This is a genomic window from Halovenus anhuiensis (assembly GCF_037080055.1).
Classification (GTDB): Archaea; Halobacteriota; Halobacteria; order Halobacteriales; family Haloarculaceae; genus Halovenus.
On the sequence record NZ_JBAOJI010000003.1, the window covers coordinates 53,784 to 166,113 of the forward strand.

Consider the following 112,330-nt stretch of genomic DNA (forward strand, 5'->3'; position numbering starts at 1 on the left):
GAGGTCTGTACCGCAGACGTTGCCTACGAAGAACTCGACGCCGATTTCGACGAGCGCTACGCCGAACTCGCCCGGGTCACGCGAGATCACGACCTCTGGATCCGCGAGGACGAACGCTCCGATGATCTGGCCGATTACGCTCACTGGGTCGAACCCGAGACCTACATCGAGACAGTTATGGAACACGGTGCGGATCTGCCGCCGGAGGCCGAGGAGTTACTCGCAGAGCGCCGCGTAGAGAAGGAAGCCCTCATCGAGAAAGCCGTCGAGCGGGCGGAAATCCGCGAGGTTGGTCCGTGGACGGTCGGTGTCACTTACGGCCGCTGTTCGCAAAACGAGGTCGCCGAAGCCTTGCGCGAGCAGGGGACCGACGCGGCCGTGATCGTCAAACCGGCCGGGTCGGCATCGATCCGTGGCACCGACAACTTCCAGCGGTGTCACGAGGTCGCCGGCCAGGTCAACGGCGGCGGTCACCCGAAAGCCGCGGGCTGCAAACCGGACATCTACGACGATATGCTCGATTATGCCCACCACTGGACGACACAAGGTGCGGTCGCAAAACAGGCAATCGTCGACGCATTCCATCGCCTCGACCCCGAAGCAAGTCCAGACGCGACAGAGTAAGACTTAGTTCTCGACGACCCACTTGTCGGAGTACCGCAGTCCGCAGTCACAGGCCACATAGGCGTGAATTACAGGTCCATCGGCGTAGATGCCACCGACTTCCTCGTTCTGTTCTTCGGCGAAGGCGAAGATGAACTTCGGCGTGTGGTCGTCGCCGTCGGGGCAACTCGCATCAGTGCAGTCCTCGGTCACAGTCCCGTCTCGTTTCATCGCTTCCTGTGCGAGCGCCATCGGATCGATTCCCGTCGCCTGCTGGAAGACACTGCGGGCCTGATCGCCGTCCATCAGCAACACGATGCCGTCCTCGACGCGTTCGCCGTGGGCTTCGAGTGCCTCGGCGTTCGAGATGCTGTCGTCGTGCAGAAAGATGTGGATATCCGACGGTCGCTCACCGGCCAAAAACGACTCTCGCTCACTCATGAACTCATCTGCGATAGCCGGCCGAATAAGCCCTCTGGAATCAACCGTCCGCCGACCAGTCACTCCTCCGCGTAGCTGATCTCCTCGATTTTACGTCGCTGCTTATCGGCGTCGTCGCCCTCGTATTTGTACACCGTTTCGTCGTCCTCGTCAGCGGTCGCCTTGTGCGAGCCGTCACAGAACGGCCGCTCGTCGGAGAGACCGCACATGCAGATGTACGCCTTCCCGTCGTCGCCGAAATCCTCCTCGTCGATTGGCTTCGGTCTCGACTCCTCGTGGGTAATCTCGCGTGCCATATCCCGTCAACAGGTGCTGTTCTGATAAACACCTCGGCAGGTGCCGTTTAGACCGAGAGGAAGGTGCTGACGACCGTCCCGGTGAGAATCGACACCAGCGCGGCGATCCACGACAGCGCCACGAAGTGTAGATACGTGTTGATTTTGTGGCCACCGTCGACGGTCCGAATCATCAGCGCCGAGAGCATCGCCGAGAACATGATGACGACGACCAGCAGGAACTCGATCAGCGGGATGTTGTACAGGTCCGTATTGATCAGTTGATTGGCGACTCCAGCATTACTGCTGATGCCGAGATCCATATTGGAGAGCACCCGAACGACTTCCAGCCCGATGAAGAAGGCGAACGTTGCCGCCGCGGTGATTCCGTACAGCAGTCCGACCAGCGTCGTTGCCGCCTGATTGCGCTGCTGGCGGAGGCGGTTGACCTCGTTCATATTCTCGCCGATCAACTCCCCGAGAACCTGCGGGTCACCACCCATCTCGCGGCCAATGAGATACATCTCGCTGAACGTCTGGATCAGGTAGGACCGACAGTCCGCCGTGAAGTACCGCCACGCTTCGGCTGGCTCGATCCGCATGTTGAGTCGCTTGTACAGGTCGTCGATGTTGTCCGTCAGTGGCCCGAAGTCTTTCTCTCGTAGCGTTCGCAACACGTCGGAACTGGTCGACTGTTTGACCGACTCCGTCGTCCCGAGCGCTCGGATGAAACTCGGGAACTCGTCGTCGCGGGCCTTGACGAGTTTCTCCTGGCGGTACAGCACGATCCCCGGAATGAGAAGCGGCGTGATTGGAATCACCGCGTACATCGGCAGCGGCATCGGGGTCCCGAAGAAGGGGATAATCGTCGAGATCCGGAACGGAATGATGCCAAGTAGACCACCGAACGTGACGACGAACAGGACCAGAGACAGCACGACTCCGATCCAGAAACTCACTCTGATCCGTGGCTCTGCTTGGGAGGGCTTCTCCGGCGGGTGGTACCAGCGGGGGTCGTACGGCGAGAGCGAACGCAGGGCCATGTAGAACCCACTCTGAATGAAGATGTACATCACGATGACCGCGCTGACCGTCATCGTCGGATCCGTCCCAGTCAACACGGGGAGGACGACCGCGAACACCAGCGCGAACGTCATCGACAGCACCATCGACAGGTACAGGTCTTTCATCACGTCGAGGTTGGTCAGCGTCGACTCGTAGACCGTCGAGTACTCCTGAATGATGCTCTCCTGTTCGGTGAGCAGGTACTCACGGAGGGACTGTCCGGCGCTGATCGTGTACGCGAGTCGCTCGAAAAAGTCCGCCACCGTGTCGCTGGGCACTTCCTGTGCGCGGCGGCGACAGGCGTCGTCGAGGCTCTGGTTCCACGTATCGACGAGTTCGACGACGCGGCCCATCTCCTTGGCGAGTTCGCCGTACTCCTCTTCTTGGGCCAGCGACCGAAACACCTCCATCCGGTCGATTTTCGTGATCGCCAGCACGGTCATGTGGGTGACCATCAGGTGGAACTGGTTGTTGAGTTGACGGCGGCGCTGGCTGACCAGGATCTTCGGATAGAAGACCGCCGAGATGAACGCGAGCAGTCCGAGCAGCGGGATCGGAACCCGGACGACCATCGGCTGTCCACTCAGGAAAAACGGCGTAACGATGGTCACGAGGAAGAAGGCAAGCGCCGGGACCAGAATGAAGGTGATGTACTGGCCCATCGGCATCTCCATGCGCTGGTAGGACTCCAGCAGCGATTTGATGTTCTCGCTGATCGTCAGATCGAACGCTGGGTCCGCACTATCAGTTGCCATTAGTCTTGCCTGTAGATGTCGAAGGGGAGTCCTTCGACACCGTCTCGCTGGAAGTCAGTTATCAGTTCGTTCACTTCGTGGTAGCCGACGATTCCTTCTTGAATCGCCCGCTCGATGATCCGCGCCCGGAAATCAAGGTCGTCGTAGATATCCCGGGTGTCCTCGTAGCCGAGCAGGGTCGCGATCTGCTCTTCGAGGACGAAAGAGTTGTTTCGGCCCTGGAAGACAATTTCGTCCTCGACTGGATCCCAGTAGAACGCCTGTCGGGTGACGACACCATCCATCTCCTTGGAGTACCCCTCGATCTCCTGGACCGAGGTCACACGTCGAAGCACGTCGTCGCCCTGCTTGACTCGGTTCTGGAACAGTGCCACGTCGGCGTTGTCCATGAACGTCTCCGGGATGTTGATCGGATCCCCAGTGAACCGCTGGATCATCGAGACGATGTCGCTGGCGTGGAAGGTCAGCATGACTGGGTGCCCGGTCTGGGCCGCCTGGAAGGCCATCCGACCCTCCTCACCACGAACCTCACCCACGATGATGTAGTCTGGGCGGGAACGGAGTGCGGCCGCGACCAGATCGAACATCGTGATCGAGGTGCTCTCGTCGTCGCCCTCTCGGGTCAGGAGCTGCTGCCAGGTATCGTGTGGCGGCATGACCTCGGCAGTGTCCTCCGCGGTATAGATCTTCGCGTCCCGCGGAATGAAGGCCATAATCGAGTTCAGCGTCGTCGTCTTCCCCGACGCCGTCTCGCCGACAACGAAGACTGTCTGTTCGTTTTCGAGGCAGAGCCAGAGATACGCCGACAGTTCGGGGCTGAGCGTGTTCCAGGCAGTAATCTGGAAGATCGACAGCGGCACCTCGTCGCCCTGCCGAATCGTCAGTGAAGGGCCTTTGAGGCTCACGTCGTCGGAGTAGATGAGGTTGAGACGGGAGCCGTCGGGGAGTGTCGAGTCCACGATGGGATCGGAGTCACTCACCGGGTCACCCATCCGCTCGCCCATATTCTTGAGCCACTGGTCGAAGTGGTCGTCGCTCTCCCACTCGACGGTCGTTTCGATCATGCTGTAGACCGAGTGATCGGTGAAACACTGGTTCGGACCGATCACGTGAATGTCCTCGTTCGCCGGGTCGCGCATGACCGGTTCCAGCGGCCCGAGTCCGACGATGTCGCGGTTCAACCGGTACCGGATGTTCTCGTAGGTCTGCTCGGTCAGTTCGACCTTTCCCACGTCGGTAATATTCTTCAGTCGCGTGAGGACGCCGCTGTCGGATTCGGATTCGGGCTCTTTGATCTTCGTCGTCTCCTCCATCAACTCCTCGATCCGGTCGTCGTACTCGGCTTCGTCTTGTGGGGCAGGTTTGGTGACACTCCGTTCGAGCAGTTTGTCACGAACTCTGTTGAAGACGGACCACTCGTCGTCGGAGAGGTCCGGTTCGATCACGTAGTACTTCATGTCCTGCCCGACATCGCCGTAGATGTGACAGTAGATCGGTCCGCCGACGGGGTAAAGCACGTTCGGCCGCTGGGACTCGTAGTCGTCGTCGGCTTCCTCGATGAACAGCGGAAACTCCCCGGTAATCTGCTTGAACTTCATCAGGTGCTCCCGGAGGTGCGGCCGCCGGGCCGCGTGTTGCCTGAGTTCGTCCGAAGGAGTTGGCTGTCCGTGATCTGTCATAGCTTATGCGACACTGCGTGATTCGATGACGATGCCGGTGCCCTGCCGGACCGAGAAGCCGATGGTGTCACCGACCTGCTCGCCCATCCCTGCGAATCGGAGGACATTGACCTGGCGGCGAGTTTCGTTACCGACTTCGACCATCTCCAACTCGATGAATACGTCGGCGATGGATCTGAAGGGGCCCAACGCCTCTTCGTCGAGAGTGGTTGGGTCGACAGTCAGAATGACGACTTTGCCCTCGGAGATGATATCTCGGAAAAAGGAGATGATCTCCAGGGCGGCCTGCCGTTCCTCGTTCTGCCGAACGAGTGCCTCGAATTTGGGGTCGTTTCGGAGAATCGCATCGAAGGTATCGATGAGGATCACGTCCGAATCCCACATCACTTCGGCTTCCATGAGTCGCCGCAGCAATTCTTTGCGATCATCCTCACCGTCTCCGTCCATAGTAAAGGTGTTCTTGGAGTCACCGATGGCAGCGTGGAGGTAGAGGATGTTCTCGTCGAGCATGTGATCGACCATGCCGTAATCCAGCGAGTGCATCTGTTCGAGGAAGGAACCGACGGTCAACTCGGTTGACAGCAGACTCACCATCGTCCCTTCCTCGCACAATCCGTACGAGAACCGCTGGCTCATGGCGGATTTACCGGCCCCGTATTCGCCCTCGATCAGGACGATACTGCCGGGCGGCAGGCCACCGCCAAGTTCCTTGTTCAGTCGATCACGTTCGCCCAATCCAATCGAATATAGATCCTGTTGTGCAAGACTCATCGTGTTACCTCCAGTCGACGTGCTTCGGTCGGCCCCATCTGTCGGTGGCGCTCAACCGCAGTACCCCGCTGTTTGCTGAGGAAATTAGACACTCGGGCTGTTAACGGTGTTGGCCGCTGGTCGCTCCGGTGCTGTGAATTGCTCCTCCTCGTCGGTCCCGCCACGGTGGCTCGCCTCACAGCGACTCACCCCCGCCGAAGACGGCCGTTTGCTGTGTGGCGTCACCTCCGTTGAGTTGATCGATATAGTCGAGGCTCTGCCTGTGGTGATCGATGGACAGCGAGCCACCTTCGCCGTACTCGAACTGCTCGAGATGGGCTGCCAGTTGGTCGGCAACGTCCTCGGTCACCCAGTCGATTGTCTCGTAGTATCTGATCGCCTCGGTGGCGCCTCGGGAACCAACCTCGTCGACGAGATACTCTAGCCACTCGATGACGACTAAATCGCCGGTAACGCCATCCGGGACGTGGCTGAGGTACGGCTTCCCGACCTCTTGGGCTCCGGAATCTGTCTGTTCCGTCTGCTCTGGCTCTGTACTCTGTGTTCCGACATCTCCGCTGCTTCCCGTGTTCGACTCCTCCGAGACCGCCGTCGTCTGTCCACCAGACTCCCCGGTCGCCGCAGGCTCTGACTCGACCGTCTCGTCGAACAGGTCGTCGTCCGCCAACTCCTCGTCAGCCGCCTCGTTGAACTCCGATTCGGCTTCCGTCTCCGCCTCGTCGAGCCCATCATCCGCAACGTCGTCGAATTCGTCGCCGACATCCTCGAAGCCATCGTCCATCTCGTCGAACTCTCCAGCGTCATCGAACTCCGACTCGGGTTCCGCAGCAGGGTCGCTGTCTTCCTGGAACGCGTCGGTCATGTCGGCGTCGATCCCTTCGTCGGCCTCGTCCTCTTCTTCGACGAGATCGTCGTCGAAAAAGCCCTCTGCGTCGGCGTCGGCGATGTCCTCGTCGACGCTCTCCTCTTCCTCTTCTTCCTCGTCGGTAAAGAGACCGAACGAACTGTCCTGTGCGTCCATCTGGCCGCCGCCACCCATCCCCATACCGCCGTCCATCTCGTCGGCGAAGGGGTTGACACCGCGGGTAACCATCTCGTAGATATCTAGCAGTTTGCGAACGTTCTCCTCGACTTCTTCGACGCTGTTGGAGATCTGCTCGTTCTCGTTGCGAACCGTGTTCACGGTGGAGGAGAGGCTGCCGACCTCGTTTTCGAGTTCGTCAAGGCGGTGTTCGAGTTCGTCGACGTTGCCGCCGCCACCGCCAGCCATGTCGTCGCCGCCCTCCATCTCGCCGAAATTGTCATCGAGACCGCCCAGCTCTTCGTCACCGTCGAGTCCACCGAGGTCGTCCTCCCCATCGTCCAGCTCGCCCAACCCGCCGAGGTCGTCGCTACCACTCATTGTAACGCGTATTCGCCCGTGCGCCTATTCAATCCACCGTTTACGGTATCAGCTGTGATAATAGTTGTGGGCAATCAGGAACTGAGCCGCGTCGCAATCCGGTGTGCCCCGATCGTGGCCGCGATGGCTGGTCGTTCAGGCGCTATTACGGGTAATTCGTCGTCGACTGCCTCGTTCACTCGTTGCTCGAACGCCTCGACGAGGCCGGGGAGACAGGCCATCCCGCCCGTGAGGACGACTGGTTGATCGAGTGCGAGCCGGTACACGCGGTGGTGACTGCTCGACAACTGGGAGAGAAACTCACCGACGAAGGCGGCCACGATGCTGTCGAGATACTCTTCTAACGGTGCCATGATCGACCGCTCGATGGTGAATTCGTGGCGGCCGCCGCCCGGCTGCTGGATCACGTCGGTCACGGGTTCGAAATTCTCGAAATTGCCGTGTTGTTCTTTGTACTCTCGGGCGGTGTTGATGTCGATGTGTACTCGACTCTGGGTCTCGTTTTCGACGTTGCTGATGATCTTTCGGTCGACTTCGTTGCCGGTCACCGACCCGCTGCGATACGGCGCGACCTGTTCGCCCCGGCGGAAGGCAGCAGCCTCGACGTGAGTCGCACCGAGGTTCATCGCGGTGAAGACCCGTTCGACGGCTTCCAGTCCGTCGCCGACGGCTGGAATTGCCCCGCACAGCATCTCCGGATACCGCTCTATTCCAGCCCCGCCGATGGGACTTTCCTCGATGACGCGTCTGAGATTAGTCTGTCCCGACTGGTCGTCGCTGATCGGTGTCACGTAGACGACTGCGCTATTTTCTGGAACGTCGTGTGACTCGACGACTGCATCGAAAAACTGGCTCGTGAGTTCGGTCTGCCGACCCGCGTCGGGAAGGCCGGCCCGCAGCGGAAATTTGACGGCTTCGGGATACTCTGCGGCGGCGTCGTCCCCGTAGGCGTACTTCGTCTCTCCGGTGATCGGATTCTGGTATTCGGCCAGACAGGTCAGCGTCTGGACCACCTGCAGTCCGGACCCGTCCGGTGCTGGGAACGCGATGACCGTTCTCGTCGAGCCGATTTTGACGCCGACCGGCACCGGTGATCCCCCATCTGTGACGGGGGTTTCCGGGCGGTGGTCGGCGTTGCTGTCCATACAATGCGATTCACTGTACTCGGACAAATAACAACCGGAATCCGACCCGAACGTCAGCAGACAAACAGTTCGACGGCGACCGTCTGAACTGCGCTCTGACTACGCGACACTGCGTGATTCGATGACGATACCGGTGCCCTGCCGGACCGAGAAGCCGATGGTGTCACCGACCTGCTCGCCCATCCCTGCGAATCGGAGGACATTGATCTGGCGGCGAGTTTCGTTACCGACTTCGACCATCTCCAACTCGATGAATACGTCGGCGATGGATCTGAAGGGGCCCAACGCCTCTTCGTCGAGAGTGGTTGGATCGACAGTCAGAATGACGACTTTGCCCTCGGAGATGATATCTCGGAAAAAGGAGATGATCTCCAGAGCGGCCTGCCGTTCTTCATTTTCGCGGACCAACGCCTCGAATTTGGGATCATTGCGGAGAATCGCATCGAAGGTATCGATGAGGATCACGTCCGAATCCCACATCACTTCGGCTTCCATGAGCCGCCGCAGCAACTCCTTGCGATCGTCCTCGCCGTCGTCGTCCATGGTGAAGGTATTCTTGGAGTCACCGATGGCAGCGTGGAGGTAGAGGATATTCTCGTCGAGCATGTGATCGACCATGCCGTAATCCAGCGAGTGCATCTGTTCGAGGAACGAGCCAACCGTGAGTTCCGTCGACAGCAGACTCACCATCGTTCCCTCTTCACAGAGGCCGTAGGAAAACCGCTGGCCCATGGCGGATTTGCCTGCTCCGTACTCTCCTTCAATGAGAACGATACTGCCGGGCGGCAGACCGCCACCGAGTTCCTTGTTCAGTCGGTCACGCTCACCGAGTCCGATCGAATACAGATCCTGTTGTGCAAGACTCATGCTAGTCCTCGCTTGCGTGTTTCAGTTCCTCGACGTAATCGAGGCTCCGCAGGTGGTGTTCGATCGAGAGGTCCGCTTTCGAGGGCTCCTCGAACGCATCGAGATACCCGTCCAGTTCCGCAACGGCATCTTCGGTCAACCAACCGATCGTCTCGTAGTATTCGAGCGCCCGGATCGTTCCCCGAATCCCGACTTCGTCGACGAGATACTCCAGCCATTCGACGGTCATCACTTCCGACGAAAACCCGTCGGGCAGGGAGTCAACGTAAGGTTTGCCCTCGCTGAGATCCGTACTCGTCGGCGAGGAGTCGGTCGCCGGCTGAACCGCTGCTGTGGTTTCCGTGTCTGTCGTCTTCGGTTCGGTCGACTCGGCCAGTTCGGCTGGCATCGCCGACTCCGTCGTCGTCTCCGGTTCGGTCGACTCGGGAACTGGACTGGTCGTCTGGTCGGTGGACGCAGTCGTGTCCGGTGTCTGCGCGTCAGCCGAATCTTGCTCTGGTTCCGTCGGTTCGATCAGTTGGCCGCCGTCGCTGGCCGCAGGTCCGACGCCGTCTCCGCCGGCATCGATCATCTCTTCGGTTCCGAACAGTTCTTCGTCCGCGTCCTGCTGCTCGTCACTCTCGGGAGTCTTCGTCTCGAAAACAGCTTCGAAGGAATCTTTTTCGACTTCTTCGACTTCGTCGTCGGACTCCGCCGCTGTCTGGTCTTGCGTGGACCGCTCCGCCTGTTTGGTCTGCTGGAAGGCGTCGTCCGGTTCACCGCCGGAATCGACAACTTCCTCGACGCTGTCGACACAGTGTTCCTCTCTGATCTCCGTGCTCTCGCTGTCGAACAGATCTGCTGCGCTGTCGTCTGCAACGTCGGTCTCGATCTCTTCGATCTCGTCTTCCTTGTCGAAACTCTCCTCCTCTGGGGTGTGCTGGCCGGCCTCTGTCCCGGGCCCATCGGCTTCGCTCGCGAACGGGTTGACACCGCGAGTGGCCATCTGATAGAGGTTCAGCAGTCGGCCCGTGTTCTCCTCGATGTCTTTGACGCTCTCGGAGATCTGTTCGTTCTCGTTGCGGACAGTCTTGACCGTCGACGAGAGGCTGTCGACCTCGGTTTCCAGTTCGTCGAGCCGATGTTCGAGTTCCTCGTCGGAGGCGTTCTCCTCGCCTCCGGCAGTCTCGGCCGCACGCCGTTCCGGTGGGTCGCCGGCGAATCCGGTCGTTCCACCGTCACTGATCGGCTCGCCCGCAGGCTCGTCGCTGGTCAGGACTGACCCCCGCAGTACCCAGAGAACCACTCCGAGCACTGCTGCAAGCCCCACAGCGGCAACTCCTGCCGCCATCGGTTCCTGCAGAACACTCTGCAGGCTGGTCGCGAGGACAGTCGTACTCATACGTTTGTTATACAGGATGACACTCTTGAATCTACCGTCTCTGGTTTCAGTATTGATACTATCGACAGATCAGCAATTATGCTGAAACCGTTACAGAAAAACGCCGCATCGAGCAGTCGTCTGCGAGCGTCCAGCGTCGTTACTGGTTTTCGGAGAGTTGTGCGGCGATGCGCTGTGCACCGATGGTCGCGGCCAGGTCGGCTCGGTCGGGGGCGATTGCGTTGATCTCACGGCCTAGCTCTTCGCTGGCGCGCTCCTCGAACTGCTCGACGACGCCCGGGATACAGGCCATCCCGCCCGTGAGGACGATCGGCTGGTCGAGCGCGAGCTGGTAGACTTTCATGTGGTCGTTGGCTAGCTGGGAGAGGAAGGTGTTGGCGAACTCTTCGACCACGTCGTCGAGATATTCGTTGACAGCCTCCATGACGGACCATTCGATCGTGAACTCGTGACGGCCGCCGCCTGGCTGCTGGATGATGTCCGTGAACGGCTCGAACTCGTCGAAGTCGGCGTGCTGCTCTTTGTACTCTCGTGCGGTGTTCGTGTCGATGTTGACACGACCCTGGGTCTCTTCTTCGACGTAGTTGGCGATAGCTCGGTCGACTTCGTTTCCGGTCACTGCACCGGTCCGGAACGGTGAAAGCTGCTCGCCGCGGCGGTAGGCGGAGGCCTCCAGATTCGTCGAGCCGAGGTTCAGCGCGACGAAAATCTCCTCGACAGCCTCCAGATCGTTGCCGACGGCAGGAATCGCACCACAGAGCGATTCGGGGTAGCTCTCGATCAGCTGGTTTCCGATATCGCTCTGCTCGATTACCCCGCGCAGGTTCTCGATGCCGGCGGGGTTGTTGATCGTCGGGACGGCGTAAACCACGACGCTGTCTTCGGGGATGTCGTGGGAGTCGATGACCGAATTGAAAAACTGCTTGGTGAGTTCAGCACGGTCTTTGTCTTCCGGCAGACCCGACCGCAGCATGTACTGGACCTTGTCGGGGTACTCCGTCGCGGCTTCCTCGCCGTAGAGATATTTCGTCTCGCCCGTCAGCGGATCTTCGTACTCGGCCAGACAGGTCAGCGTCTGGATCGTTCGGAGTCCCGAGCCGTGTTCGGAGGGCAGGGCAATCACAGTTCGGGTGCTGCCCAGTTTGACGCCGATCGGTGTTGCACTACCACCGGTCGGTGCGTTTCCGACGCCCCCCGCAGTCTCCGCACTCTCTTCGCTTTCCGGTTGGCTCTCCTCAGCTTCTGCGTCTTCCTCGTTGCTCATACGAGCGGCCTTTGAGGGCGCTGGAATATATAAGAACCGGTCGTCAAACCGCGTTACTGTTCCCAGACGAATACGTCTTCGCCGCCATTAGCCATAACTTTTGCACGGTTGTCACCGGTCCGGATGTCGACATCGCCGACATCGACGACAATCTCCGCGACGACGCCATCTCCCCACACCTCTGCGCCGCCGAGCAGCGTGATCCGTCCAGACGTGAAGGTCACGAACTGCCCATTTATGAGGATATCAATCTGTCTCGGCTGTGTGGATAACTGGCTGTTCCCTGTATTCTTGACGTACAGGGTGAGATTTTCCGTGCTCCCACTGCTGTCAGTGGCGGTCGACCCGGCGTCGTTGATGATCGAGATGTCGGACCGGATCTCCTCGCTGGTCGATAGCCCTTGATCTTCGATCGCATTGCTGATATCGTCGACGGTCGTCGTCAGGAGACCGGCGACTGAGGCTGCGATAACCATCGCTGCGATGAAGATGATTAGATGCGAGACTGAGACGCTTGCCATGTTAGCTTACCTCCGTGATCTGCGCCGTATCGGCGACTGCGTTCTCGGTGACTAGCTTGACAGTCTCTCCGCCGGTCGGTGTGATTGGCAGGTCGTTGTCACCGACAGTGATCGTGAGTTGTTGCTGTGGGGCCCACAGTTCGTCTTCCGGTGAATCGCTGATACTGATGTTAGCCTGCCCGAACGCTGTGTACTCACCGTCGACGAGCAGTGAAAGCTCTGTTGGCTGCAGTGGCTCGGCACCAGTGTTGTTGGCGACGACAGTGAGTTCTCCATCGTTGCCGCTGTACTCCGCGGACAGGATATTGATTTCGGTGTTCAGCGTAGCGAGGCTGTTGTCCTGCTTGTCGACTTGTGCTTCCTGCACTTGTTCGACTGCCCCCATCGTGGCCGTATAGAACGTCCCGAAAGAGATCAAGAAGGCGACAAAGAGCAGGGCTGTTGCACCACTGACGCTGAACCCCATGTGTTAGCGTTGTCGTCCTCCGATCGATTCGAGTCCGGATGTCGACACGTTGCCGTTGAGCTGATTGATGAATTCGAGACTCTGTTTGTGGTGGTCGATCACCAGTGAGCCACGGCCGGTTTCCTGGAACCCACTCAGGTATTCGTCCATCTCCGCGGCAACGTCCTCGCTGATCCAGCCGACCGACTCGTAGTAATCGATAGCTTTCGAGGCCTCACGAATCCCCGCTTCGTTGACGAGGAATTCGATCCATTCGACGACGATGACATCAGAGCCGTAGCCGTCGGGCAGGCTGGCGATGTACGGTTTCCCGTCGGCGGAACTGCGCGCCGACCCGCTGCTCTCGGTGGTCGAGCTGGCTGCTTCGGTCGTGGTTGGCTCTGCTGCCGTAGTCTGTTCGGTCGTGGTCTCTGGCTGCGTGTCTGTCGTCGTCTCGATTGGCTCCTCTTGGACTAGCTCCTCTTGGACTGGCTCCTCTTCGACCGTCTCGTCGAACAGGTCGTCGTCCGCGAGGTCGTCGCCGACCTCCTCGAAGTCGTCGCCGTCGTCTTCGAGTTCCTCGAACCCACCGGCCGCGTCTGCCCCGCCGACATCCTCGAAGCCATCGTCTAACTCGTCTCCGCCGTCGTCGAGGTCGTCGCCCTCTTCGTCCCAGTCTGCTTCGCCGGACTCGTACTCGTCTTTGAGGTCCTCGAAAGACGTTCCGCCGCTGTCGTCGCTGGAACTACCACCGCCCATGTCATCGCCGCCCATCTCTTTGTCCATATCGCCGAGGCCATCGTCCATGGGTTCGTCCTCTTCTTCGACGAGGTCGTCGTCGAAAAAGCCCTCTGCGTCGGCGTCGGCGATATCCTCGTCGACGCTCTCCTCTTCCTCTTCTTCCTCGTCGGTAAAGAGGCCAAAGGAGCCATCTTGGCCGTCCATCTGGCCGCCGCCACCCATCCCCATACCGCCGTCCATCTCGTCGGCGAAGGGGTTGACACCGCGGGTAACCATCTCGTAGATATCCAGCAGTTTGCGAACGTTCTCCTCGACTTCTTCGACGCTGTTGGAGATCTGCTCGTTTTCGTTGCGAACCGTGTTCACGGTGGAGGAGAGGCTGCCGACCTCGTTTTCGAGTTCGTCAAGGCGGTGTTCGAGTTCGTCGACGTTGCCGCCGCCACCGCCGGCCATGTCGTCGCCGCCCTCCATCTCGCCGAAGCCGTCGTCGTCGTCGAGTCCACCGAGATCGCCACCGCCGTCGTCGAGGTCACCCAACCCGCCAAGGTCGTCACCGCCGCCACCGCCGTCCATCTGGCCTCCGCCGTCGTCAGCCATCAGGCCGCCACCGCCGCCGCCGAGATCGTCGCCACCGCCGTCGAGGTTCTCGCTGCCCTCGTCGTCTTCGTCGGCCATGATCGAATCGACCATATCCCGGATGCTCATCCTGACCACCTCCCCCGTGGCCGCTGCGAGCAAGTCAGCACCGCCGCTCGCCAGCCACGAATGGACAGAAAGCTAATTGTCGCGCTGTCTGACCTACTCATCATACATGTGAGTCCGTGCTTACGCTCTTGAATGTATTGTTTCTGGTATCGCAATTGATAACAATGGTATTCTTTCAGGTCCTTCTTTTTGAATATTTTCTTAATATAGTGAAATAAAAGTCAGACGTTTCTTCCAAGTCCCGACAGTGGTGAAAATCGTCAGACAGGTCCCGGCGTCGGCCAGCCGTCTGACGCGGGCGCAGGCTCAGAGCCGTTGATCGTCGCGGTTTGCACTTTTGACGAGCAGGTCACCGGTTTTCGTTTCGAGTCTGAGTGAGCGACCGTGGTCGCCACCGACATCTTCGCCGACGAGCGGGATATCCGCCGCTGACAGCGTCTCCTTGACCTGCTTGATGTTCCGGTCGCCGATCCCCGACCCGCCCTCAGAGAAGTCGAGCATATCGCTGCCGCCGGCGATTTTGGCTTCGAGTTCTCCCGGATTGGCCCCGACTGCTTCCATCTCCTCGATGAGCAGCTCAGTTCCTGTGTCCGCGAATTTCGCTGGCTTGCCGTCGTCCATCTCGTCGGCCACCGGGAGCATGACGTGGATCAATCCGGCGGCGCTGGTTGCCTCGTGATACAGCGCAACGCCGACACAGGAGCCGAGGCCGCTGGTCGTCAACTCGGCCGTCTCGGTGGTTACTTCATACTCGGCGATCCCCACCTTGATCCGTTCCGGCTGGGTTTCGGTTGCTTGCTCGGTCTGACTGCCGTCATACACCTTCATGATCAGAAGATCTGTCCAACGTCTGCGTCGGTCTGGTCCGCTCGCTCGACGTCCAGTTTGTTGAGTGCTTCACGAAGTTCCTGTTCGTTCGGCAGCGCGTGGATTGCGCTCTCGAATTCGACCTCGTCGGTTTTCATCGTCGAGTCGATGACGAAAGCGTGTTGCTGGTGCTGGCCGAGTTGTGCGGCGAGCGGATCGATGATCGCTCGGCCCATGTCGTGGACCAGTCGTGGCGGCGTGTGCTCGACCGACTGCTGGAGCACGTTCGCCCAGCCGTCGACGAAGCCGCTGGTCATGATATTGCCCAACTCTTCGATGGCCATCTTGTGCTGTTCGGTCAGCTCGTCTTCGTCCATCTCGACGGGCATCAGCGCCTCTGCGACGGTGATCGCCGACTGTTCGTCGAACAGGACGAGCAGGAATCCACTCGGTGCGCCCGTGAACTCGACGGCGGTCCCGACGTAGGTCTCCTCGCCGAACTGCCGGGGCACGTCCTCGATTGGAACGAAAGAGATCTGTGAGACCTCAGCCTCGGTCTCGATGCCGGACATCTGCTGGACGTTCTCCGCGGCCCGTTCGGTCCCTTGCTGGGTCATCTGGTTGAACACAGCCAGTTTCTCGATTGGGATCGCGTCGTCGCCCGTGTCGGCGTGCTCACTCATCAGCTCCGCCATCGACTCGTACTCGGGGAGCATGTAGATGAAGACGTTCACGTTCTCTCCTTCCCATTCGATCTCGCTTCGGAAGACGAACAGTTGATCGTGCTCGCCGGTGCCGGGACCGTCGGGGAGGATTTCCGCGCCGTCGCCTTCGATGTATCCCGGGGGCGTATGATCGATGGTCGCACCGAGATGTTCGGCCCAGCCGTCGATAAAGCCGCTCATCATGATGTTTCCGATCTCCTGCACCGCAGATCTACCCATGCTCTCGTCGGTCGACGCGCCCGGCATCATCGACTCGACAATTTCATCGGTCTGTCCGTCCTCGAAGACGAGCACTGTCTCTCCGCTCAGTGCACCTTGGAAACCGAACTCGACGCCCACGAAGGAGCCACTCCCTAACTGTTCTCCGATGTCTGCACGGTCGATCAGCGAAATTTTCGTCACGTCGACCGTCGCGTCGATGCCCGTCATCTGTGCCATCGACGCGGTCGCTTCCTGTGCCCCCTCGTGGGCTAGTCGATTGAATGTATCGAGCGACTGAACATCAACTTTCATTTATGATGGGACGACGTCCTGAATTGCTTCCATCACACTTGGCTTCTGGAACGGTTTCGTAATGTATCCGTCAGCACCTGCCTTTACCGCCTCCTTCATCTTCTCTTCCTGGCCGACACTCGTACACATGATCACGTTCGCGCTGGGATCAGTGTCTTTGATTTCGTCGGTTGCTTCGATCCCGTCTCGGATCGGCATCACGATATCCATCATCACCAGGTCGGGCTTTTCCTCTTTGAACACCTCGACAGCCTCGACACCATTCTCGACCTCCCCAACGATCGTATGGTTTTCTTCTAAGATCTCGCGGAGGAGATTTCGCATGAACTCGGAGTCGTCGGCAATCAGTACTTCTGCCATATCTGCTCACTTTCTGCTTCCGCGAACATCTAAATAAATGCTTCCCGTTAATTATCGGCGTTGATACTAGCAAAACTGGCAGGAAGGGCGGCTTTCGCCTACAGTTTGACACCGTCGTCGTCCCGTACCGCTTCCAGCAGATCCGCGATAGTATCGTCGGGGCCCAGATCAGTCGACCTGATGAGGTTCTCGACGCTTTCCGGCGGATATCTGATCGGAACGTTCGACTCCATCAGGAGAATTCCGAGCACCTCCTCGATGGGCATGTTGCTGTCGACCTGCTGACCGTACCACAGCATCAGACTCTCGAAAACCGTGATCAGATCGTTCGATGCGAGCCGTCGCTGGCTCACAGTTCCGTCGAACTGCGCGGTCACGTCGAAGGCGTACTTCGAGTTCGAGCGCTCGTATTTCTGACGGAGCCACCGACGGACTTCCTCTTCCGAGAGTTGCCCGCGGCGGCTCCCCTGTGCGCTTGGCTGGTTGTTGTTCGAGTGGCGATTGTCACTCGGCTGTGTGCCGTTGCGACCGGTGTTTCCACCGCCTGCCGGGGGATTACCGCCCTGCCCGCCGCCGGACCCGCCGCCCGGTGCAGCACCGCCGTGGGAGCCGGCACCGCCGCGCTGGGATCCCTGGTTGGATCGGCCGCCCCCCGATTGGTTGCCCCCCTGTCCTGTTCGCGCGTCTGGCGAGACGACGAATCGCCCTTCGTCGATCTGCTCGACGTGTTCACTCTCGGTGATGTCGAGCTCGTTCGGCGAGAGAATCGTGCCCTCGTCGGCACGGCCCCCATCGCTGGCGTCGTCGTCTGACCCCTCGACCATAGTGATACTCTGTGACCCAAGCCTAAAAGTATGTCTCCCATCGTCGTGCCAGCGTCTGACGGGTCACCTGTCCGGTCGCAACCCCGCGTTACTCCGGCACTGTCGCGATGGTCGTAATCGCCCGCGGGCTGTTCGCGCTCGCCTGCTGGATTCGGTGCTCGAACTCCTCGAAGCCGGCTTCGGTGAACATCCGGTCGGCCTCCTCTTCGTCGTAAAACAGCATAATCGCGTCAGCCATCTTCTGGAAGACGGTGTTGTTCGGGTAATCCGGCCCGACGATCAACACCGTACTTCCCGGCTTTCCGACGCGGCGACACTCCCGCAGCGCTGCGACGGGATTCGGCCAGTATTCGATGGATCCCGACGACCAGACCACATCGAAGCTATCGTCTGCGAAGGGCAGCCGTTCGGCGTCGCCCTTGTGGAACCTGACGGGGCCGCGTTTGCCGAACTTCTTGTAGGCTTTCGAGAGCTGGTGTGGGCTCTGATCGAGTCCGTAGATCCGTTCGGTCTTCTGTAACAACCCCTCGGTTGCAAAGCCAGTGCCACAGCCGATATCCAGCACCCGGTCCTCCGGTCCGATATCGAGCCAGTCGATGGCCTCGTCACGCATCTCCTCGTTCCAGATGAAGGGATTGATCCGGTCATACACCTGCGAGAGGTATTTGTAGAAGGTGCGTGCGCGTGCCTTGTCTTCCAGAACGCCCATTATCCCTTCATTCGACTCTGCGGATATAATACTCGGGATTGCGGGTGCCACCGCCGGAGGGTTCACCCTCACTGACGGTTCGGTGGCTCCGGATTAATCGTCTGCTTCGGCCTCGAACTCGTCCGGTTGTGCTGTGGCGTCGTCGCCCAGTCGCTTTCTGAGCAGGTAGCCGAGACCACCCGCACCGCCGAGGGCAGCCGGAATGCCGAATCCGGGGCCGCCGTCGTCGGAGCTGTCTTCTTCCCCACCGTCGTCGCTCTCGCTTCCGGTTTCGTCATCGTTGCCGTCCATTCCATCGTCGCTGTCGTCCATCCCATCGTCTCCGCCACTGTCGTCGGTCCCGTCGTCGCTATCGCTGTCGTCGTCAGTGCTATCGTCGCTGTCGTCCATGTCGCCGCTCTCGGCGGCTGGCAGTTCGCTACTCGCCGGCACCGACAGCTGAACCTCTGTATCGCCGCTGATCTCGATCCCAGCGTTGTCGTCGGAAGGTCGATAGATCGATCCGCCGAACAGATCGATTACCTCGGCCGAGGTGAGTTCGTCCTCGCGAGCGCTCATCGCTACTCGGAGGGTATCGCCGGCCTCTAGGTTCGCGTGAACTCCGAACAGTTCGAGCTCGATTTCACCAGCTTCGGTGATCGCAAGCGGCGTCACCTTGTCCTTGATCGTCGTTGCTCCGCCGTCTCGGACGCGCTGGAGGGCGACAAAGAGGTGACTCCGGCCCTCGCCAGTCGGACTCACTTCTAGCTGGAGCGACGGAAGTCCGAGAATCTCCGTTGCTTCATCGAGTTCGATATCGACGCTCGCGACGTTGCCGTCCGCACCGCTGAGTTCGACCGTCTCCGAAACCGTCCGCGTCGTCGACCGCTCGGGGTGTGGCGGGAACTCATCGGCGGCCATGAACTCGTCTGCGGACTCGTCGTAGTAGTGAAGCGTCGACACGTCCGGGTCGCCGTCACCTTTGAGATGAGCCTGGTGCCACTGCAGCGCCATCTGCCCGACGAACTGCCGGGAGGTCCCCGACCCCGGCGGGTAGCTGTCGGGCTGGCCGAGAATGTGCGTGCCGTCCTGACCGAGGATGAGCGTCGTTTCGCTCCCGTCGTTCTGGAGTTTCCGGAAGTTTCGGACCCCCTCGTTGATCGGGAACAGCTGGTCGGTCAGTTCCGGAATCAGAAGTGCCGGTGTGTCCTCGATTGCGTCGTAGGTGACCGGCGAGCGCTGGCGGTAGTACTCTCTGTCTTCCTCCGTCATCCGGCCCCGTTCGAGAATGCCGCTTGTCGTTTCGGTGTTGCTCTCGGCGATGTTCCCGGCCGGTTCGGCCTGCGCACCGTATTCGAGGGCCTCGATCCAACCGCGCTTGATCACGCCGTTGGGCGCGAGCGACTGTGCGAGATTGTTCCACGTCGCCCGCGGGACGATGGAGTTCAGCCGGTCGTCGGCCGAGGCCGTCCGCAACTGGATCCCGCCACCGTAGGAAGTTCCGTCCATTCCGACGACGGGATTGTTCTCGCCTTCGGTCATGACGGCGTCCTGCTCGGCCAGATAGTCGAGTAGTGCGCTGGCATCCTGCCGTTCGAGTTCGCTCGTCGAGTTGACCTGTCCCCCGGAGCCTTCGTACCCCTCTCGCTGGCCGAATCCTCGGGAGGTGTACGCGAGGACGTAGAACTCGTTACTCGCGTACACCTCGGCGAGCGGCTGTAGTTGTCGCTTGTCCCCGCCCCAGCCGTGGGTCATCAAAATTGCGGGATGTGGTCCCTCGGCAGTCGGTTCGTAGACCGTCGCGTCGAGTTCGATCCCATCGTGGGATTCGATCCGCCGTTCCTCCGTTTCGAAGGCATCCTGCTGGACATCCAGCGCCGCGACAGGATGTGCGAATGGATCGATGTTTGTTTCGCTTGCAAGTACCCCCAACCCGGCGGCCGCACCGAGATACTTCAGTACGTTCCGCCGTGTCTCCACTGGCAGTTCGCTCTCGTTTACCATACCATCATCCTCAACTCACAAAGCACATTTTAAATTTGGGTTACGTGTAATGCAAGAAATATAAAAACGCGTTCGTCAGTAAGCTGCTTTTTAACTCGTCCGATACACTGTAACTGTTATTTGACGTTTAGACAAACAGTGTATAGATAGAGGGGGGCGTGGATCCCGCTCGACTGTGCACGTAGTGGGTGCTTCGTGGAACGGTTCTTTCGGTGTTCGTCTGCTGGCAAAGATCGCTCGCCCGATCCGAGTTCGCTCAGTCGTCGGCTTCGGCCTCGAACTCGTCTGCTGTCGCGTCGGTGGCACCGTCGTCGCCCAGTCGCTTCCTGAGCAGGTAACCGAGACTCCCTGCGCCGCCGAGGGCGGCCGGAATCCCGAAGCCAGGTCCACTGCCGTCGGAGCTGTCGTCTCCGTCCGATTCGCTGTCGTCTCCGGTGTCCGTCTCGTTGTCTTCGTTTCCTTCGCCTTCACCTTCGCCTTCGCCCTCACCTTCACCTTCTCCTTCGCTGCCCTCGCCCTCCCCGCTCTCTCCAGGGAAGGCGGTGGTTTCGGCCCGTTCGAGCAGCGCGTCGCGGTCAGCTTCCAGCAGGAAGCCGTCAGAGACGGACTGCTCGGCGGCCGATTCGAGGGAACTGACGTAGTCGTCCTGACTGTCGTACAGTTCGGTGAGTTGATCGTCCGAGAAGCGTTCGGTCGCGCCCCGGAGATCCGCCAACGGGTTCTCCTCGGTCGGCTGGCAGACCTCGTCGCGGGCGAGATAGGAAGCCACTGGTTCGTCAATCACCGGCAGTCGGACGCCGCCCTGCGTGTTGTCGAACTCGTCGGTGACGACTTCGCCGTCGCCGTCGGTCTCGATAGGGTCGGCCTCTGGTGGAGCTTCGTCGTTTCGGACCCACCCTCGCAACTGATCCAGTGCCGACCGGTAGGCGTACCGGACCGGGAAGTAGTTCGTCCCGCAGGCCCCGTAGGGAGCCTCGGCCAGTTGGCCGTACTGGCCGGCGAATCCGGGCGTCCACTCCTCGCTCGGGGCCAGGGCCGGTTCCGCGCCGAAATCGCGGGCCTCCATAACCTCGACCCACACCGAGAGGTAGACGTTGACGTGAGAGGCACCGGCGACCTGCCAGAACCGGAAGTTCTCCGTGTCCGGGATCGGTTCTTCTGCCGGCTCCGGCACTTCGTCTTCGGTGTTGAGCAGTATCGTCGGAGTGGCAGTCGTCGGTAGCCCCGGTTCGACGACGTTCGCCGCAATCGGCAGGAACCCGTCCGCGACGCCGTGGTCGGGATGAACTCGCGCGATGTAACGATTCAGATAATACCCCGACTGGGACATGCCTGTGGCGAGCACGTTTTCCGCCTCCATGCCGCCGAGCGGATCGACCTCCGGTGGCTGTTTCACACCCTTGATGACCTGTGAGAGAATGTCGAAGGAGTAGGCGTCGCCAGGATGGGTCAGGTCGCCGTAGCGCTCGGGATCCCACGCTTTCAGATCCAGATCCTGATCGGAGTCTTCGACACCGACCTCCTGTGCCGAGAGGAGAACGACCGCGTAGCCCTCTCGCATCAGATACTCGAAGGCGTTGATCCACGTCACCGGCGCGTCCCGTTGCTGGGTGACGTTCATCCAGTCGACGAGCACGTCGCCGTTGAACTCTTCCTCGTTCTCCGGGTGGTAGACCAACGCGCGGGTGGCGTACTCGGCGACATCTTGGGGCAACGGCGGATCGTCGCCCTCCTCCAACAGTGCGATTTCCTGGGCCTCCGGTCGTGCCGTCCCTGAAACCATGTACTCCTGCTCGACGTAGCCTCGGCCCTCGATATCGTGGACGGCCGCGGTCTGGGGCTGGCCGTTTCCGCCGGAGAGTTCTCCGAACGACGGCGTCGGCACGCCAGTCTGTTCGGGGAGGGACTGGCTCGCGGGAATTTCGAGGGCGAGTTCGGTCTCCGCGGCGATTTCGATCCCGGATCCCTCCGGGGTGTTGGCGTAGAGGCTGCCGCCGAACACCGCCGAAACGTCGGCGTCGGACAGGGAGCCTTCGCGGGCGCTCAGTGCGACCCGGAACACGTCCCCGGGCTGTAAGTTCGCCTCGATACCCGAGAGATCTACTTCGATCTCGCCGGCTTCCTCGATCCGGTACGGCGTTACCTGCTGTTTGATGCTCTCGGCCTCGCCGTCGCGGACGCGCTGGAGCGCGACGAAGAGGTGACTCGGACCGTCGCCGGTCGGCGTCACTTCAAGTGTCAGTGTTGGAATTCCATTGATCTCGGTCTCTTCGGTAATCGCGCGGTCGATGGTGACGACGTTTCCGTCCCCGCCGCTGAGTTCGACCGTCCGCCCGAAGGTGTGGCTCAGTTCCTGACTCTCGTAGGGCGGGAACTCCTCGGCCGAACTGAACGCCTCGGCCGGGTTCTCGGCGGATTCGGCCGCGGAGGCGTCGTAGTAGTGATACGTCGAAAGACCCGGCTCGCCGTCGCCTTTGAGGTAAGCGGTGTGCCAGTTGAGCGCTTGCTGGGTGACGAACTGTGATGAGGCCTCCGACCCCGGCGGGAACTCATCGGCCTGGCCGATAATGTGGGTGCCGTCTTGACCGATCAAAAGCGTCGTATTTGCCCCGCTCTCCTGGATTTTCCGGAAGTTGGCGACGCCCTGGTTGACCGGGAACAGCTGGTCGGTCCACTCCGGAATCAAAAGCGTCGGCGTGTCGATTTCACCGTAGGAGACCGGCGACCGGGACTGGTAGAACTCGATGTCCTCCTCGGTCAGGAACCCTCGTTCGAGGATGCCCGTGGACGTTTCGTTGACTTCCGGCGCGACATCGCCCGTCGGCGGGGACTGATTCGCTCCCAGTTCGAGCGCGCGCAGCCAGCCGGTTTTGATGACGCCGTTGGCGGCCAGCGACTGCGTGAGGTCGTTCCACGTCGCTCGCGGAACGATCGAATCCAGCCGGTCGTCGTTCGCGGCGGTCCGCAACTGGATCCCGCCACCGTAAGAGACGCCGTCCATCCCGACGCGTGGATCGTTGTCGCCGTCGTTCAGTACCCCATCCTGCTCGGCCAGATAGTCGATCAGCGCGCTGGCGTCCTGCTGTTCGAGCTCGCTCGTCGAGTTGACCTGTCCCCCCGACCCCTCGCGCTCTTCGGTCTTCCCGAACCCACGGGAGGTGTACGCGAGGACATAGAACTCGTTGCTCGCGTAGAACTCCGCGAGTGGCTGTAGTTGTCGCTTGTCCCCACCCCACCCGTGGGTCATCAAAATTGCGGGATGCGGTCCCTCGGCAGTCGGTTCGTAGACCGTCGCGTCGAGTTCGATCCCATCGTGAGATTCGATCCGCCGTTCCTCCGTTTCGAAGGCATCCTGCTGGACATCCAGCGCCGCGACAGGATGTGCGAACGGATCGATGTTTGTTTCGCTTGCAAGTACCCCCAATCCGGCAGCCACACCGAGATATTTCAGTACATTCCGCCGTGTATCCGCAGGTAGTTCGTTCTCACTTGCCATGCTACTGTCATCACACTCAGAATACATACTTGAATGTTCGGTCCCACATGAATGTACGTATATAAGACTACATTATACAGTCGGTCTCTATAAAAAACAACTACAACGTAACCGGTCTACGACCGTCCAGTAAACAGTGTCTGTTCACTCGAAAAAACGCTCGGACAGCGTTGGGCCGCTCGGAAATCAGGCGGGTTCGGGGTCGAAGATCTCTGGTTCGGCCTCGCCCTCGACGTTGATGATGCCGAGCATGCCTTTGCGGGCGACTCGGCTGAGCGCGTGGTCGACCAGTTTGATCGGGCCGGGCACCGGCGTGTCGATCTCTGCGATGGCGACACTCCCCGGAACCACGGGCGCAGTCTCGACGTAGTGGTCTGGCTCGGAAGCGATTGCGCCGTCGCGGTAGAACGTCTCCCAGACGTTGCCGATTCCGTGCCAGGAACTGATGAGGTTCGGCCCACCGTTGGCGTGGAAGATCCGGACTCGCTCACCCTTCTCCACATCGACGGGTCCGTAACCGTCGCCGGTGATGGCGTAAGCTTCGCCGTTGAGACAGACGTAGGTCGGGTCCTCGGACTTCATCGCGCCGAAGTCGAAGTTGTGGTGGCCTTTCTCGCCCGCCTCGGCGTCGGTGTACAGTTCGTGCTGGCCGAAGTACAACTCCCGATCAACCTCGGGCAGCCCCTCTTTGGGTTCGACGAGGATGGCACCGAACATCCCGGCGCTGATGTGGTGGTCCAGGTTCGGCACCGCACAGTGGTAGACGTGGACACCGGGGTACATCGCCTTGAACTCGAACGAGGCGGTTTCGCCGGGGTTGACTGTCGAAGCACCAGCGCCGCCACCGGGACCGTAGACAGCGTGGAAGTCGATGTTGTGCGGCATCGAATTGCTCTCTTCGTTAGTCAGCGTAACATTGACCGTGTCGCCCTGGCGGACCCGAACCATCGGACCCGGAATGCGGCCGTCGAAGGTCATGTAGTCGAACGTGACGCCAGGTTCGATCTCGGCGGTCTCTTCCGTCGTCTTCATCTCCACCTCGTGATGGCGCGGTTCGTTCCAGTCGACCGGGTCTGGAAGGTCCGTCGGGTCGGCAGCGATTCGGTCGGTATCGACCGCTTTCGCCTCACCGGGACCGTCGTCAGTCTGGTTGTTAGCCGCTTCCTCTGGTTCGGGCTGGTCTTCGACAGTGGAATCGAGACAGCCTGCTACGGACAGTGCCCCGCCAACACCTGCGGCCTTCAACACGGTTCGACGGTCTGGGGAAGTGGAGTCAGTCATTGTTCCTCACATTCCGTAGTTGTACACCCGTGCATATAGTCCGGTGAGCAGATTCCCGCAGCGTGGGTTATATTCTCAACAGATGAGATTCGCGACCGGAGATAATCGGACGATCATTTATAACTCTGCCAGGGAACTGCGCATCGTGTTGCTGAGTGGGAAACTCTGATCGTTTGCTTATAGATTTGTGGAACGCTAGTCCGTCGTGCATGCCAATCGGTCCACTCAATACGAGGCGGGGGCAGATCGCCCTCGCCGCCGTTCTTGCGGTCGCTGCCGGTGCATTTCTCGCACCGCAGGTGTACAGTTCGACAAGCGGGCCGGACGGAACTGTCGCGGTCATCGAACTCGAAGGAACGATCGACGAGTCGACCGCGCAGTTCGTCGAAGGCGAGTTGCGCGAGGCCCGCCAGAACGACTCCGTCGAGGCGGTCGTTCTGGAGGTCAACAGCGGCGGCGGACTTCCGGCCCAGAGCGAGCGGATTTACGCTGCCGTCGAAAAAACCAGCGAGCAGATGCCGGTCATCGCCGCAGTGGATACGCTCGGCGCATCCGGCGCGTATCTCTCGATTGCGCCGGCTGACGACATCTACACGGCACCGTCTGCACAGGCCGTCGGTAGCGTCGGCGTGACCGGGGCCGCGCCGCAGCCGTTGACGCCTTCAGCCGGTGACACCGGGCCGAACAAGGGCGGTGTCCACCCCGACGAGGCCCGCGAGAACCGGGAGATTCTCGCCGAGTTGTTCCTCGAGAGCGTGATGACTCAGCGCGGTGACGAGATCGAACTGAGCCGCGAAGAGGTCGCCCGCGCTGAGATCTATCTCGGCACCGAAGCCGTCGAAAACGGGTTCGCCGACGAACTCGGCTTCGTCGACGACGCGATCGACGACGCCGCCAACCGTGCCGGACTCGATTCCTACGAGGTCGATACACGGCGCACCGAAGACCAGCAGAGTCCCCTCGCCGGACTGCCGCTCCAGACTGAAGACGGCGAGATCACCGTCGGCGAACGCGGCGAGAGCCTCAACGAGAACTTGATTCTCGCAATTGCTCCGCAGTACGTCGACAACACTCTCTCTGAGGAGTACGAGATCGTCTACCACTCTGGTGATTACGTCCCGCCCGAAGTGACCCAGCAGTCTGAGTCTACCGGAGCGAGCGGTTCGCAGACTTCGACACAGAACGGAGGTGAGGACCGATGAGCAGATGGCGAACGCTGATCGGCGTTTTCGTCGTCGTCTTCGCGGTGACTGTCGGTCTTGTCGCGGCTGCTGGCTTCGTTTTCGGTGACAGCCAGCCAGAACAGGCCGACATCCAGACCGACCAGTGGCAACTAGACAACGTTACTCCCGACGGCGCAGAGGAGGGCGGTGAAATTGCGATGGACAGCGACGAATCGAACAAGACCGTTCTCGTCCATCTCGGTACCCAGACGACCGGGAGCGGAACAGGGGTCCAACTCCCGCTGCAGGGTGAGGACCGAGCGATCACGACCGGCTCCCCCGCGGGACTCGAACGATCTGTAGGGGCCCTCGCCTCGACACTTGCGGCGAACGGTCACGAAATCGAGTTCTACACGCAGTCTGCTGGTGGGCAAGGATCGTTCGGCCAGCAGGGATCGCTATCAGACGATCTGGCTGATGCCGATGCGTTCGTGACGGTCGAACCCGCCTCGCTGTCGACAGACGAGCGCGCGGACGTGAACACGTTCGCCAAGGAGGGCGGGCGGGTCTTCGTCGGTGCTGATCCCGGACAGGCCGAGGGCGTCATCGAAATCGGCTCCGACCTCGGGATCTATCAGGAGACCGGCTATCTCTACAACGTCGCCGAGAACGACCAGAACTTCCTCAGCGTCTTCGCCGAACCGTCCGGCTCCTCGCCCGTGACTGAGGATGTCGATAGCCTCGTCTTCCGTGGGGCTGCCCCAATCGGCCAGTTCGAGAACGCGCCCGCGTTCACGACCGAAGCGCAACTGACGACGACCCAGCAGACCGGCACGTTCGGTGTCGGTGCCGTCGAGGGTAACGTCGCTGTTATCGGCGACACGAGCTTCCTGAATCCGGAAAACGCCTATCGGGCGGACAACAACGTCCTGATCGGCAACGTCGCCGATTTCCTCGCCGAGGGGAACGTCAGCGAAAATCCGTTTCAGGAATCACCGACCAACGGCGGATCGACTCCGGGCAGCGGAACTGGTCCCGGCGGCTTCCAGCCACCGACCGACGGCGGCTCCGGAGTGACGGCTCCCGACGAGCGCGCTGACGCAGAAACCGACACCAGCGAGTAACGATTCGGTGCTCTGTCACTGACCTTCTTTCGCCTTCCGTCGTCAGGAAACCGCGGCTATTGTCGGCCCGCAGAAACTCAGGTGTCGAGAAGTTGTTCGTGGATCGACCAGATCTCAGTCGCGGTCATCGATATGTCGACAACCATTGCTCTGTCTTGCGGATACCGCTCTATGACTTCGACATGCTGGTCCGCTGCTAGCTCTGCGATCAACGAGTCGACTGCCCGTTTGATCCGTTCGGCACCGTCGTACTGGAGGGCGTATCTGACGGTGATCACTTCCGAACTGACCTGTGCGCCGATGCCGACGGCCTGCGTTCCGCGAACGACCGTCGCGACAGTCTCGGCTGTCTCCGGGAGTTCGATCCTGACCACTTGCCGGGCGCGCTCACCCAGCGACGCGTGAGCGACGACATCGCCTTCGAGGACGGATGCCAGTTGTGGCGCACCCCGGCCGTCGGGAACGGCACTCGCGGACTGCCGGCGGGTCTCTGCGAGTCGATCTGTGGCGTCTTCGGGCGAGACTCCGTGAGCCACGTCGACTCGCCGGTCGTCGAGTATGACCGTCGAGGCAGGCTCGCTTCGGAGTAGTACCTCCGTTTCGGAGTCGCGCTGCCGACGGGCCGTTTCTGCTCGGTTGACTGTCGTTCGGCTGATTCGCTGGCGGTTTCGTGAGGGCCGGGACTGGCTGTCGAGTCGCACGAATTCAGTGTTCGCTGCCAGTTCTCTCGCGACAGCGGCGGCGTCGAACGATCCGTAGGCCGTCCCAGTGCCGTCGTAGATCCGGTCGCCCGCCGCCCGGAGTGTGGCGGAGACGAACTCGATGTCAGAGAGAGACACCGAGCGATACCAGGCGGTCGTCGCCTCGACTCGCGGAGCGACGGCGTCCGGAAGGCCAGTCACTTCGAGGAGTCGGGGCGATCCCCTGACAGCGAGTTCCGTCGGTGCATCGGGTTCCCGGGCGGATCCCGTCGGCGCCGAATCGGCCGAAGCGACCCTCGCGCCGACCAAGGGCCCGCCGAGTGCGAGCCCAACCGCCCGTACGAACTGCCGTCTGGATGTCATCGTGGCCGGGTATGCACAGCACATATACAGTATTTGTGAACTGTTTCTGAGACTGAAACGAGTGGCCGGAGTTCGACCGGTGAGACAGGTCAGTCGTCCAAACCGGTGCCCGAGTGTGGTTTCGGTCTTCGACAGCCGTCAGCGGCCGGCGTCCGAATCCGCAACAACCAAATACGCTTTCTCACAAGACACAGACGATTGAGGAATGCCTGACCAGAAGGTACTACGGCAGATCAAAGAATCCGAAGCAGAGGCCGACGAAATTATCGAGGAGGCCGAGCAGGAGGCCAGCGAGCGGCTCAGTGAGGCCCGCGAAGAGGCCGAACAAATCCGCGAGGAGGCCCGCGAGGAGGCCAGCGAGGAGGCTGAAACGCGGATCGAGGAGGCTCGCGAGGAGATCGAAGCCGAGCGCGAGGAGATCATCGCCGAGGGAGAGGAGGCCCGCGATGAACTCGAAGCGCAGGCCCAAGATCGGATCGACGACGTGACCGAGTTCACACTCGAACAGTTCACGGAGGCGATCCATGCTCAGACCTGAGCAGATGTCGAAGATCTCGGTGGCAGGCTCGAAACGCATCATGAGCGATGTCATCGAGACGATGCACGAACTGAATCTCGTCCACATCACCGACTACGACGGCTCGTGGGAGGGATTCCAGCCCGGCGACTCGCTGGAAGGGGCTGACGAAACGTCCAGCAAACTCGTTACTGTCCGAGCACTCGAAAACAGTCTCGACCTCGATAAGGACGAGATCAACACTGACGCGACGGTCGACCTGACCAACGCGGACGAACGGCTCGAAGAGATCCGCCAGGAGGTCAACGAACTGGACGACCGCCGCGCCGAACTCGAAAACCGGCAGCGCGAGATCGACGAACAGCTCGATCAGATGGAGTTGTTCGCGGATCTCGGACTCGATCTCGACCTGCTGTGGGGCTACGAATCGCTCGAAGTCCTCGTTGGCGAGGGCGACGCCGCAGCTATCGAGGAGTCGCTGGCCGAGGCCGACCACATCGAGGAGTTCGAGGTCTTCACCGGAACGTCGGGCGAAAGCGTCGCCATCTTCGCCTATCCGGACGACGACGCCGAAGACGACCTCGACGACGCGCTCGTCGGTGTTCCCTTTACGAGCTACGAGGTCCCCGAGACCGACGGCGATCCGGAATCGAACGTCGCCGACCTGAACGAAGAGCGCAAACAGATCGAGGCCGAACTCGAAAAGGTCGAGAAGGAACTCGAATCGGTCAAGCTCAACGCCGGAAACTTCCTGCTGGCGCTGGAAGAAGAACTGACCATCGAGGCAGAGAAGACCGAAGCGCCGCTGCGGTTCGCGACGACGGAACGATCCTTCATCGTCGAGGGATGGGTTCCAACTGGCAAGGTCGACGAACTGCAACAGCGGCTGACCGACGACTCCGGCGATCAGCTTGAAATCTCGGAGATCAAACGCGCCAAGTACACCGATGCGAGCGGTCACGCCGAGGAAGAGGTCCACGACGAGGAGCCAGCCACCGACGGCGGCTCACCCGCCGCGACCGATGGCGGCCAGCCCGTCGTAGAGGAGGACACCGAGGACGAACAGGTCATGACCGACGGTGGCAAATCCGACGGCGACCTCGTCACCGTCGAGGACGACCCGCCGGTCGTCCAGCGAAACTCGAAGCTTGTCAACCCGTTCGAGATCCTGACACGGGCGGTCAATCAGCCGAAATATTCGGAGTTCGATCCGACCATCACGCTGTTTCTGACCTTCCCGCTGTTCTTCGGATTCATGATCGGGGACGTGGGCTACGGACTGCTCTACGTCCTGCTCGGCTACACGGTCTACAAGAAATTCGAGGACGCGATCTCGGACTTCGGCGCGGTCATCGTCTGGCTCGGTCTCTGGACGACGTTGTTCGGATTCCTGTACGGCGAGATACTCGGACTGCACTTCATCGAACAGATGGGCTATCACCCCATTCTGAAGAAGGGTATCTCCAGCACCGAGTGGGCTATTAGCTGGCTGCTCGTCGCTGTTGTTGCGGGATGGCTCCACTTGAACCTGGGCTACATCTTCAACTTCGTCGAGGAGTGGTCCGTCCACAGCGCCAAGGAGGCTATCGTCGAGGTCGGCTCTTGGATCCTCATGCTCAACGGCCTGTGGGTCTTCATCTTCAGCGACCTGTTCAGCGGCGCGAAGCCGACGTTCCTCGTCGGTAGTGAGGCCCTGTTTGCCGTCGGCCCGCTTGGATTCGGCTTCGAGGGCTTCCCGGCGATTGCCGGCATCATCGGGCTCGTGCTGTTCGGGCTCGGTATCGCAATTTTGCTGACCGGCCCGTGGTACGAGGTCGTCGAGTTCCTCGTTCCGCTGGCCCACGTGCTGTCGTACACCCGACTGACTGCGGTGCTGCTGGCGAAGGCAGGGATGGCGCTGGCGGTCAATCTCCTGTACTTTGGGGCGTACCGCGACGAGGAAGGGTTCCACTTCATGCACAAGTACGCAACCGACTATGCGCCGAAACACGGCGAAGTGGTCTTCGGCGGGATTGCGAACATGGGAAGTGTCTCGCTTCCGCTCGGACCAGCGAACCTCGCACTCGAAGGAGCGTTGCTCGGATTACCGGTCTATATTGTCGGCCACATTGTCGTGTTAGCAATCGGAGGAACCGCCGCAATACAGGCTGTCCGCCTTGAATACTTCGAGTTCTTTGAGAAGTTTTATGAAGGCGGTGGCAAGAAGTATGAACCGTTCGGACACGAACGAACGCACACATCGGACGACTAACACTATACCAACACATACCCATGATTGAAGCCCTAAGCGTTGTACTCAGTCAAGCACAGACGACAGGTGCACCAGCACTCGAACCACAGGCGGCCGCAGCAATCGCTGTCGGACTGGCGGCGATCGCGACGGGATACGCACAGCGCGGAATAGGATCCGCCGCAGTCGGTGCCGTCGCAGAGGACAGCGACAACCTGATCTCGGGACTCATTTTCACGGCGATTCCCGAGACGCTGATCATTATCGCGTTCGTGACCATCTTCATCGTGGGTTAACGACTCACACCCCTTTATTCACCTATGAGTCTGGATACAGTTGTCGAGGACATCAGAGAACAGGCCCGCGCGCGTGCGGACGAAATCCGCAACGAAGCGGATGCTGAGGCCGAAGAGATCATCGACGAGGCCGAGGCCGACGCAGAGGAGATCCACGAGGAGACCCTCGCAGAGGCCGAGCGGACGATCGAGCAGGAACGCGAGCAGAAGCTGTCAAGTGCGAAGCTCCAAGCCAAGCAGGCCCGACTGGAGGCTCGACGGGAGGTTCTTCAGTCAGTTCGTGACGATATCGAGCAGGAAGTCGTAGAGTTGTCGGGCGACCAGCGCGAGGAGCTGACCGCGGCGCTGCTCGACGCGACTGCCGAGGAGTTCGAAGACGCCTCGTCGGTGCAGGTCTACGGCCGTGCCGACGATCAAGAACTGCTCGAAGGCCTACTCGAAGAATACGACGGCTTCGAGTACGCCGGTGAGTTCGATTGTCTCGGCGGCGTCGTCGCCGAAAGCGACGAGTCCCGCGTTCGGGTCAAAAACACGTTCGATTCGATCCTCGACGAAGTCTGGGAGAACAATCTCCGTGAAATAAGTGACAGACTGTTCGAGCAATGAGCGCGACAGGTAGTTCAAACCCCGAGTACGTGAACGCCCGCGTCCGCTCACGCCGAGCAGCGCTGTTTGCAGAGGAAGATTACCGCAAACTGGTCAGGATGGGGACCGGTGAGATCGCCCGCTACATGGAGGAAACCGAGTACGAAGCCGAGATGAACGACCTCGGGGCCCGCCACAGCGGCGTCGACCTCATCGAGTATGCCCTCAACCGGAATCTCGCCAAACACTTCCACGATCTGCTCGACTGGGCGGACGGCGAACTGAACAACCTGATCGCAAACTACCTCCGGAAATTCGACGCTTGGAACGCCAAGACGGCGATCCGCGGCGTCTACTCCGGAGCCAGTCCCGACGAGATCGAGACTGACTTCATCCGTGCCGGCGAATTCGACGACCAACTGCTGGATTCGCTGACCGGTGCCAGTTCGATCGAAGAGATCGTCGAACTGCTCGATGGAACGATGTTCGAGGAGGGGCTCGAAACGGCCTACGAGGACTTCGAGGAACAGGACGTGCTCGTCCCCCTCGAAAACGCCATCGACAAGACGTTCTACGAGCACCTGCTCGACGACGTGAACACGGTTTTACTGAACCCCAACAGCCCGAAGGGGCTGTACGTTGAGGTCCTGCAGGCGGAGATCGATTTCCGCAACATCCGGAACGCACTTCGACTCTCGCGTACTGGCACGGATCTCGACCCCGAGGAGTACTACATCGAAGGGGGCAAACTGTTCAAGGAGGGAGAACTCCGACAACTGGTCGGCAGTTTCGACGACCTCGTCGAGTACATCCGGGACAGTTCCTACGGCGACGACCTCTCGAACGCGTTGGCAGATCTGGACGAGGCTGAGAGCCTGAGCGCTTTCGAGCAGGCCCTCGATGCGGCACTGCTCGAGTACTCGGATACGCTCTCGTACTCGCATCCGATCTCGATCTGCTCGGCGCTGTCGTACATTCTGGCCAAAGAGCGGGAGATCGAAAACGTCCGGGCGATCGCCCGGGGCCGAGAGGTTGGCCTCTCGGTCGAGGAAATCGAGGAGGAACTGGTGGTAATATGAGCCAGGAAATCGCAGTCATCGGCAGTCCCGAGTTCACGACCGGCTTTCGACTCGCCGGCGTCCGCAAGTTCCAGAACGTCCCCGAAGACGACAAGGCCGAGCGTCTCGATGATGCAGTTGAAGAGACACTCACCGACGACGGGGTCGGCATCGTCGTGATGCACAACGACGATCTGGATCACCTCTCGCGGGGTGTTCGCGAGGACGTCGAGACGAGCGTCGAACCGGTCGTGGTGACACTCGGCGGCGGAGCAGGCAGTAGCGGCTTGCGCGAACAGATCAAACGAGCAATCGGAATCGATCTGATGGAGGAAGACGAAAACAATGAGTAAAGCAACAGAATCCGATGTCCGTGAAGACGGCATCATCGAAAGCGTCAGTGGCCCTGTCGTGACCGCGACGGATCTGGACGCGCGGATGAACGACGTTGTCTACGTCGGTCACGAGGGGCTGATGGGCGAAGTTATCGAAATCGAAGGGAACCTGACCACGATTCAGGTATACGAGGAGACCTCCGGTGTCTCCCCGGGCGAACCCGTCGAGTCGACGGGTGCGCCGCTCTCGGTGGACCTCGGACCGGGTATGCTCGACTCCATCTACGATGGTGTCCAGCGCCCGCTCGACGTCCTCGAAGACAAGATGAACTCGGCGTTTCTCGACCGTGGGGTCGACGCGCCGGGGATCGACCTCGAAAAGACCTGGGAGTTCACTCCCGAAGTCGAGGAAGGCGACGAGATCGGTAATGGTGATATCGTCGGTTCCGTTCCCGAGACGCCGAGTATCGACCACAAAGTGATGGTCCCGCCGGGCACGCTCGAAGAAGACGAGACCGCAGAGGTCGTCTCCATCGAGTCCGGCAACTTCACCGTCGAGGACACCGTCGCGGAACTGGAGACTGGCGACGAGATCCAGATGCGCCAGGAGTGGCCGGTCCGTGAAGCACGACCGACGAAGAACAAGCAGACCCCGACCGAACCACTCACGTCGGGACAGCGTATTCTCGACGGCCTGTTCCCACTTGCCAAGGGTGGGACGGCCGCGATTCCCGGTCCGTTCGGCTCCGGCAAGACTGTCGCCCAGCAGTCACTGGCGAAGTTCGCAGACGCAGACATCGTCGTCTACATTGGCTGTGGCGAGCGTGGCAACGAGATGACCGAGGTCATTGACGACTTCCCGGACCTGCCTGACCCGCAGACCGGCAACGCGCTGATGGCCCGGACCTGCCTCATCGCCAATACGTCGAACATGCCCGTCGCGGCGCGTGAATCCTGTGTCTACACGGGGATCACCATCGCAGAACACTACCGTGACATGGGCTACGATGTCGCGCTGATGGCAGACTCCACCTCGCGGTGGGCAGAGGCCATGCGTGAGATTTCGAGCCGACTCGAAGAGATGCCCGGTGAGGAGGGCTACCCGGCCTACCTCGCCGCGCGACTCAGCGAGTTCTACGAGCGAGCCGGCTACTTCGAGAACATCAACGGCACCGAGGGCTCCGTCTCCGCAATCGGCGCAGTCTCGCCGCCGGGCGGTGACTTCTCGGAACCCGTGACCCAGAACACGCTGCGTATTGTCAAGACCTTCTGGGCGCTGGACGCAGATCTGGCGGAACGGCGACACTTCCCGGCGATTAACTGGGACGAATCCTATTCGCTGTACCGCGACCAGCTCGACCCGTGGTTCGAGGACAACGTCGCAGAGGACTGGCCCGAACAGCGCCAGTGGGCAATCGACGTGCTCGACGAGGAGGGCGAACTGCAGGAGATTGTCCAGCTCGTCGGCAAGGATGCGCTGCCGGAAGACCAGCAGCTCACCCTCGAAGTCGCTCGCTTCCTCAAGGAGGCGTGGCTCCAGCAGAACGCCCTGCACGACGTCGACCGATACTGCCCGCCGGAGAAAACCTACCAGATTCTCGGCGCAATCAAGACATTCAACGACGAGGCCTTTGAGGCGCTCGACGCTGGCGTCCCGGTCGAGGAGATTACCGACATCGACGCGCTGCCGCGGCTGAACCGGATCGGCACGACGCCGGACGACGAGGCCGAGGAGTTCGTCGAGGAACTCGAAGACGACATCACCGAACAGCTCCGCACACTCTACTAACAATGAAAGAATACCAAACTATCACGGAAATCAGCGGACCGCTGGTCTTCGCCGAAGTCGACGAGCCGGTCGGCTACGACGAAATTGTCGAGATCGAAACCGCCGACGGCGAGGTGCGCCGTGGACAGGTGCTCGACACCTCCAGTGGCACCGTCGCCATCCAGACCTTCGAGGGTACCGGCGGGATCGACCGCGACGCCTCTGTTCGCTTCCTCGGCGAGACCATGAAGATGCCCGTCACCGAGGATCTGCTCGGACGGGTGCTGGACGGATCGGGGAACCCAATCGACGACGGCCCTGACATCGTGCCGGACGAGCGCCGAGACATCGTCGGTGCGGCGATCAACCCGTACTCCCGGGAGTATCCCGAGGAGTTCATCCAGACCGGCGTCTCTGCCATCGACGGTATGAACACGCTGGTCCGAGGCCAGAAGCTCCCGATTTTCTCGGGTTCGGGCCTCCCGCACAACGACCTCGCACTCCAGATTGCCCGACAGGCAACTGTGCCTGAAGAAGAGGGCGACGACGAGGAAGACAGTGAGTTCGCAGTGATCTTCGGCGCGATGGGAATCACCGCCGAAGAGGCAAACGAGTTCATGGACGACTTCGAGCGCACGGGCGCGCTGGAACGCTCGGTCGTCTTCATGAACCTCGCGGACGACCCCGCAGTCGAGCGGACGGTCACGCCGCGACTTGCACTCACCACTGCCGAGTACCTCGCCTTCGACAAAGGGTATCACGTCCTGGTCATCCTGACGGACATGACCAACTACTGTGAGGCTCTGCGTGAGATCGGTGCGGCACGCGAGGAGGTCCCGGGCCGTCGTGGCTACCCCGGATACATGTACACCGACCTCGCTCAGCTGTACGAACGCGCCGGCCGAATCAAGGGGCAGGAAGGGTCTGTCACCCAGATCCCGATCCTGACGATGCCGAGCGACGACATCACTCACCCGATCCCGGACCTGACGGGATACATCACCGAGGGGCAGATCCTAATCGACCGCGACCTCAATAGTCAGGGCGTCGAGCCGCCGGTCAACGTCCTGCCGAGCCTCTCACGGCTGATGGACGACGGGATCGGCGAGGGGCTGACCCGCGGCGACCACGGTGGCGTCTCCGACCAGATCTACGCGGCCTACGCGGAGGGTGAGGACCTGCGCGACCTCGTGAACATTGTCGGTCGTGAAGCACTCTCCGACCGCGACAACAAGTACCTCGACTTCGCCGACCGCTTCGAGGAAGAATTCGTCGAGCAGGGGTACGGCACCAACCGCGACATCGACGAGACGCTGGATATCGGCTGGGATCTCCTCTCGATGCTTCCGAAAGAGGAACTCAACCGTGTCGACGAGGAGAACATCGAGCAGTACTACGTCGAAGAAGAGTCGGCCGAAGTGCCTGCTGACGACTGAAGCGGCTGATTTTTCTTTCCGTCGTTTTGCGCCTTGAACTCGACACCGCCAGTAGTCACTCCTGTCTAATCCGCCACGTCGTGCCGTTCGTGTAACCCCACTTCTCGATGGTCAGGCCGACCGATTCGTCCTGCAGTCTCGCCATCATCGCGCCGATTTCCTTCGCAGAGAGGTCGATCTCTCTGGCGACAAACCGACTTTTGAGATAGGTTTCCTCGTCGACTTCGCTGTCGAGATATGACAGCAGGGTCTGGGCTTTCGGTGGGAGATTAGCATCTGGCGTCTGGTCTGCGTTCTCTGGGTATTGTTGCGCCATCGTTAGGTTCTGTACTGTCGGCCGAGGTGGAGACACACGACGTTCAGCGTGACGAGTGCAGTCAGTACGAACAGTTTCGTCGTGCCGTCTAACCCGTACAAGACGGGGAAGTAGGTTGCGGGGAGGAGGACACTTCCCCAGAATCCGATTCGTTCGGCCGCTCCGAGGGCGACTCGGGACAGCGCGGAGGGGGTACTCACGGGACCAATTCGCTCGTTCATGTACGATACTGCAATCCCGAACTAAAAGGGTCTCCCGGAGACTCAAACAGCGCTTGAATCACTCCCACTCGAACCCGTCAGGGTCGGCCGGTGGGTTGAGCGGACTCCGCGGGAGGTCCGATTCAGGCTCCGGATCGTTGTAGGCTCGCGGCGCAACGTCGTTCGGCGAGTCGGGGTAGAAAAGCGAGGCCAGCGCGTGCAGGTGCTGTCGTCCGACGCCGAGTTCGAACTGCCCGCCGCCGTACATCCGAATCGAGTACTCCCGACAGTACTCTACCGTCGACAGAAGCGACTCGACCGAGCCGAATCGGGAGGGTTTGATATTGAGCCAATCCGGTTCCCACGGAAGATTCTCGACTGATTCGACGCCCGTGATCGGGGCGTCCCACGAGACGCGATGCTCTTCGCCGTCGAACAGCGGTCGCGTCTCCGGGGTCAGATCCGGGTCCTCGACGACGGCGTCCGGGAAGCTATCGAGGAGCATCCCGTACAGGTCGGGGTCGCCGGACTGATCCACATCAGTTCCCTCGTAGAAGCCTTTGAGGTCGAGAATACGCACAGCGTCGGTCTCTGCGAGATCGTCGACGATGGCCGGCGTCCACTCGTCGGTCGGATCGAGTTTGAACTGGAGGTCGGGATTGTCCGCGAGCAGCCCCTCGACGCGGTCGAGAGTCGGCGGTTCGCCGAGGCGCGTACTCGCGACGAAGCTAACCGGAGCATACTCCGTATCGAGTCGCGTCGCCAGATCGGTCCCGGCCTGTTTCAGCGCCAGATCCAGCGCCGCGCTCTCGAACCCCCATCGGCGGTAGGACCGATAGATCGGATCCTTTGGCTCGTCGCCGACGAACAACTCCAGGTCGCCGACGAGTTCGGAGAACTCCCCGAAGGTCTCTACTTCACTAAACGGGAACTCGGGCGCTGCCTCGACGAGTTCGTAGTGTGGCTCGTTGTCGTAGGTAACGTCCTCACCGCGACCTGTCGCTCCGTCGCCGTGCAGTGAGATGATCGTCGAGGTGCGCAGGAATCCGCTGGAGGTATCTCGCTCTCTGAGTTCGAGATCGGAGTCGTCGATCACGAGAGGCAGATCCGCAAGCCGGTCATACAGTGACATACCCTCTTTCCGGGCCGCGGGACTGTAAAGGTCAGTACAGTTCGTCGAGTTCCTCGGCGACGTGGCTGTGCTCCTCGCCCGGAAACTCCCCGCTCTCAACGGCGTCGACGTAGTCGCCGATAGCGGATTCCATCTCCTCGCGGACGTCACCGAAGGATTTGGCAAAGGGCGGTGTTCGGTCAGAGAGGCCGAGAATGTCGTTGATGACGAGCACCTGGCCGTCGCAGTCACTTCCTGCCCCGATGCCGATGGTCGGAATCGCCAGGTCGTCGGTGATCTGTGCGGCGAGGTTTGCTGGGATGTGTTCGAGAATACAGGCGAAGGCCCCGGCCTCCTCGTGTTCGCGAGCGAGTCGGGCGATCTCTTTGGCCTGTTCGGGATCGCTGCCCTGGCGCGTGTAGCCGGTCTGGTTCACACTCTGTGGCGTCAATCCGACGTGGGCGACCACTGGAATTCCGAGGTCGGTGAGCCGGTCGGTGAGTTCGACCGTGTGCTCGCCGCTTTCGATCTTGACGGCGTTGGCTCCTTCCTCTTTGATCATTCGGCCGCAGTTTTCGATGCCGGTCTGAAGATCGGTGCCAAAAGAGAGAAACGGCATATCGGCGACAACGAGCGTATCCTCCGTGCCACGCGCGACCGCGCCCGTACGCGAGGCGACCTCGTCGACGGTTACGGGGAGCGTATCGTCGTAGCCGAGCACGGCGTTACCCATACTGTCGCCGATGAGCGCGATATCCACGCTCGCCTGCTCTGCCAGCGTCGCGGTGACGGCGTCGTAGGCCGTCACCATCGTGATCGGTTCCTCGCCCGCCTTCGACCGAATCTCCTGAACGGTTGGCATACTCGCTGTTTTCCTCCGGTGAAATATAGGCCCTTGGGAGCAGGCTCGTGAACGGAAGCTTGGGAGAACTTGTTCTCCCGGTGGACTCACAGTCTCTCCATCCAGGCTTCGAATTCGCCAGTTGCTTATCGTTCGTCCGCTAAGGAGTGGCTGTGACTCCAGACGTACGTACGACCGATCCGGAGGGGGTCGACTACGGGTGGGTGATGCAGGTGACGTTCATCACCACTATCTTCGCGGGGACGCCGATCGTTACCGGCCTCTCGGTGTTTGCTGATCTGCCCACCTGGCCCGACCGAGCGCTGTTCGCGGTCCGGGTCGGTGCCGTCGTCTGGCTCGTGACGCTCATCGCCGTCTATCTGTACGCTCGCAACTACCGCTCGACAGACTCCGAATCGGACGACGAGGAATCGACGACGGAGGATCCCGAGCCGTCCGATGGGAGCCCCGGCGTGGACGATTGACGGACTCGACAGCCTTCGAGAGACACTTTACCCGATGAGCACACCACGAAAACGGGCGCTTTTTGTTGACTTTGCACTCAGCGTCGCAGCCATCGTCTTCGGCACGGTCACGGGCGGCCGTCCGCGTTCGCTCGATGGACTGCTGATCGCCGGGACCGGTCTGTTCGCGTTCGTGACGGTTCTGTACGTGGCCGAACACACTGCCGTACTGGCGCTGGTCAACAGGACACGACCGATGTCGCTCGTGCTCGCCTGTGGGACGTTCACTGCAGTTGGCGTCGTACTTGTCGTCGGGCAAGAAGTCGTCGCGACGCCCGCAGGCACGGTGCTGTTCGGCATGGGGATGGGATTACTCGGCTACCGGCTCCAGTTCGGGATCATCGACGAACTGCCGGCCAGACGACTCGAACAGGCCCGCGTGTGGGGGCGGCCCCCGGAGAACGAATTCGAGCAGTAAGATCAGGCGTCAAGCGCCTCGCTCGTACTTGTTGCGGATGATGATCGCTGTCGCGTTCATCGCTAGCAGCACGGCCAGAAGCGTCAGCACGCCGGCAGCGACGACGCCGAAACGGAACTCCGGCGAGGGATTGTTCGCCCACGAGTAGATCAGCATCGGCATCGCACTCAGTTGGCTGAAGATGTCTGCCGGTGGACTGAACGAAATCGTCGCCATCCCGATCATGATCAGCGGGGCCGTCTCACCGATTGCACGCCCGAGCGCGAGGATGATCCCGGTGAGAATACCGGGCATCGCTTCGGGGAGAACAACGTTTTTCGTCGTCTGCCACCGCGTCGCCCCCATTGCGAACGATCCGTCCCGGAGTTCGTCAGGGACCGACCGGATCGCCTCTTGTGCCGAAATCACTGTGATTGGCAGGATAAGCAACGAGAGCGTCAGTGATGCGCTGATTGCCGTCCCGACACCGAACCCGGCCAGGTTGACGAACACAGCCAGCCCGAGCAACCCGTAGACGACCGAGGGGACCGCAGCCAGATTTGCGATATTGACCTGGATGAGCCGCGAAACTGCGCCGATGGTTCCCGAATCGCGGGTGTACTCTTCCAGAAACACTGCTGTCCCCACGCCGAGGACGAACGAGATCAGTGCAGTCAGCGTGATGATGATGATCGAACCGACGATAGCTGGATACAGTCCCGCGCTACGAGCCTGTGTCGTCTGGGTTGTCGGCGTGCCACGGATGTACGAGAGGTTGAGCCACGGGTCCGGCGACTGGATCCCGACCGCGTTGACGATCACCGCTCCAACGAGCGCACCGCCGACGAGCAACAGCGGGAACACCAGCCCGCCCCGTCCCTCGCCGGACCGGAGGATGCGGTTGAGATACGTGACCGTCGGTGCGGCAATCCCGAGCATCAGCAATACGGACGCACTCTGTGAGAAGGTGACTATCGAGAGTCCGAAGCCGCCACCCAGTGACGCGGCCAGGATGGCGACCCCGACAGCGAGCCCTGTCCGGCGGTCGTACTGCCTGACCGTTAGCAGTGTCACGAGCCCAGTTACGGGAACGACCATTGCCCAGGAGAGAATGATGAGATTCGTCGGATAGAATGGAATGATCGGTCGTACCATCACAGCGGCGACAGTCCCGATGAGACCGACTGCAAGCGTGAGGACACGGTTGAGAAGGACGACCGTTCCCGAACTTCCGTCGGAATCGTTACTCACGAATCGACCGGCGAACTCCCACCGGCGGAGTGCGTAGGCTATCAGCCCGGCCGGGAGGAGCGCAAGTGTGTAGATGAGGAGGTACATCTGCAGGTCGAAGACGACGAAGACGACGAAGATCCAGAGACCGAGTCCCGCGCCGCCAGCGAGTCGGCCGAGCAGACCAAATCCGACGGCACCTGTTGGCGTATTACTACCGACGACAGTCACGTAGCCAGTTACCGGCAGCACGAAGAGAAAGAGATACAGCAGTTGCCAGTTGAGTCGGGGAATCGACGTGAGTAGGAGTTCGATCGCAGTGAACGCGACGGCGGTTCCGACGAGACCACCACCGAGGATGAGCCCCGTTCGCTTCTGGATCTGCTGATCAGTGCCGTACAGACAGAAGCCGATGTACGGAAGGACCAGTGTGAGGAAGTACACGAGCAGCCATTCGGGGCTGGCTGCTTCGAGCTGGAATGCGTCGATGGTCACGTAGACGAGCAGCGCAGCCAGTGCGAGAATCCCGATGATCGACGCACCGAAGGTGACCGACTCGAACACCTGGCCTTTGAGCCTGCTCACGCGGCCGAACTGGTTTGATTGTGATTCTGTCGCCATTCAGTACACCTCCCGGTATCGTTTTGCAATCATATCACTGATAACGTTCAGTACGAGCGTGATGAGAAACAGCGCGAGCCCGAGGGCGAACATCCCTTTGTATGGGATCGTCCCGCCAGTCAGGTCGCTGACTGCGATATTTACCATCGCGACGGTGACCGTCGCACCGTCCTGGAGGAGGACATCGCCGGGATGGATGTAGGGAATCCCGAACATAGCGTCCCGAACCTGTGGCATGTTCGCCTGTGATCCCATGGCGACCACGACGATCATCGTCTCTCCGATCGCACGCGAGATGGCAAGGATGTACGACGAGACGATTCCGGAGACAGATGCGGGGATGACGATCGATGTCGAGACTTCGTATTTCGTCGCCCCCAGTCCGTAGCCTGCGTTCCGGAGTCGATCCGGGACGGCGTTCATCGCGTCTTCGCTGATCGAAGAGACCATCGGGATGGTCATGATCCCGATCATCAGCGAGGCCGACAGTGCGTTGAACGTCCCCAGGTTCGGCAACAACGTCGCCTGCAACGCGGGGGTCACGTAGACGAACGCGAAGTAACCGTACACGACAGTCGGAATACCTGCGAGGATTTCGAGCATCGGTTTCAGCACAGCCCGGATCCGTGTGGTGGCATACTCGGAGAGATAGACCGCGGTGAGCGTTCCGATCGGGATCGCAATAAACGCCGCAGTGATCGTCACGGTGAGCGTTCCGATCACGAGCGGAACGACCCCGAAGAGGAGTTCGCCACCCGCTGGATTCGGACTCCATTCCGTTCCAGTGAGAAACTCTGTGAGAGAGACCTCCGCGAAAAATTCGAGTGCCGGTTCGAGAAGCGTTACAAAAATCGCGACCGTCGTCACCAGTGTCACGGCCGCACAGAGCGCAAACACACCGGTACTCGTTCCCTCGATGAGTTGACTGAGCCCTCGGTCTCGCGTCAGATCGGGAGACTCGCTTTCACTGCTCATTTCCGGTCACCCCAACCAGTCGAGGAGCCGGGAGTTCCAGTCGTGTCTGCCAGTGTAGCCCCATGTGTGGCCCGTTCGAGACGGTCGTACATTAGTGCTATCAGTTGGCTTCTTCGATTGCGTCTTCGAGTTTCTGCATCTGTTCCTGCTGGACCGAGTCGCTGAGCGGAACGTACCCGACGTTCTCTGCGACGAGTTCCTGATCGGTAGTCTGTTCGACGACGTAGCGAGCGAATTCCGCGATGTAATCCTTGCTGAGTGCGTCCAGCGACGGATACGTGTACAGCGAGCGCGTGAGCGGCTGGTACTCGCCGGATTTCGCCGTCTCCAAGGATGGTTTCACACAGCCCTCGCCGTTGTCGACGCCGACGGCTTTCAGGCCGTCCGGATTCTGGTAGAAGTACGAGAATCCGAAGTATCCAATCGCTTTCTCGTTACCCTTCACGCCCTGTGCGATCTGGTTGTCTTGCTCCGTTGCGGTGTAATCGCTGGTGTGGCCACGCTCCGACCCCTGGATATTCTCGATGAAGTAATCGTACGTTCCAGAGGTGTCAGCAGCGCCGTAGCGTTCGATCTCTTTGTTCGGGAACTCGTCGCGAACCTCGTCCCAGGTATCCACCGAATCGGACTCCCAGATCTGTGCCAGTTCCTCGACGGTCAGACAGTCGGCGAAACTGTCTTCGCTGACCACGACGGTCAGCGCGTCTGTCGCGAGCGTGAGTTCCATGTACTCGACGCCGTTCTCACCACACAGGTCCTCTTCTTCGGACTGGATCGGGCGGCTCGCGTTGTTGAAATCGGAATTGCCGACACAGAAGTGGTTGGAGAACCCACCACCAGAACCGGTTCGGTTGACAGTTGGGTCGACATCGGAGTTGTTGCTCCGGAACTCCTCGCTGATCGCGCTCATCAGCGGATAGACCGTACTCGATCCCGTAATCGTGATCTCTTTGGTCTCGTCACCGGATGTCGATTCGGTACAGCCAGCCAGTGCGAGTCCACCGGCACCAGCCGCGGCCGTCAAAAATTTTCGTCGTGATGCTGTCGAAACCGCCTTGGACGTGTCCTCCGTCATTACCCGAATCGTGGTGAGAGTTGCATAAATACTGTGCTAATTGGGATATAGGCTGCTCTGGTACAATATTTTGAAGTACCATAATCTATATAGGGCTATATATTGGTGTTGTTGTCGAGCTATATTCGATCGTGCCCCACGGAGTCGCCAGCGGTCGGCACTTACAGAAATTCACAGTGGACGAACTGGACGCGGGCGATGTCGTGGTGACGACGGAGTGTCTTTTTCGATACCAGCTCGTTCGGGGCTGGTGCTGTTCAGTCTGGCGTTGTGCAGGCGTGCAGAGAACAACTCCACCGCCGAGGCGAGCCAACTGTACGACGAACTCGATTGGACAGGGTGATCCGGACGGAGACTACAATCGCTACGCTGTCGAGATATCGAGAATCTTGTCCTCGGAGCGCTCCTGGTAAGTCTCCGTCGCCGGGACGGAGTAGAGTTCGCCAGTGTGGTACTCGTACGCGGTCAGCGATCCGCCGTAGACACAGCCGGTATCTAGTCCGACCGCGTTGTCGGTCACGAAGGGGGAATCGAGGACGGTGTGGCCGAAACAGACCTGGAAGGGGCCGTCGTACAACTCGAACCAGAACGGGCCGTCGTAGCCGTTCGACGGCGGTACGGCACGCATCTCCAGCAGATCCTCGGGTGTGTGTGCAGCCAGCGGGCTGGTCGGGTCGACACCGCCGTGGACGATCAGCGCATCACCGATGCTCACGACAAGTGGGAACGACTCGACCGAATCCGCGATTTTCTCGAAGGGATCCGTGTCGATCCGGTCGTGGATGATCTTCGCCTCGTTGTTCCCGCGGACGCTCACCGCGTTCGGCCGCGAACAGACGAACTCGACGACGGCGTCGGTCGCTGGCCCCTTGCGAACGAGATCACCGACGAAGACGACGAGATCGGAGTCGGTGGGCGCGAGTCGGTCCCAGAGCAGGCGCAGTTCGTCGATACAGCCGTGAACATCCCCGACGATGTAGACGTTGTCGTACTCGTCGGCGGCGAATCGGCGGTGCTTGTGTTCGACATCCTCCGCGAAGTCCGGCAGTTTTCCGGCGGGCGTGGTACCGGTCTCGGGCGCGACTGACTGTGGGTTCGCTGTTCGGTTCTCGTGGGCCATGCTCGGACGGACTCTTCGTTCACGTATTACTCCTGCTAGTTTTGGTACGAACGGATATATAGTGCCCTGACGGGGACGAACGGATCGGGACACCTCTATCGGGAGTGATCTCTGGCCTCTTCGGTCAACTGTGCTTGTGCGTTTCGGGCTACGTCTTCGCTGGGCTGACGTTGCGTGTAGCTCCCGTCGGGGTGCAACTCCCAGGCTTTGGTGTTGTCGGTGAGGTTCAGTTCGAGGATGTGTCTGAGTCGTTCCTGTAGTTGTGCGTCGTGGATCGGAACGACCGCTTCGACGCGGTTGTCGAGGTTTCGCTGCATCCAATCTGCCGACCCGATGTAAAATTGCTCGTCGCCGCCGTTTCGGAAATAAAAGATACGCGAGTGTTCGAGAAACCGATTGACGATGCTCACGACGTTGATGTTCTCGCTGACGCCGTCGAGACCGGGACGGAGCCGGCAGATATCCCGAACGACGAGGTCGATTTCGACACCCGCCTGTGATGCCCGATACAGTTCTTCGACGATTTCGGGATCCTCCAGTCGGTTCATCTTCGCGGTGATCTTCGCTGGCCCGCCCGCCCGTGCGTGCTCGGCTTCTCGTCGGATGTGGTCGACGAAATGCTCTCGCATATTCCCCGGCGCGATGAGCAACTCGCTGTACTGCTCGTGTTCCGAGTTTCCGGTAAAGTAGTTGAACAACTGGACGAGATCCTGTCCGATCCGCCGGTTGGCGGTGAACAGCCCGAGATCCTCGTAGCGCTTGGCCGTCTCGGAGTGATAGTTTCCGGTTCCGATGTGTGAGTAGAGTTCGACTCCGTCTTCCTCTTCGCGGACGACGAGTGCAGTCTTTGTGTGGGTCTTGTAACCGATCGTCCCGTAGGCGACATGGATTCCCTCTTCTTCGAGTCGCTGTGCCCACTCCAGGTTGTTCTCCTCGTCGAAGCGAGCCTTGAGTTCGACCATCACTGCGACCTGCTTGCCGTTCTCGGCCGCGTCGATTAGCCGCTGGATCACCGCAGAATCGCTCGCAGTCCGGTAAATTGCTGCCTTGATCGCGAGCACGTCGGGGTCGGTCGCGGCTTCGTCGAGAAACCGCTGGACGGTGTCGGTAAAGGAGTGGTAGGGGTGATGAACCAAGATGTCGTCAGAGCGGATCTCCTCGAAAATCGACCGATCTGTGGCCTCGTAGCCGGTGTCGAGCCGCGGGTGTGGCTGTGGCGTCCAGTCGGGGAGTTTCAGTTCCGGCCGGTCGAGACCGGTAAGCGTCGTGAAATCAGAGAAATCCAGCGGACCCTGCAGCCGGAACACCTCCGACGGACCGACATCGAGATTTTCCAGAAGCGGTTCGAGCATCTGATCGGACATGCCGGCTTCGACTTCCAGCCGAACGACCGTCGCGAACCGTCGTTGCTCGATCACCTCCTCGGCGAGTTGGAGCAGATCTTCTGCGATCTCTTCGTTCCGGCGGACCTCGGCGTTGCGCGTCACCCGGAAAGCCGCGTCTTCGAGAATCTCGGCGTTCGGGAAGATCCGGTCGAGATTCGCCCGGACGAGTTCTTCGAGGAGGATATACCGTGTCCCGTCACCGATCTGGACGAACCGCGGCCTGTTTTTCGGCATCTTGATGCGTGAAAAGGTCGCCTCGGTATCGCCGGTGTGTTTCGTCAACACACCGAGGGACAGCGAAAGATTCGAGATGTGTGGAAACGGCTTCGCCGAATCGATCGTCAGCGGCGTCAGCGTGGGTAAAATTGAACTCTCGAAGTACGTGTCGACCTCTTTCTGCTCGTCGGCACTCAGGTCGTCGTACGGACGGATCTCGATCCCGGCGTCTTCGAGGGCGTCGCCCAGCCCGTTTCGGTAACACTCCACCTGTCGTTCGAGCATTGGCTGGGCTTCCGTGAGCACCTCCTCCCAGTGTTCGGTCGGCTGACGGCCGTCGGGCGTACGCTCTGTGACCGATGCTGCCCGCTGTTGTTTCAACCCGCCGACGCGCTTCATAAAAAATTCGTCCATGTTCTCGGTGAAAATCGCGAGAAATTTGACCCGCTCGAGCAAGGGATTGGTCTCGTCGATCGCTTCCTGTAGCACTCGCCTGTTGAACGCGAGTTTACTCAGTTCCCGGCTGAGGTAGTAGGTCGGGTCGGTGAGACTAGCTTCATCGTCGGACTGGCCCCACTCACAGGCGGTGTTTCCGCTGTTGACGTGGCCAACTAACTGTGCTCTGGTCTCGAAACTACGCTCGCAGGTCGGACACTGGTAGACGTTTCCTGAATTCATCGGTTGGACTCTGGAGCCGGGACGGCTCTGTACACCGATGCGGTTCTGGTTCAAAAAAGACCTCCTATGAATGATATGTACCAGTACGTACCGATCTATGCGGTGTCCGTGCAGTTTTGTTACTATCTCGGAATGTACGGGTTCGCTCGTGCAGTCACCTCCGAAACCCACCGGGTCGCCCGTTCGGCTTCGTCGGTTTCGTCCTGAATCGTTCTGAATGCTTTCCCCCCACAACTCGGACACTCCGTCTGGAACTCCGTCACTGTGTCTTCGCAGGCGAGGCAGGTGTACTGTCTGACCGCATCAGGGTGTTCGAGGCTCATATGCTGATTTCTGGGGACGATTCGCGTTCCCACTCGTATCCACTCTCAGGTCCCTAAGAAGCGTTTATATGAGTTGTACGTACAGCTCTGTTCGACCAATTCATCCGCTGTACTCGACCCCAGTCAACTCTTCGGAGACAGCCCACAGCCGTTCGGCCGTTTCCTCGTCGCGGGACCGTTCGCTGGAGTTCTGGATCTCGGGCGTGCCGCGCATGTTTGCGAAGCCGCCGGGACCGACGTACTCGCCGCCAGTGATCTCCTCGTGGGTGGCCGCGTACAGCATCGGCAGAGCACCGGCCTCGGCAGACTGTGCCAGCACCGCGTTCGCGACTTTCATCGCCGCCAACCGGAGTCGCGATCCGGCCATCTCGGGGCCACGCTTCTGGAGATTCGTCGCGGCATATCCGGGATGACAGGCCGTGCTGAGCACGTCTACATCGGCCGTCCGCAGCCGCCGGTCGAGTTCGTAGGCGAACAGCACGTTTGCGAGTTTGCTCTGTGCGTACGCGCTCCACTTGTCGTAGGAATCTTCCCAGTGGAGATCATCGAACTCGATTTTGCCGCGTTCGTGAACGCCGCTGCTGTGGGTCACCACGCGGGGCTGACCACTCGTCGATTCGAGGACGTCGAGAAGATGTCCGGTCAGCGCGAAGTGGCCGAGGTGGTTGACGCCGAACTGCATCTCGAAGCCATCCTCCGTTTCCTGACGAGGAACCGCCATCACACCCGCGTTGTTGCAGAGCATGTCCAGAGAGTCGTACTCCTCAACGAACGATTCCGCGAATGATCGAACTGATTCAAGATCCGCCAGATCGAGTTCTCGGACAGACAGCGAGGCGGCGGGGAACTGTTCACGGATCGAATCCCGAGCGGACTCACCGCGTTCGACGCTTCGGCAGGCCATCACAACGTGGGCTCCCTTCTCGGCGAAGGCTTTCGTCGCCTCGTAGCCGAGCCCCGAGTTCGCACCCGTGAGTACCACTGTCTGCCCGGACTGATCGGGCATCGACGATTTCGTCCAGCCGTCAGAACCGAATATCGATCTCATACCCATTCGTCGGGCCTGAAACGATTGAATGTTACCCCGCGTACGGTGGCGCGGGGAATCCTGCTCTCACGAAGGCAGGCTTCCCCTTCTCCTTCTTCTTGCGAAGATTCGAGAGGTTCCGGTGGAAGCGAGCGACAGTTTCTTGTGCGGCCTTCGAGTGCAGTTCACCGAACAGTGGCCATCGTCGTTTCCACTTGGGGAGTTTGTTGTTCTGGTCGTACTCGCTTGGTTTGTCGTCGTCAGGGCTGTTCTCGTAGTCCCATTTGACGTGGTTGTAGAGTTGGCGATGAATGTCGAGATGGTGTTCCAGTCGTTCCGCTACTTCTTGTGTCGGGTAGGCGTGGTAGCGGTGACTGTATTCCATCGCTGTCTTGTGGTTAGATATGCGTCCAGTTATTGGTTTGTTTTCCCAGTTGTCGGCTTCATCCTCGACCGCGGTGTTGACGCAAATCGAAGATTTGCAAAAGCCGAAAACCTGTGTTTTTCGGAAGGTCGGGCTATTCGCCTCGCCATTCAGTATAAAAACCGCCGATCACACCCAAAACGACCGCTACGCCGCTTCGAGAATCGACCGCCACCGCCGGACTGCCCCCTCGAAGCTGTACTCGGCGGTGATCGTCTCCCGGCAGTTCTGGCTCATCTGCGGGAGGTCCTCGTTGCGGAGAATCCGCTCGATTTCCGCGGCAATCGCCGCGCCGCGCTCGTCGGCCATCAGAAAGCCGGTCTCTCCCTCTCGAACAACGTCCGGAACGCCTGAGACGGGCGTCGCGTACGCCGGCGTTCCGCAGGCCATTCCTTCGAGAATTGCCGTTGGCAGTCCCTCCGTCGGGTGCGAGGGGACGACCTGCAGACGAAGGCGGTTCAACTGCTCTGGCACGTCCTCTCGGTCGACCCAGCCGACCACATCAACGACACCTGCCTCGATCTCCTCGGCCAGTTCCTCTTCGAGTAGCTCCCGATATGAGCCGTCGCCGACGAAGACGAACGTAACGGTATCTGGCAACTGTTTCGCCGCCGCCGCGAGTTCGGGCACCCGCTTTTCCACGTCGAGACGGCCGATGAACCCGACTGCCTGCTCGCGCTCCGCGAAGGGAGTCGTCACGTCGAACTGCTCGGTGTCGACGAAGCGGGCCCCGTTCGGATACAGTTTGTCGCTGTATCGATCCAGTCCCAACTGCTCCGCCATCGAGGGGGTGTAACTCACGACACCGTCAGCCAGCCGGTAGCTGGCACGTTCGAGTGCGGACACCAGTGCCGCCAGTGCTCGGGCAACGAGTGCCGGAAGTTGCTCTTCCCAGCGTAACCGCAGGGATAGTGGCACGTCTCCGCGGGGGAGCACGAGCACCCGCTTGCCGAGCACCTGCGACCAAAGCACCGGCAGGAGATACGACGTAGTGCCGAAAAACAGGACTGTACTCTCCTCACGGCGGGCAATCGCCCGGCACAGTCGGAGCTGGTTCAGGACGAACCGGACGGCTTCGACGAGGACGTGCTCGCCCGTCCCTTCGGTGCTGAATTCGACGATTTCGTGATCCTCCCGCATGGGCGCGTCTTCTGGAAGGTTCGCGGTCAATACGGCGACGGTCGTAATCTCGGCGATGATGTCGGCGAGGTCGTGTGCGTGGTCTTTCGAGACACGGCTCCGCTGTGGCTGGGTAACCAGACAGACGCCATCCTCCTCGCTCATTCGTCTCGGCATTTTTCCCCCTCCCGCTTGAACGTACCGCCAGCGAGTCGTCACTGGGTGAGTGCCGCCCGGAGGTAGCCGACCCCGACCAACCCAGTCAGGACGAACAGCATGACGAACTGCGCGATCTTCGCTTTCGACGGCGTCCGGACCAGGGCGGCGAGTCGCCGGGGAACGTGATCGAGGAGCAACTCCCGCAGAAAGCCGGCTTCCGAGCCGATATCAGCAGTCGTCTGTTGGCCGAGCCGATACTTCGACTCCCCTTGCTGGAGCGATTTCTCGACCAGCCACCTGAGCGACAGCCGGTAATCGAACACCTTGTGCTCGACGACAGCGTCAGGTTCGTAGACGACACCGCGGTCGTATGCTCGTTTGAGTCGCGTCCCGATTTCGGCACCCTCGGAGTGGCTGTAGGTCGTCGCCGTCGGGCCGAAGGAGGTATCGAAGCCTCCGAGGTCGAGAAACACGTCACGCCGAAAGGAGATGTTCGACTCGTAGGTGTTTCTGACCTCCTCGCCGGCCTCGGCGAATCCACGGTGTGTTACGCCCACGAGCCAGTAGAACTCCTCGGGGAGATACCACGGGTCGCCGCCGAGCCACTGGCCGGCCATCCGCCCGCCGACTGCGAGTGCGTCAGTCTCCTCGTAGACGGCGACCAGGTTTTCGATCCAGTCAGGCCGGGCGACGGCATCGTCGTCGATGAACGCGACGATATCGCCGGCTGCCCGTTTCGCCCCCTTTGTCCGGCTGTAGGACACTCCGCGGTTGGTCTCGTTGCAGTGGACCTGAACGTCCGGGTCGCCCCCAAATTGCTGCTCGATCCGCTCGGCGAGGTCGTCGTTCCCGTCAGAGATCACCACGGTTTCGACCTGATCGTACCGCTGGGCCTGAAGGCTCTCGACGGCCTCAACGAGGTCGGGAAAGCGCTCCGACGCATGCGTACAGACGACGACAGAAACCTCCATTACTCCGGACAATTCCCGTCGGGCGAATAAGCGTTGTGACCGCGCGCTGGGTCAGTAGCTCACTCTCGGGTGAAGTCGAAGTCGTAGCTGAGCTCGAACCAGGCCCGGCCCGATTCCTCGACCGGAATGCCCAGAACGCTGTTCAGGACGCCGTCGTCGGTCGTATCCTCGACGGTGAACTCGTTGTCGACGATGGTCGCCGTCCCCGAATCCTCTCCAAAGTCGGCTGATCCGGTCAGCGCTCCGCTTTCTTCGGTCGTCGCCGCAATTTCGTAACTGAAGGACTGATCGCCGCCGACGGTCACCGTAAGTTGGCCTTCGACGGTCATCCGCTCCTCGGCCTCGTCGAAGGTCCCGCTCAGCCCGTTGGGTGCTTCGACTTGCGTATCGAAGCCTCGAACTGTGAACGACTCGAAGTTGACGCTCGTACTCTCCCACTGTCCGTCCGAGACAGTTCCTGCGAGGCTAAAGTTACCCGGTGGGAACGAGATTCCGTTCTCCCTGGCGTCCGATTCGTTGTCCTCGTCGAAGGCAGTGAACCCGCCGGTGTTCGTGCCGTCGAGGGAACTGATACTCCCGCCCGCGCTCGCGACCAGTTCGACGGTCGTACTCGTCGTCTTGCCGCCCTCGATCGTGACCGTCTGCGTCGTCTCCAGCTCTGCCGACGCGATCGTCAGGTCGTACTCTCCCGGATCGAGTTCGAGCGTGAGAATCCCTTCGGAATCGGTCGTCTCTTCGATATCGTCGCCGGTGACGGTCGCCCCGCCGACGCCGACCCCGTCAGCATCGACGACGGTCAGTTCGAGCGTCCCCGGTTCGACGGGCACGAGCGTGAGCGATCCCAGTGCCTCGTCGTCTGGCGTCCAGATGCTGTGTTCGTCGACATCCAACGAGAGACTACTCGTATCTACCTCGCTGAACTCGACAGACTGCTGTCCCTCAGCAGCGAGTGTGATCTCCTGTTCGACGACTGTTTCACCATCGACGCGCAGTTCGACCGGTTTCGTGTCCTCGACCGGTCCCTGGTTGACGATATCCGCACTGACTGTCAGCGGCTGGCCTTGGTCGAGCTCGGCCACCTGTGGGTCGATATTCTCGACGACGAACTCACCGTCCGCAATCGTCAGCACACTACTTCCCTCGCTGTCCTCGGTCAACACCGTAAACTCGTATTCGCCAGTGTCCAGATCCGTCGACGGGCTGAACGTCACGGATCCTTCGGCTCCGGCTTCCAGTTCGAGTTCTTGGCTGTCGACGACCTCGCCGTCCTGCCGGAGTTCGATCGTCTTCGTCCCGCTCTGTTCGCCCGAGTTCGTGATCTGGGCGGTGAGTTCGACCGTCGCCTGCGCGGCGACTGTCGTCTCGTTGAGACTGACATCACCCACGTCGAAGGTTGCCGGCGTGGGTTGGTCGTTTTGCTCGTCCCCGTTCCCGTTGTTGTCTCCGTTGTCGGTCTCGTTTCCGTTTTCGTCGTCCTCCGACCCGTCGTCCCCCATACACCCTGCAACCGTCACGGTCATTGATCCACCCGCGAGCACCAGTAATTCCCTACGTCGCATATCAACCGCATCTCGCCGGGACCGTAATAGTAGTATCGTTTCAAAGTACTCCGCATTTACTCTTTCAACTTATTTATCCCGGAGAGTCCGATCCTCAGCCGGCTGATTGGGACCGCTACTGCCTTCGTAGGACCCTCAGCTCTCTTCGCTCCGCAATCGTTCTGTGACCGTCTCCCGGTCCGCCGGTGTATTGACGTTGTAACACCAGCCGTCCAGTTCGACGGTTTCTAGCACGTGTCCGGCCCACAAAAGCAGCGAGATGGCGTCTGTGAGTTCGTATTCGCCAGTCTCGTTCGGGGTTACGAGCCGACAGGCGTGGACGATTTTCGGCGAGAACGCGTAACAGCCCCGTGGCACCAACCGCGAGGGTGGCTCAGTCGGCTTCTCGACGATGCCGGTGATTTCCCCGTCCGTCGTCTCGAAGACTGCGCCCTTCCCTGCCTCCGGTTTCGGTACTTCTTCGACCAGTGCCGTCACGTCGGCGTCAGCCTCCCGGTGGCGAGCCACCAATTCCTTCGTGTTGGCCCGGATGACGTTATCGCCGTTCAACAACACGAAATCCGTCTCGATTGCTCCGGCGGCCCGACACACTGCATCGGCCAGTCCGTCACGAGACTCCTGTCGGACGTATGTGATTGGCGTCCCTTCGAAGGAATTTCCATAGTATTCGCGGATCTGCTCGCCACGGTAGCCGACGACGACGATCAGTTCAGTTATCGACAGCGCAGTCAACTGCTCGAAGACGTGTGTCAACAGTGGTTTGCCAGCGACCCCGACGAGGCCTTTCGGCTGTTTGGCGGTCAGCGGGCGCATCCGCGTGCCTTCGCCCGCGGCCGGAACGACTCCCTGCATTCAGCCCGCTCGCTGGAGGAGTTGATCGAGGGTCGCGCGGTCCTGTGCACCGACGACTCGCTCGACGGGCTTGCCGTCGGCGAAGACGACCAGCGTCGGCACGCCCTGTGCGCCGAGTTGCTGGGCGAGTCGCTGGTGGCGGTCCACGTCGACCTTCGCTACGGCCGCGTCGCTCTCGGCCGCGAGCGATTCGATAGTCGGTTCCATCATCTGACACGGCCCGCACCAGTCCGCGTAGCAATCGACCAGCACGACATCGTGGGCGGCGGTGACATCCTCGAAGTGGGACTGGCTCTCGATTTCGATCGGCGTTGTGGGTGTCTCTCCCCCGCCGTCGTTCGCTTCACCGCTTTCCACGGATTCGCCCGATTGCTTCGCTTTCAGCTCCTCACGCTTCTGTTGGCGGATCCGTTCGAGTTCGTCCAGTTCCTCGCTGTCGCTCATCAGCCGTGTCTACGCCGTCAGTTCTGTAAAGTGTAACGACAGGTGAAAGCGAGCCGAAAATTAGTCGTCCGCGGAAACGGTCTCTTTCTCGCGCTCGGCTTCCTGTTCGGCCTCGCGCTCTGCTTTCTCCTCTTCTTCTTTCTTGGCCTTGATTTTCTTCAGGCGGAAGATCTCTTCACGCTCTTGCTCTTCGAGTTTCTGCTCGATGTACTCCTGGTTCTCCCGGAGGTCGGGAAGGAGTTTGAACTCCAGGGCGTTGACACGCCGTTTGGTGGTCTCGATCTCGTTGAGCATCTTCTTCATCGCCGTCTCGACTTCGGCGGCGAGGATGATCTGATCGAGCAGTTCTTCGTAGGCGTCGGCGGCCTCGTCGATCCGGGCACTCGTCCCGAGCACGCCGTACCCCCGCTCCTGCAGGTTTTTCTGGACCTTCGTGGACTCGATCTGTGGGACGACCACACCCATGATATTTTTCGACTGGGTGGTGATCTCGGGGTGTTCCTTGAGTGCGGAAGCGGCCCCGCGAACCGCCACGTCGCCCTCGGTCGCGCGTGCGATATCGATCGCGCGCTGGGCGTCCTGGTAGTTCGCTTCGAGATCTTCTCGAACGTCCTGCGCCTGATCGAGAATATCCATAAACTCCATGATCAGGCCGTCACGCTTCTTTTCGAGTGTATCGTGCCCACGCTCTGAGAGTTCGATGCGGTCCTCGATCTGCATCAGATTCTTCCGCGTGGGTTTGACGTCCTCGGCCATTTGCTGACCACTATTCAGCGTAGCCAGTTAACCGTTTCCGAACGAACCCGACCTACCGACCTCTAATGCACCCGCCGCCCTACTCCTCGATAGATTCGACGCCCGTAATCTCGAAGCGAGCACCGCCGGTCGATCCCTCTGTGGCCTGAATCTCCCAGCCGTGGGCGTCGACGACGCGGGCGACGATACTCAACCCGAAGCCGGTGCCGTCTTCGGTCGCAGAGTAGCCCGACTCGAACACCTCTTCCCGCCGCTCTGGTGGGATCCCGGGGCCGTCGTCTTCCACGTAGAACCCTTCTGGGAGTCGGCCCAGAGTAACCGTCACGGCGTCACCGCCGTGCTCGACAGCGTCCTGCCGAGTGTGCGAGTCAGGGTTCGTGGAACCGTGTTCCACGGCGTTGCGGAACAGGTTTGCCAGTAGCTGCCGGAATCGATTGCGATCCGCGGTGAGCGCACCGTCCACGTCGACCAACAGTCCTGCATCTCCCGTGTCGACGGTTTCCCAGCACGCTCTGGCACACGCATCGAGATCGATTCGTTCTGTCTCTAAGGCCCGGTCGCCTTCTCGCGCTAGCCGTAGCAGTTCCTCGATCAGGACATCCATTCGCTCGTGTGCTTCGCCAACCTTCTCCAGATATTCACTCTCACAGTCTTCTTCGGCGAGTGATAGCCAACTGTTGGCAACCTGCAAGGGATTCCGGAGGTCGTGGCTGACGACGCTGGTGAACTGCTCCAGACGCTCGTTCTGTCGCTGCAGTTCCTGCTCGCGCTGTTCGCGCTCGGTTACATCAGTTGTTAATCCAATCACCCGCTTCGGGCCTCCGTCTTCTTGGATGTAGCCAAGTGCTTCCAGCCATCGATGGTCTCCGTATTTCGGATTCTTTCGAAAGACGTAGCTGAAGACTCCTTTCTCCCCGTTCCGTACGCGCTGCACGACATCGCGCATCTCCTCGACATCGTCCGGGTGGACGCTCTCCTGCAAGAATGGTCCGAGCCCGGCAATCTGCTCGCTCGAAACCCCGAACAGTCGTTCAGATGGCCCCAGTCCAGTCTGTATCTCGTTTGCCTCGAGATCGACGGCCCAGATCACGGAATCGGTCGCATCGAGTGCGAACTCGACTTGTTCGTAAATTTGTTCGAGTTCCTGCTCCCGACCGAGTCGGTCCAAGGCGGTTTCTGTGTGCTGGACGAGGAGTTTGGCCAGTTCGACGTCCTGGCGCTCGAAGGCGCCGAGCGCACTGTCGATCACCTGAAAGACCCCGTATCCGCTGATCGGGACACTGATTGCGGAGCGAATTTCGTCTGTCTGCGGGTTTGCAGCCGACGTTTCACTAACGTCGTCGATGAGATAGGCTTCATCTTGCTGGTACGTCTTGCCGGCCAGCCCCTCGTCGACTTCCAACGAGGGCGGAACCTCGAAGGGGACGTGCTCAGACATCGCCTCCACGTTGAGGTGGCCGTCGTTTTCGATGGCGATTGCAGCTTGATCGAAGTTCAGGATCCGTCCCGCAGCGTCTATCGTCCGCTCGTAAATTTCCTGCTGGCTCGAACACGCAGCGAGGTCGTCGACGATCTCGTGGAGTTCGGCTATCGCCTCCTCACGGGAGCGCCGATTCGTGATATCCTGAAACTGTGAGTACGCTGTGACCACGTCGCCGTCGCCGTCAGTTACGACGCGGTTGTGCCACTCACAGACGATCTGTTCGCCGGTTTTGGTGCGGTTTTCGTTGACGCTGTGGAATCCGCCTTCGACTTCGAGAAGGTTATTGACCAGCGTGTCGATTTCGGACTCGGCCGTCTCCGGTACGATTTTTCGCCAGGACTCCCCGAGGAGTTCCTCCTCGGAGTATCCGAGAATCTCCTCACAAGCGGGGTTGACGCTGACAATCTCGAAGTTGTCGTTCCACTCGATCACTCCGAGCGGGCACTGTTCGATGAACAGCGAGAGCTGTTCGTGCCGATCCGATATCTCCCGACAGTCCCGATACTGATCGACGGCCTCCCTGATCCGACTCTCGAGTGTCTGGCTGGTGTGTTCATCCTTCCTAAGATACTCGGTCACGTCGGCGGAAATCGCCCGACTCGCGACCGCCTCCGAGCCCTGTTCTGCGTAGAGCACGAAGGGGAGATCTGGGTCCTTTGTCCGGACAGTTTCGAGGAGTTCGACCCCATCGCCGTCCGGCAGGTCGTACGCTGAAACGAGACAATCGAACTCTCGGTTGACCTGTTTTCCGAGGGCTTGCTCGACACCTGGTGCGGTCTCGACACTGAGTCGGTTCGAGTCGAGTTCGAGTTCCTCGGCGGCCTGATCCCCACTGACATACAACACGTCGATTTCCTCGCCGCCACTCATTGAATATGCATGTTGTTCGGTAGCGATGATATAAAAATACGGGTGATTGTTGGTCGAAATACATATTGAATCGAGACATCTCGGCGGCGCTCAGTCGTCCGCTGAATCGGTCTGTCGTCGATAGTAGAGCTGTGAACCCCAGTAGACAAAGGCCCCGAGCAAGAGGAGATCGAACAACTGCTGCGCAGAGCTGTCTCCGTTAAAAAAGCGAAATGCCCACAGACCGAGAATCGCGACCATCAACACCCCGAAGCCGTTCCTGGCGGCTCGCATCACCGGATCTGCTTCGACCATTGCCGATACATAGACTCGCCCGGTATAAACAGACACCGTCTCCGCCCATCTCGTCGCGGGCGTTGCCAGCCAACCACCGTTCAGCGCGCTGCAGTGATCTCTCCGAGAACGGAGTCGATTTCACCCAGACTGTCGATGACGTAGTCGGGCTCGATATCACTGTCGGCGATGTCCGCCCGGTCGGAGACTCCTGTCAGGACGAGGACGGTCGTCATGCCGGCCCGATCTCCCATTCTGAGATCTGTATCGAGGCGGTCCCCGACGACCAGACACTCCGAGGGTGCTGCGCCGAGTCGATCCAGTGCCGCGTCGAGTGCCGCCTCCGAGGGCTTGCCGAGAATCGCATCGGGGTCCGTTCCGACGACGGCGGCGACCGAACCGATGATCGCACCCGATCCCGGAACCTCCGTCCCGCCCTCCATCGGAAATGTCCTGTCGGGGTCGGTTCCGAGAAAGGTCGTGTCGTCGTCGACCGCAGCGAGTGCATCCCGCATATCTGCGAACTCGAACTCTGAGGTCCACGACGCGACCAGTACGTCCGTCGCTTCCGGGTCGTCGGTCACGTCGAGGTCGGCTGCCCGGAACTGCTCTCGAAGCCCGTCGGCCCCGATACAGAAGATCTGCTCTCCCGAATGGTTCTCGACCAGATACTCCGTGGTCACGACGCCGGACGAACAGGCTTCGCCAGACGAGACGTCCAGTCCCAGATCGGTCAGTCGTTCGACGTAATCATCGCCATCTTTCAGTGGGTTGTTCGAGAAAAAGAGCAGGTCGAGTCCGGCCTCACGGAGTGAGCGAATCCCTGCTGCCGTCCCGTTGCAGAGTTCGCCGCCCCGGTAGACCGTGCCGTCCAGATCGATAATCGCGCCGCGCATTGTCATTGCTCTCCTAAGGGTCGGAATCGAAATAACGTCGGCGGTCGCTTACTGGTAGGCCGCGAACTCCTCGCCGAATACGAGGAAATAGACGGTCCCGATTCCAGCGATCACCGTCGCAATCCCGAAGGCGAGCGGTTCGCTGCCCGCGAACGAAATACCGAGTCGCTCGATACCGAATCCGCCGTAGATTGCCCCGCCGATGGCTGCACTGGGAATGACGACCGTGTTCCTGACGAGGTAGTACGACCCCGCCACGCGGCCGCCGGTGTCCCGCTCTGCCGGTCCGACGATCAGTGCCTTGTGTGCTGGCAAGCCCGCGAAGCGAAGCCCCGAATAGGCGAACAACAGCGCGACGACGGCAGAATTTGCTGGTGCGCTGATCAACAGGATCGGAAAGAGTGCGTACACAGAGAAGCCGACTGCGACGACTGGCTTCAGCCCGACCGATTCGGCCAGTTTCGCGGCGATGGGCATCGAAATCAGTGCGATCAGCATCTCGATTGCCAGCAACACCCCGAAAAACACCTCTGGGGAGAGCGCGAGCGGACCGATGTCGAGTCCGACCCGCAGGAAATCGGTGACGACGATGACGAAAAAGACGTAGACCATTCCGTTGCCGAAGCGGACAAGGGTATCCGCGACCAGCAGGGAACGCAACTCCGAAGGGAGCGACCTGAGGTCGGCGAGGATCTCTTCGATGCCCTCGAAGGATTTTCCAAGCGAGGTGTCCTGCGGTTCGTAGAGGTAGTGCTGTGTTGTCGTCGCGAGCAGTGCGAAGACGACGGCGACGGCCAGGACGACCTGAAAGCCGACGGCGAACTCGACGAAGACAGCGAGGAGACCGGCTGCCAGAAGCGGCCCAATTAGGAAGGCGGTCCGTCTGAAGACTTCGGTACTGGCGAAGCCGCGAGCGAGTTGTGACGGCGGGACGGACTGCTTGACGATTGCGAAGGTAGCGCCGAGGCCGAAGGACTTCCAGGCCTGTGCCAAAAAGAGGCCGACGAAGATCCAGAACCACGGCTCGATGGTGACACCAAGAATCGACAGCGTCCCGAGTGTCGGCGCAATCAGCCAGACGACGAAGCCGGCCGTCGAGCACAGTCCGAACAGCGTCAGTGCGAGTCGCGAGCCGAGGCGGTCGGAGAGCCGCCCTCCGGGGTAGGGATAGGCCGCGCCGATGATGTTGCCGACGGTTCCGAACAGCCCGATGACGAACGAACTGGCTCCCAGTGCCTGCATGTACTGGGGGATGTACCGGCTGGTCATCTGGAAGGCCAGACTGAACGCGAACATCGCAATCGAGAGGACGAGCACGTCGCGCTCGAAAGAGAGAAACTGCCGGAACGGATCGAGCAGTCCCGCCGACTCGTCGGATTGCTCAGCGGCGGTCATTCTTCTCCCTCGGCGGCGGCCACTGTCGAACTCACCAAGCCGCTCATCAATTGTTCTTTGGCCGCCGGTCAGCAAACGCTTTGGGTGCTGTTCGCAATCGACTGGGGGCACTTTCGTTCGGAGTGAGTCCCGTCTCTATAGACTGTTGGCGGCCCATAGAAGCCGACTCCGCGGCGATATCGAAAAACACTGCTATGTTGGCTCTGTAGTGATCCCGAGGGCACCGGTCGCCTCCCGAGAGAGCTGAGTTGGACAGTCGCCTATTATAAACGCTCTTGGCTTTCTCCGTCGGTTTCCTTCTCATGGCACGCCGCTCAACCCAGCCACGACCGGACACCGTGATCGATGGCGGTCCGCTGACTGACGGTGCGCGTCGACTCGCTCGGTTCGACCAGCCTCGCGGCCGAGAGACGACCATCGCCGTCCTCGCGGACCCTCACCTGAGCGGGACGGCACACGGGACGATCAAGATGTACCACCGGAGCAAACAGCGGTTGGAAACGGCACTGACCGATGCTCGGGGTCGTGACGTGGATCTATCGGTACTGGCCGGAGACATCACGAAAGATGGTGAGCGGGCGGAGTACGAACTGGCGACGGCACTTCTGCGCAACGGTCCGGACCCGACGATTGCCGTGCCGGGCAACCACGACGTGGCATACGACGGTGACCGCGGCCCAGTCCCGGACGGCAACGCTTTTGCCGCGTGGCGTGGCCAGCGTGGCTTTCCGCGAACGCACTCGTACGGCGGGGTGGACGTTCTCGCGCTCGATAGCACCCGAACCGATGGGACGACCAAAGTTGGCGGGGCACTGACGACCGAGACTCGTGGCTGGCTTGCGGCCCTCCCGGAACCGTCTGGCCCGCGTATCGCTGTCTGTCACCATCCGTTCGGGCCTGTTCCTGAACCGTTCGGAAGCGCTCTCCCGGATGGATCGTATCGACTCACAAATTCGAGAGTGGTCGCGGACGAACTCGTCTCCGCGGGCGTCGACCTCGCCGTTACCGGACATGTTCACTGGCCGTACGTGACGGAGTACCGCGGCCTCACCGTGATCGGCGCACCGAGTGTCTCCTCGTTCCCGCCTGCGTACTTCCTCGTTCAGATCGACGCGACGGGAACGACAGTGTCGCTCGTCCCGCTGGCCGGGGAGACAGGGCTCACCGAGGCGTACGAATTCGCGCTCGAAGACGAAAACAGAGGCGATGCGATCAGAGAGGCAGTGTCGACCGGCTACTTCGATTCGCTGCTCGGCCGTTCGACTGAGTCTCCGACGGCCGACTCAGTCTCAAGCGTCCTCTGAACTGTTGCCGTCGACTTTCTTCTCGACGGTCTTTTCGACTCTCTCCTCGACAGTTTCCGCGACAGTCTCCTCCATCGTCTGCTCGACGGTCTCTTCGACAGTGTCCTCGACAGTTTCGGCGACCGTATCCTCGACTGTCTCCTCCACGGTATCTTCGACTTTCCCTTCGACCGTCTGTTCGACGGTTTCTTCGACGGTATCTTCGACTTTCCCTTCGACTGTTTCGGCGACTGTCTGCTCGACCGTATCTTCGACTTTCCCCTCCACTTTCTGCTCGACAGTCTCCTCAACGGTCTCCTCGACCGTTTCGGCGACAGTTTTCTCGACCGTGTCCTCGACTGTCTCTTCGACAGTCCCTTCGACCGTTTCACCGACGGTTTCCTCGACTGTTTCACCGACTGTTTCTTCAACTGTCTCGCCGACAGTGCCTTCGACGGTTTCTTCGACAGTGTCGCCGACCGTTTCTTCGATCCCCTCACCGACGGTCTGCTCGACCTGTTTCTCGACGGCCTCGCCGACGCTTTTCTCGACAGATTCGGTCACACTCGACTCCACCTGTTTCTCGACAGCTTCGCCGACGCTCTTTTCGACGCTCTCGTTGACCGAGTCGTCGACCTGCTTTTCGACGCTCTCTTCGACACTTCGCTCGACTGTCTCTTCGACAGTCCGGGTCATCCATTCGGGATCGAACCGTCCCATCTTCCAGACAACGTGCAGCGTGTACGAGAGGATGATCCCGACACCGAAGGCAATTCCCGTCGCTTGCCCAACCTGGGACATCATGACGAGTGCGGCAAGAAGCAAAACACCGTAGCCAAGATCAACGCCCATATCGACTCTCGATGGATCCATACTCTTCTTTCGCTGGCTGGGTGTTAAGCCGTTCCGAAACTAGAGGCTTAGCGCCAACAGAACCGTTAACACAGCACTCAACACGAGCACGGTCGTGCCGATCCCGGCCCGAAGATACAGGCGAGAGGGCTCGCCGCCGTCAGGAGCCGACTCACCGACAAACTCGGGTCTGATCCCGTCGGGAAGCCAGCGAGTCGCCCGGTCGACCGTCCGGACGGGATTCGCGCTGATCCAGTAACAGGTCTGTACAAATCGGACCGCTGCCCGGTCGACTGCGGCGAAGAGTTCGGTGGTGCCGTAGATACCGATCTTGCCAGAGTAGTAGATCAGCGGATTGATAAGCACCTCGAAATCCGGGACGTGACCGATCTTCGAGAGCGGCTTTCTGATGAGGAAGAAAGCAGGCACGCTCACGGCGACCAGTGCAGCGCTCTCGGTGAGGTGACTCGTGCTGTAGGGATGCAGGTCGTGGACGTGGAAGCCCGCAGCGTTTTCGGCGGCCATCTCGACGGCGAACTCCCACCCGCCCGGCAGGCCGAAGGCCAGACAGGCCCCGCCGACGGCGAACATCGCCACGGTCTGGCCGCTCTTGGCGTCTTTGACACTCCCCTCGAACTCGCCGTGGAGAAAGGCGTAGTAGCCCAGTTTGATGAAGGAGAGAAGCGTCCCGACCGCGCCGACGAGCAACAGAATCCAGACTGGTTCCGTGCCGAAGGCGTGGTACTTGTGCGCCGTATCGAGCACGATGCCCTTGCTCACGAAGCCATTGAACGGTGGAATCGCCGTAATCGACAGTGCTCCCAGCGTGTAGCCAATCGCTGTCAGGGGCATCTCCCGCCACAGTCCACCGAGGTCGTACAGATCCTCGACTCCGGTCCGGTAGATGATGACGCCGACGGCCATGAACAGAAGCGCCTTGAACAGGATGTTGTTGAACGCGTGCATGATCGCGCCGACGCCGCCCTTCTCGGCGGTGGCGAGCAGCCCAATTCCGGCGACCATGTAACCGACCTGCGCCATGATGTGATAGGAGAGTAACGCGCGCATGTCGTGCTGGAGCAGTGCGAAACCAGCGCCGTAGACGGCCATCGCCGCGCCCATATACGCGAGCAGGTGGCTTCCGTTCGGGAACGTCTGCAGCAGGACGTACGCGCCGGTCTTGGTCGTGAACACGGAGAGGAACACCGACGCGGCGATGTGCGGCCGCGGATAGGTGTCCGGTAGCCACGTGTGCAGGCCGATGAATCCACAGTTGATCCCAATCCCCGAGGCGGCGAGGATCATCGGCATATCCGCTTCGATGCCGATGGCCGCCAGCGGGGCCGCCCCGCCGACGCCGATCCCACCCTCGATGAGCAGGCCGCCGCCGACGGCGAGATGCCAGACGATGGCAAAGAGGAACAGGCTCCCACCGATGCCGTGTGCCAGCGCGTAGCGGTAGCCCGCCCGGACCGCTTTGCCGCCGTGATGCCAGACCAGTAGCGTGCTCGTCACGGCCATGAACTCCCACCAGGCGATCAGCGAGACCCAGTCGCCGGCGAAGATGACCCCCGCCGTCGAACCGACGTAGGAGAGCGCGAGCGCGGTCATCAGCTTTGGTGCGTCACTGCTGTAGGCGTAGACGACTGCTGCGGTGGCGAGGATGCCAGCCGCCATGGCGACGAGTTGTGAGAGCCCGTCGATCTGCAGGAAGATGGTCTCGAAGCCGAGGAAGTTGATCTCCCAGAACTCTCCCTCCGGTGCGAACAGGGCTACGGCGAGGATCCAGAGGGTACTCGCAGCACCGACCACGTGGCCGACGAGTCGCGGCAAGAGCGCCACGGCCAGCGCCGCGGCGAGGACGACGAAGGCCGGCGGGACGACAGTCAGAAACTCTGTCATAGGCCCACCTCCAGTCCAGTCGCCCGTTCAGCTACGGCCGTCACCAGATCCAGAAATCCGACCTCTCCCGGGATTGTGCCGAGCACGACGGCCCCAGTGACGATGACGGCAATGGGCATCAGGATGAGCCACGTGCTCTCCTCGCGTGGCGAGCGTCGCTCCCACCCGCTCGGCGGCGGGCCGCCGTGATGGACGTCGTGATTCGCCTCTTCGTGGGCCTGTTCGCTGACGTGGAACTCGTCGCCGTCACTTTCCTCGGTGTGTCCGCCATCTGCGGCGACTTCCTCGTCGCCGGGACTGAAGAACTTGCCGCCGATGGGAAACTCGACGAGCGGTTTGGCGTCGTGTTCGTCCTCGCTCTCGAAGAAGGCGGTGTAGACGACCGGCCAGAAGTAGGCGATGTTCATCACGCCCGAGACGATCAGCGCGAGCGCGAAGATGGCTCCCGCCGCGGTCGGTTCGTAGGCGTAACTGGCGTCGGTCATGCCGATTGCCCCGATCAGCATGTAGAACTTCGAGACGAAGCCAGCGACGAACGGGATCCCGGCCATCCCCGCCGCGGCGATCGTGAAGGCGGTCATCGTCAGCGGCATCCGCTTGCCGATGCCCGCCATGTTCGAGATGTAGTCCGTGTGGGTCTCGACGTGGATCGCACCCGCACAGAAGAACAGCGTGAGTTTCATGAACGCGTGCGCGGGGATGTGGAGCAGTCCGCCGGTGATTCCGGCCGGCGAGAGCAGCGCGACGCCCATGATGATGTAGGAAAGTTGGCTCGCCGTCGAGTACGCGAGTCGGCGCTTGAGGTGGTCCTTTCGGAGTGCAATGAACGACGCGAGGATGAAACTCGCCGCGGCGAGTCCGCCCAGCGCGATGTGCATATCCAGTGCGGCGGTCAGATCCGGTTCGTACACGTCGAGTACGACCCGGGAGACGCCGAATGCGCCGGACTTGACGACTGCGACGGCGTGCAGGAGTCCCGAGACTGGCGTCGGCGCGACCATCGCGTCCGGGAGCCACGAGTGCAGTGGCATGATCGCCGCCTTCGTCCCGAACCCGAGCGCGAGCATCCCGAATGCCAGCATAAAGATCGGTTCGCTGACGACGCTTCCCTGGTAGACCGCCATCAGTGGCTCGCCGATTTCGCCGAAGGTCACCGTTGCCGTGCTTTCACCAACGGCAACACCGCTGACCCGCGCGGGGTCGGCGAGGCCGGTCAGCCAGTAGACCAAGGCTGTGCCGCCAAGCACCAGGAAGCCCCCGCCAAAGAAGGTGTAGGCGAGATACTTCCGGCCGGCCGCACGGGCCTCGTCGGTCTCGTCGTGGGCGACCAGCGGGTAGGTGACGATGGAGAGCAGTTCGTAGAAGAGGAACATGACGATCAGATTCTCGGCGAAGGCGATGCCGATGGCCGTCGATAGCGAGGCGGCGAAGGCTGCGAAAAACCGGGTCTGGTTGGGTTCGTTCAGCCCGCGCATGTAGCCCGCACAGTAGAAGGCGGTGAAGATCCAGAGGAAACTGGCGAGCAGCGCGAAGACCATCCCCAGTGTGTCGACTCGCAGCGCGAACTCGATGCCGAAGACGAACTCGCCCATCGACCAGCGGAACGTCTCGCCGTCCAGCACCGCGGGGAGCATACTCGCCACGATACCGAACTTCAGCAGCGCTGCGAGAATCGACCAGAACTCACGGACGTTCGGCCGCCGGTAGGAGGCGATGATGAGCATCGTCGCCACCGTCGAGACCAATACTGCCGCAAGCGGCTGGAGGTCACCGCCTGGGATCTCAACCATCGAGGACCACCCCCGGATCGGTGAACAGTCGATCCACGACCGGATCGATCATGTTCGCCAACTCGCCGCCGGCGAAGCCGAGGACGATGGAGAGCAGGGCGGCGCTGACGGCCAGTGCGATCATTCCAATCGAGAGCGTGCGGCCGCCATCAGCAACGACGGGCGCGCTCGATTCGGCGTGTTCGGGCGTTTCCTCCGGTTGGTAATCAAAGTACAGTTTTTCGAGAATTCGCGCGACGTACAGCAGCGTGAGGAGCGTGCTGGCGAAGACGACGAAGATCACCGGCCAGAGTCCCGACTCGACCGCTGCGACGGCGAGATACCACTTGCCGATGAAGCCGGCTGTCGGCGGGACGCCGACGATGCCGAACCCGAGGATGGCCATCGCTCCGGAGAGGAACGGCCGTTTCTTCGCCAGGCCGGCGAACTCCGAGAGTCGGCGCGCGCCGGTCCCTCGTGCGAGTGCGCCCGCGGTGGCGAACAGTCCACCTTTGATCAGCCCGTGTGCGAGCAGGTGGATCACCACGCCGTAGACCGCGAAGCGGGCGGCGGTCTCGCCCGAACTCGGATGCACGGCGATACCGATACCCAGCACGATCAGCCCGAACTGCGCGACCGAGGAGTAGGCGAACATCCGCTTGACCTGCCGTTGCATCGCAGCGAGGAAACTCCCGGCGAGGACGCTCGCGCCGCCCAGCACCAGCAGACCATTCAACATGAGTTCGGCGTTTGCCGTCGCCGCGAAAAAGTCCGGCGTAAACACCTGCCAGGTGATCCGGGCCAGCGCGTACGCCGCCGACGTGGAGACCAGCGCCGAGATGTAAATCGTCACCGAATCCGGCGCGGCAGCGTAGGCGTCCGGCTGCCAGCTATGGAGCGGATAGATGGCCGCTTTCGCCGCGAGGCCGACCGCGATGAACCCGAATGCTGCAATGACCGTTGGGTCGCTGTAGAGCGCGCCGTCGATCCACGTCGGTTCGCCAGCCAGCGAACGGGCGACATCAACCATATTGAGCGCGCCAGTCGCGACGAAGAGGTAGCCGACGCCGATGAGATACATCGACGCGCCGGTCGTTCCGATGATGAGATACTTGAGCGCGGCGACAGCCGATTCGGCGGACTGGTCGCCCGCGATCAGCGCGTAGGAAGCCAGCCCGACGATTTCGAGGAAGACGAAGAGGTTGAACAGGTCCCCCGTCAGCACCAGCCCCATCAGCCCGCCGGCCAGTAGCAGATAGCCGCTGTAGAAGGCGTTACCCCGTGGGCCAGCCTGTCTGGCGAAGACGAGCACGCCCAGCGAGACGGCCGCGACGAGTGCGACCAGCAGCGCGGAGAGTTCGTCGGCGACGAGTTCGATGCCGACGACGAAGTTCTGTGTCGTCCCGCCGGTTGCGAGTTCGACCGACTTCCGGCCGAATCGTTCGCCACCGAGGACGTGGACGATGCCGCGCTCGCCGTGGCCGCCGGCGACGTAGATGGCGTAGGCGAGCCACCCGGCGAGTGCGGCCTCGATGCTCAACACGATAGCAGCGACCGACCAACCGACCCGGTCACGGAGGAGTCCGAGTGCCAGCGGCAACGTCGACCCCAGAATCGGAATGCCGATAAGCAGTCCCGGCAGGAGTTGCTCAGTCATCTGCACGCACCTCCCTGAGCGTCTCCTCGTCGAGCGTGCCGTACTCGTCGTAGATTCTGACGATCAACGCCAGCGCCACCGCAGTCAGGGCGATCCCGACCACAATCGCGGTTAGCACGATGACCTGCGGCAGCGGACTGGCGTAGCCCTGTCCGGCGAAGGCCTCCTTCGGGATGATCGGTGAACTCCCGCCCTCGACGTAGGCTGTCGAAATGAAAAACAGAAAAATCGCCGTCTGGAAGAGGTTCAGCCCGATCACTTTCTTGACCAGATTCGAGGAGGCGACGACGATATACAGTCCGATGACGAGCAGGATGGCAAATAGGACGTAGGTGTACCGACTCGTAAAGAGCGATTCAATCATCCTCGTTCACCTCCCCCGGGCCGAGTCCGGCCGCGATGAGGAAAAACAATCCGACGACGACACCGGCGACGATGGGGGCGACACCGACGACCTCGATGGCCTCCAGACCCCACTTGGGTTTGTTGATCAGCCCGATATCGACGTAGAAGTCGTATTCGAGGAAGTTCCGACCGCCGAAGAAGATCGGAACCAGTCCGATGAGGGCGAACGCTGCCGTCCCGCCGGTCGCGAGTGCGACCACAGTCCGGTTTCGTAACCAGTCTCGCGTTGGCTCGATGCCAAAGGCAAAGGCGATCATCAGCACTGTCGAGCCGATAATCGCACCGCCCTGAAAGCTCCCGCCGGGCGTGCCCGAGCCATGAAACATCAAAAATAGCCCGTAGGTGAGCGCGAACGGAGCCACCACACGGACCGTCGACATGATTATCTGGCTCTCGACGTACATCGACTCGTTGACATCTGGTCTGGATTCACTCACGGGTAAACACCACCTGTTTGAGCACGATCATGGTCGCAACGCCTGCAGCGAACACTACCGTCGCCTCGCCGAACGTATCGAACCCTCGGTAGCCGGCGAGCACCGCAGTCACGGCGTTTTCGACACCGGTATCGGCGTAGGAATGCTCGATGTAATACTGCGTGACGCCGGGGGTCAGCCACGGCCGCTCGGCCGTGGTGCCGACTACCGGAAAGGTCCGGAACGTCCGGACGAGGACGAACAGTAGTCCCCCGAAGACAATCATACCGGGCACACTCACTCTTTCGATCGCTTTGTCGACATCCATCCGGGCCGTTTTGGCGATCGTCAGTAGCAGCAGAATCGTCGTCACGCCGGCACCGATTGCTGCTTCTGTCATCGCCACATCGGGTGCCAGCAGGAAGGCATAAAACAGCGCCATCCCGAGGCTGTAGGCGGCGAAGACGATGATTACCGCGAGAATATCTCGTAGCAACGCCGTTGCGACGGCTGTTGCCAGCACGAACAGGAACAGGGCCGCCTCGAACGCCGACATCACGGCGACTCACCTCCGGATTCCTGTCCGCCGTCGGCGGCCGGTGTTGCGCCCTCCTCGTCGGTGTCGGTCATCTCATTCGGGGTCAGTCGTTCGGCTTCGGCCGCCAGATCAGCGTCCGTCCGGTCGTCGTCGGTCGTCCACGGCTCGATTCCCTCCTCGTGGGCGGCCCGCGTGATAGCGTGGGCGGCCGTCGGGTTCGTTACGAATATGAAAAACAGCAGGATCACCGTGAGAATGGTCGTTGGTGTCCAGCCGAGTGCGAGCGCGACGCCGGCGAGCGCGAAGCCAGCGCCGAGCGTGTCTGCCTGCGATGCAGTATGCGCGCGGGAGTACACGTCGGGGAGTCGCAACACGCCGACCGTCGAGATGAGTGTGAAGAACAGTCCGAGCGCCACGAACAAGACGGACCCGCCAACTCTGACGGTCTCGATCACAGGACACCACCTCGTTCGACGGTGAACTTCGAGATGGCGACGGCCATCAGGAAGTTCAACAGCGCATAGACCAGGGCGATATCCAGAAGCGAGCGTTCGCCCAGTGCGGCCGCGAGCAGTGCGAGGATGACCACAGTGTTCGTTCCGAGGACGTTCACCGCGAGCACCCGATCCTGCGTCGTTGGTCCCTTGATCGCACGATAAAACATGGCGAGTGCCAGCAGCATGAATCCGGCCGCGACACCGAGAAATATCTCGGTGAGCGCGGGATCGATGAGTGTCGTGTCTGTCATTGGTCGTCCTCCTGATTGGCCTCCGTGGTACCGGTGCTTTCGGCGTTTCCGTTCGTTTGCGAGTCTCCTTTTCGCCCGTCGGTGTTCTCTGTTGAGTCATCCGGCGGTTGGAGATTCTCCGTGTCACCGCGCTCGCGTGGGCTGGGAATCGCCATCGCCTCCCGTCCGTAGAAGACGTACCGGACGCCCCGTTCGAGACCGCCGTCGAAGAGATCATCGCGCGCGGCGGGGACGAGCGTGTGTACGATCAGACTGTCTCCCGAGACGCGCACGGTCAGCGTTCCGGGCGTGAGGGTGATGCTGTTCGCGAGGACGGTGATCGGCAGACTCCCCCAGACCGCCGGGCGGACGCGTGTCAACCGCGGTTCGATCGGCATCTTCGGATGGAGGATCACTGCCGAGACGACGATATTCGCCTTGATGATCTCCCAGAGCAGATACGGAACGTACACGATGTGCCGGAGGAGGCGACCGATCGTCGAGGTCGTCGGGTCACGGCTGAACGTCACCCGTGACATGGCGACAGCGACGACCGTCGCCGCGATGAGGCCGGTCACCCACTCGAACCAGTAGAACGGATCCGCCGCGAGTAGCATGTAAAACGCCAGCGAGAGCACGAACACTGAGCCGACACGGAGCGGCGAACTCCGGGTCAAAAGCGGTCCTCGTCGCGCCTGCCGAGTCACCGGTGCCGTCTCGTAGGGTACCCCCAGTGTGTCGAGTTCGTTCGCCAGCGGACGAACGAGCGGTGCGCCGATTCCCGGGTCGTACTCCGGATCGAGGATGACGCCGTCGAGGTCGTGGTCCAGAACCTCCCCATCGAGTGCGTTTGCGACATCTTCGGGGCTAAACAGGTACCGATTCAGCCCCACCTGTGTCGTCTCGACGGTCAGCATATCTTCGTGCTCGCCGGCATCTTCCTCTGCCCAGATTCCAGCCCTGTCGAGTAACTCCTCGGCGCTGTCCACGTCGCGTTCAAGTTCCGACGTTGGAACCTCTCCGCGTTCTGCGTCTGGAGCGTGAACAAAGACGAACCGCACAGTTCCAGTCCCGTCTTCGAGTGCGCGAGAGACTGCATATTCGACTGTCTGTCGGAGTGTCTCCGTCTCAGAGACGGGGACGAGGAGTCGCTCACCGGACACCGTCGTCCCTCCGTCGACCACCGGATACGTTTAGTTGCATCGCTGGGCCCTTACATGCCATTGCGAGGGTTTACACGAAAACCATTTCGTTCTCGCAGTGTCATCTCGCTTTCGGGACCCACCACATCCGGGCGGTTGCTATCCGATTGTCAACTCTCACCGAGAATTTCTCGAAGTCTCGAAACGCGGTCCTTATTCGGCTCCTCGGATTATCTCCGGTATGGAGTGTCGGCAGTGTGCGACCCCGCTCGAACGACCTGGCGATTACTGCCTGGTCTGCCGAACGGCAAACGCCGACACGCTCGTTCTCGAACTCGGCCGCGAACGCGGGACGGTCACAGCAATCTACGAAGGGGATGTCGTCGGCGCGCGCACGGTCACGACAACCCCTGAGCCGGACGAAGAACAGGTCTCCTCGGAACTGCGCTATTTTGCCGGCCAGATTGCCGACGAGATTCGCCGGAAACGCCCGGAAGAGGTATATGCGACCGGCAACCGCGAGGTGCTTCGTGCAGTTCGCTCGCAGGTGCATTACTCTTTTTACCGCATCGAGGCCGAGGAACCAATCGAGCACGCCCTCGAACGACAGGGCGAGGCGCCGCTGGAAGTCGTCGAGGCCTCCGTCGCGGAGAAACTCGGCGGCACCCACTCGACACTGATCGGCGGACGAACCGGGCGGGAGGTGCTGGAAGTCGTCGCGGAACATCCCCACGTGAAAAAGATCATTCCCGGCCCCATCGACGCCAGCGGTTCGAGCAGTGACGGCGGCCTCCGGGCGAAGGTCACCCGCGCGGACAACACCGGCAACGTCCGGCTACTCATCCGTGATGGATCGAGTGTCCAGGAAAACCGGGTCGTGACGACTGCCGACGACCGCGAACTCGGCGAGCGCGTGCGCAAAGACATCAACCAAGCGCTGGTCGAAGCGGAGTTCAAAGAGTAGGCGGGTCTGTCTCGCAGGGTTTTTGTAGTCGCTCGGCGGACAATGGTGTACTATGAGTGACGATCAAAACCGGACCGGCAGTGCCGGCCGCTTCGGCGCACGCTACGGGCGGGTTGCCCGGCGGCGTGTCGCCCAGATCGAGCGAGAGATGGAAAACGCCACCGTCGACGGCGACGACGTAAAACGAGTCGGCACCGGTATCTGGGTCAACGAGGAGACCGGCGAGAAGTTCACCGGTGGGGCCTACAAGCCCCAGACCCCGGCGGGCAAGACCGTTCGCCGATCGATCCGCGCCGCACTCTCCGAGGACGACGACGAATGAGCTACAAGTGTTCCCGCTGCAAGCGTGACGTGACGCTCGACGAGTACGGCGGCGTCCGGTGTCCTTACTGCGGTCACCGCGTCCTGCTCAAGGAACGCAGCAGGGACATCAAGGAAGTCAACGTCGAATAACGTGGCTCACGAGGCTGTTCTCTCCTTCAGCTACGACTCTCCCGAGCAGGCTGCTCGGGTTGCCGACTCGATCGACCCCGAACTCGGGGCAATCGACGACGACCGCAGCAGCGTCCGCTCAACCCGCGACGGTGCCGACCTCGAACTCCTCGTCGAAGCACGCGATCCCGTTGCCCTGCGAGCGGCCGTGAACACGTGGTGTTCGCTGGTGAGCGTCGCCGAATCCGCCGGACAGATCGAGTGAGCAGCGTTCGCCGCGGATTCGTTTCCGAACTCGAAAGCGGGGGTTTAACAGTCCGGGTCCCGAGGTCACTGGTATGCAAGGAAATCTACCACCGGAAGCACAGGAAAAGCTCGAGGAACTGCAGGATCTTCAGGAGACCGCACAGGAAGTTGCGGCCCAGAAGCAGGAAGCCGAAACACAGCTCCGAGAGTCCGAGACGGCACTCGACGAACTCGAGGACATCGAAGGCGAGACCCAGATGTACCAGCAGCTCGGCGAACTCCTCGTCGAGACCGAGTACGACGACGCCAAAGAAGACCTCGAAGAGAAGGTCAGCAGTCTCGAAGTGCGCGTCGACACCCTCGACAAACAGGAAGAGCGCGTGCAGGAGCAGTTCGAGGAACTGCAGGACGAACTCCAGCAGATGCTCGGCGGCGGTCCGGGTGGCGGCATGGGCGGCGCAGGCGGCGCATAAATGACGACCGAGGGGGACCGCCCCGACGACGAAGAAATTGTCCAGACCGCGGCCCGCGCGGCGGAGGACGTGATCTTCGCCCGCTACGCGCGGTCGGACGTTCGCGATTTCGACGTGACTGTCAGCTTCGAAGACGAGCGTCTGGAAGTCGACATCTATCTCGATGCTGACGACAGCCAGGAGGACCCAGAACAGGTCGCAGACGATGCGATGCTGGCGGCACGGAACGCCGTCGACGAACTGCTGGCATAACCTTTTGAGCGTTGGGGCGTAAGTTGAGACATGGAACACGAGGCCACAGTCGAGGGTGTCGGCGTCGGCGTGAGCGACGAAGGCCCCGGCGCACCGGTCGTTCTCCTCAGCGCGCGCGAGGAGTTGATCCCCATCTTCGTCAGTGCCGACCAGGCCCAGTCGATGCAACTGGCGCTGGATGGGGAGCCCTTCGAGCGCCCGCTGACACACGACCTGTTCGTCGAGATGGTCGCGGAGTTCGGGGCGGCGATCGATCGGGTTCGCATCGACGATCTGGCTGATGGCACCTTCTACGCGAAAATCGATACCGAACAGTACCACGGCGGGGAACGCAAGCAGGCTGTGTTCGACGCTCGGCCATCCGATGGCATCGCACTCGCCCTGCGCGTCGACTGCCCGCTGATCGTCAGCGACGAGGTGATCGACGAGGCCGGTCGGCCGCCCGATGCCTTCGAGCGCGAGGACGAACTCGACGACGACAGCGATCTGGGCGGCGGCTTCGGCGACACCGGCGCCGGTGAAGACTCAGATGTCGACGACTCCGATTTCGGTGACGGTCCGTTCTGATGAGCTACGACGCACTTCTCCTCGACTTCGACGGTGTGCTCGTCGACGTACTCCCGGACGAGCACCGCCTGCCGGCCTTCCGCGAACAGATCGCCGGAGAGCTACGGAACCGGTCGATTAGTGAGGCCGAGATGGACGACCTCGCGGGCACGCTCGCTCATGGCATCACCTTCGAGGAACTGGGGGAGTTGAGCGAGCAGACTGGACTTCCGCCCGAAGAACTCTGGCGGGCCCGGGACGATGCTCTCGCCGACGTGCTGGACCGGGCCGCACGCGATGGTCACAAGACTCCCTACGACGACGTGACCACGCTGTCGACGCTCGAACAGCCGGTCGGTGTCGTGAGCAACAACCAGACCCGCGTCGTCGAGTCACTGAGCGACCACTTCGAGCTTACTGACCACTTCGGCGCAGTCCGGGCGCGCGACCCGCATCCGGACAGTCTGAAGGAGAAAAAACCCGAACCCACGTTTTTACGAGACACGATTCGAGAACTCGGCGTCGAGAACCCACTGTTCGTCGGCGACAAGGAGACAGACATTCAGGCCGGACAGCGAGCCGCCCTCGATACAGTCTTGCTCCGTCGTGAGCACAATGCAACCCGTCAAATCGAGACGGAGCCAACGTACGAGGTCGAGGATCTCGATGCCGTCGTCGAGTTGTTCCGGTAAGCGCGGTCGTCACCCTGATTGTGCCGGCGCTCCGAGTGCGGACAATGAAACACCTGCCGAAACATCTGCAACCGCGGTGGCGGTATCTCGCCGTCCTGATCGAGGGGTGGCCCGACGCCGACCTCGACCGCGATCAGTTCCAGCGACAGCTCTGGTACAGCGCACAGAATCTGTTCGGGGACGCGGGAAGCGCGGATCTGGATCTCTCCGTCGTTCGGTTCGAGTTCGCCGACGGAGAGGGCGGGGCGATCGTGCGGACCCGGCGCGGCGAGCAGTCCCGCGGGCGGGCCGCGGTCGCGTGTGTCGAACAGGTCGACGATCAGCCCGTCGGCTTGCGAGTCGCAGGCGTTAGCGGGACGATCCGTGCCTGTGAAGAAAAGTATATGGGGCGCGGCCGGGAAGACACAGAGCAGAGACACGTCGCGTTCGCAGGCGCTGATCGGCGGGCGTCCGTCCGCGGATCGCGGGTAGATATCCCCGCGGAGCAGGCGTATACCGGCGCGACGATCCTCGATTGTGAGTAACTATGCAGGGTCAAAATCAACAGCAAGCATACGACCGCGGGATCACCATCTTCTCCCCAGACGGTCGTCTCTATCAGGTCGAGTACGCCCGCGAAGCCGTCAAACGCGGGACAGCGAGCATCGGTGTCCGAACCGCGGACGGCGTCGTCCTCGCGGTAGACAAACGCATCCGCTCGCCGCTGATGGAACGGGACAGCGTCGAGAAAATCCACAAGGCCGACGACCACATCGGCATCGCCAGCGCGGGCCACGTCGCCGACGCCCGCCAGTTGATCGATTTCGCTCGCCGCCGGGCGCAGGTCAACGAACTCCGCTACGGCGAACCCATCGCCGTCGAGACGCTGACCAAGGAAGTCACCGACTACATCCAGCAGTACACGCAGGTCGGTGGCGCACGTCCGTTCGGTGTCGCGCTGATTATCGCGGGCATCGCCAACGGCGAACCCAAACTGTACGAGACTGATCCCTCGGGGACACCCTACGAGTGGAAGGCTCTCGCTGTCGGCGCTGACCGCGGCGATATCCGCGAGTATCTCGAAGAGAACTACAGCGAAGAGATGGACCTCGACGCCGGTGTCGACCTCGCGCTGTCGGCGCTCGCTTCAGTCAACGACGACGGACTCAATCCGGAAGGCATCGGCCTTGCGACGATCAGCGTCGAGGACGAACAGTTCCACGAACACGACATCGAGGAGCGAGAGGCCTACCTCGAACAGTTCGAGTTACTCGCCAGCGAAGACGAAGAGGAAGACGGCGAAAACACCGAAGAGACCGACGAAGAGTAACTCGACCCGAATCGGTCTGATTTGTGAGAGGTTGCAGTATACCCAAGAGGGAGGTACACATATGTACAGGTATGAAACCGCTCGAACGGCCGACATTCAGAACTGAGGCCAGCAAACAGATCTACCAGTACGTCGAGCGCCACGGGACTGCGGCCCGCCACCAGACCCGAAGCGCGGTCGGACTCTCGTCCGAAGAGTTCGAGGACGAACTCGAATGGCTCATCACGAAGGGATATCTCGAAGACGAAGGGGGGACGCTGCGGATCGGACTCAACGCGGGGTCGGTCGAGGAACACGTCGGCCCTGATCTCACTTACACCATCAGACCCGCTCGCCAGGAGGATTTCGAGGGACTGGTCGACACTATCCGTGATGTGACTGCCGAGGACACATACGTCGTCGCCGAGAGCATCGCGGATCGGTTGCTGTACGAGGATACCGTCCAGCGACACAACACCGTCGAGTCTCGTGTCTTCTTCATCGCGGCCCACGACGGCGACGTGATCGGTTGGATCCATCTCGATTTGCCACAGTCCGATAAACTCCAGAGCACGGCGCAGTTGACTGTCGGCGTCCGGGGAGACTACAGACAGCAGGGGGTGGGCAGCCAGTTGCTCGGCCGCGGACTGGACTGGGCGGAGGCCAACGGCTACCAGAAGGTGTACAACAGTGTCCCGATGACCAACGACGAAGCGCTGTCCTTCCTCGAATCACACGGCTGGGAGACCGAGGGGATCCGCCGGGACCACTACACTATCGAGGACGAACTGATCGACGAAGTGATGATGGCCTACACCTTCTGATCGAGTATCAATTGGCGCAATGTTGATGTGAGCGGCCGGAGTTGACACCGCTATCGCGAAGGCATGGATCCAGAGGAGTATTTCGAGCGCGTGATCCGGTTTCTGGAGACAAAAGGCTGGAACACGTCCACGACCCAGGTCAACGAATCGATCTATATTGTGACGGGAACGCGAAAAAGCGAGACGTACTACGACCGCATGATGACGATGGTCGGCGTCGACGCTGCGACGACGTTCGGGACAAAACACCTGGAGTATCTCGTCGACGCTGCTGGCGAACACGATGTCGATCAGTTACTGGCGACCTGCCGGGGCGGTGTTGAGGAGGCAGCGACCGACCTCCTCGGAGAACAAGACATCGAGTTCATTGATCCCGAGACCATCGACGACGCCTTCATCGATACGTTCGAGGTCGAACGCGAGGACGGACTCTTCGAGCAGGCGCGAGCCTCGGGTGCGGGATTGTCCGGCCTCGGAGGCACCCAGTTCAGACGCAGCATCGGCTCGCTCCTCTCGCTGTATCTTCTCTCAGCCGCCGTACTCGGACTCGCAATTGCCGTTCTCGGGACCCTCGCCGGCAACGGTGACCCACTCCCAGCCCTGCTTGCGGGTGGGCTCGTCCTCGTGGGGCCGCTTCTCGGATTCGTCGGCGCGCTCGGACTCGTCGCGGGCGAGGTCGCTCCGCCCTCACCACTGGGCATCTTTCTGGGCACTCTCTTCGGCTATCTCCTGTTCGTGATGGTGGTCGGTGCCAGTGGCGGGGTCGCTGGCGTGACCGCTTCGACGGGGCTGTTCGAGTCGACAGCGATGGTCCTCGCAGTGTTCGGGCTTGCACTTCCGACCGGTATCGGAGCCGTTGGCGTGGCGTATTCCTCCGTCTCTCTGCGTGGACGGTCGGACGCCTGACCGGTTAGTACAACTCGAACTCCGTCTGGTCGAGATCACCCTCCTCGAACTGATCGAGATAGTAGGCGACGCCGTGCTGGTGGGCGGCCCCGACGATCACGTGAACCTCCTCGACGGTTTCGTTGTGATACTGGACGTACTCCGCCATCCGCTCGTTGCGCGCGTGTGAAAACAACTCCAGTTCGGGGTCGTGGCGACGGAGCCACTCTCGCTCCAGCGGTTGCGGCAGGAAGGTCCGCTCGTAGTACTGCTGGAGCGCGTGCAGTTTCGAGGGGTCTTCGCTCGCTTCCTGACTCAGCCGAAAGGCTTCGTAGCTGTTGCCGACGGCCCGGTCCGTGTGGTCGGCGAAGAGATCGGCGGCAATCGCGCCGAGCGTTCGCTCGAACTGTTCTCCGTACATCGCGCTCCCGGCGTCGATCATCGAGAACGTTCTCTCTCTGAACTCCGTGACGAACTCGCCGAGATCCATCGAGACGCTCTCGACTCCCTCGTAAAAGGCGTCGAACTCCGAGGCTTCGTCGAGTTCCTCGCAGGCGGCTGTCGCCCAGAGGTAATCGTCCATCTCGCAGACGCCAGCCATCTCCTCGAAGTACATCGAGCGGATCCCCTGCTCGCAGTAGACGACGGCACCACGGTCGAGAAATCGTGTCACGTACTCGCGCAGGGACTCCCGTTCCGGCGTACTCCCGGCGTGTGTGACCCCGTGGACGTGCATCGAATGCCCATCGACAGTGACCGTCGTCCCCGGCAGCCCATCGGGTGGGGACTCCCCTGCCTGTCGCTCGGCAATCGAAGACTCCCAGATCTGCTTCGCCCGGAAATACCCTTCCTCCTCCGAGTCCGCACCGACGACTGCCGCCAGATCCGCCAGCGTCTCCGTATTCCGGATCGTCTCGATCTGATCACCCGGCTCGCGCATATCCGAACTACGGTTCCCGCGGCCATTAATTCGGGGTTAGATAGCGACTCGGCTCGGTACGCTACCGCAGGTCGTGAAACGTGGCGTCACCAGTCTCCGTGTCTAAGACAACGCCAGCGGGCGGTTCTGACTCGTCCGAATCGGTGCCGATGCCGCCGGGATTGATGCGGACGGTGTCACCAACCTTCTCGTGCACCCTGGTGTGGGTGTGACCGTGGAATACGTAATCGTAGTTGCCCGAATCGACGAGTGCGTCGATAATGGGGTTGCTCGTGCCGTGATAGACGGCGATCCGGGCCCCACCCAGTGAGAGTTCACCCATCTCGCCGAGATACGCGCCGAAATTCCGGATCGCGTCACCGAGTGCCCACTCGCCGTCGTTGTTGCCGCGGACGGCATAAAAATCGAAGTCCTGGTTGAACTTCGAGGCTGAGAAGGGGGCGACGATGTCACCACAGTGGACGACTGCGTCGACTTCGTCGGTGAGCAACTCGACTGCTGATTCGATCACGTCCTGATTGTCGTGGGTGTCAGCCACGATTCCGACTTTCATACTCCGGTGTTCTCCCGATCCGAGTATCAATCTTTGTGACAACGCTGCTCCGATCGACACACGTTCAGAAATGTCGGAGCCTCGATCTGCTACTCCGACAAATGTCGAGTCCGCGGCCGGCCGGGCTGAGACCACCACACCCAAGTCCACTCACTCCAACCGCCACTGTATGAGCGAGGGGGTACCGAACGTGTTCGAGGATGTCGAACTCGCGGCGGTCCGATCCGCGCTGCTGGAGTGGTACCGCGAGGACCACCGCTCGTTCCCGTGGCGGGAGACGACCGATCCCTACGAGATTCTCGTCTCGGAGGTGATGAGCCAACAGACCCAACTCGGCCGAGTGGTCGAGGCCTGGGAGGACTTCCTCGACCGCTGGCCGACGACCGAAGACCTGGCCGCCGCAGAGCGAGCGGAGGTGGTCGCCTTCTGGAGCGATCACAGCCTCGGCTATAACAACCGCGCGAAGTATCTCCACGAGGCCGCCGAACAGATCGAAACTGACTACGACGGCTCGTTCCCCGACTCGCCCGAGGAACTCTCCGAACTGATGGGGGTCGGTCCCTACACCGCAAACGCCGTCGCCTCCTTCGCGTTCAACAACGGCGACGCTGTCGTCGATACCAACGTCAAGCGAGTGCTCTACCGCGCGTTTGGCTGCCCGGACGACGCCGCCGCCTTCGAGCAGGCCGCGAACGAACTCATGCCGGCGGGCGAATCCCGGGACTGGAACAACGCGATCATGGAACTCGGCGGCGTCGCCTGCGGCCAGACGCCGGCCTGCGACGAGCAATCGTGTCCGTGGCGCGAGTACTGCGACGCGTATCACTCCGGAGATTTCACCGCGCCGGACGTGCCCGAACAGCCGGATTTCGAGGGCAGCAGGCGGCAGTTCCGCGGGCGCATCGTCAACACGCTGGGCGAGCACGACGAACTCGGGCTGGACGAACTCGGCCCCCGGATCCGCGTGGACTACCAGCCCGACGGGAACTACGGCCGGGAGTGGCTCCGGGATATCCTCACTGATCTCGCCGAGGACGAACTCCTCGAACTCGACGGAGAAGGTGACGAGACGGTCGCTCGACTCCGTCGATAGCCGTGTGGTAGGTGGCCAGTAAATTCTTAACTCATTGGTAGAAATAGGCACATATGCTCAAGAAACTGCTCGGTCTGCTGTGGTCCCTGCTCATGCTGCCGATCAGGCTGATTATGCTGCCGTTCAAAATCGTCTCGCTGGTACTCAGTCTCATCTTTTATGCGGCCCTCCTGCTGGCGATTGGCGGCGTTGCTTGGTTCGTCTTCCTCTAACTAGGACCAGCCGTCGGTTTCGCGCTGTTCAGTCCTCTCTTCTCGCGGTTCGGTGAGTCGTCGCCCGTCCCGCGGGCAATAGTCGTACTCGTCGTTGAGCGTCTGAAACCCGCACTGGGGGCACTCACGCTGGCGCTGTTGCCGGCGCTCGCCGTCGCCGAGATCTCGAAACAAGAAGGGGACGAACGGGACGAACAGAAAGAACAGAAACGTATCGAAATACACCCACAGCAGAACGCTAACGGCCAGACTGGCGGCTAATCCAGCGGCGGCAGTAAGCAGTCGTGAATCGACCATCAGTTTCTGGTAGCCGGCACGCAGCCATAGTGGTTCCGGGACCGCGTTACTTCTCAATCTCCGTTCGGACCTCGAAGTGGTCGGCGTGGTCGTCGAATCGCACGAGGAGTTCTCGGGCCTCCGGCGGGACGTGTGCCTCCTCGTAGTCCTCACCAGCGAACTGTTTGACGGCGTCAATCGACTCGAACCGCATCGCGGTGAGAAACTCCACCGCGTCGTCTCTCTCGCGTCGAAGGATACGGACGCCGCGGTACCCATCGATTTCCTCGGCCAGACCCGCGAAGATTTCCTCGCTGAGCAGTCGCTCGTACTCGTCGGCGTCTTCGGGTTCTGTCCACCCGTGCCAGAGTCGCTCGATCATACCACCCGGACGACCGAGACGAACGAAAAAGTACCGCACCGAAGACCGAAGCGAATGGGTCGCTACTCGCCCTCGAACTCGGGGTCGCGGTCCGCGGAGAAGGCTGCGACGCCTTCCATCATGTCGTCGGTCGTCAGCAGCAGGCCGAAGGCCTGGCTCTCCATTTCGAGGCCGGCGTCGAGGTCCTGATCCGCGCCCTCGTTCATGACGCGTTTGGCCTTGCGCAGTGCGATCGGCGGGCCGGAGACGAGGTCGTCGACAAACTCCTCGACGGTCTCGTCGTACTCCTCGCCGGAGGCCGCGCGGTTGATGAGTCCCCAATCCTGGGCGCGCTCGGCGGAGATGTGCTCGCCGCGGAAGACGAGTTCCTTCGCGCGAGCGTCCGAGAGGTTGCGGATGGTGCGCTGGGTACCACCGCCGCCCGGCAACAGACCGAGATCGATCTCCGGGAAGCCGAAGCGTGAATCATCGGTCGCGATGCGCAGGTCACAGGCCAGCGCAAGTTCGAGACCGCCACCGAGACAGAAGCCGTCGATCTTCGCGAGTGTCGGGCGCGGGTACTCAGCAACGGCCTTGAAGACTTCCGTCGGCTCGGAGTCTTTCGCGGGATCGGAGTCGCTGAATGCGGTGATGTCGGCACCAGCACAGAATGCCCGATCACCGGCACCCTCGAAGGTGACAGCACGAACCTCTTCGTCGTCGACGGAGTCGAGCAGGTCGACGACGGCGTCCATCAGATCCGGCGACAGGGAGTTCAGCTGTGCGGGGCGGTCGAGTTCGATTTCGAGCAGTCCGTCCTCGCCCAGGTCGTAGTTGATCGTGTGGTAGTCGCCGAGACCGCCGTCGGTGTCGTACTCGAAGAAGCCTTTGCCGGCGTCGCGGCCGGTGTTGCCGTCTTCGACCAGATCGACGAGATACTGCGAGGGTTCGTAGCGGCCTTCGCCGTGTTCGTCGCCGTATTTCTCGTCGAGTTCTTCGAGTTTCTCGACGATGGTGTCGAGGCCGGTCTTGTCGGCGCGTCGGCACGGTCCTTCGGGGAAGCCGGCACCGAGGCGGAGGCCAGTGTCGATGGCTTCCGCGGTCGCCACGTCGTTTTCGATGAGTTCCGCGGCGCGGTTGACAATCACGGACTCGATGCGAAGCCAGTCGAAGTCGTCAGTGGCGTCGGTGGGTTCGTAGTCGGCACCGCCTTCCTCGTAGTCGTAGTATCCTTCGCCGGTCTTCTGACCGAGATCGCCAGCGTCGACTTTCTCCTGAACGATCGGCGGGATCGGCATGCCCGCTTCCTCACGGACGTGGTAACCGATGTCGATGCCGGTCATATCACCGAGTTCGAACGGTCCCATCGGGTAGCCGCGCTGGGCCATCGACGCGTCGGCCTCTTTGATCGTGGCGAGATCCTCGGAGACCATCCAGGCAGCCTCGCCGCCGAACGGACCGAGAACAGTGTTGACGACGAAGCCCTGCACGTCCTTCCGGACGTAGATCGGCGTCTTGTCGATTGACTCGATGAATTCGTAGGCTTCCTCTGCGGTCTCGTCGGTGGTCTCGCTGCCGTAGATCACTTCGACGAGATCCATCTGGACTGGCGGGTTGAAGAAGTGAAGTCCGACGACACTCTCCGGTCGCTCGGTCGCGGAGGCGATCTCCGTGATCGACAGCGACGACGTGTTCGACGCAAGCAATGCGTCGTCGTCGGCCATCTCGTCGAGGTCGCCGAAGATGTCCTTCTTGAGGTCCATCTGCTCCGGCGCGGCCTCAATGACCATGTCAGCGCCCGCAACCGCTCCTTCGAGGTCGACCGTCGTCGAGATGCGGTCGAGCACGTCGTCGGGGTCCTGATCGATCAGGCCCTTCTCGTCGAGTTTCTCTAGTGACCACTCGATGTCGTCGTAGCCGTCCTGGACGATGTCGTCTTCGATGTCCCGCATCGTCACGTCGTACCCGGCCAGGGCGACGACCTCTGTGATTCCGTGTCCCATACTACCTGCACCCAACACCGTGACGGTGTCGATACTGTCTATTGTCACGTCTGTTGGGTTCTCACGAAACCAATATTAAAACATCGGTCCGAACTCGCTTACATTGCTCAGACATCTCGGGTCAGGAACAATAGAGTCAACAGGGTGGGGCCTCCATCTGCTCCTATGCCAGCCAAATCGATGGACGAACTGGAATCGCTGGTCGGGACTTCGGTCGTCACGGTCGAAGACTTCGAGATCGAAGCCGGCAAAGTCGAGGAGTTCGCACGCTCCGTCAAGGACGACGACCCGGTCTACCGGGACGAGGAGGTCGCCGAGGAACGCGGTTTCGAGTCGATTCCCGCGCCGCTGACCTTCGAGCGCGTCTCGATGTTTCCCCGCTATCGGACCGTCGAAAAGTACGGCATCGACCTCGGCTTTCAGGAGGAGTACACCATCCACGGCGAGCAGGAGTACGAGTACGAGCGTCCGCTGGTCGTCGGCGACGTGCTGACGGGGACCACCACGCTCGCGGAGATTTACGAGCGCAACGGCAAACGCGGCGGGACGATGACCTTCGCCGTGCTGGAGACGGAGTACACCGACGAAGACGATGAAGTGGTCCTGACAGCGCGGTCGACGGCAATCGAGACTGCGGGAGCGATCCAGGGAGGTGACGACGATGAGTGAACCAGACGTGCCGGTCGCGGCCGAACTGGAAGTCGGTGACACCGGGCCGGAACCGCAGATCGAGGAGATCGAACGTCGGGATTTCGTCAAGTACGCCGGCGCGAGCGGCGACTTCAACCCGATCCACTACGATCAGCGGTTGGCGAACATGGCGGGCTACGACGGCGTCTTCGCACAGGGGATGCTCACCTCCGGATTCGCGGTGCAGGCGGTCACGAACTGGTTCGGCATCGAGAACATCGACTCCTACGGCGTGCGCTTCGAGTCGCAGGTCTGGCCCGACGACACCGTGACGGCCGTCGCGGAGATTGTCGACATTGAGGTCGACGGTGACGAGGCGACCGTCGAGACGGAGCTTTCGGTGACGAATCATGAAGACGAGGTGGTGCTGAGCGGCGAGGCGACGGCGACGATTCCGGCTGAATAGCCAGTCTGGTTCCGTCCACACAGTCCGTTGCGCGCCTACTGCTGGAAAGCCAAACGGATGCTTTCCTGAACACCGTCGCCGAGAGAAACCTCCTAGGTTTAAGTTGTTGTCCGTCCCTGTTCTGGTATGGAGTATCACGACTCCGAGAAAGCGAAAGAGGTGGCGAGCAGGGTTGAGGCGTTCATGGACGAGGAGGTGATCCCGCGCGAGCGACAGGCGCTGCAGAATCGGGATCCGGTGACCATCGACGAGATGGAAGACTTCTGGGAGCAGGCCAAGGACCGGAATCTGTTCGCACCGCAGGTTCCCGAGGAGTACGGCGGACAGGGACTGGACTTCAGCGACATGCTGCCCTCCTTCGAGCAGGTCGGTCGGTCGATGCTCGGTGCGATGTCGATTCGCGCCCACGCCCCGCAGGAAGGCAACATGCACACACTGGAGGCAGTCGGCTCCGAGGAGCAGAAAGAGGAGTATCTGCGACCACTCGTACAGGGTGACATCTCCTCTGGCTTCGCGATGACCGAACCGCAGCAGGGGGCCGGTTCGGATCCGAAGATGCTCAAGACGACCGCCAAGAAGGACGGCGACGAGTGGGTCATCAACGGCCACAAGTGGTGGACCTCAGACGGCTACGACGCCGACTTCCTCCTGGTGATGGCGCGTACTGATCTGGACAAACACCCATACGAGGGCACGTCGATCATCCTCGTGCCGACCGACGCCGACGGCGTCGAGTGCGTGCGGGACATTCCGCACCTCGGCCACTTCGAGGACATGATGGACATCCAGCGCGGCCACGCCGAATTCAAGTTCCACAACGTCCGTGTGCCGGTCGAGAACACCGTCGGCGCGGAGGGGGCTGGCTTCGCCATCGCGCAGATGCGACTCGGCGGCGGTCGACTGACTCACTGTATGCGCTACTCCGGCATGGCGATGCGCTCGCTCAACATCGCCAAGGCGTACATCCAGCACCGCGAAGGCTTCGGCGGCAGCATCTCCGAGAAGCAGGCGCTGCGACACCGCATCGCCGACGCGGAGACGAACCTCCACGCCGCGCGAACGATGGTCCGTCACGCGGCCCGCGAACTCGACCGGAGCGAGGCCCGCGTCGAGGTTGCGATGGCGAAGACCTTCACTGCCAACGTGACCACCGAGGCTGTCGATCTGGCGCTGCAGGCCTGCGGTGGCAACGGGATCGGTAAGGATCTACCGATCGCGTACTTCTACGAGTCGATCCGGCCGTTCCGCATCGTCGACGGCACCGACGAGGTCCACCGCCGGACCATCGCTCGGGACTCCTTCGAGGATGTCAACGACGAGGATCTGGAGAACATCATCCAGTTCGATCCGGAACTCGACAAAACCGACGAGTAACGACCACGATCCGGTCGCGTTCGCGTCGTTACTCTTCGAGAATCGTCGTCGACGTTCCGTACTGACGGTCTGCCCACGCTTCGAGCGCGTCGATAATTTCCGCCCGGAGCGTCTGTTTTTGCTCTGCAGGTAGTCCTTCGAGCGTCCCCGTTTCGGGAGCTTCGTCGACGATTTCCCAGTGATCAGCGGTGTCGTCGTAGCCAACGCCCCGGAACTGCTCGGCACCCTCGATGAGCATCGTGCAGACGTGTTGGCTCCCATCGCGCTCGACGACTGCAACCGGGAGGAACCGACCGTCTCGGTTCGAGAGCTGTTCAGCAACCGACAGCGGCAACGGCTGGGAGGGGAGTGCGTCCGCAAACTCAGTCATGGCTGGGATTTCTCGACTTTCGTTTGTGATGGTACCGACCGTTTTCAGTCGCTGGGAGTCTTCAGGAGACCCAGCGAGCAGCCCACAGGTAATTCTGTAAGAATATATGCGCGCGGTGAGCGCGTTCTTTACGACGTTGATCGTCGGCGCGCTGCTGGTCGCGTTCGCTCCTGACTACACCGAACGGATGATCGACGATGTCTTCGAGGATCCCGTCGGGCCGTTTCTGTACGGGATCATGATCCTGCTGATACTGGTCGTTCTGATCGTTTTGCTCGTCATCTCGATAATCGGGACTCTGTTCGTCATCCCGCTGGCGATCATCGCCGGACTGGCGCTGAGCGGCATCGGTGGCCTCATCTCGTTTGTCTTCGGCGCGCTCGGGTTCGGGACGATTCTGGACGACCGATACAACTGAGCGGCGACCGGTGCCACCCTATCCGATGCTTTTAACCGGATGACACTCCGACCTTTGGGCAATGGCTTTTGAGGAACTGCTCGAAGATCCAGTCATCCAGAAATACCTCCACGAACTCGTCGGACCGAAGGGGATGCCAGTCGCGGCAGCACCGCCGGACGGCGAGGTTACCGACGAGGAACTGGCCGAGGAACTCGGACTCGAGCTCAACGACGTTCGCCGGGCGCTCTTTATTCTCTACGAGAACGATTTGGCGAGCTACCGGCGGCTCCGAGACGAGGACTCCGGCTGGCTCACCTACCTCTGGACGTTCGAGTACGAGGAGATTCCCGAACAGCTCGAATCCGAGATGCATCGTCTACTCGCCGCACTCGAAGCCCGCTACGAGTACGAGATGGAAAACGAGTTCTACCTCTCCGAGGAAGCGGGGATCCGCTTCGAGTTCGGCGAGGCGATGGAGTTCGGTTTCCAGTGTCCGGAGACGGGCGCGGAACTGCAGCCGATGGAGAACACCCGTCTGATCGAGGCGATGGAAGAACGGATCGAACGACTCCGTGACGAACTCGGCGTCGAAACTGCTGAGGTCGAGGTCTGATGGTCGTTCTCGCGACGAAATGTTACGTCAGCGGTGACGCTCGCGAGCGCTCGCTCAAGTCGTTGCGCTCGCTGCTGGACAACGAGGTTGGCGACCTGGATGTGAGTCTCGATATCAATCTCCGGGACGACGGCTTCCCCGACGTGACGCTGACCGGCGACGACGAGACGGCGGCGGCGAACCTGCTCCGCGAGGAGTGGGGCGAGATTCCCGACTCCTTCGAGACTGGCGAGACCTACGTCGGAACGCTCGACTCGTGGGACGAAGACGCGCTTGTGCTCGATGCTGGCCGACCGATCCGGATTCCGACCGACCAACTCGGACTCGGCCAGGGTGATCCCGAGTCGATCCGAACGCGATTCGGCCTCGTCCAGCACATGCCGCTCACCTTCGTCTACGACGAACCGCCGCGACTGGCCGACAGCCAGCGCGACCGATTGTACGACTGGCAGCGCGGTAACGGCCGCGTCAACGTCAACAGCGCGACGCGGGCGGAGGTTCGAGCGACGGTTAACCGGGCCGGCCACGCGCAGGATATCGTCACTGTCGAACGAATCGGCCTGCTCGAACAGAGTATCATCTGTACAGAGGACACCGACCCGCCGGGACTGCTCGCCGGAATCGGCGAGTATCTCCCGGCCGAACTGCTCTGCGTTGTGCCATCATAGATGAACAACCGACATCGTGCAGTACTCGCGCTAGTTGCGTTGGTGTTTTTATCAGGCTGTACGCTGTTCGGCGGCGGTGAGATCGACGAGGATCAACTCAGCGGCGACCAGGAGTACGACTGGGGCTCGAACGCGACGACGACGATCAATCTGAGTGCCTCGACCGACACGTACGCGGCGGTCGTCGATGTGGACGAACAAGAAGAACTCGACGTGTACGAGGAGGACACCTTCCGCGGCGAGACTTCTGTCCAGATAGAGGCACTGAAGTTCCGGTTCACCAACGGGACCGTCGTCAATGCGAGTCATCCGGACCTCGGAGCGACCCGGAACCGGGATCAGACGAGGATCAATCTGCCGGCCGAGAACGGCTCGGTCGGCTACACCGCACCGCGGGGCGGCAAGGGCTGGAGCGGGCCGGTGCTGGTCGACGGCTCGGTCAGGATGGATCTCCCCGAAGGGACCAGAGTCGGGCTCTGGGGGCTCTCGCGGGTGAATCCGAACCCCGACGAGAACACCGTCGAAAACGACCGGACGACACTGCTGTGGGAGGATATGGAACAAGGTGATCCGATCTCAGTCCGGTACTACCTCGTCCGTGACGCGTACATCTTCGGCGGGCTGTTCGCACTGGTCATTTCCCTCGGCATCGGCGGCGTCACCTACTACTACCGGCAGGTCCGACGCGCTCAGAGCAAACGCGAAGACGTGGGGCTGGATGTCGACGTGGAGGACGACGATATCGGCGACGACGGGCCGCCACCGGGAATGCAGTAGACAACGAAGACAGTGGCCCTTTGTACCGTCGGGTCCGTATCAGGACCATGCGCGTTGCGCTGATTGCCGTCGGTGACGAGATTCTCTCGGGGGATACGGTCAACACGAACGCCTCGTGGTTAGCGGAGCGACTGACCAAGGCTGGAGCGACCGTTTCCCGGATCACAGTCGTCCCCGACGATGTGGGTGAGATCGCCCGGGTCGTCAACGAGTACCGGGCGGCATACGAGGCAGTGATCGTCACCGGCGGACTCGGACCGACTCACGACGATATGACGATGGAGGCAGTCGCGGCCGCCTTTGGTACCGAACTGGCCGCCGACGAGGACGTCGAACACTGGTTGACGGAGGGTGGGGGCTACTCCGGTGACGACCTCGCGCCGGGGACGACACACATCCCCGAGCGCGCGGAGATGCTTCCGAATCCGAAGGGAGTCGCTCCCGGCTGTACCATCGAGAACGTCTTCGTCCTGCCGGGGGTCCCGTCGGAGATGCGCGCGATGTTCGAGTTGATCGCCGACGAGTTCGGCGGCAAACAACGCCACCGTGCGGTCGTCAAGGCTGCCGAACCTGAGAGCCAACTGCTGGACCGCGTGCGAGATGTCCAAGAGGAATTCGATGTCAAGGTCGGAAGCTATCCCGGCGAATACGTGCGACTACGAATTCAGAGTACAGACGAAATAGCAGTCGAGGCGGCCGCTGACTGGCTTCGTGAGCGTGTCGACGCGCCCGAAGAAGAGGCGTGAGCGCCGTCTGTGTTAGTTGGCAGTCAGCGAGCGAGCCCACAGAATAGCGAGTACGATTCCGCCGAGGAGAACGACCCCTGCAGCAATATTGATCGGTCCAGCGCCGACGCCGACCTGCGTCGCGTTGAGTACTGTCATGTACGATGCTGACAGGCGGGTGTAGTAAGGCGTTCCGGTTCGCTTTTGTCACCCTCGCTCGTAGCAGGGGTGATGTGTCGACTCGGGCTCGTGGTCAACCCTATCGCCGGCATGGGTGGCCGCGTCGGACTCAAGGGAACTGACGGGAAAGTCGAGGAGGCCCGGGCACGCGGCGCGGAGATGCGCGCACCTGACCGGGCGCGAGAGATGCTTACCGAGCTCGCCGATACCGGCGCCGACGTGAGTCTGTACACCTGGGGCGGTCTCATGGGCGCACAGGTGGCAGCCGATGCAGGGTTCGACCCGGACGTGCTCGGCCACCCCGACGGCGAGGCGACCGGGCCCGAAGACACTCGTCGGGCCGTGCGGGCATTTCTGGCGGAAAACCTCGATCTGATTCTATTCGTCGGCGGCGACGGCACTGCAGCGGACGTAGCTGAGACAATCGCCGACGCAGGCGAGCAGACACCGATTCTGGGCGTCCCGGCCGGTGTCAAGGTCTACTCGGCAGTCTTTGCGGTCACGCCGGAGGCCGCGGCCCACGTCGCCGTCTCCTTCGATTCGACCGAACGCGCGGAGGTCAACGACATCGACGAGGACGAGTACCGGGAGGGAGAAGTCCACACTGAACTCCGGGCGCTCGCCACCGTCCCCGTCGCCCCGCAGCGACAGGGAAGCAAACAACTCAGCAGCGGCACCGTCGAGGGATTGGCCGAAGGCTTCGTCGAGGATGTCGAGGAGGGGCGGACGTACGTCCTCGGCCCCGGTGGCACGCTGGGGACGATCAAGGAGAAACTCGGTATCGACGGCACCGCCCTCGGCGTGGATGTCTACCGGAACGGCGAGGTCCTGGTCGCGGATGGCGCAGCAGACGAGATTAGCGACGCGCTCGGCGACCGCAACACCGTCGTCGTCTCGCCCATCGGCGGACAGGGCTTCATCTTCGGCCGCGGGAATCAACAGATCTCCCCGGAGATCATCCGCAACTCCGAGGTCGAAATCGTCGCGTCCCGGCGCAAACTCGACGACATCGGCGCACTACGGGTCGATACCGGAGATGCAGATCTCGACGAGTCGTTGCGTGGCTGGCAGCGAGTCCGCGTCGGCCGATATGAGACTCGCCTGATGGAAGTTGTCTGATCGGAAACATTGTCCACCAATCTCCCTTGGTGTGACCAAGGACGTATTGATAAGATTAAGGTAGGAGTGGCGACGTAAAGGATGTATGGAAACGCGGAAAGTCCAGCGACTGGGGCCGTCGACGCTTGCGATGACACTTCCGGCGGAGTGGGCACAGGAGTACGATGTCGAGAAAGGTGACGAGGTTTCGCTCCGACTCGGCGGGAAGGGCACACTGACGGTGATGCCCGAGTCCGTTCACAGCGAGGAGAGCGAAGCGGTGATCAACGCGAGCGGACTCGATGCCGACGCAGTCGAGCGGGCCATCGTTGCCCAGTACGTTCTCGGTCGGCGCGTCATTCACGTCCGTGCTGACGACGGCGAGACGCTCGATAGCCAGCACATCAATGCCGTCTACAACGCCGAGACGCAGTTGATGGGACTGGGCGTCATCGAGGAGACACCGGAAAACATCGCCATCCGGTGCTCGGTTGACCCCGAGGATTTTACCCTCGACAACCTGCTCGAACGGCTGGAATCGACCGGATCGACGATGCGAAACGAGGCGGTGAAATCGCTGGCTCACAGTAATCCGGATCTCGCACAGCGGGCGCTCAACCGCGAGCGACAGGCCAACAAGATCTTTGTCCTCCTATTGCGACTGATCTTCACCTCCTACCAGAACCCGAATCTGGCCCGAGCGGTCGGCCTGACAGATGGCTTCCCGCTGATCGGCTACCGATCGATCGCCAAGAATCTCGAACTGACCGCCGACAACGCAGAGGATATCGCGGACATCGCGCTGGAGGCAGACGGTCACTCGCTGAACGTCGATCAGGCGACGATGCGCCGGATCCGGGAGTTCACCGATCAGGTGAACGAACTCACGGAACTGGCCGTCGAATCGGCCGTCAATCGCGATTACGACGCCGCCATCGAAGTCAAACAGCGCTTCGAGGATATCAGTTCTCGCGAGCAGGAGATCCTCTCGGATCTCCCCGAGATGGACAACGAACAGCTATTGCAGGTCCGCGAAGTGCTCGTCAGCCTCGACCAGACGGCTCAGTACGCCGTCCGCAACGCCGAAATTGCGACGAATCTCGCACTCAACGAGGAATCCGATCACATCTCGATCGACTAGCAGTCGACGGAGAGTCCTCCCGAATCAGAATCTCCTGACAGTACTCCAATCCTTATATTGGTTGGTGGCGTAGCTTGGAGCATATGCCGGAAAAAGTGCTCTTCAAGTCAGAAGCCAAGCAGTCTCAATCAGAGATCGCGTCGTACCTCCGAACAGTTGCGCAGAATCTCGAAGATGGGAAACAGATCACGCTCAAGTCCGGTTCAGACTCCGTGACGATGGAGCCACCGGCGAACCCAACCTTCGAGGTCAAAGCCGAGCGGGAGGGGCCGACTGACGGCCCCGGTGAACTGAGTATCGAACTCGAGATCGAGTGGGACGAGGACGCCGCCGACGGAGAGAGCGGATCCTTAGAGATCGAGTAACGATTCTTACTGGTCGGTCCCGCCGGGGATGTTGCTCCGGAACGTTTCGGCTGTCAACACTGCATCGACCGCACGAGAATACGCGGCTTCGCGCCAGGTCCACTCGTTTTGGGTTTCCGTTTTCCGTTCAGCGATCGACTCGAATGCCATTCGCATCTGCTTGCGGAGCTTTTTCTGTACCCGATCTTTGCTCCAGTACTCGTTGCTGGTGTTCTGGACCCACTCGAAATACGAAACTGTCACCCCGCCGGCGTTCGCGAGAATGTCCGGGACGACTGGAACTCCCTGTTCCGACAGATACGCGTCCGCCTTCGGCGTCGTTGGTCCGTTCGCCATCTCGACAATTGCGTCTGCCTGGATCTCCGTCATGTTCGAGCCGTTGATCTGGTCCTCGATCGCGGCCGGAATCAACACGTCGACATCCATCGTCAGCAACTGTTCATTGGATATCTCCTCGGCATCGACGGTGAACAGATCGTGCTCGGTTTCGTATCCGTCGAGTATCTCGTGAATCGGTAGCCCTGACTCGTTGGAGACTCCCCCGGCCGCGTTGCTGATCGCAACCACATTGTATCCGCGTTCGTCGAGAAAGGCCGCAAGATGTGAGCCGACGTTCCCGAAGCCCTGAATGGCCACGTCCGTCTCGGTGCTATCGATTCCCACTCGTTCGGCGAAGGCGTCGAGGATCTCTGCCCCGCCCAGCGAGGTGGCTGAGTCCCGGCCTTCACTCCCGTCGAGTTCGGGCGGCTTGCCCGTGATTGCCCCCGGCGCGTGACGCCCTTCGATTCGCTCGTACTCGTCGCGCATCCAGGCCATGATCTGCGCGTTAGTGTTGACGTCCGGAGCCGGAATGTCGCTGTGTGGGCCGATCGTATCGTGATATTCCCTGACGTAGGCCCGCGAGAGCCGTTCGATCTCGCCAGGAGAGAGGTCGTCGGGGTCGACCTGGACACCACCTTTCGCGCCACCGAACGGAATGTCGACGACAGCGCATTTCAGTGTCATCAAGAAGGCGAGTTCGTCGACCTCATCCTCGTTGACGCCGGGATGGAACCTGATTCCACCCTTGGTCGGGCCGCGCGCGCTGTTGTACTGAATTCGGAAGGACGGAAACACGTCGACAGAGCCGTCGTCCATCCGGACCGGAATATTCGCGTTGATGCGTCGACGCGGCTGCCGCAGGAGTTCGAGATCCTGGTCGGTGAGTTGTGCTACTTCCGAGATCCGATCCAGTTCAACTTCGCAGACCTCACAGACGGTCTCGACTCCCTGCGGTCCGAGATCACTGTCCATGACTACAGTAACAGTCCCACGACACAAGAACGCACCTTACGATTCAGTTACCGCCTCTCGACAGGTAGCCTACTCCTCCTGCTCTCGCAGTTTGTACTTCTGAATCTTGCCGCTTGCCGTCCGCGGGAGTTCCTCGACGAACGCCACCTCGCGGGGATGTTTGTACGGCGCGATCCGGTCGAGGAAATACTCCTGAACACCCTCGGCGGTGATGTCCTCGCCGGGTTCGATCCCTTCACTCGGAACCACGAACGCTTTCGGGACCTCGTTGCGACGGTCGTCCGGAATGGCGACCACCGCCCCCTCTGCGATGTCCTCGTGTTCGGCCAGCAACTCCTCCAGTTCGCTCGGATAGACGTTGTAGCCGGCCGTGTTTATCATGTGTTTCTTGCGGTCGACAATCTCGTAGTAATTGTGCTCGTCTCGTCTGGCGATATCGCCCGTTCTGAAGTATCCACGTTCGGTAAAGGCCGCCTCGGTGGCCTCGGGCATCTCGTGATACCCCTTCATGACCTGCGGGCCACGAACGAGAAGTTCGCCCTCCTCGCCCGGTGAGACTTCTTCGCCGGATTCGTCGACGATTTTGCAGTCGGTCATCCGCATCGGCTGACCGACCGAGCCGTGTTTCGTACCGTAGGTGGAGTTGACCTGCGTGTGCGTCGCGCCGTGAGTCTCTGTCAGCCCATAGCCCTCGTCCATCTCGACGCCGGTTCCCTGCTGAAATCGCTCCTGGATAGCTTCGGGCAGTTTTGCACCACCCTCTGCGGCCATCTCCAGACTCGTCAGGTCGTAGGAGTCGAACTCGTCGTGTTCGACCATATCGACGTACATCGCTGTCACGCCGACGAAGTGGGTGATTCCCTCTTCGTCGATGAGTTCCATCCCCGCCTGGCCCTCCCAGTTGGCCGCGCTGCGCAGATACACGCTCCCACCGCGGAGCAGCGGTTGCCAGGCGGTGTGCGTGAAGCCGGTGATGTGATACAGCGGCAACCAGACCAGACTCTTGACCTCCTCGTCGGGGATGTCGTTGGACTGGCCGAGAATTTGGAACATCTGCGCGCGGAAATTCGCGTGAGTCAACTCGACGCCTTTCGGCTTCCCAGTCGTCCCGGAGGTGTATGGCAGCAGTGCGATGTCGTCGTCTTCCTGTTCGACGAAGGTCGGATCGCCGCGCATCTCCGAGAACATCTCCACGTCGTCGTCGCTGCTGGCGACGGCGACGACCAGCGGATCCCAGTCGATTTCTGCCAGCGCCTCCCGCAGGTGTTCCAGCAGCGCGGTGTGTGTCAGCACGACCGTCGCCTCGGTATCTTCCAGTTGGTAGATCAGTTCGCGCTTGCGGTACTGTGGGTTCACCGGCGAGACGGCGACGCCGGCTTTGAAGGCTCCGAGCGCACCGGTCAGATAGGCCGGGCAGTTCGGGAGATACTGCAGCATCACGTCGCCCGGTTCGATGCCGTGCTCGGCGAGCGCCCCGGCAAAACCCGCGCTCTCCGCGCTCAGTTCGTCGTGTGTCAGTGTCGTGCCATGATACTCTACCGCCAGCGAATCGCCGTGGTGACGGGCCGTCTCCTCGTGTAACTGTGCCGCGTTGCCTGTCCTCGCATCCGCAGAAATCTCACCAATATCCATGTTGCATGCTCCCATGGCGCGTTGTTAAATATTTCCCTGGCCATGGGCGTGTGGCATGGCCGGATTCAACAGCGCTCGAACCGGCGCACGTCGCCGTCCAGCCACGACTGGACCTTCCCGCGGGATTCGAGCGTCGAGAGGACGCCGACGATTTCGGGAAGCACTCGCGCACGCTCGCTCTCGCTGTCGCTCTGGGCGTCGGCGAGTGCCAGTGCGGTCGTCCCCGCGCCGAATCTGTCGAGATCGGTCAGCGTCTGCTCGACTCGGTCGTCGAGATCAGCGATCGACTCCGAAAGCGCAGTCTCGAATTCCGTATGGACAGGGCCGTGGCCCGGATAGACGCGGTCGAACGAGCGCGATTCGAGTCGATCAAATGCCTCATAAAACGCAGTCACGCCGTCCTCGACACCGTCGTCGAAGTTCGCGTGGATCGCTGCCGCGCGGAACGGCTGGACGACCATGTCTCCGGAGAATACGACCTGGTTCTCGCCAATCTCGGTCCCGTAACAGAAGTGCGAGCGCTGGTGGCCGGGCGTGTAAATTGGCTCGAACTCTCGGCCGCCGATCCGCACCGGCGACTCGGCCTCGATCCAGTTGTCGACGGCATCGAGCGGGAGCGCCCCTCTGTTGGTCCGGTGGCCCCACAGCAAGCGCTCGGTTGCTTCGTCGAGTCGCTCGGAAGGGACGCCCGCGGCGCGCAGGTTCCGCCGCGTGTTGGCCTCGACAGTTTCGATATCTCGGTTGAACTCAGCCTGAATGCCGACTGGCGCGAAGACGGTCGGATCTGCTTCGAGGACGGCCTCGACCTGTCCGACGTGGTCGGCGTGGGGATGCGTGAGCAGGAGATGATCGATCTCGTCGACGCTGAATCCGTGAGCATCGAGTCCATCGTGTAACTCCTCGGTTCCCGTCTCGCCGACCATCCCGGCGTCGACGAGAATCGGTTCGTTGCCGTCGATCAGATACGCCGCGGCGTGGCCGGGCGGCCAGTCGACCGTGAAATCGATCCGGTAGACCGCCGGGCCGTCGTCTTCCTCTGACACGCACACTCGTTTGCAGTCCACTCTTGAAAACGCTGGGAAAGCAGGCTACGTTCGTTACCTCGGCTTTCGAGGACCGGTCTACCGACTGCCGACAGGCCAAGTCGTAAAGTATCTCGGCCGAGTAATCGCGACAGATGGACGCGTACGAATCTCTCGACCCCGACGACGGCGAAGTACTGGACACCGAACTGGTCGTCTCTGACGACGTACTCGTCAAAGCCTTTGCCCTCGGCCCGGGAGCAGAACTCGCCGAACACGACCACCCGGAGTCGACGAACGTCTTCCACGTCGTCGAAGGGACGGTCACCGTCATTCAGGACGGCGAACAGCGACGCATCGAGGCACCAGGTGTGGTGCATCACGACCGTGGCGTCTCACACGGCGCACGAAACGTCACGGACGAAAAAGCGGTTCTCACCGCGAGCCTCTGTCCGATGCCGGGGTGACCGACACCAGACTTATAAATCTGGATTCGTCGATTTCAGGCGCTTGAACCGGAGGGTTACCCGGTTGCCAGCCCCGTCTTCGCGGCGGCCGAAACGGAGGTCACCGTTGACCGTGTCGGCGATCCACCGGGCGATCCAGAGGCCGAGACCGTCGTTGTGCCGTAGCGCTTGCTCCTCGCCGCGCTCGATCGTGTCGATGACCCCCTCTGGAATCCGGGCGCACTCGTCGTCAACGTGGATCGCCGAGGTTTCCGAATCCTGCTCGATGACGACGCGAACGGGGCCGGTCCCACTCTCGTGGTGGATCGCAGCGTTCTCCATCAGTTCCATCAACGCAACTTCGACCGATGGCGGGGCGAACGCCACCGCGCGCTCGGGAAACGCTGTCGTCACTGTCGCCCGGGGGTGTTTGATCTCGAATTTCTCGACGACCAGCGATGCGGTCTCAACCAGATCCACCTGACACTCCTCCTCAGCGGGGATATCGAGGTGTTCCTGAGCCTTCCGTGCCTTGTTCGCGAGATTGATCACCTGTTCGCCGACCTCTTCGATAGTCTCTGCGGCGGTTCGGTAACTCGGGTCGTCGATCTCCTGTAACGTCGTCGCGTGGCCGACGACGAGATTCATCTGATTGCGGATGTTGTGCCGCAGTGCTCGTGTCAGAATATTCAGCTTCTGTTCCTGCTGGGTTTTCTGTCGGATGTCCTGGACCTGACAGACGACCTCTTCCGCTTGCGCTGTCTGTTCGACAAGTGATTGCTCCAGTTGTATCGGTAGTTCTGCCCCACGTTTCGAGACGAGACGGCAGACCCATCGGACCGACGTTCGGTTCGGATCTTCCCGGAGCAATTCGAGGCGACGACGGCGCTCGTCGAGATCCTCGCCGTGGTGCAGTTTCGTCGGCTCCTCCCCGACCAACTCATCGCGCTCGTATCCCGTCAACTCCAGTAGCTGACGGTTGACGAAGTCGATCTCGCCGTCACTAACGATATACAGAGGCTCGTCGACCCGGTCGAGCGCCTGTCGGAGGGGCGCGCTGTCGGCTGAGTCGTTCTGGTCGTGAGTCATCTTCTGTTCGGAGTGGGTAGGCGGGACGGGCGACACACACTGCTACAGCTCTGTTTCGATACCGATACGTTTTGGTTTCAATGTATTCGCTACGCACTTAATTGCTGTTCGGTCATTTTTATCTCTTCATGACCCCCGCTGGATGCCGCTGGCTCGGAGCGGTAACACCGGTGTCAGCGCGAACTGAAGTGGGTCCGGTCCTAATTACGAATATGACAGAGACACCGCCGACGCCCGGCATCCACCACGTCACCTGCATCGCGGGTGATCCACAGCAGAACATCGACTTCTGGGTCGAGACGCTCGGACTCAGACTCGTCAAGCGCTCGATCAACCAGGACGACCCCGGAACCTACCACTTCTTCTACGCCGACAGCGAGGGGAATCCGGGAACGGGTATGACCTTCTTCCCGTGGGAGAGCATGAGTGCCGGAAAAGTTGGCTCTGGACAGGTCTCCCGCACCGCTTTCCGCGTCCCAGAGGGAAGCCTCGACTTCTGGGAGAACCGATTCGACGAGTACGGCGTCGACTACGACGACCGCGTCGAGCGATTCGGCAGCGAGGCACGGAGTGCCTCGGATAGCGCGAGCGGCGACGAGCCGCGAGCGGAGACGGTGCTCCCCTTCCGTGACCCCGACGGTCTCCCGGTCGAACTGGTCGAGACGGACATTCCCGAGGACGACCCGACCGATCCGTGGGCCGAGTTCGTTCCCGAGGAGTACGCCATCCGGGGCTTTCACTCGGTGACACTGTGGGTCGCTGACCCATTGCCAACACAGGAGTTGCTAGAGACGATGGGGCTGGAGAAGGTCGGAACCGAACAGGCACAGGGCGACACGCCCGGCGACGAGCGAACGCGCTTCGCCGCGGAGGGGCCAGTCGGCAAGTACGTCGACGTGCTGCCGACAATCGAAGGCAGTCGCCAGGGTCACGGGACGGTCCATCACGTCGCCTTCCAGACACCGACCGACGAGGATCAGGAGGCGATGCGGACCGCCGTCCGAAAGGAGGGGCTGAATCCGAGCGCACAGATCGACCGTCACTGGTTCCGGTCGGTCTACTTCCGAGAGCACGCGGGAATTCTCTTCGAGTTGGCGACGAGTGGCCCGGGCTACGACAGTGACGAATCGCTGGAGGATCTCGGTGGGCGACTCGTCCTCCCGGGTGAATTCGAGGACCGACGGGACGAAATCGAGGCGAATCTCACTCCGGTCGAGATTCCGACCGCCGAGTCACCGGCCGCAGAACAGTAGCGTCGCGCAGCAGTAGACTCACTCTTCGTCGACGCGCTTGCCTGCTTCCTGTGGGACTACGTGGCGGTCGGCGTCCTTCCACTCACGGTCCAGTTCTTCGCCCTCGAACAGGCGATCGAGAAAGACTGCGAGCGAGGCGACTTCGGAGTGCGGTTGATTCGTGACGCCGACGTTGTAATCTGCCTCCTCGTAGACATCCCACGGCACCTTCTCCGCTCCGACCACGACCAGAATTGGCTCGGTTTCGTGGGCGTCTCGTATCTCGTCCTCGACCTCCTGAACGGGGAGGCCGTACATCGTCAGGTGGACGATCGGGCCGTCCCAGTCGTTCAGGTATCCGATTGGGCTGTCGGTCGTCTCGACGGCGAAGGGGCCGCCGAAGCGGTCGGTGATGTCCTCGATGGTCCCACTTCGGCTGGCACCCGCCTTGGCGAGGACAACCCGATCAGCACCGAGCGCGCGCGCGGTCAGCCCGACGTGTGTCGTCATTCGCTCGTCACGGCCGGGGCGGTGACCCAGTCGCAGGACCGCCACAGGGGGAGTGTCCTGCATGACTCACTCCGAGAGTTTGGTGTCGATGGTCTCACGAGCGTCGGCGAGGTCGTCGGTCAGTTCTCCGTCGACGACGAACGCGGGCGTGCCCTGGACTCCGTACTCTTCGGCCCGACTGCGGTCCTCTCGGGCAGCTGCGTCGTGTTCGCGGTCTGCTGCGGCCTGCTGGATCGCGTCCGCGTCGAGGTTCTGCTGGTCTGCGATCTCGCCGAAGATATCGGGTGCCTCCTGCTGGATACGGCCGCCCTCGCTCATCAGGGTCGATTTGTACGACCAGAACTGTTCGTTTCCGTAGAGCCGATACACTTCTCGGACGGCGCTTACGGCCTGCCAGGACGTTTCGTGGAGGAAGGGCAGGTCACGGTGGACGTACCGAATCTGTTCGGAGTCGAGATACTCCGATTCGATCTCGGGGAACTGCTCCGTGTTGTAGTCTTGACAGTGCGGGCAGTTGAAATCCTCGAACACTTCGAGGGTGACCGCCGCGTCCGGGTCGCCGAGCACGGGCGGCCATTCGGGCGGCTCGTCCAGTGTGTCCGGACCGTTTGCGGGGTCGGTTTCGGAGCCGCCGGTACAACCAGCGAGCGCAACCGTTCCCGCGGCGACACTCCCCAGAAAGCGCCGTCTGGAGGGCCATCGGCGATCCGATTGCTCTGTCGTCATATCGCACAATTGTCCGAGCACTGACTTGAGCGTCACGACTCGGCTATCCCGAGAGTTTCTTTCCGTCGAGTTTTTTCTTCTCGCCGCCTGCCGTCTTGATCAACAGCGCGGCCCCGTCGTGGCGCATCTCGACGATGTTGTATATCTCCTCGACATCTCCGACCTTGACGCGAGCATATCCCTCCTCGTCGATTTCGATGAACGTGATCGGTGTCTTCTGACTCCCGAGTGTCACCGCTTTGTCGGCGATTTCGACCTGTTTCTGTTTGGTCTTTCCCCACCGGAACACGCACCGATACTGCGTTCTGGAACTGTCGGCCCGGTCGTGGTCGATGCGTTTGCGGGTGTCGAAATCGAACCCACAGTGGGTGACCCACTTTTTGAAGTGGGTGTCGTCGAAGCGCTTCATGGGCTTGCCGCTGTCGGTCGTCCGCGTCCAGAGCATGTGGGCCTTCGACGGCCGTCCCCGAAAGCTCCCGATTTTCACAGTTCTCTGTGGGCGATGCTCCGATAAAAATCATACTGATGGCTTCCCCCCAACCAGCAATCGAATCGTTACTCGGGTGCCGCTGTCGGTCGATTCGATGTTGACCGTTCCGTTCGAGTGATCGACGATCCATCGAACCAGCCACAGGCCGATTCCGCTGCCGTGTTCGAGTTTGGTCTCGCTATCGGCAGTCAACACGTCGATTTCCTGCTCCGGAATCCCCGGTCCATCGTCCGTGACCGTCAGTTCGACGTAATCACCGTCACGTCGTGCATCGACTTCGATCACCGGCGCGTGCGTCGGGTGGTGTTCGCAGGCGTTCTCGACGATATTTTCGATCGCCACTGGCAACGCGCCGTGTGCTCGAACTCGCGGTAGATCACCGACATCGACCCGTACAGACGCCTCAGGGTACTCTACAGTCGCATCTTCGATGGCAGTCTCGACGACCGACCGAAGCCGGAACTGTAACGAGGAATCGGGGCGCTCGATGATTCGTTCGAGATGGCGTGCCTTCTCGCTGAGGTCGATCATGTGGTCTGCTCGCTCGATGATCGCCTCGACGGACTCACAGTCCTCGCCGTCGCAGTCGAGTTGATCGGCCTCGCCTCTGATGATATTGAGATCGTTCCGGAGATTGTGCCGGAGCACTCGGGCGAATACCTGCTTGATGAGGTCGAGTTCCTCCTCTCGTCGCCGTGACGGCGTCACGTCTCGGACGACGAACAACCGGCCGACCGTGCTATCCTCGGCCGGGCCCGCCCGGTAGCCGGTCGCGTATTCGATCGCCGAGACGTTGAGATCGTAATACCGCGTTTCTCCGTCTCTGGTCAACGAGAGGTCCGTCTCGCTCGAGTCGCGCCCGCCACCATGGGTGACATCCCGATCTGAGTCGGTTCGTTGACACGGTGCTGTACTCTCTGCCAGTCTCGTGGCGAACTCGGGGAAGTTGTCGAAGGTTTTCTCTACGTGGTTGCCGATGTCGTATGTTCCGTCGACAAGTTCGGTGGCCGCTCGGTTCATGTCGATGACGCGGTTCTCGGCATCGAGCGCGATGACGATGTCGTCCATGCTCCCCATCAGCGTCTCCCGCGCAATCGGGACCGTCTGGAGAAACTCCACCCGAATGATCGCCCACAGCAGCGCGAGACTTCCGGCAGCGAGTCCGACCGTGGCGAGATTGAACGCCGGATGGATCACGACCGCCGATTCGAGCACGAAGAAGACGATTCCAAGACTGATCCCGATGATCAGTGCGCCCGTCTGCCATCTGTAGAGCCGGTCCCGAAGATACCGGACGACGAGCAATTCGACGCCGGCGACGGCTAATCCGATCGAAAAAAGCAGATGGACGATAACCAGCGGCCCCGTCTGGGCGGTTACCACACGACCGTCAGGACTGAGCACGAGCTCCGAAAAGACGGCCTGATGAATCGGATTACTCAGAATGACAGCGGCGTCGATGATGACGAATCCAATGAGGCCAATGACAACGAGCGGATGCTGGAATTCTGTCCGGTCGGTGTACTCGACGCCGGTGTAAAAGGCTCCCGCTGCGATCGTTGCGCCGAGTGGCCACCGGAGATAATAGAGGAACTCCGTGAGTATCGGGACTCCAAGCAGGGTCGCGATGCCCGCAGAGGCAGAGTACACCGCCGCCGTGAGGGTCATGATGAACACCGGGAGCGCTGCTGGTCGGGACCGGTAGCGCCACAGCGCAGCGGCGACGGTGGCCGGGACTGTCGCAAAGGCGAGTTCGAGCACGGACGCTGCGACAGTCACCTCCGTCATATTCAACTGAAAGATCATCGCTGAGAAACTTCAGCGTTCGGACGATTCTCACGGCGCGTCCGCGCGCAGGACCGGGATTTAATTCGGTCCGTTCCGATACCCGTGGTATGGCTGCAATCGAGGTCGCGGGGTTGCGCAAGGAGTACGGCGACGTGGTGGCGTTGGATGGACTCGACCTCACCGTCGAGAGCGGAGAGCTCTACGGGCTACTCGGCCCGAACGGGTCAGGCAAGACGACCACGATCGAAATTCTGACCGGCCAGCGGACGCCCACCGAGGGGACAGTCAGCGTCCTCGGTACCGATCCCGTCGCCGATCCGATCGACGTCCGCCGTTCGATCGGCATTCTCCCCGAGCGCGAGGATCCGCCGAGCTTTCTCACCCCGCGGGAGTATCTCGAATTCGTCGGCGACGTGCGCTCGCTGTCGAACGTCGACGACAGAATCGAGATGTGGGCCGACACCTTCGATTTCCGCGGGATTCTCGACACGCTGAACTCTGACCTCTCGGAGGGCGAACGCCAGCGCGTGATGCTCGCGCAGGTGTTCATCCACGAGCCGGATCTTGCCTTCATCGACGAACCGCTGGTCAATCTCGATCCGCTGATGCAGGCCGAGGTGAAACGAGAGCTTCGCCGCTACTGCGAGGACGGCAACACGCTCTTTCTCTCGACGCATTTCGTCGAAGTCGCCGAGCAACTCTGCACGGAAGTCGGCATCATCGCGGACGGCCGGCTCCGCACCCAGCGCGCTCCCGAAACCATGGACGATGGGCTGCTCAGCACCTACGAGTCGGAAGTGACCGAGGAGGTGCCCACGCCGTGAGCCGAACCGTCGGCGAACGAGGGGTGACTGCGAGATGACCCGAACGAGCCGGCTGTTCTCCCGGATGCTGCTCGAAGAGTACCGCCTCCACGCGGAGTTGTTCGGCCGGGATCGATTTCTCGTCTTCCCGGTCGTGACCGCACTGCTCGCCGGCGGCGGACTCTATCTGTTCTCGCTGACGGGGAGTTCGATCGAAACCATCATCGCCGGCCTGCACGCGCTGGTCTTCTTCTTCGGGCTGCAGGTCGGCACTATCGGGCTGGTCGGCCGGGATGCCCTCCGGGACGTGCTCGGCGACGTGACGCTTCTGGTCTTCTCGGCCCGAACGCTGCCCGTCTCGCGCCGGCGGCTGCTCGCCGTGTTTATCTGGAAAGACATCGTCTACTATCTGGTCTTCTTCCTAACGCCGGTCGTCGTCGGCTTCGTCCCTGTCGGACTCACGGGCGGGCTCTCGGTTCCGACCGTCGGGCTGCTCTGGGTGACCGTCGCCGCCACGTTCGCGCTGGGAACCGGCGGGAGTCTTGCGCTCGCGGGGATCGGTACCCGAAGCAAACTCGGCCTCGTCGCCGTCGTCGCAGCAGCCGTGGCCGGCATCGTCCTCGACCCGACGACCATGGTGGGGCTGACGCCCTACGCAGTCTTCGTCGACCCCGGTCTCGACACTGCCGCGGGGAGTCTGGTCGTCCTCGCCGTCGTCATCGTTGCCGGCCCATTAGTGTTCCAGCCCTCGTCTGCCCGGTCGCTTCGCCGGACCGACCCGGATCGGTTCCGCCGTCTGCGCTCGCTGACCGACGTTCACACCGCTCGCTCGCTGCTCGAAGTGAGTCGATCCAGCGGCTCTATCTGGAAGGTGGGTGTCTCGCTGGGCGTGCTGTTCGGGGTTGCATTCCTGTTGCTCGACCGCCTCGCTGTCGCGACAGCGCTCGACCCCTCCGGCGGAATCGCCTTCGGGACGCTGCTCGGACTGGGCACGTTCACCACCTACAACTGGGTGACACAGGTCGACGATCCCGACGAGTACCTCCGCTATCCTGACGGACTGACGGCCGTCTTCCGGGGCAAACTCGCCGCATTCTACATCTGTTCGCTTCCGTTCGCGCTCGGCTTTCTCGCCCTCGGCGCGCTCCGCTACCCGCCGACGGATCTGCTGGTCGGCGTCGCCGTCTTCCCGCTGGTCGCGCTGTACGTCTTCGGGTTGACGGCGTACCTGACGGGCTTTTCGGCCAACGAACTGCTCTTCGATACCGCACTCTTTGCGGTCTACGGGGCTGGGCTGGCGCTGGTCTCGGTCCCGCTTCTGGTGGCGGCGCTGGCCTACGGCACGGCGCCGCTGCAGTCGACTGCGGTAGCGCTCGGCGTCGCCGTCGTCGCCGCCGCTTTCGGTGCTGTTCTCGCCACCCGAACGCCCGGGCGCTGGCACGACCGCCTCCGCTCCGAGTAGGCTGCTCAGACGAGCAGCGTGTTCAGCGCGTCCGGGACGACCAGCACGTCGCTGTCGGGGTCGATTGCTTCTGCGACGCGGTCGCTTGCAGACAGCAGACAGTCTTCGACCAGATCCGGACACCCGCTGTTCGTGACCCACACGTCGTGCTCACGCAACGCCCGCGCCAACACGAAGGCCCGCTGTGTCCCCGGTTCGTAGCCCGAACGGAGGTCGTCGTACAGTGCCGTTGCACTCTCCGCCGCCGAGAGTTTGTCGTAAAAGCGCTGCTCGCCGCGGCCCTCGCCGGCTCCCTCGGGCAATCGCGCCGGAAGCACGACCCGCCCACCGTCTCGGAGCGGGTTATTCGCACCGAGGACGACGTAGGTGGCCGCGCGACTCGCCTGATAGAGATTCGCGTCTTTGGGTGCGCCGATGCCCGCGACGACAGCGTCGTACTCCTCGGATATCTCGACGGACAGCGCTTCCCTCGCCGTTGCCGCGAGTGATTCGACAACGTTCCGTGGCTCCCCGGCCGCGACACCCGTGATTCCCGCGGGGCCGTGGGTGACGTTCAGACAGAAATCTACACCGAGCGCGTCGCCGGCGTCGTCGACGAACGCCCGGAATGGATTGTGGTCGATTCGACCAAGTCGCACGCCGTCGCGGGCGAGCATCTCCGGGCCGTGGCTGTATCTGATCTGTGCCTCCCCGCCCGCGCCGATCACCGCGGTCTTCGCCCCGCCGGAGAAGCCCGCGTACTGGTGGGGTTCGACCATCCCCGTCGAGCAGACGAGATCTGCCTCTGCGACCGGTTCGAATATCTCGATCGGACAGTCCTCGACTGTCCCCACAGTTCGAGTTCGATCCGGATCGTGGTTGACCGTCAGATCGGCGTGCTCACCCAGCGCCGCCTCGATTTCCTCGTCGGTCATCGGCCGGTGGAGTCCGAGTCCGATCACGACTGTCACCTGCTCGCGGTCGACTCCTCCCCGGTCGAGTTCCGCCAGCAGCACGTCGAGCAGGATATCGTCGGGCGTCGCGCGGGTCACGTCGGTAACGACGATTGCGACCTGATCGTCGGGAGTGACGCGCTCCGCCAGCGGTCGCCCGAGTGGATCGGCCATTTCCCCGCGAGCCTGCGCCCCGACATCGATTTCGTCACCGCCCTCGGGCACTGCTGTCGTCACTGCACACGAAGGTAATTCGATAGATATCGTCTCCCGACCCAGCGGTACGTCGACCATGAAACATTCTGGACTCGGGACGATCAAAACGGTTCGGATGGATTGCAGCCGCCGACGAAAACAGCGTCAGTCAGTCGCGACTTTCGTCGTTATCTGGTGGACGCGGTGGCCGTTCTCTCGACATTCTTCGAGTGCGAGTTTGGCGCGGTAGCCGGCGTCGTGGGCGGTCAGGCCGCGGCCGACGCCAACCTGCATCTCGATGTCGGCCCGTTTGCGGACGGCATCGCGTGCGTCGTCGAAGACATCTTCTGAGAGTCGCGGACAGACTGCAATGATGTTGTCCCCGCCGACGAAGCGGGCGATGCTGTCGTGTTCGCTCTGCATGTACTCGGCGAGTTCGAGCGTGGCGCGGCGGACATCAAGCGTCGTCCGTGCGGCGTTGACGCTGTCGGTGTAGGTCCCGGTCACGTCGACGATATCGAAGTGAGCGATGGTCACCTCTCCCTCGGCGGGGTCGACAGTTCCGTCGGTCGCCAGAATCTCCGTTCTGTTCGGGTCCTGTGCGCTGCCGGCGTCCTGTAGCACTTCGGTCGCTTTCCCGAGCGCTTCGAGCGGCGTCGACGCGGCCCCGATGCCGATACTCGCGGTGATCGGATACTGGTTGCGGACGTGTTCCTGGAACCGTTCGTGCGTCCGGCGGTCGATGCCGTTGGTCACGCCGATGATGTTGTCGAACCGGTCGAAAAACGCATAGCCGTCTTCCCGGCCCACGAAATCCGCAAAATCAGCGTAGAGGTGGGCCTGCAAGGACTGCAGATCAGTCTCCCGCCGTGGCGACGGCGTCACCGTCCACGGACCGTAATTGTCCAGCTGAACGAGCGAAAGCTGGACCGTCTCGTTTGTTCTCGTCACAACCCAGTCTTAGGCTTGGCGCATATAAAGCAACAGGAATTCCATCTGTGATTTCCGTCTCAAAAACGTGATGAACTACTCGATCAGTGGTCTCGTCGCGTTCAGGCTGACCGCACAGACGGTCAGGACGGCAGTGCCCATCACGAACAGCGGGTTCAACAGCCCCGCGATTCCCAGCGGGATGGTCACGGCGTTGAACAGCAACCCGAGCACGGTATTCTGGCGCAACCGCTTACGCGCACCCGCCGCGAGGTCGAACGCCGTCTCGACACTCGACAGATCATCCCCCAGTGCGGTGATGTCCGCGGCCTCGGAGGCCAATGCCGTCCCACCACCTAGTGAGATGCCGAGGTCGGCCGCGGCCAGCGCGGGGCCGTCGTTCGTTCCATCACCGACCATCGTGACGTGGTCCTCCTGCTGGAGTCGACGGATCGTCGCCGTCTTGCCCGTGGGCGGGACGCCAGCGAAGACGTGTTCGACCGCGGGATGGTCGCCGAAGAGACTTGCCGCCGCGGCGTCGTCACCGGTCAGGACGACGGTCCGGATATCCCGGTCGGCGAGTCGTTCGAGAATGTGCTCCCACTGCTCGCGGGGGTCGTCCCCGAGCACGACGACCCCTTCCGCTCGCCCCTCCCGACCGATCACGACCGGGAGGTTACCGGCCTCGCGGTGGGCGATGGCCTGGTTTTCGATCTCTTCCGAGACTGCCCACTCGCGCTCTGCGAACAGTGCCAGATTGCCGACTAACAGCCGTTCGCCCCCGACCGTCCCCTCGATACCCGTATCGTAGCTTTGCACGTCCGTGACGCGGTTTGTCGAGGGCTCCGCTGTCGATTCACCGCTCTCTCGTCGGCTGGTTCCGCCATCCGGTCGCTTCTCCGTGCCAAACTCGACGGACGAACTGATCGCCTTGCCAGCCGGATGGGCGGCGTGCTGTTCGAGTTCGGCGGCCTTCGCCAGCGCGTCGTCGGCCACGTCGGTCGCTAGCATGTTCATCTCGCCCGTCGTCAGCGTCCCGGTCTTGTCGAAGACGACGGTGTCGGTCTCGCGCAATCGCTCGAAGACAGTCTCGTCGAAGACGATGATCCCGTGGCTGATGGCAGCCTCGATACTCCGGGCGACCGACAACGGCGTCGAGAGACCCAGCCCCCACGGATTGGCGATGAAAAGCACGCCCAGCACGGCGAGGATGGCACCGATGACGCTGCGATTCAACCAAAATCCGACGACGCCGACGGCGACTGCGAGGACGAGCAACACCGGAATTACCCGCGCGGCGAGTCGGTCGCTCCAGCGCTGGATCCCGTGTGTCGAACTTTGCAGATCCCAGACGGAGGTCGTCAGCGCATCGAGGCTGCTCGTCGGTGGATCGCCGACCTGGATCGTCGCGCCGTCGTCGGTGACGATCGAACCGCCGATCAGTCGGTCGCCGGCCTCCTTCCGAACTGGGAGGGATTCGCCGGTGACGACCGCCTCGTCGACCGTACAGGTGTCGGATTCGAGGATGCCGTCGACGGGGACGCGGTCGCCTTCGCGGACAAGCAGGCGGTCGTTCGGTTCCAGGTCGGAGATATCCACCTCGGTCGTTGTCCCGTCGTCCTCGTAGCGATTAGCTTCGGTCACTTGCGAGACAGTCAACTCCGTCAGGAGATTGACGGCGCGCTGTTTGGTCAGTGACTCGTAGTAGATGATCGCGACGACGACGGCAGAGATCAGGATGGTCAGATCGAAGTAGATATTGAGGTTGCTCGTGAGGAAGGCAATCGTGCCGTAGACGTACGCGCTGGTGATCGTAATCGCAACCAGCAGGTCGAGGTTCGGTTGGCGCATGACGATACTCACGTATGCGCCCCGGAGCAGCGGCAAGCCAGTGAAGAAGAGGACGACGCCGGTGATGATCATGAAAATCGGCAGGACCATCAGCGCGTCACCGGGGCCTGCCCCGCCCGAAAAGAAGGCGAGGTCGCCGGTTCCGAGCAGTTCGATGAGGTGGACCGGATAGACGACGGTCACGTACGGGAGCATCATGAATATCCCGAAGAGCACCCCCGCCGCGTACCGAAAGCCGAGCATGTCGTCCATCTGGCGGTCGTCCCAGCGCCGGTTGTGTTGATCGGCGACGGTCACCAGATCATCCCGGGGCACGACGCTGTAGCCGACCGTCGTCAGTTCGTCTTCGAGTTCTTCGATGCTGATGCGTTCTGGTTCGTACTCGATTCTGATCGTCTCAGTCACGTAACTTGCGGCAGCATCGCGTACCCCGTCGCAGTTGGTCGCCCGCCGTTCGAGAAAGGCCTCGCAGGTCGCACAGTGCATCCCGTCGATGTGGAGATACACCTGTTCGGTCGCTGAGTCGTCTCCGTCTGTACTCCGGTCGGTCGCCTGAGCGTCCGCTGGCCCTGAATCAGCCGTACCGAGGGTCTGATCGACCTGTCGACAGCCCGGCGAGCAATACGGCTGGTCGTCTCCCGCTGGCGAGTCAACCGGCTCGTTACAGAGCCGACAGCGTGCTGGATCGTCGCTCATGTCTGTCCCGCTTGCCACAGTCGGATCCGTCCCGATGGTTGGTAGTTGATAGCACGGACAAATAAATTGTCGGCGTCCCGTCTCTATTCACTCGTGTCCGGGATAATCCCGCTCGAAGCGCGCTTCGAGTTCGTCGGTGTCGAACTCGACGATCACCGGCCGACCGTGCGGGCAGGCGTAGGGATTGGTACAGTCGTCCAGCGAAGAGAGCAGGTCTACCATCGAGCCATCGGTCAACGAGGTGTTGCCGGTGATCGAGGGATAGCAGGCCAGATCTGCGATAAGTTCCTCAGCCGCGGCCTCGACGGTCGCCGCCGCGGCCGCGTCGCCGCCGACGAGGTCGTCGAGCACGTCCCGGATCAGTTCCGGATCGGCCGACTCGGCCACCAGCGAGGGGACGGTCGTCACCTCCACAGTTCGGTCGTCGACCAGCGAGGCTCGAAAGCCGAGCGACGCTAGCGCGTCCTCGTGGGAGGCGAACAACTCCGCTTCCCTCGCGGTGAGTTCGACCGCAACGGGTTCGGCCAGCGCCTGCGTGGTCACCTCGCCGGTCAGTGACTCCCGGAGGCGTTCGTAGTTGATCCGCTCGTCGGCAGCGTGCTGGTCGATCAACACCATTCCCTCGGCCGTCTCCGCGACGATGTAGGTGTCTCGGAGTTGACCCAGGACGCGCATCGAGGGCAGCAAGTCGAACTCCTTTTCGGGAGACTCCGAGTCGGCACCGAGTCGGGCCTGTTCGTCCCCGCCGCTGAACTTCCGCGACGATGACCCGGGAGTTCGGTCGCGTGTCGTCGCTTCGCTCTCGGAAGTTGTCTCTCCGTCCGTCGAACTCGCCGCTTCACGTCCGGAACTCGACTCACTCGCTCGTTGGGTATTGGTTTCTGCACTCTCGGTGTGAGTGGCTGTTCCCGGCACTGTCGGTCGCTCGGCCTCAGTCGAAGTCTCGCCTCGCCGTACTCGTTCGGATCCACCGCCTGTGGATGCCGCCGTACTGTCGGCTGTGTTGGACCGCTCCGGATCGCTCGATTCGGGCCCATCGACCGATTTCTCGTCAATTCCGTCCGATTCTGCCGTCCGGCCGTCCAGACTCGCCTGTTTCCGGTCGGTAGATTCCGGCGCGACTGCCGTTTCGTCGGGAGCAGATTTCCCCCGCGGGGCCGAACTGCGGAGCAGCCCTTCCCGAAGGAGGGCAGATTCGACGGCCGATTCGATCTGTTCGCTGACGGCCTCCTCCGCGGCGAATCGGATGTCGAGTTTCCGCGGGTGGACGTTCACGTCGACGCTGGCCGGATCGAGTTCGAGGAAGACGACCGCGAAGGGGTACCGATCCGGGCCGAGTTGCGAGCCGTAGGCCTCGAAGACGGCGTCTCGGACGGTGTTGGCGGTCACGTACCGGCCGTTGACAAAGGTCGAACAGTAGTCCCGGCTCGCGCGGTTGGTTTCGGGATGGCTGACCAACCCTGAGATGCCGTCGAGCGGGCCGTCCCCCTCTGTATCGGCGTCGTTGATTTCGATCATCGCCTCGGCGACTTCCCGGCCGTAGACCGATAGAACGGTCTCCTGCAGGTCGCCGGTGCCGTTGGTGGCGAAGGTTTCCCGGCCGTTGTGTTCGAGCGTCACAGCCACGTCCGGATTGGCCAGCGCGTAGTTCGTCACGATCCGGTTGACGTGATCGAACTCCGTGGACTCCTGTTTGAGATACTTCCGCCGGGCGGGCACGTTGTAGAACAGATCGTCGAGTTCGACCGTCGTTCCCTCGGGACACCCAGCCGGCGAGACGTTCGTAATCTCGCCGCCCTCGACGGTGAGTTCGGTCCCCTGGGACCCGCCGCGGGGCCGTGAAGTGATCGTCATCCGCGAGACGGCCCCGATGGCGTGCAGGGCCTCGCCCCGGAAGCCGAGCGTTCCCACGCCGGATTCGAGATCGTCGATATCGCCGATTTTGCTCGTCGTATGTTCCTGTACTGCTTGCCGGAGTGCCGACTCCGACATTCCGATCCCGTCGTCGCTCACCCGGATCGATTCCGTGCCACCCGCCTCGACGGCGACGGTCACCCGTGAGGCGTCGGCATCGATGGCGTTTTCGATCAGTTCCTTGACCGCGGAGGCCGGGCGCTCGACGACCTCGCCGGCCGCGATTCGCTCGACCGTTCGGGAATCGAGTTCGGTGATCTGCTGGCTCATCGGCTGGTTAGCGTCGATTGGTGGGGAACTGACTTCAGACTGCCGGCTGGCTCTCATCGCTGCGAACAGTCGGCCTTTTCACCGTGGACGGCTGAGATACTGACATGACAATTTCGGACGGAGACGACGTGATCATCGAGTACGTCGGCCGACTCGAAGACGGAACATTGTTCGACACTTCGGATCGCGGCCTCGCCGAGGAGACAGGCCTCGCGTCGGAACACCCCGACCGTGCGTACGAACCGCTGACGGTCAACGTCGGTGAGGGTACCGTCATCGAAGGTCTCGAAGAGGCGCTTCGGGGCCTGGAGGAAGGCGACTCGACCGCCGTCCGAATCCCGCCGGAGAAAGCCTACGGGCCGTACAAAGACTCCCGTGTCGCCGAGTACGACCGCGATGCCTTCGAGGACATGATGGGCGATCGCACCCTCGAAATCGGCTTCGAGGTCGAAGCCAAAGACTCCGGGCTCCCGGGGCAGGTGACCGAGATCAAAGACGACTTCGTCGTGGTCGATTTCAACCACGAACTCGCGGGCGAGACCCTCGAATTCGAGATCGAAGTCATCGACGTGTCCTAACTGTCGAACTCGTCGAGTCGGGCGTTGATCCCCGTCCGCACGTCTCGGATGCGGGTCCCGTCGAGATCCAGTCCCAACCTTCGAACGGCGGCCGTTCCGACACGTTCGCTCGACTCTGGCGGCGCGTAGACACCCATCCGCCACTGGTCGCGCTGGGCCTGTTCGAGTGCCGTCACCAGTGTGGACTGCTCGGCGAGAGTTCGAACCTCACCGTTGACGAGCACGCGCGAGGAGGACTCTTTCATCGTCGGCTTTGCCGGTACGTCGAGAACCACGTCCGCCCGGTCGACGTTCGCTTCGTCGGCAATCTCGCGCTCGAAGGCACGAATCTCCTCGTGATCCGCGCTGAGCAGGTCTCCGGGGACCGAATCGAGTTCGGTCCACAGCGCCCGCTTGAACAACTCCCGGCGATCCAGTCGTCTGACGATCCGCTCCGTCTCGGAACACGCTCTGAGTGTCGAGATGAGATCGTAATCGTCCATCCGCCGGAGTCGTTCGGCGTCGGTCACGTCAGTTTCGAGCACGCGCTCGACGCCGCGGCGCAACATTGCCTTGGCGATGCGGGCGACGTGGTGTTTGTAGACGGTCGGGTTCATCAGCGCCCGAGCAAGGAGGAGACTCTCGGCGCTCTGGACGTTGTTCTCGTCGAGGACGAGGTCGCCGTCGACGAGGCGTAACTCCCGGATGAGTCGCTCGTGATCGATCGTACCGTAGGGAACGCCAGTGTGGTGGGCGTCCCGGACGAGGTAATCCATCCGGTCGACATCGAGTTCGCCGGAGACGAGTTGGCCGAGTTCACCCTCTCCGGAGATCAGATCGGCGATACGGTCGGGATTCAGGCCGTGTTCTGTGAGCGTCTGCGCGACGGGGCCGGATTCGATCAGGTCGTGGACCTCGTCGTGGTACTTGCCGGTGTGGCGATAGAGCACCCCCTCGATGTTGTGGCTGTACGGACAGTGTCCGATATCGTGAAGCAGGGCCGCGCTACGGACGCGTTCGGCCTGTTTGCCCTCGATACCGAGGTGATCGAGCGCGCGGTCGGCCAGATGATAGACGCCGAGGCTGTGTTCGAAGCGAGTGTGATTCGCGGAGGGGTAGACCAGATCGACCGTCCCGAGTTGGCCGATTCGTCGGAGTCGCTGGACTGGCGGCGTATCCAGCAACTCCTCGGCCACGCCGTGAATCTCGATGTGATCGTGGACACTGTCCTTGATCGTCGCCATACCCGGACTACTTCCCCCTTGGTGAAAAGGCTCAGTACTTTTCGCGGGGCTGTCGGACCGCTTCGAGAACCTCGTACAGATCATCTTCGGTCGCGTCCCCGTTTCTGATCACGTTCCTCGGATCGCGGCCGTACTC

General features: G+C 61.4%; 118 protein-coding genes and 1 pseudogene (2 of these 119 only partly in view). 44 read left to right on the top strand and 75 right to left on the bottom strand.

Annotated elements, in window-relative coordinates; genetic code table 11:
- Positions 1-624, top strand: partial view of a DHH family phosphoesterase gene (locus V8P86_RS09005; protein ID WP_336326929.1) — the 3' portion only. 462 nt of this gene lie to the left of the window's left edge; the window shows 624 of its 1,086 coding nt (coding positions 463-1,086); its start codon lies off the left edge, out of view; the stop codon is at positions 622-624.
- 3 nt (positions 625-627) lie between these two features.
- Here V8P86_RS09005 and V8P86_RS09010 read toward each other — a convergent pair whose 3' ends face one another.
- From V8P86_RS09010 to nirK, 21 genes are all read right to left on the bottom strand, one after another.
- The gene (locus tag V8P86_RS09010; RefSeq protein WP_336326930.1) at positions 628-1,044 is read right to left on the bottom strand and encodes a DUF5807 family protein; all 417 of its coding nucleotides are present in this window, start codon (positions 1,042-1,044) and stop codon (positions 628-630) included.
- A 59-nt stretch (positions 1,045-1,103) separates the two neighbouring features.
- On the bottom strand, positions 1,104-1,340 hold the full coding sequence (locus V8P86_RS09015; RefSeq protein ID WP_336326931.1) for a CDGSH iron-sulfur domain-containing protein: 237 nt from the start codon (positions 1,338-1,340) through the stop codon (positions 1,104-1,106).
- A 47-nt stretch (positions 1,341-1,387) separates the two neighbouring features.
- Entirely contained in the window at positions 1,388-3,139 is a 1,752-nt protein-coding gene (arlJ, locus tag V8P86_RS09020) for an archaellar assembly protein ArlJ/FlaJ (RefSeq protein WP_336326932.1), read from the bottom strand.
- Complete coding sequence (gene flaI, locus V8P86_RS09025) at positions 3,139-4,818, bottom strand: archaellum flagellar ATPase motor FlaI (protein ID WP_336326933.1); 1,680 nt, start codon at positions 4,816-4,818, stop codon at positions 3,139-3,141. The genes arlJ and flaI overlap by 1 nt, the downstream gene beginning before the upstream one ends.
- A 3-nt stretch (positions 4,819-4,821) precedes the next feature.
- Positions 4,822-5,589, bottom strand: coding sequence for an archaellum protein ArlH (gene arlH / locus V8P86_RS09030; protein ID WP_336326934.1), 768 nt, complete (start codon positions 5,587-5,589; stop codon positions 4,822-4,824).
- Positions 5,590-5,764: 175 nt separating this feature from the next.
- Entirely contained in the window at positions 5,765-6,991 is a 1,227-nt protein-coding gene (locus V8P86_RS09035; RefSeq protein ID WP_336326935.1) for a FlaD/FlaE family flagellar protein, read from the bottom strand.
- A gap of 74 nt (positions 6,992-7,065) precedes the next feature.
- A complete protein-coding gene (locus V8P86_RS09040) occupies positions 7,066-8,136 on the bottom strand; it encodes an actin-like salactin (RefSeq protein ID WP_336326936.1) in 1,071 nt (356 codons plus the stop codon).
- 99 nt (positions 8,137-8,235) lie between these two features.
- Positions 8,236-9,003, bottom strand: a complete 768-nt coding sequence (gene arlH, locus V8P86_RS09045) for an archaellum protein ArlH (RefSeq protein WP_336326937.1) — start codon at positions 9,001-9,003, stop codon at positions 8,236-8,238.
- A 1-nt stretch (position 9,004) separates the two neighbouring features.
- Complete coding sequence (locus tag V8P86_RS09050; protein ID WP_336326938.1) at positions 9,005-10,384, bottom strand: FlaD/FlaE family flagellar protein; 1,380 nt, start codon at positions 10,382-10,384, stop codon at positions 9,005-9,007.
- A 139-nt stretch (positions 10,385-10,523) separates the two neighbouring features.
- Positions 10,524-11,648 (bottom strand): actin-like salactin, encoded by a 1,125-nt coding sequence (locus tag V8P86_RS09055; RefSeq protein WP_336326939.1) that lies wholly within the window; start codon positions 11,646-11,648, stop codon positions 10,524-10,526.
- A gap of 53 nt (positions 11,649-11,701) precedes the next feature.
- On the bottom strand, positions 11,702-12,169 hold the full coding sequence (gene arlG, locus V8P86_RS09060; RefSeq protein ID WP_336326940.1) for an archaellum stator protein ArlG: 468 nt from the start codon (positions 12,167-12,169) through the stop codon (positions 11,702-11,704).
- Position 12,170: 1 nt separating this feature from the next.
- Complete coding sequence (gene arlF, locus V8P86_RS09065; protein WP_336326941.1) at positions 12,171-12,635, bottom strand: archaellum stator protein ArlF; 465 nt, start codon at positions 12,633-12,635, stop codon at positions 12,171-12,173.
- Between the two features lie 3 nt (positions 12,636-12,638).
- Entirely contained in the window at positions 12,639-14,060 is a 1,422-nt protein-coding gene (locus V8P86_RS09070) for a FlaD/FlaE family flagellar protein (protein WP_336326942.1), read from the bottom strand.
- 306 nt (positions 14,061-14,366) lie between these two features.
- Entirely contained in the window at positions 14,367-14,888 is a 522-nt protein-coding gene (locus tag V8P86_RS09075) for a chemotaxis protein CheD (RefSeq protein ID WP_336326943.1), read from the bottom strand.
- A gap of 2 nt (positions 14,889-14,890) precedes the next feature.
- Positions 14,891-16,105 carry a chemotaxis protein CheC gene (locus tag V8P86_RS09080; protein WP_336326944.1) on the bottom strand — a complete coding sequence of 405 codons (1,215 nt, stop codon included), beginning with the start codon at positions 16,103-16,105 and terminating at the stop codon, positions 14,891-14,893.
- A complete protein-coding gene (gene cheY, locus V8P86_RS09085) occupies positions 16,106-16,465 on the bottom strand; it encodes a chemotaxis protein CheY (protein ID WP_336326945.1) in 360 nt (119 codons plus the stop codon).
- A gap of 98 nt (positions 16,466-16,563) precedes the next feature.
- The gene (locus V8P86_RS09090; RefSeq protein ID WP_336326946.1) at positions 16,564-17,289 is read right to left on the bottom strand and encodes a DUF7500 family protein; all 726 of its coding nucleotides are present in this window, start codon (positions 17,287-17,289) and stop codon (positions 16,564-16,566) included.
- Between the two features lie 88 nt (positions 17,290-17,377).
- Positions 17,378-17,998, bottom strand: a complete 621-nt coding sequence (locus tag V8P86_RS09095; protein WP_336326947.1) for a methyltransferase domain-containing protein — start codon at positions 17,996-17,998, stop codon at positions 17,378-17,380.
- A gap of 93 nt (positions 17,999-18,091) precedes the next feature.
- Positions 18,092-19,981: a S15 peptidase family protein gene (locus tag V8P86_RS09100; protein ID WP_336326948.1), complete on the bottom strand. Its 1,890-nt coding sequence runs from the start codon at positions 19,979-19,981 to the stop codon at positions 18,092-18,094.
- A 256-nt stretch (positions 19,982-20,237) separates the two neighbouring features.
- Complete coding sequence (locus V8P86_RS09105) at positions 20,238-23,477, bottom strand: alpha/beta hydrolase domain-containing protein (RefSeq protein WP_336326949.1); 3,240 nt, start codon at positions 23,475-23,477, stop codon at positions 20,238-20,240.
- A gap of 186 nt (positions 23,478-23,663) precedes the next feature.
- On the bottom strand, positions 23,664-24,758 hold the full coding sequence (nirK, locus tag V8P86_RS09110) for a copper-containing nitrite reductase (RefSeq protein WP_336326950.1): 1,095 nt from the start codon (positions 24,756-24,758) through the stop codon (positions 23,664-23,666).
- Positions 24,759-24,967: 209 nt separating this feature from the next.
- Here nirK and V8P86_RS09115 point away from each other — a divergent pair, with 209 nt between their 5' ends.
- Complete coding sequence (locus tag V8P86_RS09115; protein WP_336326951.1) at positions 24,968-25,960, top strand: S49 family peptidase; 993 nt, start codon at positions 24,968-24,970, stop codon at positions 25,958-25,960.
- Positions 25,957-27,045: a hypothetical protein gene (locus tag V8P86_RS09120; protein WP_336326952.1), complete on the top strand. Its 1,089-nt coding sequence runs from the start codon at positions 25,957-25,959 to the stop codon at positions 27,043-27,045. Before V8P86_RS09115 ends, V8P86_RS09120 begins: the two co-directional genes overlap by 4 nt.
- A 77-nt stretch (positions 27,046-27,122) precedes the next feature.
- Here the strand turns inward: V8P86_RS09120 and V8P86_RS09125 are convergent, their stop codons facing one another.
- Complete coding sequence (locus tag V8P86_RS09125; protein ID WP_336326953.1) at positions 27,123-28,109, bottom strand: hypothetical protein; 987 nt, start codon at positions 28,107-28,109, stop codon at positions 27,123-27,125.
- A 205-nt stretch (positions 28,110-28,314) separates the two neighbouring features.
- On the opposite strand from V8P86_RS09125, the gene ahaH reads away from it, so the two are divergent.
- The 8 genes from ahaH to V8P86_RS09165 are packed head-to-tail and all read left to right on the top strand — an operon-like array spanning position 28,315 to position 36,334.
- Positions 28,315-28,647 carry an ATP synthase archaeal subunit H gene (gene ahaH / locus V8P86_RS09130; RefSeq protein ID WP_336326954.1) on the top strand — a complete coding sequence of 111 codons (333 nt, stop codon included), beginning with the start codon at positions 28,315-28,317 and terminating at the stop codon, positions 28,645-28,647.
- A complete protein-coding gene (locus tag V8P86_RS09135; protein WP_336326955.1) occupies positions 28,634-30,877 on the top strand; it encodes a V-type ATP synthase subunit I in 2,244 nt (747 codons plus the stop codon). The genes ahaH and V8P86_RS09135 overlap by 14 nt, the downstream gene beginning before the upstream one ends.
- Positions 30,878-30,897: 20 nt before the next feature.
- Positions 30,898-31,152, top strand: coding sequence for an ATP synthase subunit C-like protein (locus V8P86_RS09140; RefSeq protein WP_336326956.1), 255 nt, complete (start codon positions 30,898-30,900; stop codon positions 31,150-31,152).
- Positions 31,153-31,176: 24 nt separating this feature from the next.
- Positions 31,177-31,758 (top strand): V-type ATP synthase subunit E, encoded by a 582-nt coding sequence (locus V8P86_RS09145; RefSeq protein ID WP_336326957.1) that lies wholly within the window; start codon positions 31,177-31,179, stop codon positions 31,756-31,758.
- On the top strand, positions 31,755-32,816 hold the full coding sequence (locus V8P86_RS09150) for a V-type ATP synthase subunit C (RefSeq protein ID WP_336326958.1): 1,062 nt from the start codon (positions 31,755-31,757) through the stop codon (positions 32,814-32,816). Before V8P86_RS09145 ends, V8P86_RS09150 begins: the two co-directional genes overlap by 4 nt.
- Positions 32,813-33,148, top strand: a complete 336-nt coding sequence (locus V8P86_RS09155) for a V-type ATP synthase subunit F (protein ID WP_336326959.1) — start codon at positions 32,813-32,815, stop codon at positions 33,146-33,148. Before V8P86_RS09150 ends, V8P86_RS09155 begins: the two co-directional genes overlap by 4 nt.
- Entirely contained in the window at positions 33,141-34,919 is a 1,779-nt protein-coding gene (locus V8P86_RS09160; protein ID WP_336326960.1) for an ATP synthase subunit A, read from the top strand. The genes V8P86_RS09155 and V8P86_RS09160 overlap by 8 nt, the downstream gene beginning before the upstream one ends.
- A gap of 2 nt (positions 34,920-34,921) precedes the next feature.
- Positions 34,922-36,334: an ATP synthase subunit B gene (locus tag V8P86_RS09165; RefSeq protein WP_336326961.1), complete on the top strand. Its 1,413-nt coding sequence runs from the start codon at positions 34,922-34,924 to the stop codon at positions 36,332-36,334.
- 55 nt (positions 36,335-36,389) lie between these two features.
- Here V8P86_RS09165 and V8P86_RS09170 read toward each other — a convergent pair whose 3' ends face one another.
- The 4 genes from V8P86_RS09170 to panB are packed head-to-tail and all read right to left on the bottom strand — an operon-like array spanning position 36,390 to position 38,823.
- Positions 36,390-36,650: a DUF7123 family protein gene (locus tag V8P86_RS09170; protein ID WP_336326962.1), complete on the bottom strand. Its 261-nt coding sequence runs from the start codon at positions 36,648-36,650 to the stop codon at positions 36,390-36,392.
- A gap of 2 nt (positions 36,651-36,652) precedes the next feature.
- Complete coding sequence (locus V8P86_RS09175; protein WP_336326963.1) at positions 36,653-36,871, bottom strand: DUF8028 family protein; 219 nt, start codon at positions 36,869-36,871, stop codon at positions 36,653-36,655.
- Between the two features lie 58 nt (positions 36,872-36,929).
- Positions 36,930-37,982 (bottom strand): hypothetical protein, encoded by a 1,053-nt coding sequence (locus V8P86_RS09180; protein ID WP_336326964.1) that lies wholly within the window; start codon positions 37,980-37,982, stop codon positions 36,930-36,932.
- A 31-nt stretch (positions 37,983-38,013) separates the two neighbouring features.
- Positions 38,014-38,823 (bottom strand): 3-methyl-2-oxobutanoate hydroxymethyltransferase, encoded by an 810-nt coding sequence (gene panB, locus V8P86_RS09185; protein ID WP_336326965.1) that lies wholly within the window; start codon positions 38,821-38,823, stop codon positions 38,014-38,016.
- Positions 38,824-39,029: 206 nt separating this feature from the next.
- Here panB and V8P86_RS09190 point away from each other — a divergent pair, with 206 nt between their 5' ends.
- Positions 39,030-39,287, top strand: coding sequence for a DUF5822 domain-containing protein (locus V8P86_RS09190; RefSeq protein WP_336327289.1), 258 nt, complete (start codon positions 39,030-39,032; stop codon positions 39,285-39,287).
- A gap of 34 nt (positions 39,288-39,321) precedes the next feature.
- Complete coding sequence (locus V8P86_RS09195) at positions 39,322-39,744, top strand: hypothetical protein (RefSeq protein ID WP_336326966.1); 423 nt, start codon at positions 39,322-39,324, stop codon at positions 39,742-39,744.
- A gap of 9 nt (positions 39,745-39,753) precedes the next feature.
- Here the strand turns inward: V8P86_RS09195 and pstA are convergent, their stop codons facing one another.
- The 18 genes and pseudogenes from pstA to V8P86_RS09285 form a co-directional block, all read right to left on the bottom strand.
- On the bottom strand, positions 39,754-41,574 hold the full coding sequence (pstA, locus tag V8P86_RS09200) for a phosphate ABC transporter permease PstA (RefSeq protein ID WP_336326967.1): 1,821 nt from the start codon (positions 41,572-41,574) through the stop codon (positions 39,754-39,756).
- Positions 41,575-42,549: a phosphate ABC transporter permease subunit PstC gene (gene pstC, locus V8P86_RS09205; RefSeq protein WP_336326968.1), complete on the bottom strand. Its 975-nt coding sequence runs from the start codon at positions 42,547-42,549 to the stop codon at positions 41,575-41,577.
- 100 nt (positions 42,550-42,649) lie between these two features.
- On the bottom strand, positions 42,650-43,624 hold the full coding sequence (locus V8P86_RS09210) for a PstS family phosphate ABC transporter substrate-binding protein (RefSeq protein ID WP_336326969.1): 975 nt from the start codon (positions 43,622-43,624) through the stop codon (positions 42,650-42,652).
- Between the two features lie 364 nt (positions 43,625-43,988).
- The gene (locus V8P86_RS09215; RefSeq protein WP_336326970.1) at positions 43,989-44,744 is read right to left on the bottom strand and encodes a metallophosphoesterase; all 756 of its coding nucleotides are present in this window, start codon (positions 44,742-44,744) and stop codon (positions 43,989-43,991) included.
- Between the two features lie 95 nt (positions 44,745-44,839).
- Entirely contained in the window at positions 44,840-47,023 is a 2,184-nt protein-coding gene (gene ppk1, locus V8P86_RS09220) for a polyphosphate kinase 1 (RefSeq protein WP_336326971.1), read from the bottom strand.
- Between the two features lie 122 nt (positions 47,024-47,145).
- Entirely contained in the window at positions 47,146-47,346 is a 201-nt protein-coding gene (locus tag V8P86_RS09225) for a hypothetical protein (protein WP_336326972.1), read from the bottom strand.
- Positions 47,347-47,446: 100 nt separating this feature from the next.
- Entirely contained in the window at positions 47,447-48,394 is a 948-nt protein-coding gene (locus tag V8P86_RS09230) for an oxidoreductase (protein ID WP_336326973.1), read from the bottom strand.
- A gap of 82 nt (positions 48,395-48,476) precedes the next feature.
- Positions 48,477-48,758, bottom strand: a pseudogene (locus V8P86_RS09235) (helix-turn-helix domain-containing protein); the annotation flags it as partial.
- Between the two features lie 186 nt (positions 48,759-48,944).
- A complete protein-coding gene (locus tag V8P86_RS09240; protein ID WP_336326975.1) occupies positions 48,945-50,081 on the bottom strand; it encodes a glycosyltransferase family 4 protein in 1,137 nt (378 codons plus the stop codon).
- 50 nt (positions 50,082-50,131) lie between these two features.
- Positions 50,132-51,046 (bottom strand): glycosyltransferase, encoded by a 915-nt coding sequence (locus V8P86_RS09245; protein ID WP_336326976.1) that lies wholly within the window; start codon positions 51,044-51,046, stop codon positions 50,132-50,134.
- A 59-nt stretch (positions 51,047-51,105) separates the two neighbouring features.
- Positions 51,106-52,605, bottom strand: coding sequence for a CARDB domain-containing protein (locus V8P86_RS09250; RefSeq protein ID WP_336326977.1), 1,500 nt, complete (start codon positions 52,603-52,605; stop codon positions 51,106-51,108).
- 135 nt (positions 52,606-52,740) lie between these two features.
- Positions 52,741-53,457, bottom strand: coding sequence for a sugar phosphate nucleotidyltransferase (locus tag V8P86_RS09255; protein ID WP_336326978.1), 717 nt, complete (start codon positions 53,455-53,457; stop codon positions 52,741-52,743).
- A complete protein-coding gene (gene trxA, locus V8P86_RS09260; protein ID WP_336326979.1) occupies positions 53,458-53,901 on the bottom strand; it encodes a thioredoxin in 444 nt (147 codons plus the stop codon).
- Between the two features lie 60 nt (positions 53,902-53,961).
- Positions 53,962-54,657 (bottom strand): V-type ATP synthase subunit D, encoded by a 696-nt coding sequence (locus V8P86_RS09265; protein ID WP_336326980.1) that lies wholly within the window; start codon positions 54,655-54,657, stop codon positions 53,962-53,964.
- A gap of 79 nt (positions 54,658-54,736) precedes the next feature.
- The gene (locus tag V8P86_RS09270; protein WP_336326981.1) at positions 54,737-57,010 is read right to left on the bottom strand and encodes a PAS domain S-box protein; all 2,274 of its coding nucleotides are present in this window, start codon (positions 57,008-57,010) and stop codon (positions 54,737-54,739) included.
- Positions 57,011-57,100: 90 nt separating this feature from the next.
- Positions 57,101-57,304 (bottom strand): hypothetical protein, encoded by a 204-nt coding sequence (locus tag V8P86_RS09275; protein ID WP_336326982.1) that lies wholly within the window; start codon positions 57,302-57,304, stop codon positions 57,101-57,103.
- Between the two features lie 80 nt (positions 57,305-57,384).
- Complete coding sequence (locus V8P86_RS09280) at positions 57,385-58,185, bottom strand: HAD-IIA family hydrolase (protein WP_336326983.1); 801 nt, start codon at positions 58,183-58,185, stop codon at positions 57,385-57,387.
- A gap of 42 nt (positions 58,186-58,227) precedes the next feature.
- Entirely contained in the window at positions 58,228-59,574 is a 1,347-nt protein-coding gene (locus V8P86_RS09285) for an MFS transporter (protein ID WP_336326984.1), read from the bottom strand.
- A 302-nt stretch (positions 59,575-59,876) separates the two neighbouring features.
- Here V8P86_RS09285 and V8P86_RS09290 point away from each other — a divergent pair, with 302 nt between their 5' ends.
- On the top strand, positions 59,877-60,878 hold the full coding sequence (locus V8P86_RS09290) for a metallophosphoesterase family protein (RefSeq protein WP_336326985.1): 1,002 nt from the start codon (positions 59,877-59,879) through the stop codon (positions 60,876-60,878).
- Here the strand turns inward: V8P86_RS09290 and V8P86_RS09295 are convergent.
- Genes V8P86_RS09295 through V8P86_RS09340 form a run of 10 tightly spaced genes read right to left on the bottom strand, consistent with a single transcriptional unit; the run spans position 60,864 to position 70,286 of the window.
- Entirely contained in the window at positions 60,864-61,730 is an 867-nt protein-coding gene (locus tag V8P86_RS09295) for a hypothetical protein (RefSeq protein WP_336326986.1), read from the bottom strand. The two genes, V8P86_RS09290 and V8P86_RS09295, sit on opposite strands and share 15 nt — an antisense overlap.
- 39 nt (positions 61,731-61,769) lie before the next feature.
- A complete protein-coding gene (locus V8P86_RS09300; protein WP_336326987.1) occupies positions 61,770-63,611 on the bottom strand; it encodes a Na(+)/H(+) antiporter subunit D in 1,842 nt (613 codons plus the stop codon).
- Positions 63,608-65,401, bottom strand: coding sequence for a proton-conducting transporter transmembrane domain-containing protein (locus V8P86_RS09305; protein WP_336326988.1), 1,794 nt, complete (start codon positions 65,399-65,401; stop codon positions 63,608-63,610). The genes V8P86_RS09300 and V8P86_RS09305 overlap by 4 nt, the downstream gene beginning before the upstream one ends.
- On the bottom strand, positions 65,394-67,037 hold the full coding sequence (locus V8P86_RS09310; protein WP_336326989.1) for a proton-conducting transporter transmembrane domain-containing protein: 1,644 nt from the start codon (positions 67,035-67,037) through the stop codon (positions 65,394-65,396). Before V8P86_RS09310 ends, V8P86_RS09305 begins: the two co-directional genes overlap by 8 nt.
- A complete protein-coding gene (locus tag V8P86_RS09315) occupies positions 67,030-67,401 on the bottom strand; it encodes a cation:proton antiporter subunit C (protein WP_336326990.1) in 372 nt (123 codons plus the stop codon). The genes V8P86_RS09310 and V8P86_RS09315 overlap by 8 nt, the downstream gene beginning before the upstream one ends.
- Complete coding sequence (locus tag V8P86_RS09320) at positions 67,394-67,879, bottom strand: MnhB domain-containing protein (protein ID WP_336326991.1); 486 nt, start codon at positions 67,877-67,879, stop codon at positions 67,394-67,396. Before V8P86_RS09320 ends, V8P86_RS09315 begins: the two co-directional genes overlap by 8 nt.
- On the bottom strand, positions 67,872-68,414 hold the full coding sequence (locus V8P86_RS09325) for a DUF4040 domain-containing protein (protein WP_336326992.1): 543 nt from the start codon (positions 68,412-68,414) through the stop codon (positions 67,872-67,874). The genes V8P86_RS09320 and V8P86_RS09325 overlap by 8 nt, the downstream gene beginning before the upstream one ends.
- Positions 68,414-68,851: a monovalent cation/H(+) antiporter subunit G gene (gene mnhG / locus V8P86_RS09330; protein WP_442909379.1), complete on the bottom strand. Its 438-nt coding sequence runs from the start codon at positions 68,849-68,851 to the stop codon at positions 68,414-68,416. Before mnhG ends, V8P86_RS09325 begins: the two co-directional genes overlap by 1 nt.
- Entirely contained in the window at positions 68,848-69,144 is a 297-nt protein-coding gene (locus V8P86_RS09335) for a cation:proton antiporter (protein WP_336326993.1), read from the bottom strand. Before V8P86_RS09335 ends, mnhG begins: the two co-directional genes overlap by 4 nt.
- On the bottom strand, positions 69,141-70,286 hold the full coding sequence (locus tag V8P86_RS09340; RefSeq protein ID WP_336326994.1) for a monovalent cation/H+ antiporter subunit E: 1,146 nt from the start codon (positions 70,284-70,286) through the stop codon (positions 69,141-69,143). The genes V8P86_RS09335 and V8P86_RS09340 overlap by 4 nt, the downstream gene beginning before the upstream one ends.
- Before the next feature lie 220 nt (positions 70,287-70,506).
- Here V8P86_RS09340 and V8P86_RS09345 point away from each other — a divergent pair, with 220 nt between their 5' ends.
- The 12 genes from V8P86_RS09345 to V8P86_RS09400 all read left to right on the top strand — a co-directional run bounded on the left by V8P86_RS09345 (position 70,507) and on the right by V8P86_RS09400 (position 76,888).
- Positions 70,507-71,229: a DUF2103 domain-containing protein gene (locus V8P86_RS09345; protein ID WP_336326995.1), complete on the top strand. Its 723-nt coding sequence runs from the start codon at positions 70,507-70,509 to the stop codon at positions 71,227-71,229.
- A gap of 52 nt (positions 71,230-71,281) precedes the next feature.
- Positions 71,282-71,551: a 50S ribosomal protein L37ae gene (locus V8P86_RS09350; RefSeq protein ID WP_336326996.1), complete on the top strand. Its 270-nt coding sequence runs from the start codon at positions 71,282-71,284 to the stop codon at positions 71,549-71,551.
- A complete protein-coding gene (locus tag V8P86_RS09355; protein WP_128225748.1) occupies positions 71,548-71,682 on the top strand; it encodes a DNA-directed RNA polymerase subunit P in 135 nt (44 codons plus the stop codon). The genes V8P86_RS09350 and V8P86_RS09355 overlap by 4 nt, the downstream gene beginning before the upstream one ends.
- Position 71,683: 1 nt before the next feature.
- A complete protein-coding gene (locus V8P86_RS09360) occupies positions 71,684-71,926 on the top strand; it encodes a KEOPS complex subunit Pcc1 (protein ID WP_336326997.1) in 243 nt (80 codons plus the stop codon).
- Between the two features lie 73 nt (positions 71,927-71,999).
- Complete coding sequence (locus V8P86_RS09365; RefSeq protein ID WP_336326998.1) at positions 72,000-72,380, top strand: prefoldin subunit beta; 381 nt, start codon at positions 72,000-72,002, stop codon at positions 72,378-72,380.
- A complete protein-coding gene (locus tag V8P86_RS09370) occupies positions 72,381-72,632 on the top strand; it encodes a DUF3194 domain-containing protein (protein ID WP_336326999.1) in 252 nt (83 codons plus the stop codon).
- Positions 72,633-72,662: 30 nt separating this feature from the next.
- Positions 72,663-73,199, top strand: coding sequence for a bifunctional nuclease family protein (locus V8P86_RS09375; RefSeq protein ID WP_336327000.1), 537 nt, complete (start codon positions 72,663-72,665; stop codon positions 73,197-73,199).
- The gene (locus tag V8P86_RS09380; protein ID WP_336327001.1) at positions 73,199-73,870 is read left to right on the top strand and encodes an HAD family hydrolase; all 672 of its coding nucleotides are present in this window, start codon (positions 73,199-73,201) and stop codon (positions 73,868-73,870) included. The genes V8P86_RS09375 and V8P86_RS09380 overlap by 1 nt, the downstream gene beginning before the upstream one ends.
- Positions 73,871-73,914: 44 nt before the next feature.
- Entirely contained in the window at positions 73,915-74,394 is a 480-nt protein-coding gene (locus tag V8P86_RS09385) for an Rpp14/Pop5 family protein (protein WP_336327002.1), read from the top strand.
- 2 nt (positions 74,395-74,396) lie between these two features.
- Complete coding sequence (gene psmA, locus V8P86_RS09390) at positions 74,397-75,179, top strand: archaeal proteasome endopeptidase complex subunit alpha (RefSeq protein WP_336327003.1); 783 nt, start codon at positions 74,397-74,399, stop codon at positions 75,177-75,179.
- Positions 75,180-75,250: 71 nt separating this feature from the next.
- The gene (locus V8P86_RS09395) at positions 75,251-75,982 is read left to right on the top strand and encodes a GNAT family N-acetyltransferase (RefSeq protein ID WP_336327004.1); all 732 of its coding nucleotides are present in this window, start codon (positions 75,251-75,253) and stop codon (positions 75,980-75,982) included.
- A 63-nt stretch (positions 75,983-76,045) separates the two neighbouring features.
- Entirely contained in the window at positions 76,046-76,888 is an 843-nt protein-coding gene (locus V8P86_RS09400) for a hypothetical protein (RefSeq protein ID WP_336327005.1), read from the top strand.
- A gap of 4 nt (positions 76,889-76,892) precedes the next feature.
- On the opposite strand, the gene V8P86_RS09405 is transcribed toward V8P86_RS09400, so the two are convergent.
- Positions 76,893-77,807, bottom strand: coding sequence for a hypothetical protein (locus V8P86_RS09405; RefSeq protein ID WP_336327006.1), 915 nt, complete (start codon positions 77,805-77,807; stop codon positions 76,893-76,895).
- Between the two features lie 61 nt (positions 77,808-77,868).
- The gene (locus tag V8P86_RS09410) at positions 77,869-78,360 is read right to left on the bottom strand and encodes a metallophosphoesterase (RefSeq protein ID WP_336327007.1); all 492 of its coding nucleotides are present in this window, start codon (positions 78,358-78,360) and stop codon (positions 77,869-77,871) included.
- A gap of 169 nt (positions 78,361-78,529) precedes the next feature.
- Here V8P86_RS09410 and V8P86_RS09415 point away from each other — a divergent pair, with 169 nt between their 5' ends.
- Together V8P86_RS09415 and V8P86_RS09420 are read left to right on the top strand one after the other, a co-directional pair.
- Positions 78,530-79,453, top strand: coding sequence for an HhH-GPD family protein (locus tag V8P86_RS09415; protein WP_336327008.1), 924 nt, complete (start codon positions 78,530-78,532; stop codon positions 79,451-79,453).
- Between the two features lie 53 nt (positions 79,454-79,506).
- Positions 79,507-79,665, top strand: coding sequence for a hypothetical protein (locus V8P86_RS09420; RefSeq protein ID WP_336327009.1), 159 nt, complete (start codon positions 79,507-79,509; stop codon positions 79,663-79,665).
- On the opposite strand, the gene V8P86_RS09425 is transcribed toward V8P86_RS09420, so the two are convergent.
- The 3 genes from V8P86_RS09425 to V8P86_RS09435 all read right to left on the bottom strand — a co-directional run bounded on the left by V8P86_RS09425 (position 79,666) and on the right by V8P86_RS09435 (position 82,353).
- Complete coding sequence (locus tag V8P86_RS09425; RefSeq protein WP_336327010.1) at positions 79,666-79,962, bottom strand: hypothetical protein; 297 nt, start codon at positions 79,960-79,962, stop codon at positions 79,666-79,668.
- 46 nt (positions 79,963-80,008) lie between these two features.
- Positions 80,009-80,323: a hypothetical protein gene (locus V8P86_RS09430; RefSeq protein WP_336327011.1), complete on the bottom strand. Its 315-nt coding sequence runs from the start codon at positions 80,321-80,323 to the stop codon at positions 80,009-80,011.
- Between the two features lie 62 nt (positions 80,324-80,385).
- Positions 80,386-82,353, bottom strand: coding sequence for a 3-hydroxyacyl-CoA dehydrogenase/enoyl-CoA hydratase family protein (locus tag V8P86_RS09435; RefSeq protein WP_336327012.1), 1,968 nt, complete (start codon positions 82,351-82,353; stop codon positions 80,386-80,388).
- Between the two features lie 117 nt (positions 82,354-82,470).
- On the opposite strand from V8P86_RS09435, the gene V8P86_RS09440 reads away from it, so the two are divergent.
- From V8P86_RS09440 to V8P86_RS09450, 3 genes are all read left to right on the top strand, one after another.
- Entirely contained in the window at positions 82,471-82,974 is a 504-nt protein-coding gene (locus tag V8P86_RS09440; protein WP_336327013.1) for an FAS1-like dehydratase domain-containing protein, read from the top strand.
- The gene (locus tag V8P86_RS09445) at positions 82,967-83,401 is read left to right on the top strand and encodes a MaoC/PaaZ C-terminal domain-containing protein (RefSeq protein ID WP_336327014.1); all 435 of its coding nucleotides are present in this window, start codon (positions 82,967-82,969) and stop codon (positions 83,399-83,401) included. The genes V8P86_RS09440 and V8P86_RS09445 overlap by 8 nt, the downstream gene beginning before the upstream one ends.
- A 126-nt stretch (positions 83,402-83,527) precedes the next feature.
- Positions 83,528-84,775 (top strand): acyl-CoA dehydrogenase family protein, encoded by a 1,248-nt coding sequence (locus V8P86_RS09450; RefSeq protein WP_336327015.1) that lies wholly within the window; start codon positions 83,528-83,530, stop codon positions 84,773-84,775.
- Between the two features lie 28 nt (positions 84,776-84,803).
- Here V8P86_RS09450 and V8P86_RS09455 read toward each other — a convergent pair whose 3' ends face one another.
- Positions 84,804-85,145, bottom strand: a complete 342-nt coding sequence (locus V8P86_RS09455; protein ID WP_336327016.1) for a DUF7964 domain-containing protein — start codon at positions 85,143-85,145, stop codon at positions 84,804-84,806.
- A gap of 106 nt (positions 85,146-85,251) precedes the next feature.
- Here V8P86_RS09455 and V8P86_RS09460 point away from each other — a divergent pair, with 106 nt between their 5' ends.
- The 5 genes from V8P86_RS09460 to V8P86_RS09480 all read left to right on the top strand — a co-directional run bounded on the left by V8P86_RS09460 (position 85,252) and on the right by V8P86_RS09480 (position 88,349).
- Positions 85,252-85,563 (top strand): DUF8173 domain-containing protein, encoded by a 312-nt coding sequence (locus V8P86_RS09460; protein ID WP_336327017.1) that lies wholly within the window; start codon positions 85,252-85,254, stop codon positions 85,561-85,563.
- Between the two features lie 61 nt (positions 85,564-85,624).
- The gene (locus V8P86_RS09465; RefSeq protein WP_336327018.1) at positions 85,625-86,158 is read left to right on the top strand and encodes a transcription factor; all 534 of its coding nucleotides are present in this window, start codon (positions 85,625-85,627) and stop codon (positions 86,156-86,158) included.
- Positions 86,158-86,826, top strand: coding sequence for a DUF2110 family protein (locus tag V8P86_RS09470; protein WP_336327019.1), 669 nt, complete (start codon positions 86,158-86,160; stop codon positions 86,824-86,826). Before V8P86_RS09465 ends, V8P86_RS09470 begins: the two co-directional genes overlap by 1 nt.
- Complete coding sequence (locus tag V8P86_RS09475) at positions 86,827-87,603, top strand: DUF5803 family protein (RefSeq protein ID WP_336327020.1); 777 nt, start codon at positions 86,827-86,829, stop codon at positions 87,601-87,603.
- 47 nt (positions 87,604-87,650) lie between these two features.
- Positions 87,651-88,349 carry a competence/damage-inducible protein A gene (locus V8P86_RS09480; RefSeq protein ID WP_336327021.1) on the top strand — a complete coding sequence of 233 codons (699 nt, stop codon included), beginning with the start codon at positions 87,651-87,653 and terminating at the stop codon, positions 88,347-88,349.
- A gap of 12 nt (positions 88,350-88,361) precedes the next feature.
- Here the strand turns inward: V8P86_RS09480 and V8P86_RS09485 are convergent, their stop codons facing one another.
- Positions 88,362-88,487 (bottom strand): hypothetical protein, encoded by a 126-nt coding sequence (locus V8P86_RS09485; protein ID WP_336327022.1) that lies wholly within the window; start codon positions 88,485-88,487, stop codon positions 88,362-88,364.
- A 72-nt stretch (positions 88,488-88,559) separates the two neighbouring features.
- On the opposite strand from V8P86_RS09485, the gene V8P86_RS09490 reads away from it, so the two are divergent.
- From V8P86_RS09490 to V8P86_RS09500, 3 genes are all read left to right on the top strand, one after another.
- Positions 88,560-89,627 (top strand): ATP-NAD kinase family protein, encoded by a 1,068-nt coding sequence (locus tag V8P86_RS09490; protein ID WP_336327023.1) that lies wholly within the window; start codon positions 88,560-88,562, stop codon positions 89,625-89,627.
- An 85-nt stretch (positions 89,628-89,712) separates the two neighbouring features.
- Positions 89,713-90,747: a PhoU domain-containing protein gene (locus V8P86_RS09495; protein WP_336327024.1), complete on the top strand. Its 1,035-nt coding sequence runs from the start codon at positions 89,713-89,715 to the stop codon at positions 90,745-90,747.
- A gap of 83 nt (positions 90,748-90,830) precedes the next feature.
- On the top strand, positions 90,831-91,112 hold the full coding sequence (locus V8P86_RS09500; RefSeq protein WP_336327025.1) for an amphi-Trp domain-containing protein: 282 nt from the start codon (positions 90,831-90,833) through the stop codon (positions 91,110-91,112).
- 6 nt (positions 91,113-91,118) lie between these two features.
- On the opposite strand, the gene V8P86_RS09505 is transcribed toward V8P86_RS09500, so the two are convergent.
- From V8P86_RS09505 to V8P86_RS09515, 3 genes are all read right to left on the bottom strand, one after another.
- Positions 91,119-92,405, bottom strand: a complete 1,287-nt coding sequence (locus tag V8P86_RS09505; RefSeq protein ID WP_336327026.1) for a Glu/Leu/Phe/Val family dehydrogenase — start codon at positions 92,403-92,405, stop codon at positions 91,119-91,121.
- 69 nt (positions 92,406-92,474) lie between these two features.
- On the bottom strand, positions 92,475-94,037 hold the full coding sequence (locus V8P86_RS09510) for a class I adenylate-forming enzyme family protein (protein WP_336327027.1): 1,563 nt from the start codon (positions 94,035-94,037) through the stop codon (positions 92,475-92,477).
- 65 nt (positions 94,038-94,102) lie between these two features.
- Positions 94,103-95,080 (bottom strand): MBL fold metallo-hydrolase, encoded by a 978-nt coding sequence (locus V8P86_RS09515; RefSeq protein WP_336327028.1) that lies wholly within the window; start codon positions 95,078-95,080, stop codon positions 94,103-94,105.
- A gap of 134 nt (positions 95,081-95,214) precedes the next feature.
- On the opposite strand from V8P86_RS09515, the gene V8P86_RS09520 reads away from it, so the two are divergent.
- A complete protein-coding gene (locus tag V8P86_RS09520) occupies positions 95,215-95,526 on the top strand; it encodes a cupin domain-containing protein (RefSeq protein WP_336327029.1) in 312 nt (103 codons plus the stop codon).
- A gap of 12 nt (positions 95,527-95,538) precedes the next feature.
- On the opposite strand, the gene V8P86_RS09525 is transcribed toward V8P86_RS09520, so the two are convergent.
- Positions 95,539-96,594: a PAS domain S-box protein gene (locus V8P86_RS09525; protein WP_336327030.1), complete on the bottom strand. Its 1,056-nt coding sequence runs from the start codon at positions 96,592-96,594 to the stop codon at positions 95,539-95,541.
- A 212-nt stretch (positions 96,595-96,806) separates the two neighbouring features.
- Between V8P86_RS09525 and V8P86_RS09530 the strand changes: the two genes are divergently transcribed.
- The gene (locus V8P86_RS09530; protein WP_336327031.1) at positions 96,807-97,847 is read left to right on the top strand and encodes a VOC family protein; all 1,041 of its coding nucleotides are present in this window, start codon (positions 96,807-96,809) and stop codon (positions 97,845-97,847) included.
- Between the two features lie 18 nt (positions 97,848-97,865).
- On the opposite strand, the gene V8P86_RS09535 is transcribed toward V8P86_RS09530, so the two are convergent.
- Genes V8P86_RS09535 through V8P86_RS09550 form a run of 4 tightly spaced genes read right to left on the bottom strand, consistent with a single transcriptional unit; the run spans position 97,866 to position 101,340 of the window.
- Entirely contained in the window at positions 97,866-98,399 is a 534-nt protein-coding gene (locus tag V8P86_RS09535; RefSeq protein WP_336327032.1) for a tRNA (cytidine(56)-2'-O)-methyltransferase, read from the bottom strand.
- A gap of 3 nt (positions 98,400-98,402) precedes the next feature.
- On the bottom strand, positions 98,403-99,062 hold the full coding sequence (locus V8P86_RS09540) for a DsbA family protein (protein ID WP_336327033.1): 660 nt from the start codon (positions 99,060-99,062) through the stop codon (positions 98,403-98,405).
- A 43-nt stretch (positions 99,063-99,105) separates the two neighbouring features.
- A complete protein-coding gene (locus tag V8P86_RS09545; RefSeq protein WP_336327034.1) occupies positions 99,106-99,549 on the bottom strand; it encodes a hypothetical protein in 444 nt (147 codons plus the stop codon).
- Positions 99,550-99,579: 30 nt separating this feature from the next.
- Positions 99,580-101,340: a sensor histidine kinase gene (locus V8P86_RS09550; protein WP_336327035.1), complete on the bottom strand. Its 1,761-nt coding sequence runs from the start codon at positions 101,338-101,340 to the stop codon at positions 99,580-99,582.
- A 107-nt stretch (positions 101,341-101,447) separates the two neighbouring features.
- Between V8P86_RS09550 and V8P86_RS09555 the strand changes: the two genes are divergently transcribed.
- Positions 101,448-102,164, top strand: a complete 717-nt coding sequence (locus V8P86_RS09555) for an ABC transporter ATP-binding protein (RefSeq protein ID WP_336327036.1) — start codon at positions 101,448-101,450, stop codon at positions 102,162-102,164.
- A 34-nt stretch (positions 102,165-102,198) separates the two neighbouring features.
- Positions 102,199-103,605: a hypothetical protein gene (locus V8P86_RS09560; protein WP_336327037.1), complete on the top strand. Its 1,407-nt coding sequence runs from the start codon at positions 102,199-102,201 to the stop codon at positions 103,603-103,605.
- A 5-nt stretch (positions 103,606-103,610) separates the two neighbouring features.
- Here the strand turns inward: V8P86_RS09560 and V8P86_RS09565 are convergent, their stop codons facing one another.
- The 4 genes from V8P86_RS09565 to mutL all read right to left on the bottom strand — a co-directional run bounded on the left by V8P86_RS09565 (position 103,611) and on the right by mutL (position 110,393).
- Positions 103,611-104,831: a lactate racemase domain-containing protein gene (locus V8P86_RS09565; RefSeq protein ID WP_336327038.1), complete on the bottom strand. Its 1,221-nt coding sequence runs from the start codon at positions 104,829-104,831 to the stop codon at positions 103,611-103,613.
- Between the two features lie 66 nt (positions 104,832-104,897).
- On the bottom strand, positions 104,898-105,683 hold the full coding sequence (locus tag V8P86_RS09570) for a GTP cyclohydrolase IIa (protein ID WP_336327039.1): 786 nt from the start codon (positions 105,681-105,683) through the stop codon (positions 104,898-104,900).
- A 75-nt stretch (positions 105,684-105,758) separates the two neighbouring features.
- The gene (locus V8P86_RS09575; RefSeq protein WP_336327040.1) at positions 105,759-108,209 is read right to left on the bottom strand and encodes a heavy metal translocating P-type ATPase; all 2,451 of its coding nucleotides are present in this window, start codon (positions 108,207-108,209) and stop codon (positions 105,759-105,761) included.
- 87 nt (positions 108,210-108,296) lie between these two features.
- Positions 108,297-110,393, bottom strand: coding sequence for a DNA mismatch repair endonuclease MutL (gene mutL, locus V8P86_RS09580; RefSeq protein WP_336327041.1), 2,097 nt, complete (start codon positions 110,391-110,393; stop codon positions 108,297-108,299).
- A 104-nt stretch (positions 110,394-110,497) separates the two neighbouring features.
- Between mutL and V8P86_RS09585 the strand changes: the two genes are divergently transcribed.
- A complete protein-coding gene (locus V8P86_RS09585) occupies positions 110,498-110,971 on the top strand; it encodes an FKBP-type peptidyl-prolyl cis-trans isomerase (protein WP_336327042.1) in 474 nt (157 codons plus the stop codon).
- On the opposite strand, the gene V8P86_RS09590 is transcribed toward V8P86_RS09585, so the two are convergent.
- Together V8P86_RS09590 and V8P86_RS09595 are read right to left on the bottom strand one after the other, a co-directional pair.
- A complete protein-coding gene (locus tag V8P86_RS09590) occupies positions 110,968-112,194 on the bottom strand; it encodes an HD domain-containing protein (RefSeq protein WP_336327043.1) in 1,227 nt (408 codons plus the stop codon). The genes V8P86_RS09585 and V8P86_RS09590 overlap by 4 nt on opposite strands.
- 31 nt (positions 112,195-112,225) lie before the next feature.
- A protein-coding gene (locus V8P86_RS09595; protein ID WP_336327044.1) for a protein phosphatase crosses the window boundary here: on the bottom strand, positions 112,226-112,330 show its 3' end. Its footprint extends 462 nt past the window's final position; the window shows 105 of its 567 coding nt (coding positions 463-567); its start codon lies beyond the right edge, outside the window; the stop codon is at positions 112,226-112,228.

Coding starts and splice junctions, on each gene's coding strand:
- V8P86_RS09215 (WP_336326970.1), bottom strand. CDS start 44,744: ATGGCCCACGAGAACCGAACAGCGAACCCACAGTCAGTCGCGCCCGAG.
- arlF (WP_336326941.1), bottom strand. CDS start 12,635: ATGGGGTTCAGCGTCAGTGGTGCAACAGCCCTGCTCTTTGTCGCCTTC.
- V8P86_RS09310 (WP_336326989.1), bottom strand. CDS start 67,037: ATGACTGAGCAACTCCTGCCGGGACTGCTTATCGGCATTCCGATTCTG.
- V8P86_RS09210 (WP_336326969.1), bottom strand. CDS start 43,624: ATGACGGAGGACACGTCCAAGGCGGTTTCGACAGCATCACGACGAAAA.
- V8P86_RS09325 (WP_336326992.1), bottom strand. CDS start 68,414: ATGTCGGCGTTCGAGGCGGCCCTGTTCCTGTTCGTGCTGGCAACAGCC.
- V8P86_RS09055 (WP_336326939.1), bottom strand. CDS start 11,648: ATGAGCAACGAGGAAGACGCAGAAGCTGAGGAGAGCCAACCGGAAAGC.
- V8P86_RS09285 (WP_336326984.1), bottom strand. CDS start 59,574: ATGACCGCCGCTGAGCAATCCGACGAGTCGGCGGGACTGCTCGATCCG.
- V8P86_RS09070 (WP_336326942.1), bottom strand. CDS start 14,060: ATGAGCATCCGGGATATGGTCGATTCGATCATGGCCGACGAAGACGAC.
- V8P86_RS09225 (WP_336326972.1), bottom strand. CDS start 47,346: ATGAGCCTCGAACACCCTGATGCGGTCAGACAGTACACCTGCCTCGCC.
- V8P86_RS09500 (WP_336327025.1), top strand. CDS start 90,831: ATGCCGGAAAAAGTGCTCTTCAAGTCAGAAGCCAAGCAGTCTCAATCA.
- V8P86_RS09540 (WP_336327033.1), bottom strand. CDS start 99,062: ATGACGACAGAGCAATCGGATCGCCGATGGCCCTCCAGACGGCGCTTT.
- V8P86_RS09100 (WP_336326948.1), bottom strand. CDS start 19,981: ATGGTAAACGAGAGCGAACTGCCAGTGGAGACACGGCGGAACGTACTG.
- V8P86_RS09240 (WP_336326975.1), bottom strand. CDS start 50,081: ATGAGCGAGGAGGATGGCGTCTGTCTGGTTACCCAGCCACAGCGGAGC.
- arlH (WP_336326937.1), bottom strand. CDS start 9,003: ATGAGTCTTGCACAACAGGATCTGTATTCGATCGGACTCGGTGAGCGT.
- V8P86_RS09150 (WP_336326958.1), top strand. CDS start 31,755: ATGAGCGCGACAGGTAGTTCAAACCCCGAGTACGTGAACGCCCGCGTC.
- V8P86_RS09475 (WP_336327020.1), top strand. CDS start 86,827: ATGAACAACCGACATCGTGCAGTACTCGCGCTAGTTGCGTTGGTGTTT.
- V8P86_RS09140 (WP_336326956.1), top strand. CDS start 30,898: ATGATTGAAGCCCTAAGCGTTGTACTCAGTCAAGCACAGACGACAGGT.
- ahaH (WP_336326954.1), top strand. CDS start 28,315: ATGCCTGACCAGAAGGTACTACGGCAGATCAAAGAATCCGAAGCAGAG.
- V8P86_RS09255 (WP_336326978.1), bottom strand. CDS start 53,457: ATGCAGGGAGTCGTTCCGGCCGCGGGCGAAGGCACGCGGATGCGCCCG.
- V8P86_RS09275 (WP_336326982.1), bottom strand. CDS start 57,304: ATGGTCGAAGCAGATCCGGTGATGCGAGCCGCCAGGAACGGCTTCGGG.
- V8P86_RS09050 (WP_336326938.1), bottom strand. CDS start 10,384: ATGAGTACGACTGTCCTCGCGACCAGCCTGCAGAGTGTTCTGCAGGAA.
- trxA (WP_336326979.1), bottom strand. CDS start 53,901: ATGAGCGACAGCGAGGAACTGGACGAACTCGAACGGATCCGCCAACAG.
- cheY (WP_336326945.1), bottom strand. CDS start 16,465: ATGGCAGAAGTACTGATTGCCGACGACTCCGAGTTCATGCGAAATCTC.
- V8P86_RS09470 (WP_336327019.1), top strand. CDS start 86,158: ATGGTCGTTCTCGCGACGAAATGTTACGTCAGCGGTGACGCTCGCGAG.
- V8P86_RS09230 (WP_336326973.1), bottom strand. CDS start 48,394: ATGAGATCGATATTCGGTTCTGACGGCTGGACGAAATCGTCGATGCCC.
- V8P86_RS09135 (WP_336326955.1), top strand. CDS start 28,634: ATGCTCAGACCTGAGCAGATGTCGAAGATCTCGGTGGCAGGCTCGAAA.
- flaI (WP_336326933.1), bottom strand. CDS start 4,818: ATGACAGATCACGGACAGCCAACTCCTTCGGACGAACTCAGGCAACAC.
- V8P86_RS09505 (WP_336327026.1), bottom strand. CDS start 92,405: ATGGACAGTGATCTCGGACCGCAGGGAGTCGAGACCGTCTGTGAGGTC.
- V8P86_RS09430 (WP_336327011.1), bottom strand. CDS start 80,323: ATGATCGAGCGACTCTGGCACGGGTGGACAGAACCCGAAGACGCCGAC.
- V8P86_RS09295 (WP_336326986.1), bottom strand. CDS start 61,730: ATGGATCCATCGAGAGTCGATATGGGCGTTGATCTTGGCTACGGTGTT.
- panB (WP_336326965.1), bottom strand. CDS start 38,823: ATGCCAACCGTTCAGGAGATTCGGTCGAAGGCGGGCGAGGAACCGATC.
- V8P86_RS09440 (WP_336327013.1), top strand. CDS start 82,471: ATGCCAGCCAAATCGATGGACGAACTGGAATCGCTGGTCGGGACTTCG.
- V8P86_RS09380 (WP_336327001.1), top strand. CDS start 73,199: ATGAGCTACGACGCACTTCTCCTCGACTTCGACGGTGTGCTCGTCGAC.
- V8P86_RS09160 (WP_336326960.1), top strand. CDS start 33,141: ATGAGTAAAGCAACAGAATCCGATGTCCGTGAAGACGGCATCATCGAA.
- V8P86_RS09415 (WP_336327008.1), top strand. CDS start 78,530: ATGAGCGAGGGGGTACCGAACGTGTTCGAGGATGTCGAACTCGCGGCG.
- V8P86_RS09115 (WP_336326951.1), top strand. CDS start 24,968: ATGCCAATCGGTCCACTCAATACGAGGCGGGGGCAGATCGCCCTCGCC.
- V8P86_RS09385 (WP_336327002.1), top strand. CDS start 73,915: ATGAAACACCTGCCGAAACATCTGCAACCGCGGTGGCGGTATCTCGCC.
- V8P86_RS09090 (WP_336326946.1), bottom strand. CDS start 17,289: ATGGTCGAGGGGTCAGACGACGACGCCAGCGATGGGGGCCGTGCCGAC.
- V8P86_RS09445 (WP_336327014.1), top strand. CDS start 82,967: ATGAGTGAACCAGACGTGCCGGTCGCGGCCGAACTGGAAGTCGGTGAC.
- arlH (WP_336326934.1), bottom strand. CDS start 5,589: ATGAGTCTTGCACAACAGGATCTATATTCGATTGGATTGGGCGAACGT.
- V8P86_RS09455 (WP_336327016.1), bottom strand. CDS start 85,145: ATGACTGAGTTTGCGGACGCACTCCCCTCCCAGCCGTTGCCGCTGTCG.
- V8P86_RS09315 (WP_336326990.1), bottom strand. CDS start 67,401: ATGATTGAATCGCTCTTTACGAGTCGGTACACCTACGTCCTATTTGCC.
- V8P86_RS09465 (WP_336327018.1), top strand. CDS start 85,625: ATGGCTTTTGAGGAACTGCTCGAAGATCCAGTCATCCAGAAATACCTC.
- V8P86_RS09270 (WP_336326981.1), bottom strand. CDS start 57,010: ATGAGTGGCGGCGAGGAAATCGACGTGTTGTATGTCAGTGGGGATCAG.
- V8P86_RS09080 (WP_336326944.1), bottom strand. CDS start 16,105: ATGAAAGTTGATGTTCAGTCGCTCGATACATTCAATCGACTAGCCCAC.
- V8P86_RS09165 (WP_336326961.1), top strand. CDS start 34,922: ATGAAAGAATACCAAACTATCACGGAAATCAGCGGACCGCTGGTCTTC.
- V8P86_RS09145 (WP_336326957.1), top strand. CDS start 31,177: ATGAGTCTGGATACAGTTGTCGAGGACATCAGAGAACAGGCCCGCGCG.
- V8P86_RS09520 (WP_336327029.1), top strand. CDS start 95,215: ATGGACGCGTACGAATCTCTCGACCCCGACGACGGCGAAGTACTGGAC.
- pstA (WP_336326967.1), bottom strand. CDS start 41,574: ATGGCGACAGAATCACAATCAAACCAGTTCGGCCGCGTGAGCAGGCTC.
- V8P86_RS09525 (WP_336327030.1), bottom strand. CDS start 96,594: ATGACTCACGACCAGAACGACTCAGCCGACAGCGCGCCCCTCCGACAG.
- V8P86_RS09530 (WP_336327031.1), top strand. CDS start 96,807: ATGACAGAGACACCGCCGACGCCCGGCATCCACCACGTCACCTGCATC.
- V8P86_RS09490 (WP_336327023.1), top strand. CDS start 88,560: ATGTGTCGACTCGGGCTCGTGGTCAACCCTATCGCCGGCATGGGTGGC.
- mutL (WP_336327041.1), bottom strand. CDS start 110,393: ATGAGCCAGCAGATCACCGAACTCGATTCCCGAACGGTCGAGCGAATC.
- psmA (WP_336327003.1), top strand. CDS start 74,397: ATGCAGGGTCAAAATCAACAGCAAGCATACGACCGCGGGATCACCATC.
- V8P86_RS09425 (WP_336327010.1), bottom strand. CDS start 79,962: ATGGTCGATTCACGACTGCTTACTGCCGCCGCTGGATTAGCCGCCAGT.
- V8P86_RS09105 (WP_336326949.1), bottom strand. CDS start 23,477: ATGGCAAGTGAGAACGAACTACCTGCGGATACACGGCGGAATGTACTG.
- V8P86_RS09480 (WP_336327021.1), top strand. CDS start 87,651: ATGCGCGTTGCGCTGATTGCCGTCGGTGACGAGATTCTCTCGGGGGAT.
- V8P86_RS09410 (WP_336327007.1), bottom strand. CDS start 78,360: ATGAAAGTCGGAATCGTGGCTGACACCCACGACAATCAGGACGTGATC.
- V8P86_RS09565 (WP_336327038.1), bottom strand. CDS start 104,831: ATGGTCGACGTACCGCTGGGTCGGGAGACGATATCTATCGAATTACCT.
- V8P86_RS09350 (WP_336326996.1), top strand. CDS start 71,282: ATGAGTGACGATCAAAACCGGACCGGCAGTGCCGGCCGCTTCGGCGCA.
- V8P86_RS09375 (WP_336327000.1), top strand. CDS start 72,663: ATGGAACACGAGGCCACAGTCGAGGGTGTCGGCGTCGGCGTGAGCGAC.
- V8P86_RS09015 (WP_336326931.1), bottom strand. CDS start 1,340: ATGGCACGCGAGATTACCCACGAGGAGTCGAGACCGAAGCCAATCGAC.
- V8P86_RS09095 (WP_336326947.1), bottom strand. CDS start 17,998: ATGGGCGTTCTGGAAGACAAGGCACGCGCACGCACCTTCTACAAATAC.
- V8P86_RS09450 (WP_336327015.1), top strand. CDS start 83,528: ATGGAGTATCACGACTCCGAGAAAGCGAAAGAGGTGGCGAGCAGGGTT.
- V8P86_RS09335 (WP_336326993.1), bottom strand. CDS start 69,144: ATGACAGACACGACACTCATCGATCCCGCGCTCACCGAGATATTTCTC.
- arlJ (WP_336326932.1), bottom strand. CDS start 3,139: ATGGCAACTGATAGTGCGGACCCAGCGTTCGATCTGACGATCAGCGAG.
- V8P86_RS09550 (WP_336327035.1), bottom strand. CDS start 101,340: ATGACGGAGGTGACTGTCGCAGCGTCCGTGCTCGAACTCGCCTTTGCG.
- V8P86_RS09125 (WP_336326953.1), bottom strand. CDS start 28,109: ATGACATCCAGACGGCAGTTCGTACGGGCGGTTGGGCTCGCACTCGGC.
- V8P86_RS09495 (WP_336327024.1), top strand. CDS start 89,713: ATGGAAACGCGGAAAGTCCAGCGACTGGGGCCGTCGACGCTTGCGATG.
- V8P86_RS09395 (WP_336327004.1), top strand. CDS start 75,251: ATGAAACCGCTCGAACGGCCGACATTCAGAACTGAGGCCAGCAAACAG.
- V8P86_RS09245 (WP_336326976.1), bottom strand. CDS start 51,046: ATGGAGGTTTCTGTCGTCGTCTGTACGCATGCGTCGGAGCGCTTTCCC.
- V8P86_RS09555 (WP_336327036.1), top strand. CDS start 101,448: ATGGCTGCAATCGAGGTCGCGGGGTTGCGCAAGGAGTACGGCGACGTG.
- nirK (WP_336326950.1), bottom strand. CDS start 24,758: ATGACTGACTCCACTTCCCCAGACCGTCGAACCGTGTTGAAGGCCGCA.
- V8P86_RS09035 (WP_336326935.1), bottom strand. CDS start 6,991: ATGAGTGGTAGCGACGACCTCGGCGGGTTGGGCGAGCTGGACGATGGG.
- V8P86_RS09370 (WP_336326999.1), top strand. CDS start 72,381: ATGACGACCGAGGGGGACCGCCCCGACGACGAAGAAATTGTCCAGACC.
- V8P86_RS09170 (WP_336326962.1), bottom strand. CDS start 36,650: ATGGCGCAACAATACCCAGAGAACGCAGACCAGACGCCAGATGCTAAT.
- V8P86_RS09280 (WP_336326983.1), bottom strand. CDS start 58,185: ATGACAATGCGCGGCGCGATTATCGATCTGGACGGCACGGTCTACCGG.
- V8P86_RS09300 (WP_336326987.1), bottom strand. CDS start 63,611: ATGACAGAGTTTCTGACTGTCGTCCCGCCGGCCTTCGTCGTCCTCGCC.
- V8P86_RS09180 (WP_336326964.1), bottom strand. CDS start 37,982: ATGTCACTGTATGACCGGCTTGCGGATCTGCCTCTCGTGATCGACGAC.
- V8P86_RS09485 (WP_336327022.1), bottom strand. CDS start 88,487: ATGACAGTACTCAACGCGACGCAGGTCGGCGTCGGCGCTGGACCGATC.
- V8P86_RS09040 (WP_336326936.1), bottom strand. CDS start 8,136: ATGGACAGCAACGCCGACCACCGCCCGGAAACCCCCGTCACAGATGGG.
- V8P86_RS09400 (WP_336327005.1), top strand. CDS start 76,046: ATGGATCCAGAGGAGTATTTCGAGCGCGTGATCCGGTTTCTGGAGACA.
- V8P86_RS09305 (WP_336326988.1), bottom strand. CDS start 65,401: ATGGTTGAGATCCCAGGCGGTGACCTCCAGCCGCTTGCGGCAGTATTG.
- V8P86_RS09460 (WP_336327017.1), top strand. CDS start 85,252: ATGCGCGCGGTGAGCGCGTTCTTTACGACGTTGATCGTCGGCGCGCTG.
- pstC (WP_336326968.1), bottom strand. CDS start 42,549: ATGAGCAGTGAAAGCGAGTCTCCCGATCTGACGCGAGACCGAGGGCTC.
- V8P86_RS09510 (WP_336327027.1), bottom strand. CDS start 94,037: ATGGATATTGGTGAGATTTCTGCGGATGCGAGGACAGGCAACGCGGCA.
- V8P86_RS09195 (WP_336326966.1), top strand. CDS start 39,322: ATGAGCACACCACGAAAACGGGCGCTTTTTGTTGACTTTGCACTCAGC.
- V8P86_RS09535 (WP_336327032.1), bottom strand. CDS start 98,399: ATGCAGGACACTCCCCCTGTGGCGGTCCTGCGACTGGGTCACCGCCCC.
- V8P86_RS09010 (WP_336326930.1), bottom strand. CDS start 1,044: ATGAGTGAGCGAGAGTCGTTTTTGGCCGGTGAGCGACCGTCGGATATC.
- V8P86_RS09120 (WP_336326952.1), top strand. CDS start 25,957: ATGAGCAGATGGCGAACGCTGATCGGCGTTTTCGTCGTCGTCTTCGCG.
- V8P86_RS09290 (WP_336326985.1), top strand. CDS start 59,877: ATGGCACGCCGCTCAACCCAGCCACGACCGGACACCGTGATCGATGGC.
- V8P86_RS09250 (WP_336326977.1), bottom strand. CDS start 52,605: ATGCGACGTAGGGAATTACTGGTGCTCGCGGGTGGATCAATGACCGTG.
- V8P86_RS09345 (WP_336326995.1), top strand. CDS start 70,507: ATGGAGTGTCGGCAGTGTGCGACCCCGCTCGAACGACCTGGCGATTAC.
- V8P86_RS09365 (WP_336326998.1), top strand. CDS start 72,000: ATGCAAGGAAATCTACCACCGGAAGCACAGGAAAAGCTCGAGGAACTG.
- arlG (WP_336326940.1), bottom strand. CDS start 12,169: ATGGCAAGCGTCTCAGTCTCGCATCTAATCATCTTCATCGCAGCGATG.
- V8P86_RS09075 (WP_336326943.1), bottom strand. CDS start 14,888: ATGAAGGTGTATGACGGCAGTCAGACCGAGCAAGCAACCGAAACCCAG.
- V8P86_RS09560 (WP_336327037.1), top strand. CDS start 102,199: ATGACCCGAACGAGCCGGCTGTTCTCCCGGATGCTGCTCGAAGAGTAC.
- V8P86_RS09575 (WP_336327040.1), bottom strand. CDS start 108,209: ATGAGCGACGATCCAGCACGCTGTCGGCTCTGTAACGAGCCGGTTGAC.
- V8P86_RS09590 (WP_336327043.1), bottom strand. CDS start 112,194: ATGGCGACGATCAAGGACAGTGTCCACGATCACATCGAGATTCACGGC.
- V8P86_RS09420 (WP_336327009.1), top strand. CDS start 79,507: ATGCTCAAGAAACTGCTCGGTCTGCTGTGGTCCCTGCTCATGCTGCCG.
- V8P86_RS09155 (WP_336326959.1), top strand. CDS start 32,813: ATGAGCCAGGAAATCGCAGTCATCGGCAGTCCCGAGTTCACGACCGGC.
- V8P86_RS09175 (WP_336326963.1), bottom strand. CDS start 36,871: ATGAACGAGCGAATTGGTCCCGTGAGTACCCCCTCCGCGCTGTCCCGA.
- V8P86_RS09405 (WP_336327006.1), bottom strand. CDS start 77,807: ATGCGCGAGCCGGGTGATCAGATCGAGACGATCCGGAATACGGAGACG.
- V8P86_RS09355 (WP_128225748.1), top strand. CDS start 71,548: ATGAGCTACAAGTGTTCCCGCTGCAAGCGTGACGTGACGCTCGACGAG.
- V8P86_RS09265 (WP_336326980.1), bottom strand. CDS start 54,657: ATGGCCGAGGACGTCAAACCCACGCGGAAGAATCTGATGCAGATCGAG.
- V8P86_RS09190 (WP_336327289.1), top strand. CDS start 39,030: ATGCAGGTGACGTTCATCACCACTATCTTCGCGGGGACGCCGATCGTT.
- ppk1 (WP_336326971.1), bottom strand. CDS start 47,023: ATGAATTCAGGAAACGTCTACCAGTGTCCGACCTGCGAGCGTAGTTTC.
- V8P86_RS09585 (WP_336327042.1), top strand. CDS start 110,498: ATGACAATTTCGGACGGAGACGACGTGATCATCGAGTACGTCGGCCGA.